Source organism: Pacificibacter marinus (assembly GCF_018860505.1).
Classification (GTDB): domain Bacteria; phylum Pseudomonadota; class Alphaproteobacteria; order Rhodobacterales; family Rhodobacteraceae; genus Celeribacter; species Celeribacter marinus_B.
Window position 1 is genome coordinate 57672 of the sequence record NZ_JAHKPU010000019.1, and the last position, 115343, is coordinate 173014.

Genomic DNA, 115343 nt, shown 5'->3' on the forward strand with positions numbered 1-115343 from the left:
CTCAACCCCAAAACAGCGCAGCAAGATCAGCAAAGGCTTTCAAATCCTTTCAAATATCGACCGCAACATCCGCATCGGTATGCTCATCGCGGTGGTGGTCTATATTCTGACCAACCCTGCAATGCTATTCGACCTGACATCCTTGGCGACCAGTGGCTCACTCACAGGTGGCATGAACACAATGCCAAATGTCCGCTCGAATTTTTAGGAGACCCCGATGTTTGCCAAAACCTTTCATCCCGCGGATTCACGTCACCCCGACAATCGTGCCAAAACCAAAGAGATGAAAGCGCGGCGTTTTGGCGAAACCCGAAGCGCCAAACACGCACAGACCCGTGGCGGGGTATTCAACACGCAAACAGCGGATGATATCCGCGCGGCATTGTCAGAGGTCGAAACCGCCCCCGTTGTTGATCTTGCGGCACAAAAGCGGCTGAAAAAACGATTGGTTGATCCAGCACGCAAGCAAGGCGAGAAAGCATTTTGGCAAAGTCAGCCGTGGTGGTTGCGTGTGGGCCCTTTGAGTATTTTAAACCAGTTTCGCGCCATCGATGCGGGGGAAAAAGCCGCCGGCACACCGGCTTGGTTGCGCGTTATCAGTCTGCCCACAGCCGTTTTACTGATGTTTGCCTTGATGCGGTTGGATGTCACCGGCGAACAGTTCAATGCGGCCTTATTTGGGTTCACTCAATGGATGTTGAGCATCGCCAACGCCATCTTGGCATGGGTCACGTAACCACCTACGCGCCGCCAATTTCACGAGATGCATCCAGTGCGAGTTGCGACATGCTGTGTGCGCCAGCCTCAACCGCATTGACATCAGCCTCGTCCCAACGCCGCGCATGGTGATGCAAAGCGGAAATACCGCCAACGGCCACCTCGTTCAAATGAAACGGCGTGCCAATATAAGCCATGATCCCCATATCCTCGACAGCACCGGTTTTGCCCACCAAAGGGTGGGACAGCGTGTCATCAATCACCAAGGTTTTGTTCATATCAAACACCATATGGCCGATGGTGTATTTGGGCGGCAAAATACGCCCAGCCTCACGCCCGATAAGACCGTCGATGAGGCAAATAACGTGAAGATCCTCCCCTTTCATCAGCCAAATGGCCACGCTAGAGGAATGGACTTCGTTGTGAACAGTCTCAGCGATGGCTCTCACTTGTGGGTTGTTGAATTCAAACATTAACTTTTCCCAGTGCGTCGTCCCCGTAAAAGATAACATAGTTTGACCTGATTCTTTATCAAACATTGACCTAGATCGTGAGAACCCGCTGTTCCTCTTGCCCCGACGCGCTGTTCGTTCTAAAGACGCGGCAACTCCACAGAAGCTAAAAAGGGCAAGCCTATGATCCCCCGTTACTCCCGCAAAGAGATGGTCGACATCTGGGAACCCGCAACAAAATTCAAAATCTGGTACGAAATCGAAGCACACGCCTGCGAAGCCATGGCCGATTTGGGTGTGATCCCACGCGAAAACGCTGATGCGGTTTGGAAAGCCAAAGACGTTGAATTTGACGTGGCGCGTATCGATGAAATCGAAGCCGTAACCAAACATGACGTCATCGCGTTCTTAACGCATTTGGCCGAACATGTCGGCTCTGATGAGGCGCGTTTCGTGCACCAAGGCATGACCTCGTCTGACGTGCTTGACACCTGTTTAAACGTGCAGCTTGTGCGCGCGACCGACATCTTGATCGAAGACGTCAAAGGCTTGCTTGCCGCGTTGAAAACACGTGCGTTTGAGCATAAAAACACCGTCCGCGTTGGTCGCAGCCACGGCATCCACGCCGAGCCCACCACAATGGGTCTGACCTTCGCGCGTTTTTACGCCGAAATGGACCGCAACTTGGCCCGTTTGATCGCTGTGCGTGCCGAGATTGCTACGGGTGCTATTTCTGGCGCCATCGGCACATTCGCCAATATTGATCCGCGTGTTGAAGAACATGTCTGTGCGCAACTTGGCCTGACGCCTGAGCCTATTTCCACCCAAGTGATCCCGCGTGACCGTCACGCGATGTTCTTTTCTGTGCTCGGTGTGATCGCCTCCTCGATGGAAAACATCGTGATTGAGATTCGCCACATGCAGCGCACCGAAGTTTTGGAAGGTGCGGAATTCTTCTCCATGGGCCAAAAAGGCTCGTCTGCGATGCCGCACAAAAAGAACCCGATCCTCACAGAAAACCTCACAGGCCTTGCACGTCTTGTGCGCATGGCTGTGATCCCTGCGATGGAAAACGTGGCCTTGTGGCACGAGCGTGATATTTCGCACTCGTCCGTTGAACGCACCATCGCGCCAGACGCGACCATCACTTTGAATTTCGCGCTTAAGCGTTTGACTGGCGTGATCGAAAAGATGCTCATCTTCCCTGAAAACATGCTCGACAACATGAACAAATTCCCAGGTTTGGTGATGTCGCAGCGCGTGCTTTTGGCGCTCACTCAAGCGGGTGTGTCTCGCGAAGACGCCTATTCCATGGTGCAGCGCAACGCCTTGCAAGTCTGGGAACATCGCCTTGATTTCCAAGAGCTTTTGCTGGCGGATAAAGATGTCGTTGCCGCTCTTGGCGTGGATGAGATCAAAGAAAAATTCGACATGGGCTACCACACCAAACATGTTGATACGATCTTCAAACGCGTGTTCGGCCAATCCTAAGAGGGGCCGCCCCCTTTACAGATCATGTCATGCTACAGACGCCCGCACGGTTTAGCCGCTTGCGGGCGTTTTTCTGTAAATTCTTCTCAAATTTATTGCAATTTCAGTCCTCTGGTAGCTTTGCGTTAAGGTTGATCGTGCACCTTCATCAAAAGGCATGAATCAACACATGAGGCATCGGCGTGGACGGACTTCCCCAAGACTTTGGCGACATGGGCGCCTTACCCGATCTTGGGGCCTTTGAGGGCGGCAATGCGGGAAACATGGGGGATTTCGATCTGCCTGACCCTGTTCTACGCGTGCCAACACAACTGTCGAAAAAGGCCAAGGCCGCGGTGATCGTCAAACTGCTGGCTGCCGAAAATATCAAACTACCGCTGTCGACTTTTCCCGAAAACATGCAAGTCGAACTGGCCCATCAGCTGACAGATCTGCGCCATATAGACAAAGAAACGCTCACCTCAGTTGTTGAGGAATTCTTGGCAGAACTGGAAGCCATCGGCCTGTCTTTCCCTGGCGGGTTAGAGGGTGCGTTGAGCGTGCTTGATGGCGCAATCTCACCGGCAACCTCGGCAAAACTGCGTAAGAATGCTGGGTTTTCTTTGACCGGTGATCCGTGGGAACGTATTGCCGAACTTGATGTCACCCGCGTTTTGCCGATTTTGAAAGACGAAAGCGTCGAAGTGGGCGCTGTGCTGTTGTCCAAACTCAAAGTGTCCAAATCTGCACAATTGCTGTCGATGTTGCCGGGGGACCGCGCGCGGCGCATTGCCTATGCCATATCGCTCACCTCTGGCGTCGCGCCTGACGTGGTGCAACGCATTGGCATTTCCATCGCGGCCAAACTGGATGCGCAACCTGCGCAAGCTTTCTCGGATGCACCGACCGAACGTGTCGGTGCCATTTTGAATTTCTCGGCCTCAGCCACCCGCGATGGCGTGCTCGAAGGATTGGATGAAACCGACAAAGAATTCGCAGAAGAAGTACGCAAAAACATCTTCACCTTCGCCAATATCGCCACCCGTGTAGACGGGCGTGACGTCGCAAAAGTCGTGCGCAGCGTGGAGCAAGAGGTGCTGATCAAAGCCCTTGCTGGTGCCAGTGGCGATGCGGCGCTCACGTCCGAGTTCATTTTGACCAACATGTCCAAACGCATGGCAGACGGGATGCGCGAAGAAATCGAAGCGATAGGAAAGGTCAAAGCCTCCGACGCAGAAGACGCCATGAACGCAGTCATCGCGGGCATTCGCGACCTTGAAGGTGCGGGAGAGTTGTTTTTGCTGACCGGAGACGATTAACCCCTGTGCGCAGCCGACGCATGATCACCAATGGACAAGTCACAAGCTCTGCCCCTAAAGTCCCCCCATGAACTGGTTTTCACGTCAATCCATCGCCTCACAAGGCATTCTCTTTGTTATGATATCCGTGTGTTTCTTTTCACTGATGGATGCTGTAGCCAAACAGCTTGGGCTGATGGTGGATGTCAGCCAAATTCTATGGGCGCGTTATTTCGGACAGCTTGTTATTGTGCTGATACTGTGTCGCAAACGCACAGTTTCTCTGCTCAGAACCTCTCATTTGGGCCTGCAAGTGTTGCGGGCTTTGACTCAACTCAGTGCTGCTGCCTGTTTTTTCATTGCGCTGCAAAATCAAGGTCTGGCAGAGGCCACAGCAGTTGCCGACCTTGCCCCTGTGTTGATCACCCTTACTGCCGCTTTGGTTCTGGGCGAGCGTATTGGTTTGCGCCGCATGATCGGTATTTTTGTTGCTCTTTTGGGGGCAATGATCATCATACGTCCTGGGTCTGATGTCTTTTCCCTCACGTCTCTTTGGCCTTTGGGCACCGCTGTCAGCTTGGCTATTTTTTCCATCATCACGCGTCATATCGGCCCCGCGGAATCGCCTCTGACGGGGTTGCTGTATTCAGGTATCGTCTGTGCTACGATTATGTGCGTCATAGCGCCGTTTTACTGGACCACTCCGACCCCCATGACGACAGTGATGATGATCAGTGTCGGCGCCATCGGCACCGTTGGGCAATTGATGATGATCAAGGCCTATGCCGTGGCCCCCGCCTCAATTGTGGCCCCCTTCACCTATGCGGGTTTGCTATGCGCCACCATATGGGGCATTTTATTTTTCGACCAATGGCCGGATCTTTGGACCTGTGTTGGCGCACTTGTGATCGTAACTGCGGGACTTTATGTATGGCACCGAGAAACACGCGCATCGCACGGACTTCAGAGGCAAACTTAGGATGATTGCACAGTTCCTGTCGTCCCCTTGGTGCGCCATAAGAGGTACTCGATGATTATCAAACGCGGCGATACAGAGGGGAGTCTGACCGACTACCTTGCCTACCTCGCATTGCGTGGATTGCTTGAAACCGCAAAGCTCTTGCCTTTTTCCTTGCGGCTCAAAGTGATTGGAAGCACCACTGCACACCTCATTGCGCCTTTGGCGGGATATTCCAAACGCGTTCGTGAAAATTTGGCTTTGGTGATGCCAGATTTACCAAAAAGCGAAGTCAAACGCCTTATGCACAGTGTTCCAGCCAATGCAGGCCGAACCTTGGCAGAAGTCTATTCTGGCGCGGATTTCAAATCACGTGCCAAAACCGCCAAGGTTTCCGGCGGCGGATTAGACGCCTTAGAGCAGGCTATGGCCCAAGGCCAAGGGGTTATTTTTGCCTCTGGCCACTTTGGCAACTATGACGTGCCTCGTGCGGTATTGTCAGAACGCGGGTTTAAAGTCGGGGCGCTTTACAAACCTTTCACCAACCCGTTTTTCGATGTCTACTACCGACGGACCATCGGAGAGATTTCACAACCGATCATTCCCTCGAAAGACCGTTCGGGTCTGGTAAAAATGATTCGATTTTTGAAATCAGGCGGTATGATCGGCATGTTGGTCGACGTGCATACAGCGCGCGCGCCAGCGTTGCAATTTTTTGGAAAACGCGCAGCAACTGCAACGTCGGCTGCCGATCTGGCACTCAAGCACAATTTGGCGCTTGTGCCGATTTATGGCATCCGACTGGACGATCACGGGCACTATGAATTGGTGATTGAGCCGCCCATTGCGCACACAACGGCCCCTGAAATGATGCAAGCGGTGAACGATTCTATTGAACGCCAAGCACGAGCGCATATGGACCAATATTTTTGGATCCACCGGCGTTGGAAGGCTGAAACCAGACAGGCGCGCATCGATGAGACGCGCCCTTAAAGCAGTTTACAAAATCACATCTGCAATGAGGCCCACGGTGATCGCACCAATGGGTTCGTTGGTGATCGGATCTGTAATCGTATAGGACACTTGGACTTGGTAGACCCCGATGGATTCATCGATTTCCAATTCAGAAATGTGCATCGCCCCATCCCCTTTTCCATAAGTATCAGAGTGCTTGGCCTCATCGCCTTGCCAATAATCAGAGGTTGCAGAGGAAGCAGCAACATTCAATCCATGGGCATCCATAATAAACACTTCAGTGATTGAGCCGCCAGCATCGGCCACACGGTGGCGCAAAAAATCTGCTGCATCATTGTTCACAACGGCATCAACAAGAGGATGCGTGTCGGTTTTCACCTCTGCACGCCACTGTTTGTCTTTGGCGATGATATCGTCAGGCGTCAGGGCCTCATCGACCACATTGCGCACGCGAATGGCGCTGAGCAGCGCCTCATCCGAAACCCAATGCACGACCTCGTTTTCAAAGAAGGTCTTGATGATCATTGTCTGCTCTGCCTCTAGCGCCTGCGCCGTGTTCACGGGCATCAACAAGGTGAGAACGATCAGTAAATGTTTGAGAGTCATGAGCGCTTTCCTTTTAAATCTGCCATTGAAAATGACAGAAATATATAAACGAAAGATTTCACATTTTCATTTTAACTGTGCTGATGTACGGGCGCTGAATTTTACAAATGGACACGTTTGCCAAAGCATATTCACTTTAGCCAAAGCAATGTGGTCCGCAGGCGCAGGCGTCATTTAACCTGCAAGGCCGCCATGATTTCACCGGGTAGACCGTTTACATTTTGTTGCACGATAACAACGACGGGGTCAGCTGTGGAAATATCTGCATTTAAGTGCAAAGGAGATGCGCCATCCCAATCGCCAACATGCATCCAAGAGGTCACGATATTGGCGTAATCTATTGACTTACCAGCATTTTCACCCACGCGAATGGTCACGTTTTCATGAGGCCGATAGCCGACCACTTGTACCTTGAGATCGTGTAGATCGCTTGGGTGCGCATTTGTGTTGTTAAGGGCAATGGACAAGGTGTCGCCAGACCGCACAGCCGATACATCAAGGCGAGAGTCCGCGAGTTTGCGTTTGTGATCCGTGACCAAATCAGCCAGTTTCATTGGCTTAAATCCGACGATATGGTCTTGGCCTCCAACAATCATTTGCGGCGTGTAAATTGTGCGATGCCCTGCAGAGCGAGCATAAGCGCGCTGGCGTTCGGTGAAACGCGGATCGGCAAAGATGTCTTTCCAGCCGATATAATCCCAGTAATCGACATGCAGTGCCAAGGGCAAAATATCGTCACGCTTGGACAGTTCCATCAACAGCGCATCGGCAGGTGGGCAAGACGAACAGCCTTGCGAGGTGAAAAGCTCGACCACAACAGGATAAGGCATGGGCTGATCTTGCGCCGCAGTTTGTTGCGCAGGAACCGAAAGCGCAAAGCACGACAGAAGGAGCGCAGAAATGCGGGACTTAACCGAAAGACGGATGGGTTTGGGATATTCTGTCGCGTATGTCATGCTGGCTCCGAATGCTGTATGATACTCTTAACGCTTTGCAGGCTCTCAAGCCAATCAAGCAATTGCGAGAAAGCGTTACAGAATCTTAAATAGACTGTGATTTAAGCGCGATCACGGGGTCAGATCTGGTTCGAATGGCCTTTAAACGGGATCATTAAGGCGCAATAAAGCCTGACAAAAATACTTATTTTGCCGATTGTGTACAATGGCATACTAAAAACGACAGATGCCTCTTGATTGGACTCAACGGATGGGTCAAAAGCAAGCAAGCCAATTCTTTTTCATGCACCAAGGGAGCTCGCCCATGACAGTTGTTGTCGGACATGACACAGCCAAAACACGTCGCACACTCGACGTAAACGGCAAAAAAATCTCATACTACTCAATTCAAGCCGCCACAGACGCAGGCCTTGGTGATTTCACCAAATTGCCAGCCGCTTTGAAAGTTGTTCTTGAAAACATCTTGCGCTTTGAAGACGGTGGATTTTCTGTTTCCACAGATGACATCAAAGCCTTTTCTGAATGGGCTGATAAGGGTGGCAAAAATCCCCGCGAGATCGCGTACCGCCCTGCCCGCGTATTAATGCAAGATTTCACCGGCGTTCCAGCCGTTGTGGATTTGGCGGCGATGCGCGACGGGATCAAATCTTTGGGCGGCAGCGCTGCCAAGATCAACCCACTTGTGCCAGTTGATCTTGTGATCGACCACTCTGTGATGATCGACGAATTTGGTAACCCACGTGCGTTCCAAATGAATGTTGACCGCGAATACGAGCGCAACATGGAGCGTTACCAGTTCCTTAAATGGGGTCAGACTGCGTTTGAAAACTTCCGCGTCGTACCTCCGGGAACAGGTATCTGTCACCAAGTGAACGTGGAATACCTCGCGCAAACCGTTTGGACAGACAAAGACCAAAACGGCGAAGAAGTGGCCTACCCTGACACGCTCGTTGGTACAGATTCCCACACAACAATGGTCAACGGTTTGGCTGTTTTGGGTTGGGGCGTTGGCGGTATCGAAGCTGAAGCTGCGATGCTTGGTCAGCCGATCTCAATGCTCATCCCTGAGGTTGTTGGGTTCAAACTGACTGGCGCGATGCTGGAAGGCACAACAGCGACCGACCTTGTGTTGAAAGTTGTTGAAATGCTGCGCGCCCACGGCGTTGTTGGTAAATTTGTTGAATTCTACGGTGACGGCCTTGATCGCCTGCCACTGGCGGATCGCTCAACAATCGCCAACATGGCACCTGAATACGGCGCGACATGTGGCTTCTTCCCAATCGATAACGAGACCATTCGTTACCTGAAACAAACAGGCCGCGACGAAGATCGTTGTGACTTGGTTGAAGCCTACGCCAAAGAAAATGGTTTCTGGCGTGGTGCTGATTACGCGCCGATCTATTCGTCTACACTTGAGCTGGACATGGGCGAAATCGTCCCTGCGATCTCTGGCCCCAAACGCCCACAAGACTACGTGGCGTTGACTGCATCCAAAGCTGCATTTGCAAGTGAAATGGCGGATACGTTCAAACGCGAGCAAGGTAAAGAAGTGGCTGTTGCTGGCGAAGATTACACCATGTCTTCGGGTAAGGTTGTCATCGCCTCCATCACATCTTGTACAAACACATCAAATCCTTACGTGATGATCGGCGCTGGCCTTGTGGCCCGCAAAGCGCGCGCTTTGGGTCTGAACCGTAAGCCTTGGGTGAAAACATCATTGGCACCGGGGTCACAAGTTGTGACCGAATACTTGGAGGCCGCTGGCCTGCAAGAAGATTTGGACGCCATCGGGTTCAACCTCGTAGGCTACGGCTGTACGACCTGTATCGGCAACTCCGGCCCGATCCAACCTGAGCTGTCAGATGCGATTGCCGAAGGCGATCTCGTGGCGACAGCTGTTTTGTCTGGCAACCGCAACTTTGAGGGTCGTATCAGCCCTGATGTGCGTGCCAACTACCTTGCATCTCCGCCCCTTGTGGTGGCCTACGCTTTGGCAGGCGACATGAATATCGATCTGACAACTGAGCCTTTGGGCACAGATAAAGACGGCAACGATGTCTACCTCAAAGACATTTGGCCAACGAACGAAGAAATCTCTGCGCTTGTTGAACAGACTGTCACACGCGAAGCCTTCCTTAAGAAATACGCTGACGTGTTCAAAGGCGATGAGAAATGGCAAGCTGTCGAAGTTTCGGGCTCCGAAACATACGATTGGCCTGTCAGCTCGACCTACATCCAAAACCCACCTTACTTCCAAGGTATGGCTGCGGAAAAAGGCACAATCAAAAACGTTGAAGGCGCGAAAGTCTTGGCGATTTTGGGCGATATGGTCACCACAGACCACATTTCTCCTGCGGGCGGTTTCGCGCAAACCACACCAGCGGGTCAGTTCTTGATGGAACGCCAAGTGGCCCCGCGTGAGTTCAACTCATACGGCTCTCGTCGTGGTAACCACCAGATCATGATGCGCGGCACCTTTGCCAACATCCGCATCAAGAACGAGATGCTTGACGGCGTTGAAGGCGGCTACACCAAAGGTCCAGATGGCGCGCAGGCGGCTATCTATGACGCGGCTATGGCCTACCAAGAGGCTGGCACAGATCTGGTGATCTTCGCGGGCGAACAGTACGGTGCGGGATCTTCTCGTGACTGGGCGGCCAAAGGCACAGCGCTTTTGGGTGTCAAAGCGGTCATCGCGCAAAGCTTTGAGCGTATTCACCGCTCTAACCTTGTGGGCATGGGCGTGGTTCCGTTCGAATTCACCGGCGGCGACACCCGCACCTCTTTGGGTCTCACTGGCGATGAAACCGTGTCCATCACGGGCCTCGATTCAGTGTCACCTTTGCAAGAGCTGCCATGTGAGATCACCTACGCTGACGGCACTGTGAAAACCATCACTCTCAAATGCCGTATCGATACAGCGCCAGAGATCGAATACATCGAAAACGGCGGCGTGCTGCACTACGTGCTGCGCAACCTCGCCAAAGAAGCGTAAGTTTTTACGCCTTAAAAACTCAAAAAGCCCCGCCAATCTGGTGGGGCTTTTCAGTCTTCGACTGTTTTAATCGGCACGACATCGCCCAGAGACACCTAAACATCTTGGCCTCATGTCTCCTTCGCCCCAAAGGCTTCAAATATGGCCTGCTGCATCGTGTCAGACACAGGGCCATCCATCGGAATAAATTCCCCTTTTGCCTGCTTTTGCCTGCTTTTGACTGCGATATGCTGCAAATTCGTCGTCCCCAACAGTGCCATCGCCATTGGTGTCCAACTCAGAAATATCCAACGTCAAATCAGCGACATCTCCTAAATCACCCGGCGCAGCGTAAGCGGTCGTCGATTGTACGGGTCCCAAGTTCATCACAAGTCCTTTCTACACATGTCTTAATTAACATGCCTCGAAGTTTTGCAAAAATTCATTACAGTTTTCCTAAGACGGACGCAGATCACGCCTCGCGCTTACATTGCTCGTTAAGTCGCCGCATGAAAGTGCATCTTCGCAACAAGTCTGGCCCTCGACATTGACTCCCCCTCCCCCCACACAGTACCAAACGGCAAACCAAGGCAGGGCATCCGATGCCCCCCACCGATCTAAGGACCATTTCACATGACCGAAAACAAACGCATTGTACTGTCGAGCGACCATTCTGGTTTGGAAATGCGCGCGGCGATTGTGGCGCATATTACAGCCGCAGGATGGGAAGCCGTCGACATCGGCCCGACCACCACTGAAAGCACCCATTACCCGATCCACGGCAAAGCGGCGGCAGAGATGGTTGCCTCGGGTGATTGCCGGTTCGGCATCATCTTATGCGGTACGGGCCAAGGCATCATGATGGCGGCCAATAAGGTCAAAGGCATCCGCTGCGGTGTCTGCCCCGAGACATTTTCGGCTCGCATGATCCGCCAACACAACGATGCCAATATGTTGGCCATCGGCGTGCGCACCATAGGCGAAGGCTTGGCCTTAGACATTGTTGACGCGTTTTTGAACGCAGACTTCGAAGGCGGCCGCCACGCCACACGCACCGACATGATCGAACCAGCTTAAAAGCACCCCAGTTGCGGTCATCCCAGTTGCGGCTTTGCCAATTGCAGCCGTCCAAAAACAAAAAAGGGTGGCTGCTTATGCTTCGTTCACTGCGATCCCAAACAAATCTGCCGCAATCACCCATTTGACAAAAGCGTCGACACGCTCGACGCCACGCAGTGCTGTATTGCGTAACAGCCATGCATCGCGGTTCATATCTGGCGTATTTGGAGGCAACTCAAGCTCGATCAAACGCGGGTCTTGGCGCGCGATCCTTTGAGGTAATACAGCACGTGTCGCGGTCGCTGCCACGATTTCGAAAACCGTTTCAAGGTCATACATTAAAAGGTTTGCGTGCTGACCATTGCTGCGTTGAGCAAGGTCCTTGGTCCACTTTGCCTGCGGCAAATGCGCCACGACAGGATCATACACCAACCATGGTCGTTCGTTCAAAGGCACCTGCGTCGCCTCACTGGCCGTAAAAACAGAAAACCCAACCTGCCCAATTTTATGTGCCAGAACAGCATCGCCGCCCTCTCGCGGTTCCCCAAACCGTATGGCAACATCCACTTCGCGGCGTGTCAGACTTAGGTTCAAGCGATCCGGAATAAGGCTGATGTTCAAATTGGGGTGCTGTTTGGCAAATTCCGGCAAACGTGGAGCCAACAACCGGTTCAGCACAAAGGGAACAGCCGTCACGCGCACCGTTCCGCTTAATCCTGTATCGCGGCCAATCAGCGTGTCTGCCGCAGAAACGTGCAGCTCCATCTTTTCGGCATGATCTGCCAAAGTTTGGCCAAGCTGCGTAAGCCGACTGCTGCCCAACCGTTCGCGCACCACCAAAGCCGCTCCGGCACGATCCTCTACCGCTTTGATCCGGCGCGAAACAGTTGTGGCATCCAGCCGCAAGAGCCGCGCTGCGCCGCCAAGACTTTCTGCCCGCGCGAGCGCAAGCAAGAGGCGAAAATCGTCCCAATTCATATGCTGCATAAATGCAGTTAATACCTGTATAAATACAAATTGCAAATGCAATAACGCCGCCACATTTTGAGCCTGACAGACAGTAAGACCCATGGGAGGCTCAAGTGCTTTACACATTCCAGTGTCACGTATTGGCCAAAGCACAATCCGATAGGCTTGCGCAGTTTTTGGCAGATGTTCACACATATGCCTGAACATTTTTTGCACACGAGTTTCGCAGGTTTATCGTATTGGGATTGGGCAATCGCCATCAGTGCCGTCTTTCTGGCTGGATGCGTGCGAGGGTTTGCTGGCTTTGGCCTATCCGCTGTTGCCATGGCCTGCTTGGTTTTAATCTTGCCCCCTATCGAATTGATCCCGACACTTTATGTTTTAGAGGGCGCGGCCAGTTTTTTTATGGTCAAAGGCGGGATACGGGATGCCGATATGAAGCACGTTTGGCCCCTTGTTATCGGGTCCTTTCTTGGCTTGCCGTTCGGACTTTGGGTGACAACCAGCGTGCCATCAGATGTCTCGAAAATTATCGCTGTGCTGTTGATCCTCACTTTAACACTTTTTCAATTCTCTCGATCTATGCCCCCCGCTTTGGCAACGACAGCGGGACGATATGCGACAGGACTTTTCGCGGGGGTCGTCTCAGGTCTGGCGGGCGTCGGCGGCATGGTTGTGGCGCTTTACGTTTTGGCAAGCCGCAAGCCCGCGCCGCAAATGCGCGCCGCTTTAACCATGTTTTTGACCATCGGGATGTTTACCTCTTTGGCCTATATGGTGATGTATCATATGATGACGCAAGAAACCTTGCTGCGCGGTGTGATTTTATCGCCCGTCGCAGTGGCAGGGGTGCTTTTGGGAACTTGGGCGTTTAACCCAAGATTACAGGTCTACTATCGCAGATTCTGCTTGATATTGCTCACCACGATATGCGCCCTCAGTCTGACGCGCCTGATGTTGGGGGCATAACAAAGCAATCATTCAGGACGCATACGACATCCATACTACGGGTGACAAACCTGCCAGTTGCTCTGCAAAGAGTCTCATTCTGCGGCCCATCCAAACGCTCATCGTTGATGACTGAACGTCGTTTCCTTGTGAAACCAATGGGCCGCAGTTTTCTTTAAGTGGATAGATTTGGAGGAGCCTAAGTGCAGCCTCCGACAGGGTCACCATGTAGCACCCGCGGTCCACAGCGGGTCCAAGGTTCCGCGCCGATGGCATCAACAAAGACACAATACACAGAGGTCGTCGCCGTGATGAACAAACGTTGGCCATCCGTACCGCCAAAGCACAGGTTGGACACGTTTTCGGGCAATAAAATCTTGCCCAAAAGTGTGCCGTCTGGCGCAAAGCAATGCACTTGGTCGCCAGCAGATGTCCATAGGTTTCCGGCGGTATCGAACCTAAACCCATCTGGGAAACCATGATCCAGCGTGCAAAACACGCCTGCATCCACAACTTTTTTGCCCGTCACATCAAACTGACGGATCACAGCAGGAACAGACGGATCGTGGCTGAGCCCGCTTTCGGCAACATACAACCGTTTTTCATCAGGCGAAAACGCCAAACCATTCGGTTGGTTAAAGTCGGATATGACCGCCTCTAAATCCCCTGTCTCAGGATCAAGCCGGAACACATTGCGCGCGGATTGTTCTGGCTCTGCGCGGTATCCTTCAAAGCTGGACATAATGCCATAGGTCGGATCGGTGAACCAGACGGCCCCATCTGAGGAGACCACAACATCATTGGGGGAATTCAACCGACGCCCCTCATAGGCATTGGCCAGAACAGTCAATGAACCGTCGTATTCTGTGCGCACCACGTCGCGGGCACCATGACGACATCCTATCAGCCGCCCTTGATGATCACGGGTGTTGCCATTGTTGAAATGGCTCGGCGCACGATAGACAGACACGCCATCACGTTCAGACCAACGCATCAACCTTTGGCTTGGAATATCAGAGAAAACAAGACAGTCATGATCGCCAAACCAAAGAGGTCCTTCGGTCCAAGTGAACCCTGTCGCGACCTGTTCCAACTTTGATGTTCCGTGAACCAAAGAGCCGAACCGAGGGTCTATCATTTGTAAATGTGGTGAAATCATAGTCATAAGCGTCCCCTCCGACTGCTTGCTGCAATCACAATGAAAATAATTATTGTTCCTGTCAGAACCATACGCAATCCGGCACCTGCGCCGTATGAGTTGAGCATGGAGACCACAAGGAACATGAACAATGACGCGCCCCATATGCCGGGCACATTGGAAAACCCGCCAGCAACCGACGTGCCGCCGATGACGACCACGGCGATGGACATCAGTAGGTATTCTGACCCCATATTCAGGGCCGCGCCGCCTGAAAAACTGGCCAAGAGATACCCAGCGACAGAGGCAAGAAGCGCCACGGCAATATAGGTCACAGCACGGACGGCTTGGACTGGAACGCCCGCCAATCGCGCGGCACGCATATTTTGCCCTGAGGCCAAAAGCCAACGTCCCCAAAGGCTGCGCTCAAGTACAATCCAGATGATGATCGAGAGAACCAGCGCCACCCAAGCAACGTTCGGAACGCCGATCAACCGCCCTGTAGCGAAATCCGCGAGCGCCTCTGGCGGTTTGATCCTAAGGCCACGGTTCGACCAAATCGCAACGGATTGATAGACCAATGACGCGGCCAATGTTGCAATAATCGGTGGTAAACGCAGCAAGAAGATCAAAAGCACATTCATGCCGCCTGTCAGAAGCCCCGCCAACAATGCCACCCCTAGCCCAAGCATCGCATTGCCTGGTTCACTGTTCATAACCTTTAGTCCCAGCGTTGCTGCCAAGGTCATCGTCGCAGGAATGGACAGGTCAACATTTCCAGGCCCGAGGGTCATCACCAGCATTTGGCCCAACCCAACGATCGCGGCAAAACTGCCAAAGCTGAGCGCCGCATAGGCTAGGCCTGTTGCTCCGTCTGCTCCGGTCAATGCCAGCGTCATTGCGAAGACCACAGCGGCAGCCAGCCAAGACCAAATCCAAGGACGGGTAAAAATTTGCATCGAACGTTTCATGTCCGCACCTCGCGTTTTGCAAACAACAGGCGCGCGGTCAAAACGAGAATCAAAATCGCCCCCTGTGCGCCAATTTGCCAATCAGGATTCAAACGCATGAAGTTCAGGAAGGACGAGGCCAAGGTCAATGTCAGAGCACCGATTACGGCCCCAGTGGGAGAGACCTTGCCGCCAATGAATTCACCGCCGCCCAAAATCACGCCAGCGATGCTGAGTAACGTATAACGCAATGCGATGTTGGCATCCGCCGATGTGGTGAGGCCGACCAAGGCCATGCCTGCCAAGACTGCAAACAGTCCCGCCAAACCATAGGCCAATGCTTTGAGCCAAATCACCGACCATCCCGCACGCTGCACCGCACGCGTGTTGCCACCAACCCCGCGCAAAACAGTTCCAATGCCTGAGCGCATGATCAACAGGTGGGTCACGATTGAGATCAAAATCGCCGCCACGACAGCCATCGGCATCAGTGGTGGTTTTGATGTCATCAATGCACGCAACCAACCTGGCGATGCGCCTCCAGGGGACGGCAGAATGAACAAAGCCAAGCCTCCCCAAACGAATGACATGCCCAGAGTGACAACAATGGCTGGCAGTTCGAGACGATGAATTAGCGCGCCCATGGCAGCGTAACTTAGGATCAAGCCGATCAACATAAACGTCCCTAAAACAGGTGTGTCATGCAAAAACGTCGCAACGACACAGGCCACAAGGCTTACAAAAGCCCCCATGCCCAAATCGATGTCATTCACCATGATAATCATCATCTGTGCGATGGTCGCCAGTGCGATCGGCACGGCGAGATTGAACAAAAGATTGACCCCGAAATAGCTCATCGTGCGCGGCTGCATCCAAAACGTTGCAGCCAGCAAAACAGCCAGTGAGATCACCGGCAGCAGTATTCTATATTTCGTCTGCACGTTGGTTATGCCTCCTGCATTTCAAATGATGCGGCAAGAATTTGATCTTCGGTGATGTCGTCACCGGTCAATTCGGCTGAAATTTCGTGGTTGCGATAGACAAACACACGGTCGCATTCACAGACTTCTGCTGTCTCGGTGGAATACCAAAGGAAAGTACGACCGCGCGCGGCCTCTTCGCGGATCATGCGGTAGACATCACGTTTGGTGCCCACATCAACGCCCCGCATCGGATCATCCATGATCACCACAGGGGCGTCTGAGGCCAGTGCGCGGGCAAACAAAACCTTTTGTTGGTTGCCCCCAGACAGCGATAAGATCGGGTTGTCTATATTTTCGGTCCGTATCCCGACACGCTCTTTCCACGTCTTGCCAAATTCGACTTCAGCTTTGTGATCGAGCAGCCATTTGCCCTGCCCTAGCACCGTGATCGATGCGTTGCGTAAGATTGACCACAAGGGTAATACGCCATCACGTCCACGGTCACCGGCGACAAAGACCATTTGGGATTTAGAGCCCAAGCTGCGCCATGAGGATGTGGACTCAAAATACAAACGGGCAAGCGCTTCGGCTTGTCCGTGGCCCGCAAGCCCTGACAGGCCAACAATTTCGCCGCGATGTGCGCTCAGGCCTTGTGGCGTGCGGAGTATTTCTTCGGTCAGAACGCGTTTTTCCGATTGGGTTTCGGGATCGCTGTTCGCGGCCACATGCCCCATAGCGTCAACCAAACCCTGTCGAGTAAAGTCTGTCGTCGGCCTATCGGCCACAACTTTACCGTCGCTCATGACCACAATGCGCGAGGCTGTGGCGAAAATTTCGCCCATCATATGTGTGATGAAAATCACCGCACCGCCTGCTGCGCAAAATGTGCGAATATGATCAAGAAGTTGTTCCGCGATCCCTGCGTCAAGTGACGATGTGGGTTCATCAAGAATAACCAACCGTGCGGTCGAACCACGCGGGGAAAAACCGATAGCGATTTCAACCATTTGTCGTTGTGCGATGCTCAGTTGATCGACTTCAATGCCTGCATCAATCCCGTGACCAGGGAACACTTGATCCAATGCTGCGCTGATTTCTTCGCGTGCGCGTCGTCTCCACCCTGATCCCTTTAGATCGGAATGCGAGATACGCAAGTTCTCTGCGACGGTCAGATTGGGGCAGAGCGATAATTCTTGAAAGACCGATCGAACGCCTGCTGACATCGGGTTCAACGTGTCTTTTCCTAAGGCGTCTGTATAGGTGATCTGTCCCGCAGAAGGCGCCAAGCCCCCGTTGATCAAATTCACGAGTGTCGATTTACCCGCACCATTATGACCAACGAGACCCAGACATTCGCCCGGTGAGATAGAGAGGCTGACCCCGTCAAGAGCCCTGACCGGGCCGAAATGTTTTTCGGCGTCGGTCAGGGTGACGATGGGGGCGTTGCCAGAGGCGACGTTTTCCATGAAGTTTACTTCGCTCCAGCGATGACAGCTTTTGCATCTTCCAGAGTGTAAGCCACGTTTGCGACAGAACCGACTGGCGTTGATGCAAGCTGCTCATCCAGCGTATCTTGCGTGATTTTCAGGAATGGCACGGTCAAGTCTTTTGGAACTTCTTCACCGTCAAGGATTTGCTGGGCCACCCAGAATGCCAATGAGGCAACGCCCGGCGCGATAGAAAGCGAAAGCGTTTCATACCCATTGGCATCGCGCTGTTCAGCCCACCAAGCCATCTCGTCTTGACGGTTGCCAAGAACAATCAAAGGCGTCTCGCGTCCAGCTGCGGCAAAAGCCTGAGCTGCACCGTAACCATCACCACCTTGCGTGACGACACCAACAACTTCGGGCAGAGACGGTAAAATGCCTGAAACTGCTTTTTGTGCGACGTCTTGTGCCCAATTGCCATGGACAGCCCCAGCAACTTCAAACTGTGGGAATTGCTCTACGCCGTTGTGAATCCCTTGGCTGATCGCATCATCTGTAGACACACCGGCAAGTCCGCGAATTTCCAAAAGCTTACCGCCTTCAGGGAGGCGCTCACTCAAGTATTCGACTTCTTGGCGTCCCATTTCAACGAAATCAACGGCAATGCGGTAGGCGCAAGGCTCTGTCACAATGCTATCAAAGCTCACAACCAAAACGCCTGCGTCACAGGCTTCCTTAACCGCACCGTTCAGGGCTGTTGGGGAAGCGGCATTTAGCAAAATAGCATCATACCCTTGCAAAATCATATTCTGGATTTGCGCGGCTTGTTCAGTGGTTTGGCTTTCGGATGTTGTATAGGCGTCTGCTGCGGCAACCACACCATCAGCCACGGCTTTGTCGGCCGTTTCTTCGAATGTTTTCAACATCGCTTGACGCCAAGAGTTCCCAGCGTAGTTGTTGCTCAACGCGATGCGTTTGCCTGAGGTATCAGCCATAGCTGCGCCCGCGGATAGTGCCAAAGTTGCTGTTGTCAGCAACATTACTGCAGTCTTCATGTTTCCTCCTTTGGGCGCCTAATTGGCCACCCCTCCCTATCGTGCGCCATTATTTTGGGCACTGTGTTAACAGTATGTCAGATTGCGAGCCTGTATAGTGAGCCTCCCGCATATTTTTTGCGGGAACCCGCAATCGCGCGGTGGGCTCCCCCATTCACAAGGATGAAGATTAGCGTTACGGTCAATTGAAATCGTCTGGGAGACCCCATGAGCAGCCGTCAGACCCAGCCAGAAAATCAAACCCGAGGTGTATACCTGCGGATTTGTGGGCATCTTGCAGAAGAAACCGAAATTCGTTCGGCCCTAGGGGCTGTTGCGGGTGAAATAGCGGAACTTATTCCCTTTACCCATGCAGATATTTGTTTGCTTGAGAACAACCACTGGACGACCAGCTACGAGGTCGGGATTAAGACTCGCTGGTCGCGAAGGCGCACCCAGATTATATTCTCCCCTGTGCGAGAAATCTTAAACAATCAAACAGATGTGATGCTCACCACGAATGCGATGGAAGACCCGCGCTATATTTTCACGGGGGCGTCTTGTGAACCGATATTCGAACACCAATTGCGTTCACGCGTGAGTGTCAAGATGAAGGCGATGGGAAAACTGATCGGCGCAATTAACATCTCTCACAACAAAGAAGGCCTTTACGATGCCGACAGCATCCAGATTGTCAGCCAACTGGCTGATGTTCTGGCGCCGTATTTTAATGCTTTGCACAATGCAGATCAGATGCGCCAAGCCACCTATCAAGGCGCTGAGGCGCGCGCCCGCGAAGAGGGTTTGCGCCAAGGTGCGCTGGGTCTCACCCAAACATTGGAACAAGAACGTCAACGCATTGGCATGGACCTGCATGATCAAACGCTTGCCGATTTAACGCGGATTTTGCGCGATCTTTCAGGGGATGGTCCTGTGCCGTCAGTCCCCATGTTAACCGCGCGGGTCAGTGATTGCATTTGCGACCTGCGACGCATCATCGATATGGCTGTTCCAACCCTGTTAGAATTGTTCGGTTTTGCGCATGCTGTGCGGGTTCATCTTGAACGTGCGTCGAACACGGACTTAATACAGATCGAGGTCATCGATCACACAGACAATATGCCTGACAGATTGAACACTATGACCCGCACGGCCCTTTACCGTATCGTCCAAGAGGCCATCAACAATGCAGCCCGCCACGCCGAACCCAGCCGCATATCTGTCGTCATTGAAATAGATTCCAACAATCACCTATTGCTGAAAATCCACGACAACGGCTGTGGCTTTAGCATGGATCACGACAACGTTCCGTCTGGATTGGCCCATATGCGCACCCGCGCACGGCTGATTGCGGCACAATTCGAGATTATTGAAGACGCGGGCACCTGTGTCGTGGTCACATTACCCCTGTCCGTAAACGACACCTTGGCCGAACCTTTGGAGTATCAACGATGAAAATTCTCGTTGTCGAAGACGATCAGTTTCACGCCCGCTATGTTTTGGATGCGATATCCGAAGAGCTGCCCGAAGTGACCGAAATCGCCCATGCCATCAACCGTGACGAGGCCGAAGACGAAGCGCGCGCGGGTGAATTTGAAGCCATCGTGATGGATTTGCAAATGGAGCACGGAAACGGGATCGACGCCGCCCGTGCGATCTGGGCACATAACCCGCAGACCAGAATATTATTTTGGTCGAATTACGCGGATGAAGCCTATTTGCGCGGTATCTCGCAGATCGTCCCTGAGGCAAGCGCTTACGGTTACGTGCTGAAAACGGCCACACGCGACAGATTAAAACTTGCGCTGCGCGCGGTGCTTTTCGAAGGCCAAATCATGATCAGTCGCGAACTGTATCAATATCAACGCCAAGGCCAGCCAAGCAGTGCGTTAGACAAAAGCGAATATGCCGTTTTGCTGGACCTAGCTTTAGGGCTGCAAGACAAAATGATCGCAGAACGTCAAAACCTGTCGCTGCGCACGGTCCAAAACCGCCTGCAATCCCTTTATGACAAATTGGGTATCGACGAGGAAGATGGCCCAGCTTTGAACAAACGCGTGCGCGCATTGAACTGCGCGATCCGCAAAAAGGCGTTGAACTTGCAAACCCTCGAAAGCGCTGAGGCAGAATACCAACGCTGGTGTGAATCCCAATAGCCCCCAATACCCCGTCCCCGTGATTGCACGACAAAACGCAGCAGACGCGCAACTGGTCTTGTTGTGATGGCTGGCTGTGTTTTGACTGCGTTGCCTTATCAGTCACGCCTCAAGAAGCTGCATATTCATGGCTTTAGCGACGGCTTCGGGTGTTGTTCGTGCCGCCAGTTTTCGGCGTAGATTGCGGCTGTGCATATCGACTGTGGGCAAGGAAATGTTCAATTCATGTGCGATTCTATCCCGTCGCAAGCCTGCGGCAAACAAATTTAGAACAGCACGTTCCCGAACCGAAAGTTCTGGGGGCGACGTATCAAGTGTTTCGACAGTCGCGCACATCCAGAACAAAACGATACGCGCCAAGCCGGGGAGAAACGGCAGCACATTGATTTGAAGAACCGAAGGCTTAGCCTCGTCGTAAGGTATAAATACTGTAGAAACGGGGGCCAAACTGTCACAAGCAGCACGCAAAGCACCGGTAAAAGAGTGAAGCGGATTGGCGTGGAAAAACTCTGCGCTGTCAGACGTGACATATTGCGGGTTCATGTTCAAAAATTGTGTTGCCGCACCATTACGTGAAATGATCTGCCCCTTACGATCGAGATCAAAATAAGCGAGTTCATCCACGCCCGTCGTGGCGCGCTCGCGTGTGGGCAGAAAAGAGAATTCATTGTTGGTCTGTTGCGTCATTGCTTTGCCAATACATCCGCTGAATTTTATGCGTCGATGTGAAAGCTATATGAGACATCAATCCGACCATTCGCCCCCCTAAAGGGGGGCCTGAAAAGATTGCGCAGGATTGCCCTAGCGTTTTGCCGCGCAGTCTGTCGGGTTTGTTTTGGCTTGTTTTTTGGAAAACTCTGCGCGAAGCTGAGTTAAATCCTTTTGCGAAACGCTTGCCCCACAGTGTCAAATTTCAAAACTTTGTACCAAGTTTCATTCGTATTCAGGCCAAGCTGACAGACGATTAAAATGACGGGAATAAGAGTTCGGTGCCCACTCCAACACAGTTCATTCAGGTCTTAACAACCGTTCTCAAAAAAGATCCGTTGGCGTTACCATCGGAAGATGCACTCTTGCTCCAACCTCAGGATGTGGCCAACAGCGAGCGCTTTTTTTATCGAAAGTTCTCCAATTGCAGATTGCCTGCCAACCTATATGATCGGCTGGGAAAGCGGCAAATCGACAATCTTGTCACCCATGTTGGCGATGATTTCCCCGCTTTCATGCGAATGCCCAAGCGCTCGGCGAGTGGATGCGCGTTTGTCGTGAGCAATGATATGCTCTACTTTTTGTATGACCGCATGGAACGTTGGAGCGACGTTCCTGATCATGTCGCGCTTATTGCCGTGCGCATTGACCCCGAACGGATTGCCGCCTTGGCGACCTACGGCGGAGAAACACGGCTTACCCCGTCTGAATATCTGATGTTGGCCCATCTGCTTACGGGTCTGGATTTGAAAGCAACGGCGGCGCTGTTGGGAACGTCTTATGATACCAAGCGCAAGCAAAGTCAGGTCATCTTGGACAAGCTCGGCGCGAAAACGCAAACGGACTTGCTGAGCAAACTCTCTCTTGAAATTACAGCGGCGGTTCTCGACGAAATTTTACCGCTTCAAGATCGGAATCCTGAGGCGGCTCTGGTCAAACGCCAGTTCGGCAAAGATGTGACCGTGACGACGATCTCAGTCGGTGACGGGCCTGATATTCCCGTATGGGAATTCGGCGCACGACGCGGGCGACCTGTACTGTATTTTCATAGCATGCTGGCCCCAATCGTGTTCCACGACGAAATGATCAGCGTACTTAAGGCTCAGAACCTGCGTTGGTTGATCGTGCCCAGACATTTTCTAGGACTGGATGATCGTTTCGACATTCAAACACGTCTCAGCAGGTTCACGCAGGCCTTGGCAGAAACTGTAGAGCACCTGTCTGATGAACCTGTGATCTGTATTGCAGAAAGCGCTGGCGTCCCATGGGCGGCACATTTTGCACGGCATCATCCGCATTTGGTGTCGCAGCTTGTCGTTGCAGCCACCCCGCAGCTGTTTCAAATGGTTGAGCAGCCGAAAAAGAGCACGCTTTTCATCGAAATGTCGCAACGCCTGCGAAGAGATGAACGGGTAATCGCCGGGTTGACGCAAGTTTATAACGCGATCAGCCGCGTCCCTATTTTGGCCCAAAAAGGGTTGCTGCATATGTACCGAAAATCTGTGTCCGATACGGCCTGTCTGGATACTCTTTTTCAAAAACCACATTTGTCTGAGTGGCTACGCCTGATCGCGAACCATGCCACCCTTGCCTCTGTTGATGAGCTCACCAATCTGCAACGCAACTGGCTTGGTGATCTTAAAAAGATAACCTGCCAGTTGACGTTCATTCACGGCACAGAAGACCCGATCAGTCCCATTCGCGATATTCAGGCCATTGCGCAAACCCTACCGGATGCCAGTTTCCATACCATTGAAAACGCTGGGCATCTGGTTTTAACACAGCACTTCAAGCCCCTGATCAAACAGATCACCAGCAACGACGGCCTGCGTCACATAGCACCGTAACCATTCGCCTGTGCGCGGTTTGTTAGAATTGATAAGACCATCCGATCCTGCAATCGGTCGACGTCGACTGGTAGAGCGAAATGTTTGAGTTCTGGATTTTATAGCCACAGGACAGTTTCGGTGTCCCTCCCATGATTTTGATCCGACTGTCGGACACGGAAAATCCAAGCCGAAAGATTTCGTCGCGACGCGGATAATCTACTGCGGCGAAGTCACTGTCATATCGCCTCACTGCGGCACTTAGGCTTAAACCAGCGCGCAACGTGTCGGTGATATTTGTTTCATACCCCCCGCGCAAAGTGCCCCCCCAATACCGGTGATAACCCAAAGAGGGTTTCGAGCGTTCAACAGCACCACCGAAAACAATGGCAGCGCCCGTTTCTAAGGTCTTAACCCAAGTTGAACTCAATGAGGCATAAGGCCCAGATAGAGTGTCTTTGTCCAGATAATCGCGATACTCAACGATCCCGTTGAATCTAAGCCGAGTTTGTGGAGACAGCGATCTAGACCACTGCCCATGCAGGCCCGTTGCAATACGATCAGAGCTATCGCCCTCAACATCAGCATAATAGGTGCGATCAAAATGCAGGCCGCCAAGGATACTCCCACGAGCGCCGATTTGTTTGATATCTGTTGTCACACGCCCACGCCAGTATCTTAGGTCGGGATCGTCATACCATATCCGATTAAGCGCTGCCCCGATTTCAAAACTCAAGCCATCGGCAAGCGGATAACGATACCTGCCTTGCAGACCTACGTCGAACCCTATACCAGATGTTTCTTCTCCTCCGTCGTCGATTTCAAAACGTCCAATAAGCGTATCAAACACAGTCGCAGATGACGTGTTCTTGATGTTCGTGCTTGGCAAGGCGGCGAAAGAGGCCGAGGCGACAAACGGGTATCGGGTCTGAAGCTTTGCCAGTGCCGCCAGATACTGCGTTTCATATTTGCCATATTCAGGTTGATTGAGCAGATAGCGCACAAAGGCTTCGGCTCTGCGGACCTCATCGTTGCGCGCAAAGGCTTCGGCCAACGAGAGCTGCGCAGGCAGATCAGAGGGAGCGATCCTGCGGGCCTTGGAAAAATAAACAATCGCTTTTTTGGGGGCCTCCTTGGTCAAGGCCGCCCGCCCAAGCTGCATAAATGTGACATAGGCTTCACGGGGAGAGAGGCCGTTTTCTGCCTGAGCGCCGCTCGCCATGCTCATGAAAAGCAATATCGCGACACATACTTGCCGCAAGGGAAAAGGAGGCTTCATAGGTCACATTGCTCTCATGTTATGCAAGACTGTGCTGCGAGTTTCCCCGCAGCACTTTGAACATAGTCACTCGTTACACAAAGCTAACTATTCTATCGCAGCAAAGCCACCCTCGACAGAATCGTCGTCAATCATACCCTCAATGTCGCCAACAACAGCAAGCGCGCCATCAGAATCATAAAAGGTGCCATCCATGGTCAAGGCAACATCATGATCCTCATCATCCGTCAAAGTCCCCTCAAGGTCGGCGGTCATCGAAGTGCCAGAAATGTCACCCTCGATATCCAATGATCCCGTCAAAGACGCCTCAACCTCAGATGTGTCATACTCATAAAGCGCAAAACTATCCGCTGTCCCTGTCACTTTATCGGTTGTGAAATTTGCGGTCAGGGTCAACGCGCCAATCGCTTCCAGATCTTCATCCTCTCCAAGATCAGCAATAGCGATTGCGCCGGACAGAGTTGCAGTCCCGCTCATCAATTCTTCGGACGCTACTTCAAGCTCTTCGTTCTGTACTGCCTCATACAGCGAGCTCACTTCTTCATAGTTATCCGGAAGTTCATTGTCTTCGCTTCCGAGACAGGCTGCCAGTGGAAGTGTGGCTACAGCCAAAGCTGCCATTGTGTAAAGTTTCATCACTATGTCTCCTCAATCATATAGGTCGAATCCAAAACGTGGTCGTTCAAGATTGGCAAAACTCTCTACGATCTCGAAGTTTGGGCAACCTATAGGAACTTATAGGTTTACAGGCATCTCAGAACACTGGGTGGGTCACTGCCTTCAGACAAATGTGCCAAATTAAAAGGAAATCGGGACGTTTTGTTGTGTGGCTTATATTAGCTTTGTGGGTTTGGCTGTTGATGTGCAGAGGTGAGGCACCTCAGAGTTTCAGATTGGGGTTTCAGCCAAAGGTCTTACACCAGTTCTGCCAAGGGCCTTATACCAGAATGATCTGACAGTTCTTCTGCGCACAGTGCTGCAAGGTCTTTTGTGCAAGCTTTGCTGTCGTCACAACGATGTCATAACTCCACAAATGACCATGTTGGCAGGCCAAATCCAAGTCGGCTTTTCCAGAATCGGCCACCAAAATCGTTGTTTTGGCGCAGTTGGAAATAGCCTTACGGGCAGAAATTTCATCGGAATTGTAATCCATAACGGCACCAGAAGACGACAGGCCACCGCAACTGAAAACAGCATAATCCATGCGATATTTTGCATAGAATTCCAACGCGGCAACGCCGATCAGGTCCAAATCCCGCATACGCACAGCACCACCGGCCAGTTCAACTGTCACACCCGATGCGTTTTGCAGCGCACAAACGGCATGGATGTTATTGGATGCGACAAACAGGTTCTGGTGGGAAGCTAAAAATCTGGCACAGAATTCAACTGTCGTGCCCGTACCCAGTGCCACGCGAGCGCCGTCAGGGATCAGGTTTTTGACGGCCAATGCGATTCGTTGTTTTTCCTGTCGAGACAGTCGAGCGCGGGGCAGATAGCCAATATTTTCGCTTTTCTGGCGCAACCGTACTGTGCCATTGCGCCGCAGCACCAATGCGGCATCATCCAAGCTGCGCAGATCCGCTCGTATGGTTTGAACCGATACCGCAAGGCGTTCAGACAGATCCATAGCGGACAGAGGCCCATCTTCGGATAAAAGCGCAAGAATACGATCACTTCGCTCACTCAGGTCCATCCGCATCGTGGTTTCTTTCGAAAGTAAAACAGGGTCGATAGAACGTTAATCCCTGAACAAAATTTTCGCAATAGGCTGAAAAACGTCAAATATTGTCATAAAATGGTTGCAGAAAATGGGAATAAGCTCAGCACAGGCAGCTTTCGTACGAAAGCATCATTTTCAGGAGAGCCCAATGAAAACCTTCCTCACCACGACCGCATTCGCGCTCGTCGCCAGCACGTCTTTTGCAGACACAATCACACTTTACACCTCGCAGCCCAACGCAGATGCGCAGCAAACCGTGGATGCCTTTATGGCGGCCAATCCAGACACCGACGTTGAGTGGGTCCGCGATGGCACGACCCAATTGATGGCCCGTTTGCGCGCAGAAATAGAGGCCGGCAACCCGCAACCCGATGTTTTGTTGATTGCCGACACAGTGACACTCGAAGGTATGGCGCAAGAGGACCTTTTGACGGCCTATAAATCGCCTGAAGCCAGCAACTATGACAGCGCGCTTTATTCTGGCGATGGGTTCTATCATTCCACAAAACTGATCACCACGGGTATCGTTTACAACACAGGTGTTGAAGGCGTGCCGACCTCTTGGACAGATTTGAGTGATGCGGCTCTCAAAGGTCAAATCGCCATGCCATCCCCGCTTTATTCTGGCGCTGCGTTGATCCATCTGGCCACGCTGACCGGGGACGAAACCCTCGGCTGGGATTACTACGAAGCACTGGCGGCAAATGAGACCCGCGCTCAAGGCGGCAATGGTGGCACATTCAAGGCCGTCGCATCCGGTGAAAAGCCTTACGGCATGGTTGTCGATTTCCTCGCCATTCGCAACAAAGCTGATGGATCACCGATTGAATTCGTTTTCCCGACCGAGGGCGTGTCTTATGTGACTGAACCCGTCGCGATCATGTCATCTGCGAAAAATATCGATGGCGCACAGAAATTCGTTGATTTCTTGCTCAGTGCAGAAGGTCAGGACTTGGTGTTGGATATGGGTTATATCCCTGCGCGTGATGGCATGGGCGTGCCTGCTGGTTTCCCCGCACGCGCAGACATCAAACTGATGGATTTTGACCCCGCTGTTGCGCTTGAAAATGCCGAAGCAAACAAAGCTAGATTTGCAGAGCTTTTCGGCGCTGAATGATGAGCCAGACCATGCAAAAAGAAGGCAGCCGATCTGAGGGTCGGCTGCTCTGTGCCATTTTAATCGTCGCGATTTGTCTGACGCTGGCCCCCGTTGCGCGTTTGTTTGTCGAAGGGCTGACCGATCAAGGCACCTTCGGGTTTACATTGGCGGGCAAAGTGCTGGCGCAGCCCTCAACGATGAGCGCGCTCAAACATTCGCTGATCACGGCAAGTTTGGGCACTTTAGTTTCCTTGGTGTTGGGCGCCGCTTTTGCATTCCTTGTCGCACTGACCGACTTGCGGGCAAAAGCCGCCTTAGTGTTTTGTTTGATGATCCCGATGATGATCCCCCCACAAATCACCGCGCTGTCATGGACCCAGATCATGGGGCCATCGTCGGTCTTGCTGAAAACGCTTGGACTTGCCCCGCCCCTTGGATCATCGCAGCCGTTGTATTCAGCCGAAGGGATCATCCTGCTTTTGGGTATTCAGCATATGTCGATCATTTTCCTCACCTTGCGTGCAGGGTTACGCGCCATCCCGCAAGAAACGGTTGAAGCGGCTCGTATCAGTGGTGCGCGCGGTATGCGGACTTGGTGGCAGGTGATTTTGCCCCTGACCCTGCCAAGCCTTGCGGCAGGCACCGCAATCACCTTTGTCACCGCTCTTGGCAACTTTGGCATCCCCGCGATGCTGGGCATTCCCGCAGGGTATGTGACACTGCCGACGCTGGTCTATCAAAAGCTGGCAGGACTTGGCACCAGCGTGCTGGCTGAGGTGTCTGTTCTGGCGATGCTGATCGGCGCTGTCGCCGTTATTGGTATTCTGGCACAGCGTTTTTTTCAAACACAGCAAAGGGTCTATCTTGTTGGTTCTACGTCGCGCCCGCTGGCCATCCCATTGGGGGCCGCACGCCTGCCTGTGGAAATTCTGCTATGGGCTATTGTCTGCACCATCCTTGTTTTGCCAATGTTTGGCTTGCTGGCGACATCTTTGGTGCCCGCTTATGGTGTGCCACTGCGGTTTGACACAGTCACATTGACCTCATGGGTCGAAGTTCTGTTGCGCCAGCCCGTCACAGCGCGGGCTTTTGTAAACTCATTCGGTTTGGCCTTTGGTGCGGCACTTGTGCTGATGATCTTATGCCTGCCACTGGCATGGCTGATGGAACGCTCGCCCACACGGTTATCGCGCCTGTTCGACAGTCTGCTTGACCTACCCTATGCGCTGCCAGGAGTTGTTCTGTCGATTGCGATGATCCTTTTGCTGATCAATTTACCCTTCACCGACGCCACATTATACGGAACGATCTGGATCATTTTCTTCGCCTATCTTGCCCGCTTCTTTGCCGTCATGTTTCGCCCGCTACAGGCCAGTTTGAAACAACTTGACCCCGCAATGGGGGAAGCTGCGCAATCGGTTGGGGCCACGCTATTTCAACGCCTGCGCGATGTGATCATACCGCTTTCTGCCCCAGCAGCAGCCGCGGGGGCGATCCTTGTTTTTCTGACAGCGTTCAATGAATTGACCGTATCTGCGTTGCTCTGGTCATCGGGCACCGAAACATTAGGCGTGGTGATTTTCAATCTTGATGACAGCGGCGAAACCGCAATGGCCAGCGCTTTGGCGATGACCATCGTGATGGTCGTCATGCTGTTGATGGTTTTGGTTCAACTTTTATCACGCCGTTTTCCAAAAGGAGTCGTTCCATGGCAGACATAACCCTGACCTCAGTCGGTAAAACATTTTCGGGCAGCCCCGCCGTGCAAGACATTAGCACCCGTTTCAATGACGGTGAATTTATTGCCCTGTTAGGCCCATCGGGGTGCGGCAAGACCACACTTTTACGGTTGCTGGCGGGGTTCGAGATGCCAAGCCAAGGCACAATCCGCATCGGCGATCGTGACATTGCAGACGGCCATACCGGCAAGATGGTGCCGCCCGAGAACCGCAACATGGGCTTTGTATTTCAATCCTATGCGCTATGGCCCCATATGTCCGTGCGCCGCAATGTATCCTACCCCTTGGAAATTCGCGGATTTTCTAAAGGTGACATCGCCACTCAAACAGATGCCGCTCTCACCGCAACCGGTCTTGGTGAATATGCCGCGCGGATGCCATCAGAGCTGTCAGGTGGGCAAAGACAACGGGTCGCGCTGGCGCGTTGTCTCGTGTCCGATCCTGATGCCGTGCTACTAGATGAACCTTTGGCAAATCTAGATGTTGCCCTGCGCGCCTCTATGCAAACGGTGTTTACCGATTTTCACAAACGCACGGGCGCGACGATGGTTTATGTCACTCATGATCAAGCCGAAGCCATGGCCATGGCCGACCGCATCGCCGTCATGGACAATGGGCGTATCCAACAATTTGACACGCCGCAAAATCTATATGAGCGCCCGAAAAACCGTTTTGTGGCCGAGTTTGTCGGGTTGGGCACCGTTGTGCCGATGCGCGGGGTCGAGAAAAACGAGACAAGTTCCCACGGTCATGTTTTGGGACAGCGCATTGCGGTGAAAAGCACGCATGATTGCCCAAGTCATGTTTGCCTACGCCCCGAAAACCTGACGATTTCTGAAACGGGCGATCTGCGGGCCAAGGTGGCGCGTGTGACCTATCTGGGCGGGAAATATCTGCTGGAAACCGTGTCAGAATGCGGCACGCGGCTGTTGGCTGAAACGCGGGCCAAATTTGATGTGGGCGTACAACTGGGCCTGACCATCACCACCCCTTGGGCGTTTTACGAGGATTAAATGCAAAGTGTAAGAATTCTCTCCGGTATCGGCGATAAAGGCCCTGCTTGCATGCAGCTCAATACAGGCCATCAGCGTTGGTTGCTTGATTGCGGGTTTGGTCCCGAGGCCCATGCGCAATTTAACCCTGCATGGCTTGAGGGGGTGGATGCAGTGTTCATCACGCATGATCACATCGACCACATTGGTGGGGCGTCTCATGTGGTTGAGGCAGGCCTACCAATCTATGCCACGGCCCAGACGGCCAAGGCTTTGCCGCCTGCCGCTGTGGTGCGTGTATTGCCAGAACAAGGCACAACCGTGATTGACGGCATATCCCTAACCACAGGGCGCAACGGCCATGCGATGGGCGGTGTCTGGATGCATTTTGCCATGGGCGACGGGCTGTTTTACTCAGGCGATTGGTCAGAGGAATCCGATTGGTTTGCTTTTGATCGCCCCCCGCCGGCCGCGACCGCTATTTTGGATTGTTCTTACCATCTTGATGATGTGCCCCAAACCGACCGTTTTGCCGCACTTGATACATTGCTGGATGGGCTAGACGGCCAAGTGCTTTTGCCGGTGCCCCCCTCTGGGCGGGCAGGTGAAATGGCGCTCCACTTGATCCAACGGTACGGGGTGCAAAGCGTGATGTTAGACCCTGAATGTATGACAACCTTGCGCGCAGCCTTGTCTGGTGGAACATTCACCCAACATGTCCAAGACATTGTCCCATTGCTGGACCGCAGCCCAATGGAGCAAGCGCGTTTTTTGATCTGTGACACTCCCAATGCCGACGGTGGTGCCGCTTGGGGTTATGTACGGGCTTGGCATGAAAGCGGACGTTTGGGGCAAGATGCGCATGTTGTATTTACGGGCCATATGACAGCCCATGCCCGTGGCATTTGCAGCGTCCCTGGCGGGTATTTTCAACGTTGGAACGTGCATCCCCCGTTGCGTGATCAAATCAAAATGCTGGAACGATTACGCGCAAAACGCTTTGCCCCCGCTTTTTGCACCCAACCAGAAGACTACCTCATTGAAGATTTAGGAGTAGAGGTTTTTATGCATGATCTCATCCGCTTATGACCCTTTGGCCCCTGCCCGCCAAAAGCTTTTGCCTGATCCGGCATGGCGAAACGACAGCCAATGCTGACGATATCATCGCAGGCATTACCGATGTGCAGTTAAGCCCCCTTGGACGCGATCAAGCGCGCGCCTTGTCCCACCGAAAGTGGCCCGATCCAATTGCATTGTTTTCTAGCCCGTTGTCACGCGCCCAAGACACTTGCAAATTGGCATTTCAGGGGCAGGATTTCGTGCTGCACCACGACCTGCGGGAACGCGATTGGGGTATATTCGAGGGTCGCCCCTTAGCTGAGCTTCCCAATCGTGATGACACCCCTGATGGCGGCGAAAGCTGGCCTGCGATGTTGGCGCGGGTCCATAGCGCCATATCCGAGATCTGCGCCACATCTGGCACAGCCCTGCCCGTGCTTATCTGTCATTCTGGCATAATCCGCGCCGCGCGTGTGCTGTGGACCACAGGCAGCGTAGGTCAGCGTCCGCCAAATGCCGTGCCACTTTTGTTTGATAAGTTGCCCCATAAAATTCAGGAGAAAACACTATGACGCAAACGGACTTAACCCCCTGCGTTGTCTTTGATGTCGATGGAACCCTCGCAGAATTTGACGCCGAAACACTGGGGCATCTTGTGCATGGGGTGGAAAAGCACTGGGATGAATTTCATATAGCTATGGCCGACGCGCCCTTGATTGCCCCTGTCGCCAAATTGATGCAACGCCTCAAAGACAGTGGCGAAACCATCGTCATTTGTTCTGGGCGCCCGCAAGGTTGGGCCGATTATACGATTGCATGGTTGCGGAAACACAACCTTCCTTTTGACGGGATTTACCTCAGAGACGCGGATCAGGACGATGCCAGCGATCCCGAAGTGAAACGCCATGCCTTGGCGCAGATGCAGGCAGACGGACTGAGACCTTGGATCGTCATTGATGATCGCAGCTCAGTCGTCGCGGCTTGGCGCGCCGAAGGGATCATCTGTCTGCAATGTGCGCCAGGTGACTTTTGAAGAAAATGAAGGGCGCGGCTATTTAAACAGCCGCGCCCGATCAACCTGCCCGATCAAAGCGCCCTATACAGGAATAACAACTTTCGCGTCTTCCTCAGGGGCATCCAGTTGTAGGTGATATTCCTCTAGCACCAGAATGTTTTCCGCACCGACGATGTCGCTTTTCGTCTTATATCCGATAACCTCTTCAACCGGCATATCCAGATGGCGCGCCATAAGCATGGTTTCTTCGGATGAGAAATTTGTCAGCCCGCGCGCCACTTCTTCACCATCTTCGTTGTAAATGTGCAGGACATCCCCTTTGGTAAAGTCGCCTTGGATTGAAATGACATCCACACGGCTCACACCTTGTTTACGCTCAACGATACCTAAGGCGACTTCATTTGACACAACAAGCGTTCCGGACACCTGCAAACGGTTGCTGAGCCAGACTTTCAACGGCGACGCCGTCTTGCCCCGCACAAGACAACGGGTGAAACGGCGCTCATTTTCAAGTACGGATGAAACAGGGCGCTCAATGATACCATCTGCAATAATCGTCTCAACTCCGGCGTTCTGCGCCATGTTGGCCGCATGCATTTTCGTAAGCATCCCCCCACTTCCAAGCGTACTGATACCTGTCGTGGATTCCAGATGCTCGCTCACGTCTTCGATTTCGTGAATGAACTTCGCATCCTTGTCAGACGGATCACGATCGTATAGCCCCTCGACACTGGTCAAGATGATTAATGTATCGGCCTCAATCATTTGCGCGACCTTAGCGGACAATCGGTCATTATCGCCAACACGTAAATCGCGTGTCGCAACAGAATCGTTTTCGTTAATGATGGGCAAAATGTCGTTTTCGAACAATCTCATCATCGTATTTTTGATGTTCAAAAAGCGACGGCTTTCTTCCATATCTTCGACCGTCACCAACATCTGTGCGACGCTCAAATCATATTCTGACGCGACCTGACGGTAGGCATTCATTAACAGGGGTTGGCCGCATGCAGCGGCGGCTTGTTTGTCAAGAACGCCTGCGTCTTCAGGGCGTTTTCCGACCATGTTCAACCCCAGCGCAACAGACCCAGAAGAGGTCAGAATAATATTATAACCTTCCTTTTGAAGCTGCGCGAGATCACTTAACAGACCGTTCATAAAAGCATAGCGAAGGGTTAAATTGTCACTGTTCGCCAAAAGGCTGGATCCGATTTTGACAACAATTTTCTTCTTCTTTAACATGAGGTTCGCCTCGTAAGTTGTTGTTTTATGGTATTTACTACAACCACACTAACCCCGAGATGCAGTATTTTGACACTGCCTCAATCAGGTACTCGCACCACGTATAACACTTACCCCCCATACGAATGCAAACAGGTTGCTGCGCCGCCGCACAAATATGCGAAAAACGGACCAACCTTAAAAATCGCTGATTCAGCTTTGTTCCCTCATTATTGGAACAACCAAACCACGATAATCGTCGTCAAGAATCGCAAGGCCAATAACAACTTAAAGACACATATTTTGAGCCCCTAAACGCGACATTGTGATCAATCCGTCTCGATGTCCGCAAGCAATGATGCATTCCCCCCAGCAGCCGTTGTATCGATGCAAGTGGTGCGTTCGTGGCAATACTGCTCTGGCGCAAGAGGTTCAGTGACCACTTTGATGATCGCCCCTCCTCTTTCAGAAAGCTTTATTTTAAGCGCACGGATATCATCACGACCCGCTTGGATTGCGATAAGGTCGACCTTCAACGCCTCCAAAGCCTCAAGGCCGAGCGAGCCGTCCAATATAGCCAAAGGGGCCTTAAGGCCAGCGAGAGGACGCAGCGCTGATGAGGCCTTCGGCGCGATGGCCAAGACGGTATTGCCGCCAGCTAGAGCTTGCAATGTTTGCGACACAAGGCTTTCTGTATCCGGCCCCAAACACAAAACAGTCCCCCGTGGCACCAGTTGGAGGCGGTTTGCCTCCCCCGTTGGGCCCGGCAGATCGATGGGCCCGTATTCAAGTGCGGCAACCGCAGACATGACCTTGGCCGATTTACCACGAAGGGCCGCCCGTAAATCAGTGATCCGGTTGGTAGATCTTGCCCAATCTTGGGCACGCAGTGTTTTCAAAGCATCCGTGGCCTGAGCCTCAGAAACGGACGCATGGAATACAGGCGCTGAATGATCTGTGATAGGTGAAGTTTGAAACCGCGGCAAATAGTAAGGCCCGCCAGCTTTGGGGCCTGTTCCAGATAGACCGTGCCCGCCAAAGGGTTGCGAGCCAACAACTGCGCCGATTTGGTCGCGATTGACATAGGCATTCCCAGCATGAACACGATCCAAAACATATTGAACGCGGCGGTCAATACGGGTGTGGATGCCAAAGGTCAGCCCATATCCCGTCGCGTTTATCGCCTCGATCGCATCTTCTGCACGCGCGACATCAAAGCTGGCGATATGCAGTACGGGGCCGAAAATTTCACGCTCCACATCCGCGATACTGTCGACCTTTACAATGGTTGGCGGCACGAAAAGCCCGCCTTGCGGCACTGGGATTTGCGTCACGATCTGCTGGCTTTTAGACATGTCTCGCAGGTAACCTTGGATGCCATCATAAGCCTCTTGGTCAATCACAGGCCCGACATCTGTTGCAAGATCGCGTGGATCCCCAACTGTGAGGGCATCCATCGCGCCCGTTAACATCTCGATAAGCTCTTCACGCACATCGTTTTGCACATAAAGGACACGCAAAGCCGAGCATCGCTGCCCTGCCGACTGGAACGCCCCGCGTATAATGTCTCGTGTGGCCTGCTCCATAAGCGCTGTCGAATCCACGATCATCGCATTGATACCGCCGGTTTCGGCGATGAACATGGCGTCGGGCGATGTTTTGGCCAATTGGCGCTCGATAAGTTTTGCGACCTCTGTTGAACCGGTGAAACACACGCCATTGATACGCGGATCAGCCGTCAAGGACGCCCCCACAGCCACGCCATCGCCTGGTAAAAGCTGCACCACATCCGATGGAATACCGGCTTGCAGCATCCACGCGACCGCACGCGCAGCAATCAGCGGTGTTTGCTCAGCAGGCTTTGCAATCACGGCATTGCCCGCGGCCAATGCAGCCGCAATTTGTCCTGTAAAAATGGCCAGTGGGAAATTCCAAGGACTAATACAGACGATGACTCCATGCGCAGACTTGCCGGTGTTCAAATCCTGTATTTCATCCGCATAGTACCGCAAAAAGTCTACGGCTTCACGTAATTCAGCGATCCCATCCAACAACGTTTTGCCAGCTTCACGCGCCAACAGTTCGAAAATTTCGGCAGCATTTTCCTCATACAGGTCGGCCACCTTACGCAACACAGTCGCGCGAACACTCGGCTCGGTTTGCGCCCACCCCGCTTGTGCGGCAACAGCCAGTCCAACAGCACTTTGCGCCAACGCCTCATCTGCCTCCCCCACTGTGCCCACCTGTTCTCGAGGTGCACAGGGATTGAACAGATCTCGCGTAGTCCCACATGTGTACGATGCCGAGGTTATCGGGGATGCAGACCATTGATACGGCGCCGCAAACGGAGCACGGCCAGAAGCGATCTTGGCAATTTCAAGCGGGTCCGTGATGTCATATCCTCGACTGTTGAGGCGTGGTGCGAAAATATCGCTTGGGCATACGATCGCTGTGCCTGGCTGAAAACCACCAGCTTCAGCCAAGGCTATTGGATCACGCACGATATCTTTGGCGGATACGGTTTCATCGACAATCTGGTTCACGAAAGAGGAGTTCGCCCCATTTTCAAGCAAACGCCGCACCAAGTAGGCCAGCAGATCCCTATGTGCGCCCACAGGGGCGTAGATACGGCACCGGGACCCATGTCGTGACAGCACCGCGTCATGCAGCACCTCGCCCATACCGTGGAGGCGTTGGAATTCAAAGCTGTTTGGATCGTCAGCCATTTCAAGAACGGCAGCTACCGAATGCGCATTATGCGTGGCAAATTGAGGATATACTCGGTCGGTCATACCCAACAATTTTCGCGAGCAAGCGAGATATGAAACATCCGTATGGGATTTGCGTGTCAAAACAGGATAACCGGCAAGGCCCATAACCTGTGCGCGCTTGATCTCTTGATCCCAATACGCCCCTTTCACCAAACGCACCATGATCTTGCGATCCAACCGAACGGCAAGTTCATAGAGCCAGTCCAATGTGGGCATGGCGCGCCGCCCGAAAGCTTGCACCACCACACCAAACCCGTCCCATCCTGCAAGGCTTTCGTCTGACAGCACACGCTCGATCACTTCGAGCGAAATATCAAGACGATCCGCCTCTTCTGCATCAATGTTGAACCCTATCTTCGCCTTGGCCGCAGCCTGCGCAAGCTCCAGAAGGCGCGCGCACAATACGGGCAACATCTCACTGCGTTGCCCATATTCGTAGCGCGGATGAAGCGCCGAAAGTTTGACCGAAATACCCGGATTTTCGCGCACATCTTGGTGTTTTGCCCGCACTGCGATGGCTTTAATCGCTTTAGCGTAAGCCTCGTGATACTCTAGGGCGTCCGCATCTGTACGGGCAGCTTCTCCAAGCATATCATAGGAATATGTATAGCCTTTGGCGACCATTGCATCACCGCGCTTTGTCGCCTCGTCGATGGAGCGGCCAAGCACGAATTGCGATCCCATTTGCGCCATGGCTTTGCCAACAGCCGTGCGGACCACGGGCTCTCCAAGCCGACGCACCAAAGCACGCAATGTCCCTGCAACACGCGTGCCATCTTGATCTAACACTTTGCCAGTAAGCAACAGGCCCCACGTTGATGCATTGACCAAAATTGAGCCAGAGTCGCCGATATGTTTTGCCCAATCATGCGGCGTGATTTTATCGCGGATCAACTCGTCGACCGTAAACGAGTCTGGCACGCGCAACATGGCTTCCGCCAAGCACATCAATGCCACGCCCTCATTCGTCGACAGGCCATACTCGGATAGAAAACTCTCCATGACGCCGATTTTGCCCGTATCACGCACATCTTGAACCAGCTTTTGCGCCTGCGCACAAATTGCGAATCTTTGGGCGTCACTCAGTTGAGTTTCATTCACGAGTCTGCGAACCAAAGACGTTTCATCCGTGAGGTATGCAGAGCGAATTGCAGCGTTGGTCATGGTTGTCGTATCCCAAAAATGAGGCCGTATGCACGGTGGTATAAAAAAGAAGTGGAGGTTTTTGGTATCGCAGAGTGGTTGTCTTTAGGCTTGGCTGAGATCAATGCTGAGTTTGTGCGCTGACTTTACAGTACCAAGATTCGTGACATAACAATCATCGCATCTCATCACGGCCCGAAGGGCGCGTCTATCTTAATCCAACGCAAAAAGCACCTTACTCTACGTCTTGCCCAAATAGGCAACCGATCCTTAAGCGCTGGAAGGCACTTGAGATTCAGATCAATCGCTGTTGATTTAGATTACAGTTAATTTTTTAGAGAGGGTTCCATGCTGATGAGGGGCGCACAGGGAACTGCAATGAAAGTTTCCAAGTAAGAACACGACTGCAAATGTAACGAGGCTGCACGCGGCTTGAAAAGCTAGCATACTATCTAGCATACTATATTGGGTGACCTCTTGGATGGTTAGTCTGGATAAGGGCCAACTTTATACAATAAAAACAAAGAAACGTTGCGGACAGACAGTCAGCCAACATATCACCAGATATTACCTATAATCACTTAGTAACAATAGATTAACCATAAATTCTAAATATACAGGTGTAGCAAAATGTGTAGCACATGATTCAAACGGATTTTGGGATGCAATTGCATCTATGGCTCAAGTATTCCTGTGCCCAATGAGATAGAGGATCTCTCAGGCACAGGATTTCATTTATCGAACCACATACACAGAACAGTTCGCGTGTCTGACGATGCGTGCGGCATTCGGGCCAAGCATGTAGTGCGACTTTTCAGCTTTATGACTGCCGACAACGATTAAAGACGGTGTCGTCTTGTCAGCCAGCTTGAGGACTTCCTCATAGGCTTTTCCTGTCGCCACAATGTGACGGATCTTATCGTTATTGTCCGTCCCAAGAGCGTCTATCATCAACCTGTTCAGCATGGCCTTGGCTTCAACCAGCATTTTGTCATGATGATCTTTGCTAAAAAAACCACCAACAGGGCTCATGCCAAAGTCTGGTACAACAGCAATGACATCAAGTTGCGCCCCTTCCAAGTCCGCCATTTTTTGAGCGACTTGGATCGTTGCAAAATCGTCTTTGCCATTGCTGACATCAACTGCGCAGAGAATTGAGCTGCTCATGATGGAACTCCTTCACGTGATATACGAGCGCGTTGCATAAATGCGATCAAAGCCAAGAAAAGCAATGCTGGCAAGAAGACCAGTTCCTTTGGCAGCTGATCAGACGGTGCTTGTACGGATGCGATGGTCACAGGATCATCCCCGTAAAAATCAAAGCCGCCAAGGGCACTGCTAAATGGCGACCCAAAGGATGGCTCATCCATGTTTACAGCGCCGTCATCTTCCATCAACAGCATGCCAAAGGCCATCAGACGCTCATCGCTGGACCCTTCACTGTCGATAGGCATGACCAATGTGGTCTCTTTGATCTCGCCTGTGTCATAGTCAGGGCCAGACACAACAAGGCGCAACTCGTCCCCCACAGATGCATCGCCGAGGGCTTGTGTAAAGCCAGATGGAGCAACCGTTTCAAACGCTGGATCAAGGCGGTTCATCACAAAGTCAGGACGGAACAAGGCAAAGGCGACCAGCACCAAAGCGATGCTTTCATAGACGCGGCTTTTTGTAAGGAACCACCCCATGGTGCCAGCCGTGAAGACCAAGATCGCGATGGATGCCGTGATAAAGACCAAGATGCCCTGCGCCCATGTGACATCGATGAGCAGCAAATCTGTGTTGAAGATAAACACAAACGGCAAGGCGACAGTGCGCAAGCTGTAGAAGAATGCGATAAAGCCGGTCTTGATTGCATCCCCACCAGAAACCGCAGCGGCGGCAAAACTGGCAAGCCCCACAGGCGGTGTCACATCGGCCATGATGCCAAAGTAGAACACAAACAAGTGTACGGCGATAAGTGGCACGATCAAGCCTGACTGCGCGCCAAGTTCAACCACAACGCCCGCCATCAAAGAAGACACAACGATATAATTCGCCGTTGTTGGCAACCCCATGCCGAGGATGAGAGACAAAAGCCCCACCATCACCAACATCAAAATCAAGTTGCCGCCAGATAAGAACTCAACCAGATTGGCCATAACCTGACCAACACCCGTCAGCGTCACTGTGCCAACGATCACACCAGCTGTTGCAGTCGCAAGGCCGATACCGATCATATTGCGCGCACCGTCGATAAGACCTTGGGTCAAATCAACAACACCATCTTTGAACGCATTCACAGTATTGTTTTCGCCGCGGAAAATCGCTTTGAGCGGATGCTGTGTGAGCAAAATTGCAAACAGCAGCATCGTTGCCCAGAACGCAGATAGACCTGGGGATTTCTGTTCGATCATTAAGAAGTAAACCAACACAATGATTGGCAGCAGGTAGTAAAGACCAGATTTGTAGATGTCTTTGATCACCGGCAACTCAACTTCTGCGGCATTCGGATCATCAGCTTCTAGGTCTGGAACCGTGGCTGCAAGCCAAAGCAAGCCAACATAGATAGCAAAGACGATGAGAGACATGATCAGGCCAGCAGAACTTGGGGCCCATGAGGATACCGCGTTGACAGGAAACTGTGACCCATAACACAAACCAGCGAAAATCGCGAAGAACGAGAACATTCCAACGATCGTGCGCGCCATTTTGACTTCGCGGTTGCCAATGGTTGGCATGTTGTTTTTCACGGCTTCCAAGTGGACGATATAAACCAGCGCGATGTAAGAAATCGTCGCAGGCAAGAACGCCGCGGTGATCACTTCAACGTAGGAAATACCGACGTATTCCACCATCAAGAATGCAGCAGCACCCATCACTGGTGGCATGATTTGCCCATTCACAGAGGATGCCACTTCAACAGCTCCGGCTTTTTCCGAAGAAAAGCCAACGCGTTTCATGAGGGGTATGGTGAACGTGCCGGTGGTGACAACGTTGGCAATGGACGACCCAGAAATAAGACCTGTCGCAGCAGAGCCAACAACGGCAGCTTTGGCAGGACCGCCACGCAGGTGGCCAAGTGCGCCAAACGCCATTTTGATAAAGTAGTTCCCTGCGCCTGCTTTATCGAGCAAAGCACCGAACAGGACAAACAGAAACACAAACTTTGTCGAAACACCAAGCGCAATGCCGAACACGCCTTCTGACGTAATCCACATGTGGCTCATGGCTTTCTTGAGTGATGCGCCTTTCCAGCGGATTACATCGGGGACCAATTCGGATGATCCAAAGAACACATAGGCAAGGAAAATTGTTGCGATGATCGCCATCGCAGGTCCAAGCGCGCGGCGCGCGCCCTCAAACAAAATCAACATGCCCGCCAGCGCAAACCATTTGTCTACATTGTCAGCAAGACCACCTGCACTGACGATTTTTTCGTAAAAGAAAAAACCGTAGAGCGCGATAAATGCACCAAACATGCCCAGCACCCAATCGGCGACGGGGATATAGTTGCGTGGGCTGGATTTGAACGCGGGATACGCCATAAAGGCTAGGAAAATTGCAAAGGCCAAATGGACCTGACGCGAGTTGTTAATCACATCACCAGGCAAAATATAGTTGGCCAATGGCGATGCCAAAAGCACCTGAAACAGCGACCACACGACGGCGATTATAGCAAGAAGCGTACCGACACCTCCGGCAGGATCACGGGCACCAGCGTCAGAGGAGGCAACAAGATCTTGCAGCTCCTGTTCGCTTAGCGGCCTATTTTCTGTCGTTTTGTCGACCATGTCAGTCCCCCTGAACACGCGGATTTTTCCGCTTTAATTTTTAAATAAAAATGGAGGGACACTGAGTGCCCCTCCATAAACAGTACTGATATTAATCGATCAGGCCAGCTTCTTTGTAGTATTTCGCAGCGCCAGCGTGCAGCGGAGCGGAAAGACCAGCAGTTGCCATCTCTTTAGGGTCGAGATGCGCAAATGCGGGGTGCAACTTGCGGAAATCTTCGATGTTTTCCATCACGGATTTCACAACAGTGTATACAGCTTCTTCTGACACGTCAGATGATGTCACGAACGTCGCGCCAACGCCAAATGTAAGCGTGTCTTCATCGCTGCCACGGTACATGCCGCCTGGGATTGTTGCGGAGCGGTAGAATGCGTTGTCAGCAATCAAGCCGTCAACAACGTCACCGTCAACAGTCACAAGTACGGAATCACATGCTGTTGTTGCTTCTTGGATGGACCCAGATGGGTGACCAACAGTGTAAACCATTGCGTCGATTTGGTTGTCACAAAGTGCTGCGGATTGCTCTGCTGCTTTAAGCTCTGTTGCCAAGGCGAAGTCGTCAGTCGTCATACCTTTTGCTGTCAAAAGAACTTCCATTGTGCCGCGTTGACCGGACCCTGGGTTGCCAATGTTGACGCGTTTGCCTTTGAGATCGTCAAACGTTGTGATGCCTGCGTCAGCGCGCGCAACAACTGTGAATGGCTCAGGGTGTACTGAGAACACTGCGCGAAGGCCCTCGAACGCACCCGCGTCTTCGAACTTGGATGTGCCGTGGTATGCGTGATGTTGCCAATCAGATTGCGCCACACCAAACTCAAGCTCGCCTTCGCGGATTGTGTTGATGTTGTACACAGAACCACCTGTGGATTCGACAGAACACCGGATGCCGTGATCTTTGCGGCCTTTGTTGACGAGACGACAGATTGCGCCGCCAGTTGGGTAGTAAACGCCAGTCACGCCGCCGGTACCGATTGTGATAAATTCTTCAGAAAAAGCTGCTGGTGCCATCATGGCTGCAACAGCAAATGAGGCTGCGGAGAGTTTGAAGTTCTTAGACATTTAATGTCCCCTTTAGTTGGATAGTTAAAGTTTCACCCGTCCCAAACTTCATTGAGACGACGATTACGGTTTTCGACTTCTGCTATGCGCGCGCGGGCCGAAGCCCCAGAGCGGGCTGCAAGTGAGCCGATCATAATTTCACAAAGCACCAATGTGGATGCATAGGATGAGAAGAAGTGCTGGCTCTTTGTTGGCACGATAAAACTGGTGGATGCATGTACCAGAGCAGGACATGCATGGTTGTCGGTCATCACGATCACAAACGCACCTGCTTTTTGTGCTTCCAAAGCTGCGCGCACGGTCATTTGTGCATATGGGGCCTTTGTAATCAAGATAAGAATATCTTGATCTGATAAGCCAACCAAACCGCTGGCCATAGAGGCCCCCATTCGGCTGGCCATAGACCAATTATCAGCAATGAAACTTGCCATATACGTCAAGTATTCAGCAATACCTGTCGACCCAAGAGCGCCAGACACAAGCACTTTTCGCGCCTGATGCAGGCGTTCCACACAGTCCTCTAACGCTTTTGTATCGATAGAAACAGCCAAGGCTTGTACGTTTGCTGCGCTATCGAAAATGTGTTGCGAGGCGAATCCTTGGTCCCCTTCGCCATGTTTTTTCTGTAAAGCTTCAACACGATGTGAGAATGTATTTTCCCGATTTTCTATGCTCGTTCTTAATACATCCCGCAGATCTTCGTAACTGTCATAGCCCAATGCAGTAGACATACGTGAAAATGTTGCCGGAGATAGCTTTGCGTCTTTTGAAACTTTACGCAGACTACGAGACGCCACTTCGACAGGGTGAGCCACAACAAAGTCTGCCGCTGCTTTGAGCTTAGGGCTCAACAACGCATATTTTCCAGACAACTGCTGTTCGAATGACATGCTTAGATCACACCCAGTAAATTCATATCACAAAGGTGTTTCATTTGTTTCACATCTTGTCAACATCAGGCCCGTATGTTTCAGTGCCTCAAACTCCCTGACCTTAAGGCAACAAGATGTCCAGCGTATTTCCTCGCCACACCAAGTCTCATCTGCCCACGATTTCACACGGAAAGGGCGTGTACTTATACGATCAAGCCGGAAAACAGTACTTTGATGGTTCAGGGGGGGCTGCCGTTTCATGCCTCGGCCATGGCGATCCAGATGTGATCGACGCGATCAAAACGCAGCTCGATTCTATTGCCTATGCCCACACCAGTTTCTTCACGTCAGATCCTGCAGAACAACTCGCAGATAAACTGATCGAGCATGCCCCCGAAGGCATTGAACGTGTTTATCTGGTGTCTGGTGGCTCTGAGGCAATGGAGGCAGCACTTAAACTTGCGCGGCAGTATTTCTTTGAAATTGGCCAACCTCAACGCAAGCACGTCATCGCGCGACGCCAAAGCTACCATGGCAACACCCTAGGCGCCTTGGCAACTGGCGGGAACGAATGGCGGCGTGCGCCCTTTGCGCCTTTGCTGGTCGAGACAACCCATATTTCTGCCTGCTTTGAATATCGCGGCAAAGGTGAGAATGAGACGGCATTTGAGTACGGTCAACGTGTCGCCAACGAATTAGAAACCGAGATCTTGCGCTTGGGTGAAGACAGCGTCATCGCGTTTGTGGCCGAGCCTGTCGTCGGCGCAACGGCAGGTGCCGTGCCGCCAGTAGAAGGCTACTTCAAACGCGTTCGCGAGATTTGCGATCAATACGGCGTGCTGCTGATTTTGGATGAAGTCATGTGCGGCATGGGACGCACCGGCACGCTTTTCGCCAGCGAACAAGATGATGTGCGCCCAGATATCGTTGCCGTGGCGAAGGGTCTCGGCGCAGGATACCAACCGATCGGCGCGATGCTTTGCTCTGGCGAAATCTACGCAGCCATTGAGAATGGCAGTGGCTTTTTCCAACATGGCCACACCTATATTGGCCACCCAACCGCCTGCGCTGCGGCACTTGCGGTCCTGACCAAACTGACGGATGGCGGCATCGCGGCACGTGTGTCCCAGATGGGCGACAAGCTTCAAAAAGCCTTGGAACGCGAATTCGGCGATCACCCAAACATTGGTGACATTCGTGGTCGCGGCCTGTTTCGAGGGCTTGAAATCGTTGAAGATCGCATTTCTAAAACGCCGTTCGATCCCGCACGCGGCATTCATAAATTACTGAAGAAAAAGACCTTTGAAGCGGGGCTTGCCTGTTATCCAATGGGGGGGACCATCGATGGACAACGCGGCGATCACATATTGCTGGCACCTCCTTTCATCATCGAAGACGCACATGTCGATGAGATCGTAAGCAAACTCCGTATCGCTATGGATCAGGTGCTATGAAGCCCCTCCCCAATGTGATGGTTGCCCCCAATGGGGCGCGCAAAACCAAAGCAGATCACCCTGCGCTTCCGGTGACTGTGAGCGAAATGGTGACAACGGCAGTGGCGTGTTATGCGGCGGGTGCAGATGGGCTGCACTTGCATGTGCGCAATGAGACTGGTGGCCACAGCTTAGATGTTGGCTTGTACCAAGAGGCCTTAACAGCCTTGAAGATAGCTGTGCCCGATATGACGCTGCAGATCACCACTGAAGCCGTTGGCATGTATTCGCCAGCACAGCAGCGCAACGTTGTTGAACGGATCAAGCCCGACGCCGTCTCTATCTCAATCGCAGAAATGTGCGCCGATGACGATAAAGGCGCAGTGCGCGCTTTCTACGCTTTTTGTGCAGATCAAGGCATAGCAGTTCAACATATTTTATATGGTGAAAACGACCTGAAACTGATGGGCACGTTGTTCACACAAGGCATCCTTACGCCGGAAAATCTGCAACTTCTGTTTGTTCTGGGGCGCTATACGGCTGGCCAACAAAGCGACCCACAAGACCTTACGCCATTTGTCAGCTGGAAAGATCAGCACTGCCCCGACGCGGATTGGGGGATATGCGCCTTTGGTCAAAACGAAACAAAATGCCTGCGAACCGCTCAAGCGCTCGGTGGCAAAATGCGTGTTGGCTTTGAGAACTCATTCCAAAATGCAGATGGCTCTATCGCGAAAAACAACGTTGACCGCGTTGCCGAGATCGTCAACGGGCCTGTCTGACGTCCCAAATGCTCGTTTCAGCCAGCCTTATCTCGAAAGCGACAGGGCTTTTTCAGCCCAATGTTGAGTGCAATCGGCGCGGATTGTAAAAGCCATTGATGTATTCAAAGATCGCCATCTCGGCCGCACCGCCTGTCTCCCAAGTATGGCGCCATAATAGTTCAGCCGTAATGGTTTTGAAGAACGTTTCGATAACCCCGCTTGCTACCAACTGTAAGGTGCTTTTACGGCCTTTGTCACCGGAGGCATCGTTGCCCCCACAGGCGCAACTGGGGCGCGTCCACCATTCACGGCAACCGTGAAAGCGACACCGGCATCCTCAACAACGCACTCTATATAGGTCAAATCTTATCGTCGCCTACTGCGAATGACCAACTATGCATAGAGTTGTTTTTCGTTGTCATACGCCTGTAACGAATCCCCAATATAGAAATGGAAACGTTTCCAATGAAGTAAGTATCCATGCCCAAAACGCCCCCACCCACGATCAAAGACGTTGCGCGGACTGCGGGCTGTAGCATTGCAACCGCCAGTAGGGTCCTCAATAAATCTGGCCCCGCAAGTGCAGAAATGCGAGATCGAGTTGAACTTGCCGCGCATGATTTAGGGTTTAGTTTCAACGCGGCAGGGCGCGCCCTTCAGAGCCGAAAATCAATGACTATCGGCTGCCTGGTGCCCTCTTTGGCAAATCCTGTATTTGCCGAAGCCGTGCAAGGGGTACAATCCGAACTTTTGGGGTCAGGCTACCAACTGTTGATTTCATGTTCGAACTACGACGATGACGCAGACAACGCAGCAATCACCACATTGCTGGAAAACAATGTGGACGGGATCATAGCCACCATGGTCGCCCCAAACCGCAGCACGGCATTGATGCAAACAAAACAGCGCGATATCCCTGTGTCGCTCATGTTTCATGATCCGATAGACGGCATGGTGACGGCCTACGTTGATAATTTTGTCGCCGCAGCAGAGGTGGCACGCCGTTTTGCAGCCTTTGGTCACACACGCGTCGGCTTTCTGGCGCTGCGTTTTTCGACCTCGGATCGGTCGCGCAATCGATATGCAGGATTTTACAAACAATGTAGAGCGAGCGGATTGGCCCAGCCGAGCTTGATCGAAATAAGCGAAGAGGATGCGCACCATCCCGAACGATTGGCCGCTATCCTTGCCAGTTACCCTGATGTCACAGCGTTGTTTGCCTCGAATGATTTTCTTGCCATCGCTGTCCAAAAAGCAACGCGGCATTTGGGGTGGCAGGTGCCTCAAGATCTGTCTGTTGTTGGGTTTGACGGCATCGAGGTCGGGCGGCTTCTTGAAACGCCTTTGACCACTGTCGAAACATCCCCCGAAGCGATGGGGCGGCAAGCCGCTCAGTCGCTGTTAAACGCATTGCAGGGGCTTGGATTGAAACAACGCCCACCCCTGCCCTTTTCTTTTCGGGAGGGCGAAACCCTTGCGGCTCCCAACCCGAAAAGGACTGACGACGATCGGGTCGCCGCCCAACCGTCGTCTGTTCACCCCGCTCAAGATCAAAATCAATCAAGGACGAACCAATGAAACATACACTTTTTGCTGCCTTGGCTGCAACGGCCCTGACCGCAGTCGCCACGCCTCTATTTGCGGATGATGCCATCTGTTACAATTGCCCACCCCAATGGGCAGACTGGGCTTCTATGTTGGAAGCGATTGACGAAAAACTTGATATCCAGATGCCACACGACAACAAAAACTCTGGCCAGACCATCAGCCAGTTGATCGCCGAACGTGCCAGCCCTGTGGCTGATGTTGCCTATTACGGTGTCACAACGGGCATCAAAGCGGGCGAAGACGGGCTTGTTGAGCCTTATAAACCAACCGGTTTCGACGACATCCCTGACGGATTAAAAGACGCCGACGGCAATTGGTTTGCCATTCACTACGGCACAATCGGCTTTTTCGTAAATGTCGACGCATTGGCCGGCGCGCCTGTGCCGCAGTGTTTCGCTGATCTAACCAAACCAGAATACCGCGGCATGGTTGGTTATCTTGATCCGTCATCAGCCTTTGTCGGATATGCTGGCGCCGTGGCAGCCAATCTTGCCTTTGGTGGTGATTTGAACAACTTCGACCCAGCCATCGATTACTTCAACGATCTGGCAAAAAATGATCCTATCGTGCCAAAGCAAACGTCTTTTGCACGTGTTGTATCTGGCGAAATTCCAATCTTGTTTGATTATGATTTCAACGCCTATCGCGGTAAATATGAAGAAGATGGCAATTTTGAATTTGTGCTGCCCTGCGAGGGGTCTTTGCGCGTGCCTTATGTCATGAGCCTTGTAAAAGACGCGCCAAATTCAGACGCGGGCAAACGCGTGTTGGATTTCATCTTGTCTGATGAGGGCCAAGCGATCTGGACCAATGCTTACTTGCAACCAGCGCGCCCTGTGGAATTGCCTGCCGATGTGGCCGCCAAATTCCTGCCCGCCAGCGCATACGAACGCGCCGCATCTGTCGATTACAGCGACATGGCAGCCGTGCAAGCTGCCTTTGGCGAACGCTATTTGTCAGACATAAAGTAATCCCACCATCACACAAGGAGGGTGCGTCATCGCGCCCTCCAATTGCGCCGTAAACCAAAGGCATACAAATGACCTCTCGAACCTTCGCTCAGCTGTGCTTGCTTCCGCTGGCAATTTTTACACTGACCTTTTTGGCCTTGCCATTGGCCCGCTTGATCCTTGCCTCGGGCGAAGGTGAATTTGGCTGGGGCATTTACCTGAAAATACTGCAAACCCCACGGTATTATGCGACCTTACTGCAAACAGTGATAATATCTGTAGCGGTCACAATCGCCGCGCTGGGTATTTCAACAACTGCTGGATTATTCCTTGTGCGCAACAGGTTTATGGGGCGTGGCGTGTTGCTGTCCATCCTCACCCTGCCCTTGGCGTTTCCTGGTGTGGTGGTCGGATTTATGATCATATTATTGGGCGGACGTCAGGGTTTGGTAAACCAGATTTTGCCCGGTCACTGGGTGTTTGCCTATTCCGCCTTTGGATTGTTTTTGGGCTATCTCTACTTTTCGATCCCTCGCGTTTTGCTGACCGTGATGGCCGCTGCAGAAAAGATTGATCCCGCATTGGAAGAAGCCGCGCTCACTTTAGGCGCCCCCTCGCACCGTGTGGTGCTGGATGTAATATTGCCCGCTTTAGCGCCTGCGATGATTGCCGCGGGGGCCATCGCCTTTGCCACCGCTATGGGCGCTTTTGGCACGGCGTTCACGTTGGCCACCAACATCGATGTCTTGCCGATGGTCATTTACACTGAATTCACCTTGTCGGCGAATATCGCCATGGCTGCGGCTTTGTCTGTGGTTTTGGGCGTCATCACTTGGGTGTTGCTGCTGATCGCACGCAGTTTTTCAGGCGCAACAATCGCGGCAGGAGGCTGATATGTTCAAATCACCCGCAAAGCTATTCCAACTCGCCATCACCTTACTGGCTTGCGCATTTCTGTTGATCCCCACGTTACAATCCGCGCTGGCTGGCGTCACCGTGAACTACTTTAGAGGCGTGTCTTCTGGCCTGACATTCAAATGGATCATCGAGGTTTGGGCGCTTTATTCAGGCAGCATATTCTTGTCAATCGGGCTGGCGCTGGCCTGTCTTGTTTGCACCTTAATCATCGGCGTGCCTGCGGCCTATGCACTCGCACGCAATCCAGGCCGTCTGTCACGCATGCTTGAGGAATTCATCTCGCTTCCACTCGCCATTCCTGGCCTTGCACTGGCATTGGCGCTCTTGCAGCTTTACGGCGGCTGGCGTGAGTTCCGCATGAGTTGGACGTTTATTTTGGTCGGGCACGTTCTGTATACGCTGCCATTCATGGTGCGCTCGGTCATGTCTGTACTGGCCGCGATTGACCTGAAGACCCTTGAAGAAGGCGCTGCCTCATTAGGGGCCCCATCGCATCGCAGGTTCTTGGACATCGTGGTGCCAAACGCCCTGCCCGGCATTCTGGCTGGGGCGCTGACTGTGGTGACCCTATCCATTGGTGAATTTAATCTGACTTGGATGCTGCACACGCCGTTTTTGAAAACCCTGCCTGTCGGGCTGGCCGATAGCTATGCCTCTATGCGGCTAGAAATCGCATCCGCTTATACCCTGATCTTCTTTGCGATGATCGTTCCCCTTTTGCTGGCCATGCAATGGGCCACCGCCCGCGCCCAAAGGATCATGTCATGACACTTTCGCTAACCAATACTGCCAAAACCTATGCCGACGGCACACGCGCATTAAGGTCCACCAATTTGGATGTTGCTCAAGGTGAGATCATCTCGCTGCTCGGCCCGTCGGGGTGCGGCAAATCCACCTTGCTGCGCATTATCGCGGGGCTTGAAACGCCTGATGAGGGCGCAAAGTTACTGTTTAATGGCGAAGACTTTACCCAGATTCCCGTAGAGAAACGCAAAGTCGGCATGGTGTTCCAATCCTACGCGCTGTTCCCAAATATGTCGGTGCGCGGCAACATAGGCTACGGACTTAAAATGCAAAAACTGTCCAAAACCGAAATCAACACACGCGTGGATGAGGTCATCGAGCTGTGCCGTCTTGAACCCTATGCGACACGCTCTATTACCGCCCTTTCAGGCGGCCAGCGCCAAAGGGTCGCCCTTGCCCGCGCCTTTGCCCCGCGCCCGCGGCTGTTGTTGCTCGATGAACCTCTTTCGGCTTTGGACGCAGCCCTGCGTGGACAATTGCGCGACGAACTCGCACAACTGTTGCGCAGCTTTGGGATAACGGCGATTTTTGTCACCCACGATCAAGACGAAGCTATGGCTATCGCCGATCGCGTCGCTGTGATGTCTCACGGCGAAATCACCCAAATAGGCACGCCCGAAGCGCTTTATCGCGCGCCCAAGTCCGAATTTGTTGCGCGCTTCATTGGGGCTGCAATGCCGCTGGGACGTCACATTCAGGCTGATACCATGTATTTTGAAACGAGCACCTTAAAGCTACCCGCTCCTGCGGCGGGCAAAACAGCCTTTGTACGCGCCGAAGATGTGCGGCTAGACGACAACAGCCCTCTGCGCGCCAAAGTCATGTCAGTGACCTTTTTGGGCACACATTACCGTATTGCCCTTGAGGGCTTGGCACCCGATCCAGTCTTTGCCTTGCACAGCGCACTCAGCGCGCCAAAGGTTGGCGACACCGTGGGCGTCGCCATCGATCCTGCCGCAATCCTCATGTTACCTGCCGAAAAGAAAGCCGCCTGATGCCTGCCTTTATTCAAATCACGGATACCCACATCGTTGAAAAAGGCCACTTAGTCTGTGGTGTATCGGATACAAATGCCGCACTACGCAAAGCTGTCAATTCTATCAACAACCGCCTGCCTGCGCTGGGACAGATAGACTGCGCGATTGTGACAGGCGATCTCACAGACAATGGCACCCCCGAAGAATACGCCCACTTCGCGGAAATCATGGCCGACCTGAAATTGCCCTGGATCGCCATCCCAGGAAACCACGACAACCGCAATGCGATGCGCAACGCCTTTGCAAGGCAACACTGGATGCCGTCTTTTGGCCCCATCCAATGGCTACAAGATTTTGGCCCCTTCGCAGTCTTGGGGCTTGATACCTTGCTGGAGGGCGCACATCACGGAGAACTGTCGGCCCCTGCATTCACCTTCGTTGACGAACAGCTAATCAAACTTGCAGGAAAGCCCTTGGTTGTCGCCACCCATCATCCATGGATGTACAGCGGAATACCGGAAATGGATGCCGATAATCTGCGCAATGGCGCTAGATTGATGGAACTTCTCGAGCACTATTCAGGCCCCATCCGTATGATATCAGGTCATGTGCATCGCGCGATCACAGGCCAGGTCGGTCGCGTTTTGTGCCAAATTTCCCCAAGCCCCTGTCATTCGGTGAATCGTGACCAACGCAAAGATGCCGTCCATTCACTCGCGTTAGAACCTGGAGCCGTCACATTTTTCACATGGCATGACGGGGCGCAATCCGGGCTTATTTCGGATATCCTCTCTCTCGAAAAAAGTGCTCCGCCTGTTCCGTTCGAATGAACGAACGGCTTCATGATGCGCCTCAACGGTAAGCTTCGAAATGAATGTCTCAATGAAACGCTGTATGGCACATTAGGTGACGCACGCGAAACGCTCGAAGACTGACTGGACGATTACAACTGGCGCAGACCACACTCAACACTGGGCAACCTGACACTGATGGAATTTTTGCAGAGGAATACAATGGACAAATTGGCGGCTTAACGCCAAAGATTTAACCTCAAGGACTCCGCGCTAAGCTGGAGAAGACTTGGGGCGCAGGTCAGTGCCAATCGTCATTAGATCATAGGCGGTTGAAATACGTTTCGGAACTTTAAAAATGATTGTTTGAGTTGCGCACTCCACTTTGATCCATCGCAAGGTCCAAAATGCCAAAAATGTGTTGAATGACACGACGAACCTTACAGTGGGTATTGGAAACGACAAATGCCGCGACCTGAAAAGAGAAATGAAGCCCAACAATGTCCAAAGATCAAAACACTGTTGCTGACCTACCTTTGGAAGACGCAGGTTTAATTAAAGCTGATCCTGCAAATGCAGAGAAAGGCGCTGGAAAGTCATGGCTACTCCTGATCCCTTTGCTGTTGGTCACTTTGTTCTCGGGTGCAGTCATCGGTATGTATTTCCAACCGCCTGGATTAAGGGTGTTTTTCAATGCGACAGGATTGGAGCCGGGAGCGGGCACCGATACACCCATCGCGATTGCAATCTCGCAAGTCAAAACGCAAGAACAAATCGCAGTGGTCAGCGAAGGAGATGTGGTGGCCTTGGGCCGAATTGTCCCACGCGGAGATGTGATCAGCGTTGCAACACCTTCTGGCGCGGGCGACGCACGGATCGCAGAATTGCGGGTGTCTGTGGGTGATGATGTCGAACAGGGCGACATCCTTGCCGTTCTGGACAATTTGCCTCAACTTCAAAGTGCGGTGGCTTCAGCGCAGGCAGGTTTGCGTGTGCGCGACGCTAATTTGATCCAAACGCGTGCGTCCAACACCGCAAGCCGCGCCGAGGCACAAGCCTCGCTTGAACACGCGCAGGCAACGGCAGATGTAGCCCAATCGGAACTGGACCGTATCACCACTTTGTTCGAACGTGGCGTAAGCACCCGCGCGAATTTGGATCAAGCCGTTGCCGCTGCTACACAAGCCGCGCGCGACGTAGAACGCGCACAAGCCACTTTATCGCGCTATTCGGCAGGGTCGGAAACTGTGCAGGCGGATATTGCAGTCGCTGAGGCCAATCTGGATGCCGCCCGTGCCACACTTGCGAGCGCCGAACAGGATTTGGACAGCGCCTATGTACGCGCCCCTGAGCGTGGCAAGGTTCTTGATGTAAATGTACGCGCAGGTGAGCGCGCCGGAACAACGGGGATCATTGATCTGGGCGATACATCGCAAATGACAGTCGAAGCCGAGGTTTACCAAACCATGATAGGGCGCGTCACCATCGGTGATCCTGTGACCGTTAGCGCGGATGCCCTAGAGCATGTTTTGACAGGAACCGTCACCGCCATCGGGTTGGAAATCGGGCGCCAGTCAATCACGTCTGACGATCCGGCTGCCAACACAGACGCCCGCGTGGTTGATGTGATTGTGACACTTGATGCGGCGTCTTCGCCCACTGCAGCTCCGTTCACCAATCTTGAAACTATCGTACGGATCGACGCTGGCCGCACACCATGAGCCATCTGCTTGCAATATTATTTGGCCGCCTGCCGATTGGCTGGCTGCAACTGACGCACAGTCGCGGACGGTTTGTTGCGGCTGTCGCGGGGGTGGCATTTGCCAATCTTCTTGTGTTTATGCAGCTTGGGATTATGGGCGCATTAAACAACTCTACGGTGGCACCTTACGACATCCTTGACGCCGACATCATCCTATCGTCACAAGACGGCAACACACTGACGGATGGCGGGCATATCCCGCGCGCGCGTATGTTTCAGGCGCTTGGCGTTGCAGGCGTTTCTGATGCTTCTGCGCTGTTTATTGGAAATCTTCCATTCACACTTGAAGACGGGTCATCTGTGTCACTCCTTAGTTTTGGCATGGATGTGGCTAAACCACTTTTTGCCAGCCCTGCTATCGCGACGTCCCTCGAAAAACTGTCTCTAGAGAATACAGTGTTGCTGGACGAAGGCACACGCGGAATGCCAAAAGATGTTATTGCAGAATTGATGGACGGCGGGCAGTTTCGCTTTGAAACTGGAGGCAACACTCTCACCGCGATTGGCACAATGGATGTAGGCGGCGGCTTTCTGGCGGATGGGATGATGATTATGTCAGATCAAAGTTTTATGCGCGTGTTTCCAAGCCGTTCCAGTGGCGCGCCAAACCACATATTGATCCGCACCGCTGACGGTGTTTCCAACGATGCTGTGGTCGCGCGTCTGATGAATACGTTACCAAGTGGCAATTTGCGCATTCAAACCATGTCTGGGTCCGCTGCCAATGATCTGGCCTATATGGCGACCGAAAGACCCACTGGAGTCATTTTTGGCTTCGGCGTCTTTATGGGCCTTCTTGTGGGGCTGGTCATTGTTTATCAGGTGCTATCCACGGATGTCGCCGACCACTTGCGCGAATATGCAACCTTCAAGGCTATGGGGTACGGGCAATCCTTTTTTTTAGGTATCGTGTTTGAGGAAGCCATTATCCTCGCCTTATTCGGGTTTATTCCTGGGATCTTGGTCTCACTCGGATTATACGCAGGGCTGGTATCCTTCACCGGTTTGCCTGTTGAAATGAACGCTGGCCGCGCGCTTCTTGTGTTTCTTGGGACCCTCATGGCGTGCAGCTTATCTGGCGCCATTGCCACACGTAGGCTGGCCAATGCTGATCCGGCGGATTTGTTCTGATGGGAAATGCATCTATCACAACGCGGGGGTTGAACCACTTTTTCGGAAAAGGCGACGCCCGCAAGCAAGCAATCTTTGACGTCAACCTTGAAATCGAACGGGACAGCCTGACCATCCTGATGGGGCCATCCGGATCAGGTAAAACGACACTGCTGACGCTGATCGGTTGTCTACGAGAGGTAAGTGATGGCAGCGTGAGCGTTCTTGGCCATGAATTGAACAATGCGGATGAGGCCTTGCTAGTTGGCTTGCGCCGCCGTCTTGGGTTTATCTTTCAGGCGCATAATTTGCATGAAAGCCTGACGTCCACTCAAAACGTACTGATGGGGCTTCAGGTACATGGTGGCGGCAACCAACAGAAACAACGCGCTGCCGCGCACCACATTCTTAACTTGCTCGGACTTGCTGACCGACGCGACTATTTACCAGGTAATTTGTCCGGCGGACAAAAGCAAAGGGTGGCGGTGGCGCGTGCACTGGTATCGAATCCGGAGATTATTCTGGCCGATGAACCAACCGCTGCGCTGGACAAAGAGTCAGGTCATAAGGTTGTTCAGATGTTGAAATCACTTGGCAAGGCCCGTGGCACGACAACCGTAATGGTCACCCATGACCCTCGTATTCTTGAGATGGCGGACAGGATCATCACATTGGAAGACGGGCATATCGTCTCTGACCAGCGACAATGACACCCCGTATTCTATGTGCTATTTGAGGCTAACGCGTTGCAATTAACCTCTTCAATCATTGTTCATGAACAGGATGTGGCGTAACAGTTGGCAACGATCCCTACGCAGCTTTCGACCTAACCAAAACGGTTACAATGGACGAGGTTAAGAGGGTCTATTGCAAGCCTTTGCTCACCCAAGGCTTCGCGTCCGAAGCGCATGCGCCTTAGCACGAAAGTTCGCACGAACTTCTGCTTCATCAATGCCTATAACCACTCGGTTTTCCATAAGAACACGCCCCGCAACAATCGTATGCACCACATCATCTGCGCGACTGGAATAGACCAGTGTCGCGACGGGGTCGTAGACGGGCATCGTGTGTGCCGTGTCCAGATTAACCACAATCACATCCGCCGCCATCCCCTGCGCCAACTGACCCGTTTCAGGCCTATTCATCGCCTTTGCCCCTTCAGCCGTTGCCATTTCTAAAACTTGATGTGTCTGCAAGAACTCAGCGTCACCGGTTTTATCTTTGTGAATGATGCTGGCGAATTTCATTTCTTGGAACATATCGAGCGAATTGTGACTGGCCGGACCATCGGTCGCCAAGCCCACCGTTACGCCGTGATCTTGTACACATTTCAAATGCAGCGTGCCCGAAGACAGCTTGGCATTGCAGACAGGACAATGGGCGATCTTAGTGCCGGTTTCTGCCAAAATACGTGCGTCCTCATCGTCCAGTTGGGTACAATGCGCCGCCGTCACATCGGATTTCAAAAAGCCTAAAGAATGTAACCAACGCACTGGCGACGTGCCGTAGGTCTCTTGGACATAAGCGTTTTCTTGCGGTCCTTCGGCAAGATGCGTATGGATCGGAACCCCATGCGCATCGGCCACTTCGCGCACCAACTGATACATTTCAGCACCGCAGGAATAGGTCGCATGAGGCGAAAGGCCAATCTGTAAAAGCCCGCCATTGCTATGATGATGTTGAGCCACAAGATCACCGTAGCCATGCAGCGTTTTCCACGACCAATCGGTGATCGGTTTATAGATGCCACGATCCGCAAACCCATATCCCAAAGTCGCCCGCAGTGGGATCACTTTGAGCGCTTCAATCTGTGGCTCCACGGCATAGGCGTCGAAATGTTCGTTGAATGATGTGATGCCCGATTTCACCATTTCGACAAGACCATTCATGCTGGCCCAGTAAAGCGTATCTGGATCAAAATTTTGCTTCAACGTCCACATGGTGCTTAGCCACTCGAACAGGCGCACATCTTCCAACAGCCCACGCAGCAACATGTTGGACGCGATATGGGTGTGACTGTTGCAAAAGCCAGGCATGATCACACAATTGTTGGCGTCAATCACTTTGGTTGCGCCGGATATATCAATCGCATCTGCCGCGCCGACTTGGGCGATCTTGGTGCCCTTGATGGTCACCGTGCCGCGCTCGATGACGTCAGCGTCCCCCATCGGCATCACTGTGCCATTAATAATTGCAATATCGACGGTCAATGTCTTAGCCCTTTCAGATTAATACGAAGCTTTTACGGTAAGAGCCCACCCCATTTTGGGCCCGACATTTCATAACGCATAGTCGCGCCCCAAAATGGCTTAAACCATCATACAAACAGTCTTATTTTCCAGATAGTTGTCCAACCCCAAGGCGCCGTTTTCAACACCCCAACCAGACGCCTTCATGCCACCTTTTGGCAGCTCTGGCGAAAAGTAACTGTGGCAGTTCACCCAAACCGTCCCTGCGCGCACTTGAGCACTTAAACGATGCGCCCTCGACAGGTCTTGTGTCCACACCGAGGCTGCCAAACCGTATTGTGTGTCATTTGCCATGGCGACCACCTCATCCGCCTCATCAAACGCAGTAAGCGTGGCCACAGGGCCAAAAACCTCTTCGCGCATCACGGACATCTCAGGGCGCACATGCGTCAACACAGTCGGGTGATAGAAAGCCGGATAATCCGAATTGATCGCCCCGCCCGTTAAAACTTCGGCGCCAGACGTGCGACCAGCCTCAACAATCTCAGCCACATGTTTGGCATGGCCTGCGTTGATCAAAGGCCCAAGATCACTGTCAGGATCAAGCCCGTGCCCAAGTCGCATTGACTGCGCAGATGCCGCAAATTTTTCGGCAAAGCGATCATAAACCCCTCGTTGAACATAAATGCGCGAGGCGGCCACGCAGACCTGTCCCGAATTGGCAAAAATACCGCGTGCAACCCCCGACACAGCCAGATCAAGGTCGGCATCATTCATGACAATAGCAGGCGATTTTCCACCAAGTTCAAGCGTTAGTTTTTTCAAATTGCCCTGTGCGGACCCTAACAAACGACGCCCGATGTCTGTCGATCCGGTAAAGGCGACCTTGGCCACATCGGGGTGGACAGCCAGCGCTTCTCCCACCTCATGTCCAAGCCCCGTCACAAGGTTCACCACACCAACAGGCACCCCTGCTTGTTCGATCAATTCGCACAAACGCACCGCCGTGAGAGAGGTCTCTTCGGCGGGTTTCAAAATCACAGTACATCCCGCGCAAAGTGCAGGGGCAAGCTTCATCGCAGCCATCAATAAAGGCGAATTCCACGGTACAATCGCCGCGACCACCCCCACGGGTTCGCGCCGCGTGTAGGCCATAACCTGTTTGCCTGCTGGCGCATATCCGATGGACGGCGTAATGGTCTGGCCCGATAATTTGGTCGCATAGCCTGCGTAATAGCGAAACTGCGCGATCGCGCCATTCAGTTCGCCAAATCGAGCTGTGGCATATGTTTTGCCTTGGTCCAGACATTCAAGTTCTGCCAATTCATCTGCATGGGCTTCGATCAGGTCAGCGATTTTCCACAAAAGCGCCTGACGCGTGGCCGGTAACATCCCCGCCCAATCTGCACCAATCAGCGCATTATTGGCCGCCTCAACGGCTTGATCAGCTTCAGCCTGACCCGCGCGTGACAAGCGCGTCAGCAGCTCCCCCGTGGCCGGATCGTGACTATCAAAGGTCTCAGACAAAACATGCCATTCGCCCCCAATCCAAATCGGTTGAACAGGCCGAGACAGCAAAGCTTTAGCTCCGACAGTTTTAGGCGCGCAGGGTTTTACAGTGAATGTCATCGTCTCGTGTCCTTCATCATATCTCGTGCCAAACGCGCCCCGCGCAAAATGGAATGGTAGCCCGTACAGCGGCAAATATTTCCCTCAAGCGCCTCTTCGATCATCGCGTCGTCTGGAAGGCTTTCAACAGACAAAAGCCCCGTGAGGCTCATCATTACTCCGGGTGCGCAATACCCGCATTGAAACCCATTCTCGATCTCCATCGCTTTAATCAACACCCTGCCAGCAGGTTGCGTTTCAAGTCCGGTGATCGTGGTGATCTCTGCGTGCTCAATTTGCCAGCCCATCACGAGACACGCATTGATCGGTGCGCCGTCGCGCAGTACGGTACAAGCGCCGCAGCGTCCGATGTCACAGCCGATTTTCGTAGCCGTCGCTCCAATATCTTCGCGCAGATACGTCAAGAGCATTGCATCAGCGGCAATCTGGGCCGGCACGCCGTTAAGCTTAAACTGTATCATGCCCGCCCTTCCATCGTCGTAAGGCTGTCCATCATTGTAAGAATTGTCTCGGGCGCAATCGGCGTTATCGCGGGCCAAAACCCAATCGCGTCAGCAACGGCATTGGCAATCGCGGGCGTCACGGCACCAACCCCAAGTTCCCCCGCACCACGCGGCCCGAACGGGTCTTCAGGATCAAGACTTTCATGCGCCGTTACGCGTATATGTTCAGGAGCATCCTTGACGTTTGGCATCATGTAGCTATCGAAATTTCGCGCAACAGGATGCCCCGCAAGATAGGGCATATCTTCCGTCAAGGTTGCACCAAGGGCTTGCACCAGACCGCCCTCCATTTGCCCTAGATAGGATGCCATATCCATCACGGGGCCCGCCGCCGTATGCATTTCAAAGTCAACGACACGCACCATGCCTGTTATGCGGTTCACAGCAATGCGTGCCAAAGTTGCCCCAAAGGCAAAGATGAAACGCGCGTTGCCTTTGGGGTAGTTCGTCTTTGGGAAAAGGTAATGTGCTTGAACCGGCGCGACATCTCCCAAGTCGGCGAATGTCAAACAAGGTGTCTGCGTATTCAAACCAACTTTTGTGATCCCGCCAGGCACGATTGCAAGTCTGTCGCTGGCGCAGTTCAATATCTGTGCAGCCCGCCCCAAAAGAGCCGCTTGAAACGCTGGCGCCGTTTCTTCGACACCACGCCAAACCACATAACCACCGCGAGCCGCAGTTGTGGACCCGCTATCGGGGGCGCGCTCTGTATCGCCAATCACAGCGTAAATATCTGCGCGATCGCAGCCTAACTTATCTGAAACAGCGGCATGTAAGGAGGCAATAAGCCCCTGCCCCATTTCATCCAAACCGCACAAGGCTTGGATTTTTCCATCCTTAAGCGCGAGCCCAAAATCAGCTTCGTCTTCTGGAATAGTCCCCAATCCGTTGCCTTGATAATTCAAAGCCATCCCGACACCGGCCCATTCATCTTCTTTGACGGCAAATGGCTGCCACATGCGCGAAGCTGAAGCGGCAGCAAGCATTTCAGGCAAGCGCTCTGTCGGCGCCACGGCTTGACCAAGCACACCAGGACTGCCAAGCGCGCGAAGATTACGACGGCGCATGTCAACCGGATCGAGGCCACACAGCGCTGCCAGACGGTCCATTTGGCACTCAATGGCATAGGTCATCTGATTGGCACCAAAGCCCCGAAACGCCCCGCAAGTGCCGTTGTTGGTATAGGCCAAACGTCCACGTGCACGATAATGCGCGATCGCGTAAGGCCCAACCACATGCTCCATCGCCGTTTCCAAAACACCAGGCGACAAGGATGCATAGGCCCCACATTCGGACAGCACATCGACGTCTTGCGCGATAACTTTCCCCTGTGCATCGCAACCGGTTTTCATCTTTATCCACATGGGATTGCGCTTGGTTCCAGCCTGTACACTTTCGGCCCGTGACAGATGCAACCGCACAGGTTGACCAGATTTTTGCGCCAAAAGCGCAAGCGCTGGCTGGACCGTCAATTCGTCTTTGCCGCCAAAAGCCCCGCCCGTGGGCGATGTGATCACGCGCAAATTTTCTACGGGCATATCCAGAATACGCGAGAGTTGCATTTGATCACGCGCACCATGCTGTCCGCCGGCACAGATTAACAAACCCGCACCGTCTGGTGCCGCCCAGCCGCCTTCGGTTTCCATAAAGCCATGCATTTGGTGCGGGGTTACATAGGTCTCTTCAACGATATGTGCCACGTTCGCCCATGCTTCAGTCCACTCAAGCTCCGTATCGCCACGACCATGAGACACCTCAGTTACCAAATTACCCGTCTCATGAACCAAAGGCGTGTCAGGCATCAAAGCGGCGCGCGCCTCTGTGACGACAGGTAAATCTTCATAGGTGACTTTGATCAGCGACAAGGCTTTGGATGCAGTGGCCTCATCGACAGCAGCGACAGCCGCGACAGGATCACCAGTGTAGCGCACTTTATCAGCGCATAAGGCTGGCTGGTCTTGAAACACGATGCCGAACCCGTTCAACCCTTTGATATCACGATGCGTCACCACGGCCTTTACGCCAGACAAAGCCTCGGCTTTTGATGTATCAATCTCCAAGATACGCGCATGAGGTCGCCCCGCGCGAAGAATACGCCCGACCAACATCTGCGCCTCACGTTTATCCGTGAGATAGGTCAGTTTTCCACGCACTTTCGCGGGCATATCAGGGCGCGTGTTCCAACGTTCCTGTCCTGCATTGCGCGACAATTCCGTCAACTCAGGTAGGGGCATCTTTGTGGGGCGGCGGGTTGTTTTGTGCAGCGGTACGTCTGGCGCACCAAACAGCCCCGTAACAAGCCCCGCTGCCGCCACACGTTTGCGGTAGCTTGCCGTTCGAAAGGCACAGTCAGGGGCGAAAATTTCTGCTCTCATGCGGTGTCGTAAATCAGTCCGATCAACATCTTCTAGCGTTTGTCTCAACAACCACGCTTCAGTTTCATGCAATCTTTGCGGTGGTGTAGCACCGCCACCCACAGCCAAACGCAGGCCTGATATTTGACCATCCAGCACCGACATCATCCCAGCCGATGCGATAATAGATGCTGTAAAAGCCTGTCTCAAACCGACTTTTCGCCATGTGCTTTTAGGTTTATTATCTTCAAGCGGCTGCAAGGTAAGCGACAAAATAATCCCAAAAGGCGCGTTCAAATATTCCAAGACGCTCATAGCGCCCTCGGTCGTTTCGACCACAGCGTCCAAAGCGATCAACGCGGGAATAAGACAGCCTTTGCCCCAAGCGAGATTGCCCCCCAAAGTGGCCAAACGCCGAACATTCGGCGCAGCCACATCAGCACAAGCCTTGGACAAAAGCGGGATATTGGCGTGCCGGATGTCTTCGAGTGGCGTGCCTGCACCGATTGTAAGCCCTTGAATACCTTTGGGGATCAAATGGCCGATGGGCACATATTGTTCGGGTGGTGTTTGGCCTTGAGAGAACTCCAATTGAAAACCGGAGCCCCCCGCAACGGCAACGCCCCCTGTCGCAATCAGCTTGGCAGCCTCTTTCAAACTATCAGGCCGCGTGATTTTCATGCCGCCTCCGGCGTTGTTGTTCCGAAGGTTAAGCCTTTTTGTTTCAACCATCGCCGATAAGCGACCGAGGAACTGTCGGCACGCGTCGGGATTTCAGCACGCGCTTCAAGTGGCAAAAGCCGCGGGCGCTGGTTTTCAACGATGATCCTGTCTTGCAAAAAGATCACCTGCTCAAACCGCAACAGTTGGGTATGGCTGGCCTCTTGATCGGTCAGATACATCACAGGGATCGCGCGCACTTCATCTTCGTCTATTGGGTGAATAAACAGCGCGATGGCATCTTCAACTCCACCACTGTCCGGCACCACACGGTAAAGCATCACAACAAAGGGCGACGGCACCCGATAGGTAAGCTGCGCGAACTCGCCATCCGGACGGGTGGTCGTCATCTGGGGTTGGAAAAACTTGCAATTGGTTGCCCAGACCTCATCCACGTCATGGCGGATTTCAGATTTATAACTCAGCACTTCTGTATGAGGCTCAGAGCCCAAAATATCCGCATGAACAAAGGGGAAATGCGCCATGTCGAGAAAGTTTTCCACGACCCGCAATCCAGAAGCCCGCATTTTGACCCAGCCACACGGAACGAAACGGCGACCAGTCTCTTGGCTTTCTGCAATATCAAAAATCTCTTTGTTCGGTGTGCCCAATGTGGTCCAAAGCACCCCAAACTTTTCACGCACTGGCAAATCTCGACCATCGTGAACCACCTTGTGGCCCGGACCGACGGTAATAGGGTGGCCAAGCAATTTGGTGTCTTGTGCACGATCCAAATCTGTCGCAGTCGCAACAGCATACCAGTCATTAAGCGCCACAGGATCTTGGGTGCCAGCCATCTTTTTCTCCTTTAGTCCGTCCATTGCGTCGTCCCGCCACCATTGGCATCCAACCACGTTTGGCGACGCTGAAAATGCCCCGGAGCCAGACGGGAAACACGATCAATAATTTCAGACATATCGCCAGACACAAGGCGCCCGTCGTCGACACAGATCTCACCGTTGACCATCGTCATTTTGACATCGCCGCCTTTGACGGCATGGACAAGATTGTGTTGTAAATTAAACCAACGCCCGTCTGGGAAAAATGGAGTCATGCGTGGTGATCGACCATCTACGGCAATGATGTCCGCTTTTTTACCCACTTCTAAAGACCCCGTGATTTTGTCTAAGCCCACGGCCTTGGCCCCCAAACAAGTCGCCATTTCCAACACAGACCAACTGTCCATCGCAGCCGCATCCAGTTCGCGCAGCTTGCCTTTGAGAGATGCAGTTTTCATCTCTTCAAACATGTCAAAGTTGTTATTTTCTTTTTCGCCATCGGTGCCAATGCCAACAGGAATACCGGCGGCAAGCATTTCTTTGATGGGCGCAATCCCTGAGGCCAATTTCATATTCGATATAGGGTTATGCGCCACAGAGACGCTGTAATCGGCAACCATTTCTATCTCGTCTTGCGAGAACCAAACCGCATGCGCGAACATCGCCAAGGGGGTCTCAAAGAACCCAAGATCGCGGAACACCTCCATCGGTTTTTTTCCGTAACGTGTTTGGTATTCGGCCAGTTCGATTTCAGCTTCAGAGCAATGCGTATGAAACGGTACATTGTATTTTTTCGACATATCAATGGCGCGCTGTTGGGCGGGCTCATCGGCGTAGAAAAGATGTTCTAAACCGACCCAAACATTCACACGCCCCTGCGCCTTACCATTCCAACGTTCAATCAACCCTTCGTTCATATCAAGTGTGTCGAAATAGTTGTAATCAGGATGTTCCCCAACATAAGGCACTGCAATCAAACGATTACCAAGAACTTCGCAAGCCCGTGCAGATCCATCCATATGACGCCACATGTCAACGATTGTTGTCGTGCCGCCCAACAGGCTTTCGGCGTAGGCAAGGTAACTTGCCGCCTCGGCTTCTTCGGGCAAAAGGACACGGTGCATAGGGTTGATATGCTGCGCCAGCCAATCCCAGACAGGCAAATGTTCAGCTGTACCGCGCAGGAAGCCTGAATGCGCATGCGCGTTGATCAACCCTGGCATCAAAACAGCTTTGCCCAGATTTTTGACAGGGACGTTCGGGTTGTTGGCAATCACTTCGGTTTTTGGGCCAATGGCGGTAATCTCATCGCCCTTCACGAAAATCGCCGCATCTGTCAGCGTTTCGCGCGTTGCATTCATTGTTACAATGGCATCGGCAGTCAAAATTAGGTCGCTCATGCGTCCTCCAATATAAATGTTGCGGCACGTTCACCGATCATCGTGACAGGCGCGTGGGTGTGGCACGCAGGGATTTCGGGAATGACAGAAGCGTCCGCGACCCAGAGACCGCGAACGCCTTTGACGCCCAACCGAGGGGAAACGGGGGCATCATCACGAGAGCCCATTTGGGCTGTTCCGCAACAGTGAAAAAAGGTGGAACAAGAGCGCCGCACAAAGGTCTCAAAGTCATCAGATCGCAGTGGCGCGACATGATCTTTGAAAAAGGGGGCAAACCCCGTTGAGGCGACCATATCCATAAGAAACTCAACACCACGGACGAGGGCCGCCAAATCACGCGGATCACCAAGTAAGTTGGGTTGAATGTCTAACGGCGCAGTGGGAGACGCAGCGTTCAGGCGTATCTGGCCCTTAGAATGCGACCGCATCACACCAAGCCCAATGGCAAAAATGTCGTCCCCATCCAAGTTATACTGATCCCAAAGCGCTGGCGTCGCAGACCGCCCTTGGACAGGAAACGCCAAAAGATCGGCTTGGGCAAGCGCGTCATCAGATTTCCAAATCGTCAACGTCCCCCCGCCGTTGCCCACCATTTCTCCAAGCGGCGCTGAGGCACGAAAGTTCAATGCGCGCAGCAAAGGGTGGTCTTGAAGGTTCTGTCCAATGGCATCGGCTTTAAGTTTGACCGGCAGGCCCAAACGCGCCAATTCTGTCTCTGGTCCAATCCCAGACAACATCAAAAGACGCGGCGTCTCCAGTGCCCCAGCAGATAAAATCACGCCACATTGCGCTGTGAGATGCGCCTCGCCGTCTGGACCACTCACCGCAACACCTGATGTGCGATCTCCATCGAATGTCAGATAAAGCGCAAGAGTTTCGGTCAATACAGTCAAACGGTCAGAGGCAATAATCGGCAAAAGATAGCCCTCAGCCGAAGTATGCCGTCGCCCCGCGCCATCAATATTGAAATTCGCTAACCCCACACCAAAAGGTTCGGGGCCATTCGGGTCATCGACAAGCGGCAGCCCCATCGCGGCACCGCCTTTGAGCATGGCTTGCGTTAGGGGATGATCTGGATTTGGGCGGGTGATTTTAAGCGGGCCTTCGCTGCCACGTAAATCGCTTGCCCCCTCCGACCAGTTTTCAGACGCCTTGAACGCAGGCAAACAGTCTTGCCAACTCCAGCCTGCCGCGCGCGCATTCCAACGTTCATAATCAGCAGGCACACCTCGATACCACATCATCGCATTGGTCGCAGAAGACCCGCCCAAGGCCTTGCCCCGCGGGATCGCTATCTCGCGGTCAAGGATGCGATTGGTCGGGGCATAATGATGCCCCCAATCCCATGCTCCACTTTGCAGCCCGAACCATTTAGACGGATCTTCGATATCGGAAATACCAAAGCTAGACCGCCCAGATTCAACCACAGCAACATCCGCGCCCGCATCATGAAGGCGCCGCGCAACCGCAGAGCCCCCTGATCCAGACCCAATGATGATATAGTCAAAGCTGGTTTTCATATCCTGCTCAATTGTGCTCGGAAGGGCCCATTATCGTGATCCCTTCGGTTTTCTCGACATGGCGTACAAAGATGTATTTGTCTTCACGCCCATCAGAATGTTTGCGCTTGATTTCAGGCTGCACAGTGCCCGAAACCTTGGCGACAACGACATAAGGAACCTCAGCCTTCAGGCCCGCTTCACAATGTGCGTCGAATTCTTCCACCGTTGTTGCGGTGAACGCCTGATCGATACCTGAAGCACGCGCGATCCCCGCAAGATCGACACGCCCCGACGCGGTATGCGTCTTGGGTCCACCAATCGATTGATATTGCTCGTTATCCCAAACAACGACAAACAGGTTTTTCGGCTGCTCGTTGCCTAAAGTCGCAAGAATACCCAAATTAAACAAAAGCCCACCATCAGTGTCGAGCGATACAATTTGGCGGTCAGGTAGACCTGCGGCCAGTCCGAAAGCTTCAGGGGTCACACAGCCAAGCTGCTGCTGGAACAGGGACGCTTCGCGCATATGCGGCGCTGCATTGTACCATTCATCAACGGAGGCACCGAGTGATAAAATCACCAATTCATCAGACAGGCGCGCTGCCAATTTGGTCATACAATCAAATCGTTTCATCGTACGATACTCCCAGATAGGGCCACAGCTGTGTGATAGTAGGAGGCATAAGCCAGTTCATAGGCATCGACGATGGCCTGTTCGATGCGTTCCTCTTCGCGCTCAACCGCATAGGGAATGCGCAGCGCTTTAAGAACCGGCTCCATTGTGGTGGCGTGCGGTACAGCCCACCAATTGTTTTCGCCCATATCCCCACGGTAGCTCATAAGCATCACAACCGGAATGCCAGCCCCAAGGCCCATTCGCGCCAAAGGCTCAACTGACGCCCGCAGGCCGGAATTTTCCATGACCAATGCTGCACGCTGTCCGGACAAAAATATACCGCCGCAAATCGCAGCGCCTTCGCCCTCATTCGTCACCTGAATCGTGCGGATATCTGGATCAGCATCGAGTGCGGGGTAAAGTTCTTTGAACAAACTATCGGGGAGATAACACACCAGCGTCACCCCTGCCCGTTTCAGCCCGCGGATCACTGCATCGACGGCACTTTGTTTCATCATTCCCTCCGGTTGATAGCTCGATTTCTATCAACCTGTCAGGAAAAAAATGTTCCCAAAAGACGGTAATTGTAGAACGAGTTGTTTCACTCAGCGCAACACTAGTCGCGTGCAGTTTCGCGCATCGCTTCAAGAGTAGACGTCAAAACATCCGCCAGCGCCTGAGCCGCTTCAGACACTTCACCTTTCGGGCGCGACACAAGCGTCAGCCGCCTTAAACTTAAACCAGGATCAGACAAAGGAATAAAAGTCAGTTGTCCGCGCGCAATCTCGGCCTGCACTCCCATTTTGGTCTGCAAAATAGTGCCTAAACCACGGGTCGCGAGATCAATCATCAAGCCGATAGAGTTGGTTTTTGTCCGACGTGAAAATTCAACAAAAGCCCCAGAAAACATTTGCTCGACTGAACTTCCAAGCGTCAAAGACCCGTCAGACAGGATGACCCGTTCGCCTGAAAGATCGTAACTTTTCAACTTGCCACGCAACTTCGTAAGCGGGCTGCCGGGGGAGACCAAGACTCCAAGCGGCAGCGAAATTGATGTCAATCTACGCGCATTACGCGGCACGCGCACATCAAATGCTAGCGCGAGATCCGCCTCACCTTGATGCACCAAATCAACCGCATTTTGTGACCCCACAACCTGTATATCGACACTGATTTCTGGATGGCGCACCCAAAAACCGGCAAGCACATCTGTCAGAATCCCTCGCGACGCACTTTCAATGACAGCTAAAGTGACCGTGCCACGGCGCAGCCCTTGCAGGTCACCGATTTCCGTCACAGCGCGGTTCATTTCCCCCGTTGATTGCTTGATGTGATGCTCAAGCAATTCCCCTGCAGAGGTCAGCCGCAATCGTTGTTTGGTGCGGTCGAACAGAGGTGTGCCAAGGTCTTCTTCAAGTTGCTTGATCGAACGAGAAATTGAAGACGGCGCAACATTCAACGTCAATGCCGTCTGACGGATGGACCCCAAGCGGGCCACCAAAGAAAAGTGGTAGACGCGAGACGAAACAAGACCGAGGCGATGTAAATCCAATAGCTTTCCTAAAAGTAGTCTGGCCTAATGATAGTCTGGAATGCCCGGCATCGTGATGAAACCTGGCAGCAGGCGTATTCTGCGCGCCCAAAGACGTAGTGCAGGAAACTCATCATGATCAAGATTAAAATCTCGACTGAGTGCGAAAGCTGGGAACAGCGCGAGGTCAGCCAAACTGGGTGCATCCCCCGCAACGAAGTTTGCGCCACGCAAAGACTGCCGAGTCAAATGATCGTCCAGAATACGAAACAGCGTTCGCGCCTGCGCACGTAATTCAACGACATCCCCCGTCGCATCCAGCAAGGCGACAGCGCGTGCCTGCACCGCAACAGCAAGATCGTCACAAGCGAATCCCAACCAATCCATCATCTGAGCGCGGTCCTTTGCCTCATCAGGTATGAATCGTTTATCGATATCGTGTTCCGCTACGTAAATTAGGATTGCTGAAAGATTACGCAAAACGAGTGCATTGTCCTCTAAAATAGGCAGGCGACCCATCGGGTTTAGTTTTAAATACTCAGGGGATTTTTCTTCTGCGCCGGGAAAGGCGTCCACATTGATCAGCTCCAGCGCCACTTCAGCACAAGACGCGACCAAACGAACCCGATAGCAATTCTCAAAAAGATCATAATTATGTAAAATCATGTCACGACCTCCAGCTCTTCGATGCTACGTCGTAGCTCCTCGCTCCAATCAAGAATAGATTCCCTGACATCGCCCGCACAGCCTTTAGGCACAGTAATATGTAGCGCACATTGGGCATTTGAGATGGGCTGAATACCAATGGTCATCGTGGCACCATCACGATCCAAAATCATGACATTCGCGACAGCACCATCAGCACAGCCCTGCTTGCGCAAAACGGATAAAACAGTCGCATATGAGGCATCAATGTATACGGATTTCACCCCTTCCATAGCAGGTAAACCTGCGAAGCTGCTCTCATCTGACCCAAGCGGCAATTGCGCCCAAATGAGCCCCCCTGCCTCGGCCACACCATATCGGGCAACACAGATGGATTTTGGAACCTCAACCTCAGGATGGGCAGGGATATATTGGCACGTGCCGCTCTGATCATACTCCCAACCATGATAAAGGCAGGTAATGTGGTCGCCTCGCACGAAGCCAAAGCTCATTTTCATTCCACGATGGGGGCAACGATCTTCCCAAGCATGCGCAACGCCAGAGGAGTCACGCCAAACGACGATCTCTGCGCCTTTGGCAACCACGCCAGCAGATGTGCCCGTTTCGATCATATTTGATAGGGCGATCGGAACCCATTGTGACAGAACTTCCACGGTCTGCGTCATAAAGACATTCCTTTTTTTACCTGCATTTCGTCACGCCAAACATCGTGAACAACGCAATCTTGTGGCCCAAGGCTCATAGCCATTTCAAATGCATCCACCAAATCTGGCTGCCCTGTCACGATCATTTTCGCGCAGGTGTCACTTTGGTCCTGCGTGACAAGTTGCAACGACAAGCGCCGCGCGCGGTGTTCTGCAAATTCAAGGAAACTCGCAGCAAGCAAGTCGCCCTTAAATGTAAATTTGACCTGTTCGATTTTCATACGTGCGCACAGCATCCCACAAGAAAGCCCCAAGAAACACAGAGGCAACGACTGAATATTTAATATCAGAATCACTTAGAGAGGCGAAATCCACGACCGTCAAGTGTTGTTTTGAAAGCAACATTGAGGTGCAAACTTAGCCTCTATTCAGCATCATTTACTTTTGGAAACGTGGTGTCACACACAAAGATGAGACGGACAAACCGCCTTGTCGCTGACACGAATTTCGAGGTTTGGCTGCTGGCGCATCACGCTGGCACCCAAACATTCCATCTAAGCGCGTTCAGTCGCACCCTCATCCCTAATGGTCGCACAAAGGGGATGAGGCAGCATAAACAGATAAGAGGTTTTTCCTTATGATTTCGACCAAATCCCTATCCCGCCGCGGCTTTTTGAACATGGGTGCCGCAGCTGGCGTAGGCCTTGTTTTGCCTAAAACCGGCCTTCTCCAGCCTGCACATGCAGCAGCCCCACTCGCCCCGGTCGCAGAAGAAAATGCACATATCGCGTTTGGGCACACTGGCCCGACCTCTGACGAGGGATGGACTTGGGCGCATGACCAAGGCATGAAAGCTGTCGAAGCGGCATTCCCAAAACTGCGCACATCTTATGTGGAAAGCATCCCCTATTCAGCGGATGCAACACGTATTTACCGTCAATTCGTGGCCGATGACGCCAACATGGTCTTCGCCACATCGAATTACGGAGACTTCCTATATGACGTCGCAAATCGTGCGCCAAACGTGGCATTCTATGAATGTGACGGCCGTAGCGCACTCGACAATCTTGGCACTTACTATGTATCGCATTGGTACCCATCCTACATCGCGGGGATCGCTGCGGGGGCCATGTCACCCTCAGGAAAATTGGGTTATGTTGCATCTTTCCCTGTGCCTTCCGTCTATTCTGGCACCAATGCTTTCCTTATGGGCGCACGGACGGTCAACCCCGAAGCAACACTGCAAACCATCGTGATCAACAGCTGGTTTGACCCGCAAGCGGCCACACAGGCCGGCACAGCTTTGATCGATAATGGCTGTGACGTACTCTTTGGTATCATGGATGAAGCGGGATATTTGCAGGTTGCAGAAGAACGTGGCGCTAAAGCCGTCATGTGGAACACCGATTTGCGCCGCTATGGCCCTAACGCCTATATTTCATCAATCATCGTGGACTTTAACGCCTTTTATGTCGAACAAGTCCGCCGTCGTCTTGCTGGCGAATGGACCCCGACCCAAGACCTTTTGCCCTTCGGCAGTGGCGTAGATGTCGACGCATGGGGCGACACAGTTCCTGCGGATGTCGCCGCAAAAGCCGATGCCGTCAAAGCGTCAATCATGGACGGGTCCTTCAACCCGTTCGTAGGCGAAATCAAGGACAGCAAAGGCAACGTCAAAGTCGCCAAAGGTGAAACCATGACCGAGCAAGAGCTCTATCATTGGAATTGGTCCATCGAGGGCGTGTCAGGTTTGGACACGTAAAGATGGCGCGGCAAACCGCATCGATCCAACAGCGTCTCGGGTTAGCACCCGGGACGCCACCTATTTTGGCGCTGAAAGGTGTCAGCAAATATTTCCCTGGTGTTATCGCCAATGAAGATGTCGATATCGATGTCTATCCCGGTGAAATTCACGCCCTTTTAGGGGAAAACGGCGCGGGCAAATCAACCTTGATGAACATCGTAACCGGCATCTACAAAATGGATGCGGGCGAAGTGATCATTGAAGGCCATGCGCGTGATTTTTCGTCGCCCACGGATGCGATAGAAGCGGGCATTGGCATGGTACATCAGCATTTCAAGTTGGTGCGCGCGTTTACCGTGGCTGAAAACATTCACCTCGGATGGCCTCAAACCCCGAAACGTATTTCAAAGCGCCACTTAGAAGCCCGCACTCACGCACTTGCACAAAATTTAGGCTTGGCGGTGAAACCCGAAGCCATCGTCGCGAACCTATCCACGGGCGAACAACAACGCGTCGAAATTCTCCGCGTTCTTGCGCGTGATGCCAAACTTCTTATCCTTGACGAACCCACCGCCGTGTTGACCCCCAAAGAAGCGCGCGAGCTTTTTACAGCTCTGCGAGCATTTGTGGCGCGAGGGAATGCGGTTATTTTTATCTCGCACAAACTCGACGAGGTGATGGAGGTGTCCAACCGCGTGACTGTATTGCGCGGCGGTAAAAAAGTGGCAACGGAATGGACGGACACTTGCACAGAAAATAGCCTTGCGCAGTTGATGGTCGGACGGGAAATCGTCTTGACCGAGACACAAAAGAAAACAGCGCCTTCAATCAAAACCGCTCCCATTCTTAATCTGTCAGATATCAGCCTGACGACAGATCAGGGAACGGTCCTGAACAACATATCGTTTGATCTGGCTGCAGGCGAGATTCTTGGCATCGCAGGGATTGCCGGCAATGGGCAACGCGAATTGACTTACGTGATGTCCGGTCTTTCCACGCCCAGCTCTGGCATACTGACCCTTGATGGCGAAGATGTCACAAAAGCTGGCGCACGGACCATGGCGCAAATGGGCATCGGCCACATCCCTGAAGATCGGCTTCATTCCGGCATGGCCCCGACCTTATCGATCACGGACAACGCTGTTTTACGTGAATATGCTCAACCGCCATTGACGCGCAAAGGCTGGTTCTCACCGAAAGGTGCAGCCAATTTGGCTCGTGAAATTGCGAAGGTCGCCGATGTGATGGTGCCTGATTTCAATATGCCTGCACGCAATCTGTCCGGCGGCAATCAACAACGGCTTGTTGCGCGGCGCGAAATGCGGATTGCAGAAAAAATATTGATCGCCGCATACCCTTCTCGTGGGCTCGATGTTGGCGCGATCAATACGATGATGCGCTATTTCATTGAGTTGCGCGACCAAGGCGTCGCCGTGGTTCTTATTTCCGAGGAACTGGAAGAATTGATGAATTTCTCTGACCGAATTGCCGTCATGTTTCACGGTGAAATCATGGGCATCATCCCCACAAAAGACGCCGATGTAGAACAAATCGGTTTGATGATGGGCGGCACACGGCAGGAGGATCTGACATGAACTTGATACGCCTTCAACGCATGCCAATTGCCACGCCGCGCGTGGCCTTTGCCTTTCGGGTGGCTTCGGTGCTTTTAGCCCTTTTCACCACTGCGATTGCCTTGTCTATAAGTGGGCGCAGTCCGGTTGCTTTGGGAGCAAAGGTCATTTCCTCAACCTTTGGATCGTCTTTCGGCCTAGAGGATCTGGCCCTTTTGTTTTCGCCTTTGGTCTATTGCGGCCTATCCGTTGCTGTCGCCTTACGCATTGGTGCGTGGAATATCGGCGCAGAGGGCCAGTTCAATTTCGGAGCATTTTGTGCAACGGGTGTTGCCCTGTTTGTACAGGGGCCGACTTGGGTCATCCTACCTTTGATGGCCCTTGCGGGAATGATCGGCGGCGCGTTGTGGATTTTGATCCCGACATTGGCGCGTGCTTATGCTGATGTTTCAGAACTTATCACAACGCTTTTGATGAATTTCGTTGCCATATTATTGGTCTATTGGGTCGCGACCGGCCCATGGCTTGATCCGTCGGGCATGGCTTTGGCGACAACGTCACGGCTGCCTGTGTCTGTGCCTACCCTTTGGGGGATTGTGCATTGGGGGCCTCTCGTCGCTATCTTTCTGGCAATCGCATTGGCGCTTTTTGTGACCTATACACGTTGGGGATACGAAGTGCGGATCGCAGGCGCCAATCCGGGGGCAGCTCGCTATGCAGGTATGCCGGTAAAAACCCAATTGATCGGCATCATGCTGTTGTCCGGCGCGATTGCAGGGCTTGGCGGCATGATGGAAGTGGCTGGGACGGTGGGACGCTTGCAAGGCGGCATATCAAACAATTACGGCTATATCGGCATTATGGTTGCCGTGCTCGCACGGGCTGCTCCCATCGGGGTCTTGGCCACAGCATTTTTCATGGCGGTTCTTTTGAATGGCGGCATTGTTTTGCAGTCACAAGGGTTAACCACTCATACTGTTCTGGCTGTGACTGGCCTTATCCTTTTGTACGCTGCCATCGGTGACGAAATGGCCCATTACAAAATTCTACACACCAAAGCGAAGGACATCTGACATGGATATTATTGCAGGTCTGATTCAAACCGCATTCCTTGCGGGAGGCGTCTTAGCCTTAGCGGCTTTGGGGGAAGTTTTGGCCGAACGTGTCGGGGTTGTTAATCTTGGCGTAGAAGGCTTGATCGCACTGGGCGCCATGTCTGCTGTGGCGACAGTTGTCAGCACTGGGTCTGCATGGCTTGGGCTGTTGGTGGCGCTTTTTGTGGGATTTTGCTCTGGCATGATTTTTGCAACCGCAACGGTGATTATACGCGCCAATCAAATTCTGTGCGGTCTGGCCCTGACTTATATCGGAACAGGCATGGCCGCCACGATCGGCAAACCGTTTTCCGGCTCGCCCGTACCCGTAACATTTGAAGATCTTCACATTCCGTTCCTGTCCGATTTACCATTTTTCGGCCGTGCATTTTTCAGCCACAACATATTGGTTTATGTGATCTTTCTCGCGCTTCCCTTAGCATTGCATTACATGATGTTTTACACGCGCCATGGCTTGAATATGCGGGCCGTTGGCGAAAACCCTGCGGCGGCGGATGCTGCGGGTATTTCTGTGATAAAAATGCGGTTTTGGTACACATCCTTGGGGTCTGCATTGGCTGCAGGGGCTGGGGCCTATCTCACTTTATCCTTCGTTCCAAGCTGGTCGGAAGGCGTGGTCGCGGGGCGCGGCTGGATTGCTGTTGCTCTTGTTATTTTTGCCGGTTTCAGACCCATCAATGCCGTGCTGGCAGGGTTGCTCTTTGGCTTTGTCACAGCGCTCGGTTTTACCGGTCAGGCCCGCAACTGGCCTATCGCATCCTCAATATTATCAATGTTGCCTTACCTCGGGACGATGGCTTTGATGATTTTGCCTGTGATGACATGGCAACGCATGCGCCGCCTTATGGCCGCCCCTGAAGGCATCACTGCGCCTTATTATAGAGACCAAAGATGACATCTATTCTTTTCAAACACATCTCTCATCTAGCCACATTTGACGGGCCTGACCGTGATGCAGGTACGGAAATTTCTGATGGGTTTATCCTGATCCACGACAATATCATTATCGCTTGCGGCCCCATGGCAGACTGCCCCGAGGGTGCAGAGCGCACCGCAGATCGTGTGCTTGATCTGTCGGATCACATAGTGATGCCAGGCATGGTCAACACGCATCATCATTTTTACCAGAACCTCACCCGCGTTATGGTTCAAGATGACGAATTGTTTGTCTGGCTTAAAACGTTATATCCGATTTGGGCACGGCTGGATGATCGCGCGATGGCCACAGCATCGCGTATGGCGATGGCAGAACTGATCATGTCGGGCTGCACAACAAGCTCGGATCACCAATATATCATGCCGAACGATTGCACCCTCGACACGCCCATCCGTGTGGCACAGGAATTGGGCATGCGCTTTCACGCAGCACGCGGCGCAATGAGCCGTGGCGAAAGCAAAGGTGGATTGCCACCAGACAGCTGCGTAGAAGAGGAAGAAGATATCCTGAAAGACGCCGAACGCCTGATCGGCACCTATCACGACATGTCAGATCATGCGATGACGCGGATCGTCCTTGCGCCATGTTCGGCTTTTTCTGTCACGCAAGGTTTGATGAAAGATGCGGCGGCTTTGGCGCGCACCTATGAAGGGGTTCGACTACATTCTCACATCGCCGAAGTCCTGTCCGAAGAAGAATACTGCCTAGAAACCTATGGCATGCGATCTGTGGCATATGCGGAAAGTTGCGACTGGTTGGGGCCGGATGTCTGGTTTGCCCATTCCATTTTCCTAAATAACTCAGAAATCAAAACCTTTGCCGAAACAGGCACCGGTGCAACCTTTTGCCCCTCCGCCCATATGCGCTGCGGGCTTGGCATCATGCGCGCACGCGAAATGTTGGATGCAGGGGTCACAGTCGGGCTTGGCGTAGATGGGTCAGCTTCAAACGATACCTCCAATATGTTTTCCGAAGTCCGTTTTGCGCAGTTCTTGCAACGTGTCGCGCCGGATCGCTACTTATCTGAGACACCGGGGGGACGCGGCGGATTTGGTGGCACACCTGCGGCGATGTCGGCGCGCGAGGCGCTTTGGATGGCGACACGCGGCGGGGCAAAAATATTAGGCCGTGATGACATTGGACAGATTGCACCGGGAAAATCCGCCGATTTGATCGCCGTCAAGCGCACACAGCTTGGCATGGCCGGCACGCAGCGTGATCCCTTGGCTGCACTTGTTATGTGCGGGCCATTTCATGTGGATTACTCTTTCATCAATGGTGTCCCTGTGATCGAACAAGGGGCCTTTACCCGTCTGGATATTGATGCAGCACTGCGCGACCATGCCCAAACAATGGATCGAATATACGCATGAGGAATGCCCTATGACTCAGACACTGGACAAAGCCACACTTGATCAATGGTATTGCATTCAAAACCTCGCGGATATTCCCAAAACCGGTGTGCGCACGCGACTTTTGGGTGTTGATCTCACCATTTCCGGTGATAGCAGCGCCCCTATGGTTACAGCATGTGAGGACACAGGCAATCGGCCCCTGCCTGTGCGCCAAAGGTACGGTTATCTTTGGTCGACATTGGGCCTTCCAAACACAGACGTACCGGATATTCCTGAAGCCGAAGAAGCCGATCGTCGCTATGTGCCTTGCGGGGCTGTCAAAGTCCGATCTTCTGCGCCACGAGTGATTGAAAACTTTTTAGACATGGCGCATTTTCCGTTTGTCCACAAAGATATATTGGGATCCGAAGCCCATTCCGAAGTCGAGAAATACAAATGTGAAATCAGGCGTGACGTTGATGAAGTCTGGGCAACAGATTGCGTTTTCACCCAACCGCTCGCTGCGAAATCAGCAACAGAGCCCCTGCGCACCGATTACATTTACCGCGTAACCACGCCGTTTACGGTACTGTTGTACAAAACCTGCCCCATTTCACAAACACGTTGGGATGTTATCTGCTTGTTTGTGCAACCGATGGAACCGGGTCTGTCTCGTGCTCATCCTGTGATGTTCTTATTGGATGTCGATAGCAGCGACGCCGACTTAATCGCCTTTCAACAAGTCATCTTTTTACAAGACCGGATCATTCTTGAAAACCAGCGCCCGCTTCTTTTGCCGTTGGAAGCACGCGTTGAGACACCGACCCGCGCAGATGCCACATCTATCGCCTATCGTCGTTGGCTTAAAGAAAAAGGCTGCGTTTACGGCACGACGCTTGGTCCAGCCCTGCCCGAAAATCACGTAGCCTGAGACAAGACATGACACAAATGGACATCAACGACCTACGCGGATGCAAAGTCCTATTCTCTGGGTATCACGCACCACAGATCGGCGTGATCGAAGCCTTTCACGACGCGGTTCTAGCACTTGATGAACGCGGCACCATTGTATCTATTGAGGCAAATGGGGACCCCAGCGAAGCCGTTAGATTACCCAAAGACTGGATTTTGATCCCTGGTCTCGTTGACTTACACGTCCATGCCCCACAGTACGCTCAACTTGGAACAGCGCTGGATGTTCCACTTGAGGACTGGCTGCAAACATACACCTTTCCCTTAGAGGCACGGTTTTCCGATCTGACTTATGCCGAGCATGTGTATTCCACCTTGATAGACGATATGTTGGCGATTGGCACAACAACAGCGCTTCATTTCGCAACGGTCCATGTGCCAGCCACACAGCGCTTGGCCGAAATTTGTCTGACCAAAGGGCAACGGGCGCTCGTCGGTAAAGTCGCCATGGACGACCCAAATCAATGCCCGCCAGATTACCGTGATGCCTCTGCACAGGCCGCCATCGACGGCACCCGCGCTGTGATCGATCACATCAACACCCTGCCTGACAATGACGGCATGGTGTTTCCCGTCATCACGCCGCGTTTCATTCCGTCGTGTACTGATGCCTGTCTTGAAGGTCTAGGACAGCTCGCGGCAGAAACTGGGGCACATGTTCAAAGCCACATATCAGAAAGCGATTGGCAACATGGCTATGTGCAAGAACGCTGTGGCTGTTCTGACGCCGAAGCCTTTGAACGTTTTGGCCTTATGCGCGACAATGCTGTCTTTGCTCATGGCACGCATCTGTCAGATACAGACATGGATTTGATGGTTGCACATGGCGCAGGCGTGGCCCATTGCCCCCTGTCAAACGCCTATTTCGCGGGGGCTGTTTTTCCGCTGCGGCGTGCTTTGGACAAAGGGCTTCATGTTGGTTTTGGCTCTGATATTTCTGGCGGACCATCTGGATCGATCTGGGAAACGGCGCGCATGGGCATCAGCGCGGCACGTATGCGCGAAACAGGTGTGCAGGCACAGATTGAATCTGAGACCCGCGGCACACATGATCGGCGAATAGATTTTCGCGAGGCGTTTTTCCTTGCCACACGGGGCGGCGGCCAAGCTCTCGGCTTGCCCGTTGGGTCATTTGAACCGGGCATGAAATTCGATGCCATCGCCATTGATCCGACGCGCCGCGATGGCACTGTACGCATTTGGCCAGACGACACGCCGCAAAACCTTGGGGATCTATTGCTGGAAAAGCTTCTTTATACGGTGTCCAAGCCCAACATTGCCTGCGTCTGGACCGATGCGATCAACCGATTAAAGTGATTTTTTATAAAGATGCGATCGCATGGTCGATATCCGCCGCCCACTCTGTGCGCCATTGCCGTTTTGTTGCATCATCCACCCAAGCATGGTCAATCGTCGCAAGAACCGAAGCTTTTATATCCTCTGGCGAAAATTTTAAGTCTTCCAGTGCAATCTGATATTCAGCGTTCAAATCGGTCTTAAACATCGGCGGATCATCCGAATTGATAGACACCACCAATCCTGCTTCTTTCATGCGCCTGATAGGATGTGATGGAATGGTTAAATCGCGATGTGGCGTGGTGTATTTTGTAGTCGATGGACAGCAGGTAAACATAACGCCCAAATCCCGCGCTTGCGTCATCAGTTCAGGATCGTCGACAACGTTATACCCATGGTCCAAGCGATCGACCTTAAGCGTTTCAATCGCTCCACGCACATAAGAGGCAGGGCCAGCTTCACCACAATGCGCGGACAGTTTAAGCCCTTCTTTGCGCGCGCGGGCAAACACCCCTGCAAAAGGTTCAGGCGGGTACGGTGCCTCATAGTAATCAAGGCCCAATCCAACCAGATCGTCCTCTCGGTTGGCTAGAATTTCGTCCAAATACGCCTCGCCCCGTTCAGGGCCTAGCTCTCGGTTCATTCCAGGGATAATCAAAGACGTCACACCGAAATCGGTCAATGCGTCTTTCATTCCTGCACGAATACCTTTGAATTGCCGTGCAAATGGAACCCCATCATGCGCATGAGGGCTGATGAAAAACTCAATATGGCGTGCCCCGCTGTCGGTCGCCCCTTTAAGCATCTCATATGTTATACGCCGAAAGTCATCGACCTCGACGACGGACTTTGAGATGGCGGAATAGACTGTGAGAAACGCATCAAGGGTCTCATAGTCATATAAGTCTTCAGGTGCATGACAGGGCGGCAAAGCAACATTGTTTTTGCGCGCCAGTTCAAACGCCGTTTTGGGATGAATAGCCCCTTCGAGATGCAAATGAAGCTCAACCTTGGGAAGCGCTTTGAGGCGTTGATACATCGTCATCATCTCATCATATCCTTTAGCCATTCGATCCATGTAGAATTTGCACAAAAACAGCACGCGACTGCATCGTATGAATTGTCTCATTCACAAATTATATTGGAAAGGAGCGCCGCCTCAAATGTCGTCAAAAATTTATTATTTTTCCCACGCGCCTTGTAATTCATCACCTGTGAACGGGACGTTATACAAGGTATAGCATTTATGGCGGCGGACGTCGGATTGGGACACGACTTCGCAGGATTGAACGAAGCATTTGACTAAACAGCACTATACATACACGATCAGACCGCACCGCTGCGTCCCATAAGTTGGCATTTGTACGCCAGAACCATACTCGGATATTAATGTTCGATTAAGACAGGTTGATCTTGCACACATGGGTGCCCGCCCTTTGCCTTCCAAGAATTTTCTACCGTCTGTTGTGGGGCAGCCGAGAAAGCGCGACGGCCAAAGCCGAATAGACAACCACAAGAACAATCTGCGTCTGTATTGCTTTGGCCACGTCCTGCGCAGTGGCCCCCATTTGATCCACTGCAACAAAGGCAGAAATGGCCGTGGATGACGGAACAAGCAATGATATAGTGCGCAGATGATCAGGGATCATTTCAACAGGCCATGAGATGCCCGATAGAAAGAACAACGGCATCCCGATCACCACAAGAAAAAATACAACCCCTTCACGCCAAGGTATGGCCATCGCGATGGCAAATCCCATTGCAATACAGGCACAGATAAACGGAACAGCGATCAAAAATAACGTCACCAGATCGCCAGTACGCGGAATGCTATAAAGATAAGGGATCAACATCTGCGTGAACGCAACCCAGATCATATACAGACCGAAATAGGCCGCAATCGTAGCCCACAAACGTCTCCCAGCTGGCGGCTTACGCCCCGCATGCAGCAGCCCGATCCCCATCAATAAGGTTTGCTGCAAGATCAAGACAAACGCCGCAGGAATAACATAGCTGGCATAGCCGCCCTGTGGATTGAAAACCGAAACATTTGTGACAGTGACGGGCGACAGCATCGTGCGCGCCGTGCTGTCATCGATACCTTGTGCAGTGAGCCGCGCATAATTCACCTGTGCTCCCATCGTTCCCGCAACCGTCGCCACGGCTCGCATAACATTGGAATAGATCAACAGATAGCTGCCATCACTATAGGCCGCCACGGGCGCAGGACGGCTGGCAAGGATATCTGCTTCAAAGCCAGCAGGAATGACGACAATTCCGTACACATCACGTCGATAAAAAGCATCCCGTGCGGTTTCCATATCTGGCGCGGACATAGTCACATCAACCAAATCGGTCACGTCCATTTCACGCACAAGGGTTCGGCTGGCAGTCGACTTGTCCTGATCAATCACGACGACAGGAACATCACGCAACACCTCGCCAACATAAGGTTGCGGGTAAAGGACGCTATAAATCAAAATTCCGACGATCATCGTGGATTTGGCACTGTCATCCGCCAAAAGCGTCCGAATGACCCCAAATACCTCGGCAAGGAAATGACGCAGCTTTATCATGTCTTACTCTCTTGAGGTTCGGCGGTGATATTTTCTATCACAACAGGTGTCTGCGCCATTGTCTTACGCGTCATCAGCCACAACAGGGATGAGAAAACCACAAGTTGAGCGAACAACCATGCCATCGTCGAAAGGGAATACTCTAACGGGGCACCGCGCAAGGTCTGATCTGTCCGCAATTGCAGGTAAGGCGTCAACGGTATGATCACGCCCCAAATTTGGGAAAAAAGTGTCATCCCGAAGCGTGGAAAACTAACGCCCGCAAACCCGAATGACGGTGCCACGATAAGCCCCATCATCCCAAGCGCCCCTGTCGTGTCCTTGGCAATCAAAGCGATCAACGCCCCCATGGCCTGACAGGCCAAGATGAACATGAATCCATTGAGGAAAAACACAAAAATATTGCCACGAAAACTGGCACCAAAAAAGCGAAACAAAACCACATCCCCAAGCAGCAAAACAAACGTGCCGACGAATGTATAAGGCAACAGTTTTCCCAAAATTGCGCGGGTTGGCGATCTTGCAATGCGTTGAAGGCGCGGCATGCCGTTGGGGGAATGGTGTTCGCGCGAAAATGACAAAACCGCAGTGGCACAGATGAATATCTGCATCACTGTTGGCATGATTGCTGACAGCAGGAACTGGATGTAATCGAGTGAGGGGTTAAACAGGGGACTCGCCTGAACTGGAATGGGCGTAATCAAATCCAATGCGCGATCAGTCCCGATGCCCTGAGCCTCTAACAGGCGCAAGGACACACCTGCGGAAAACGTCGAAACGGTCGTGCTTAGGCTGCGCCCAACAATCCCGCCTGCCGTCAAAAATTGGCTGTTGGAAAACACAACAACTTCTGGCTTTTGCCCCAACAACAGGTCATGCTCCATCCCTGCGGGGATCATCAAAATCGCATATGCGCGCTGAGCCACAAGCGCTTGCCGTGCCTCACTGAGCGATGCAAGCTGTTCGACAACTTCAACATCAGCGGCCGCATCGGCCATACGTACAATCTGGCGCGACATCGTTGACCCATCAAGGTCAACAACCGCCACAGGCAGATCACGCGGCAAGCCCGGCGCAAAAATCACTGCCAGCATCAAAAACAGGATCAGAGGCAGCGGCACCAGCATGAACGCAAGCGCAGGTCGTGTCGCAATCTGGCGCAACTCACGACGCCAAACGCGACGAAAACCGGGAGGGAGATGCGAGGCTGTCACTGGCTTATCGATCTGTGCCTGCGGCGGCGGGCCAGTCCACCAAAACGCTCATTCCTGGGCGCAATCCTGTGACCGTCTCAACGGGGTCTGCGCGCACAGAGAAGGTCCGTAAATCAAAGTCACCTGTCGCTTTCGTGGCCCGCCAGTTGGCGTAGCTGCCTTGGACATTTATGGCAGTGACCGTTGCATCGATCAGATCGGCCTCATCCCCCAAAGCAGGAATGCGGGCTTTCAAGGGTTGGCCAATTTCCAGCCCCTCCAAAAGATCTTCTCGCAAATTGAATGTAAACCAAGCGTGGTCGACATCCACGATCGAAATCAGCGGCGCGCCTGCGCTAAACAGTTTGCCCAGCTCTGCGGTGCGTGCAGTCACTTCACCATCGATGGGGGATGTCACCCTCATTTCATCTACGCTGGCAGTGGTCTGTGCAACCGTTGCTTCAGCTTGCTTAATTTGCGCATCAGACACCGCCTTTTGTTCAGGGCTCGTGCCATTGCGCGCTTGGTCAAGACTGGCTTGCGCTGCGACTTGCGCTTGAATTGCGGCAGTCAGACTATTGGCGGCCTGATCATGGGACGCCTGCGACACCACAGAATCGCTGCGCAACTGTTCGAAACGCTCAAAGCTGCTTTGCGCCAGCGTCACGTTTGAACGTGCAGATTCCAACTGAGCTTGAGCGGCAGCGATTGTTTCTGGACGGGTGGAATAAGTTAAATCGCGGTTGGCACGCGCAACCTCAAGTGCAGCTTGAGCGGCAGCAAGTTGCGCATCTAATATCGCACTTTCCATCTGTACGACGACATCTCCGGCGGCAACACGATCCCCGACACGAACGGGTGCCTCAGAAACGCGCGCTGAAATCATCGCCGATAAATCTATGCGTGTTGCCTCGACTTCGCCTTGCACAAGATAGGTCGCAGATTGGTTCACCGTCCACCCTAAATAGGCTGCGGCCCCTGCGACGGCGATCACTGCGATAACAGCGGTTTTGTTTAATTTCATCACATATCCTCGACGTCAGGGTTATTTGGAAAATCACGGTTTTCTAAATTGTTGAGCCTTCCGATGTCAAGCCAAAAACTGACCCTTCATTCGCGTTTTGAGCACATTTGTCGGACAGGCAGCACTCGCCACTTGATTTAAGAAAGTTTCCGTTTTTATAAAGCGATAAAGGAGCCCTCATGACAAAAGACAAAGCGCCCACCACAAAACGGCCACGCGGCCGCCCTTCCCTGCGCACGCAGCAAGAAACGCATGCGCTTTTGATCAAGGCTGCGGCTGAGGTCTTCTTGAGCGAAGGATACGCAGGCACCAGCATCGAAGCTGTCGCTCGCAAGGCAGGCATGTCGACGCGCACGATCTACAAAACAGTCCCTAACAAAGCGAGCCTGTTTCGATTGGTCGCAAACGACGCAATAAAGACAAGCATCGCACATCTCGACACCCCTGCCCGTGAGACAACCGCTGAAAACGCCGCCCTGGCGTTGTCACGCGCCTATTCGCAACTTGTCCTTGGTGAGGGAGGCGTCTTAAATGCCCGCGCCGTATTTGCAGAACAATCCCAATTCCCTGAGTTTCGCGATAATTACTTATCGTCGATCCAAACGGTCGCAGAAGGATTTGATCGCCGGTTTGTCGCGATTTTCACTGACCGCTCATCTCAAAAGGATGTTGACCTTTACGAAGCGGCAGCACTGCTGCGCAGCATGATTAATGGCGCACAAAGGGAAGCCTTGCTAAACCCCAATTATGATGGAACGACCTCTGCTATTTCTGCTTGGTCCGATAAATGCACTCATTTTGCCTTGAAAGCTTTAAAATGCTCGAACGAGGCGGACTCTTAGGCTTCCTGCGCAAAGTTTCCAGTGACGGTCAGCGTTGCACCATCACCAATCCGTACTTACCCGACTATAGCCTTGGGCCTGAACACAGGCAGGCAATTCATGCCCTATTCCCAAACTTTCTGTCACTAAATGTCAGACTCTTCCATCCTTTCTCAACAAAGCGAGCTGGTTTCGCCATCTGAGAAGGCCTGAATTATCGGGCAGATGTTTGAGATATCGCTGCGCGGTCGCTTTTCGTTGTCGCATATACGCCATGCCTCCATCGCTTCACAAGCATCAGCCCAACCTACTCCTTTCAGGTAAAGCCGGAACGTAGGCGAGCTAAGACCCAACATTCGCCTTGTGTAGCAAAATGGGTAGCAAATCTAGGGAGGTGAGATAGAGGCTCCGACCAAGACATATTTAGGCCGTTGATTTTATGCAGAAATAAAAGTTTATATGCAGATTATAATGGCGGACAGACAGGGATTCGAACCCTGGAGACGGTCTCCCGCCTACACACTTTCCAGGCGTGCGCCTTCGACCACTCGGCCACCTGTCCGTTGGCGCGATTTCTAACCGACCACGCTGGGGGGGGCAAGCCCCTTTCCTGATTAAATGGCTCTTTTTACAAAAATTACGTAACGCACTGTAAATATTATATTTTTTACAAATCAATCGAGATAAATGGCGACCCGTCGGTTCATGCGGCCTTTTTTCTCGATCTTGCCAATGCGAATGCGTCCGATTTCCGAGGTGCGTGCAACGTGGGTGCCGCCACAGGGCTGCAAATCAACCTGTTTGATCGCATCCCCAATACGCACCAAGCGCACATGCCCCTGCCCCGTTGGAGGCATCACAGACATGGTTTTCACGATGGAAGGGTCCGCCAAAAGCTCTTCGTCGGTGATCCACATATCGGTGATCTTCAAGTCTTGCTCGATGAGCGCGTTGAGTGCCGCCTCAAGCGCAGCTTTGTCCTCAGGTGGCGCGTCCATCGCAAAATCAAGTCGGCCTTTTTCTGCACTGATGGACCCGCCTGTGACAGGCAGCGGGATCACAACCGACAACAGATGCAAGGCCGTATGCACCCGCATGTGCCGATGGCGTCGCACCCAATCAAGGCGCTGGGTGACCAACGTGCCAACAGAGGGCAAAGGTGCAGGCTCGGCTGGAACCAAAATTATGTCTTCGCCATCATCTTTGATGGATGTCGCGATGTTCAGCGCGCCGCCAGACCATTCAAGTCGCCCACTGTCCCCTGGCTGCCCACCGCCCGTGGGATAAAACACTGTGGCGTCTAGAATAATGCCGCCTTCTGGCGTATGCGCGCAGACAGTGCTTTGCACGTCTTGCAGATAGGCGTCGTCGCGAAATAGAGCTGTGGTCACGTCGCATCATCCTTTAGCTGTGAGCCATTGGCGTCAGCGTCCTGATCCTGTGTTGCGGGCTCGATCTTGGTTTCAGTGTGAAGTGTTGCTGCGCTGGTTGGGCTATTGCCATGCAAAACTTCAGGATTGCGCAGCCAAATGTCACGCTGCGCAAAGGGGATTTCGATATCTTCTTCGACAAAACGACTGGCGATCTGGTGATTGACCTCGCTTGTGACTTTCATAATCGTTGTCACATCAGCCAAAATCGCACGCACTTCGAAATCAAGTGAATCAGCGCCGAAACCGATGAAAAGAACCTGAGGAGACAGGCCCGAGACGATGCCTGGCTGCGCCTCAATAATCTCATGCAAAATGGTTTCAACGCGGCGAGTGTCAGTACCGTAGGCGACGCCAATTTTAAGTGTCACACGCCCCAAAGAATTGCCACGCGTGTAGTTCGTGACCGAATTGGAAATCAGATCGGCATTGGGCACAATCACGTCAGTACGGTCAAACGTCTCGATCCGGGTCGAACGCACAGAGATATCGCGCACAAAGCCCATTTGGCCGCCCACCTCGATCCAATCGCCCTTGGACACGGGGCGTTCGATCAGCAAAATGATGCCAGAAACAAAGTTTTGCACGATGTTTTGCAGACCAAAACCGATACCAACCGACAAGGCCCCCGCCACGAGCGCCAAGGCCGACAGATCGATGCCAGCCGCCATGATCGCCACAACGGCAGATAGGAACACCCCGACATAACCGGTGCCAGAAACAACCGCCTGCTGCCCACCGCGATCCAATCTGGTTTTGGGCAGGATCGTCGAAGCCAAGGCCGCTTTGAGCAACCTTGTGAACCCAAACCCGATGGCAAAAACAATCAATACAGTCAACACATCAGGGATCGACAGTTGCGCATCGCCCAAGGGGATGCCCTGCTGCATCAAGGTCCAAATTTCCCAAAGTTGATCGGGTCTCATGCCCCAAATCAAGGCAAACAAGGGCACAGCGCCGGCAAACAATGCAATCGAAATCAGCACAGGCACCAAGCCATCGACCTCATCGCTATCGCGCCGCACAATGGTGCAATAGAGGTCTGCCACAAATCGCGAGGCGACCAACAGCCCGCTGAGCAGTGCCAAGGACAAGACCGCCGGATAAACGATGCCGATAGCCGCTGGCATATAGCCAGCAGCCCCCAAAAGAACAGCAATCATCGCCGCTGGACGCAGAATTCTTGCGACCGACCGCGTCATAAGTGCGACGAAACCATCAGAGGAACTGCCCGCCTCCATAGGCCCCATCATCGCCTCTTGCACGCGATCCACCGAAATCAATATCTGCGCCAAGCGAAACAGTGAGAAAGCCGTCAACACCACCAAAGGAAAGCGCAAAACATTCAAGCTGCCCACGCTATACCCATCGATTTGCGCCAAATCGGCCAGCAAGGCATTGAGCGCCAACATCAAAGCCATAAGCGTGAAATGGCCTGAGGCTTCGCGCTGCTGTGTGGCGCTTAGATCAAAGGTATCTTGGGCGGCTTCAGTCGCGTAAAACACGCGCGTGGCCAGCCACCTTGCGGCGAAAAAGGCAAAGCCAATCTCAGGCAGAGCTTGAGAAATCGCCTGACCGCGCTCGCCCAAAACCCCCGTGATTTTAGCCGCTTGCACCAAGGCCAGCAGTCCAAGCACAGGCACGATCACCTGCCCCAAGGACCCAACAAAATCGGACACCCCGCGCCCCGCTTGGCCGCTGACAATGCTATGAACTTTTTGAGAGGCCAAATCCGTATATTTACGGCCGCGCAGCAACAAAAACACGGACAAGATCGTCAAGAACACGATGCTCGCGCCATTGGCTTTCAACGTGGCTTGTACTGCTGGTTTGAGCATATTTTCAAACCCAGCACGCCATGCATTTAGCGCCGTGTCAGATATGTCTTTGATCGCTTGCGGCCAAATGACGGGATTGAGCGGCGTTGGACCAAGCTCCATCAACGCTTCGGTTTGACGCGAAATCATGATGCTGTCGATTTCACCAATCAACCCATCCGCACGGGTAAAAGACTCTTCGGCTTGGCGCACGGGCGCTGTCGCAGCCTCAAGCTGTTTGGCCAATTCCGTGCGCCGTACAGCGACATCATTGGGTTCAGAACCGCCCTCTTCGGGTGCAGCGCCCAATGATTTGATCTGCGCTTGCAGGGTTTGAATGCGGGCAGAATTGGCGCTTTGGGCCTCAAGAAATGCGCCTCGCCACGTCACCAATGTGGCGCGTGTGTCCTCAAGAGTTGCATTATCAGGCGCGCCCTCGCGCAACACGGTCTCTACGCCGCTGGCAAAGCTACCCCAATCGGTGTAATTTGGCGCACTTACGTCCTGTGCCCGCAACGCAAGCGGCAGGCACAGAGTTAAAACAATTAAAAATCGGCAAATCTGAGCGCGCATCAACCCTCGTAAACGTCAGGCAAAGCGCGCGGACCACGGTCAAGCCATTTGGGCACAGGAAGGCCTTTTTCTTTCAAGAATTCAGGGTTGAACAATTTCGACTGATAGCGTGTGCCGTAATCGCACAATACAGTTACGATTGTATGACCAGGTCCCATTTCGCGGGCCATTTTCATCGCACCAGCCACGTTCACACCAGATGATCCACCAAGGCACAAGCCCTCATGTTCGAGCAGATCAAAGACAACTGGCAAGGCTTCGTCATCAGGCACCTGATAGGAAAAATCGGGCGTGAAGCCTTCTAAGTTGGCGGTGATACGCCCCTGCCCGATGCCTTCTGTGATCGACCCACCTTCCGATTTCAATTCGCCGGTGGTGTAATAACTGTGCAAGGCCGCGCCCATGGGATCGGCCAAACCGATTTTCACGCCCTTGGGCTGCAACGCCATGCCAACACCCGCCAAAGTGCCACCAGAGCCAACAGCACAGATAAAGCCGTCGACCTTGCCGTCTGTTTGATCCCAAATCTCAGGGCCTGTTGTCTCAATATGCGCTTGGCGGTTGGCGGTATTGTCGAATTGATTGGCCCAGATCACGCCTTCATTGGTTTCACGCGCCAAATGTTCAGCCAGGCGCCCAGAGTAGCGCACATAGTTGTTTGGATTTTTGTAAGGCGCGGCAGCGACCTGCACCAGCTCTGCACCAGCAAGGCGCAGCATGTCTTTTTTCTCTTGGCTTTGGGTCTCGGGGATCACGATCACCGTGCGAAAGCCCAACGCAGAGCCCACAAGCGCCAGACCGATGCCTGTATTGCCGGCGGTCCCTTCGACAATCGTGCCACCTGGTTTCAGCAACCCCTTGGCCACCGCGTCTTGAATGATGTAAAGCGCCGCGCGATCTTTTACGGATTGACCGGGGTTCATGAACTCGGCCTTGCCCAAAATCTCACATCCTGTGGCCTCGGATGGGCCTTTGAGACGGATCAATGGCGTATTGCCGATTGTGTCGATGAGATCTTGGTTCACGCGCATATCAGGGCGCTCCTTTATAATAAGTCGTCTTGGAATATGTAGAACGAAGGTTCGCCACACTCAAGCCTCGCAAGGAGATTCAAGGAAACTGTTTCGCCAATTCTACGCCAGCCAGAACAGAACCGTCTAGCAGCCCTGTTTACGCTTTGTCACGTTTCTCAAGTTCGAGCCAAATGCCATCGCTTGAACGCACCGTCAAATGCGCCACGGGCACTGGTGTTTTCCCCTCGACAGTTTTGATCTTATAAGCGCCTACGATCATTGCCAGTAAAAGCGGTCCCTCGACCATCGCAAACCCCGCGCCCGTACAGACGCGCGGTCCTGATGAAAACGGGATAAACGCATCGCGCAAACACTGTTTGCCGTTGTCGGTTTTAAATCTGTCAGGATCAAAGGTGTCTGGGTCATCCCAAAACCGCTCGTGCCGCTGCACATGCCAAGGCGACAACACAATTTGGCTGCCCACAGGCACATCGCGTTCGCGAAACCGTTCTGGGCAAGTGGTCTCGCGCACCATCATCGGCACAGGCGGATACAGCCGCAGGGTCTCGCGAAACACGTCTTTGGTATAGCGCAGTTTGGACAGGTCGGAAAACGCCGGATCATTGCCAAAGGCCTGCCCTTCTGCGGCGACCCTATCTTGCACCTCGGGATTTGCAGCGATCAACCACAGCGCCCAAGCCAAGGCTGAGGCCGATGTTTCATGCCCCGCCAAAAAGAAAATCGCCACCTGATCGACCATTTCATCAGCCGTAAAGGTCTGGCCTGTTTCAGGGTCCGCTGTGGTCATGATCTTGGTCGCCAAATCATTGGGCGCTGTGCCCGCTTTGATCTCGGCCATGCGGGTATCTGTCAGGGTACGGATCAGCGCACGAATGGTTTGGGCTGTGTCTTTGGTGCGTTTGCGGTGAAAGCGCGGCATCCAGCGCGGCAAGGGAATGAACGCTGCAATGTTCAAAATCGGCTGTTCGCGTTGGTGATCTTGGAACTGGGCAAAGACATCGCGTGCGATCTCATGTTCTATCGGGATTGAGAACAGAGTGCGAAAGATCACATCCGCTGCGGCATGGGATGTTTGCGGCTCGACATCAATCGGGCCTTGTGTGCCTTCAAGCCGCACCACGGCAGACTGAGCCGAGGCCACCATCGCATCAAAAGTATCGCGCAACCGCCCCCCTTCGAACGCGGGATCAATGATGCGACGCTGGCGCTTCCACGCCTCACCATTGGTTAAAAACACCGAGCCCTCACCCAACAGCGGCTTTAAACCTTCCGCAATACGTGCAGATTTGGGAAAATCCATTGGCCGTTCATTGAGCACCCGTTTGATCAAGCTGGGTTGATTGACCAGATAAGACCGAAAAAACGGCGTGCGAAATTCAGCCATCCACGCGCGATAAAGTTTGGCAGGCTGTGCCGACAGGATGTCTTTGCGAAACAATTTCACATAGTTGCGCAGGCTGGTTTTATCAGGCCGCGCAGTGGGCTTTGGCGGAATCATCGGTGACATTATAAAGCCATCTCGGTGTATTTATTCGCTGGAGTATCAATGCGACTGGGCGTTGGCAGGTGATCGTGAAACCGTTTTTGCAAGGTTTGCGGGCCAGCAGTGATTTTGAAATAATCATAGCTGAGCGGACGATCAAAAGCGCATAGATATTGAAAATGCAATCTAAAGAACCTGCGTTTAAGCGTCGACCAGAGTTCAGGCGATAAGGCTTGGGTGAAAGCAGCTGAGATCACCAAAGGCCATTTTTGATCATCGGGCGCAACCCCCGTGACCTTGACCGGATCGCACAACGCAAAGGAACACGGGTCACCGGGGGCTGTCACATCAAGCCAGAACAGCTCATCACGGGCACATAAATACGCCAGATCGCGCCGCAAGATTTTCGCCTCAGGCAGATAACTGACCATCGGCACCACCTGCCCTAGAGTGAGAAACGATAGCTTGGGCGTATGCTCCACGCCCTGCTCTGGCACTTGGCCCGCGCGGATCAGGTTGGCCAAAACGCTGACCCCCAGATGCGCGCCGGACGAATGCCCCACAACCAGAACCTCATCCCAATCTTGCGTCATCGCCTCGGCAATGTCGTCTTGAAACTCTTTCAGGCGTGCGATCAATTCAGGTGGCTCCGCCCCACACCAGCGCGCGGAATAGCCATAATCATGCATCAGATAATAAGCGAAAAATTTGCCATCTTTGCGTTTGAACCACCGCAAAATGCCGTAACCCAGCAAAAGCGCGGCCACACCTGCCCCCGCTTTGAGCAGAGCAGTTTTTGCCCAAACCCCAAGCAACGCATAAAATCCCCAAGACAGCCCAAGTGCCAGCAGCAACTGCACCAACAAGATCAAAACAGGGTACAAGGCCGCCAAAACAGGCCCGCGTCGCAGCTTCATCAATGCCCCCAAAGCGCCAGTAGAAATGTATATCCAAGCGGTGCGGATCAAAATCCAGTAGGTTTTTAAAATTCCGGCATCCATGCTTGATTGTACAATATCGGACCAAACCAGCACATCGATTTCGCTGTGGGTTTGACCTTTGTCGATTTGCGTATTCACGGACCAACCAAAGCGCGTGCCAGATTTAGGTGATAACGTTAAATCATAGCCGGAAATATCGGACTGTTTGGCGCCTTCTTTGCGGTACAATTCGCGGTAACGCCGTGGCGGGATTGGATCATAACCGGGGATGTAAAACACCCGCCGCCGCTTTACCTCGTCACTGCCTACTTTGCCCATCTGCGCCATCCGCTGCCTGAAACCACGTTTTGCCAGCATGTTAGCGTAAGTTTTAAGGTTGCGTAAGGCGTATCACCCCAAAGCGCTCAACGCAGGGAATGTCTCAAGCAACCAATAGCTTACCCGTGAAAAAGCGCCGGTTAAAAGCATCAGACCAACAAAGACCAACAAAGCGCCCATGATTTTTTCGATCAGCCCCATGTGGCGCTTGAGACGGTTCATAACCGAAATAGCGCGGGTGATGAAAATGGCTGACAACAAAAACGGAACGCCAAGCCCGATGGCATATACGCCCAGCAAAGCCGTGCCGCGTGTCACCGATCCTTCGGTCGCGGCAATCGATAAGATCGCGCCCAGTTGCGGGCCAATGCAAGGGGTCCAACCGAATGCGAATGCCAAACCGAGCACATAAGCGCCAAAGGATGACCCCCCTTGATCGCCCGCATCAAGCCGCGCTTCGCGGTCCAAGATGGAAATGCGGAACACAGACAGAAAATGCAGCCCTAGAATGACAATCACACCACCTGAAATACGACTTAGAAGTACCTGATTTTGCAAGAAAAAGCTGCCTAAAAAAGACGCAGTAAACCCCAAGAGCAAGAACACCGTCGAGAGCCCCAAAACGAACATCAACGCCGGCACGATGGCTTTGCGTGGCGCATGTTCATCCGTCAGCTCGCCCATGGAAATGCCGGACATATAGGCCAGATAGGGCGGCACAATCGGCAAGACGCAAGGACTGACAAAAGAGGCAATACCTGCGGCCAAAGCCACGAAAATGGCAGGCAAAAGGCCCGCGTCAAAGAGGTCGATTCCAAACATGTTTCACTCATGCCACGGCGCAGTCTCGATGAAAAGCGACGCGTGGTCGCGGCAAGGTCACTTTCATGTGGTCCACCGTAACAATAGCTGCCACGGCACATACGAAAAAGGCGACCAAATCAATTGGTCGCCTTTTTTGAAATTATATCAGTGTGGTATCAACCGATACTCCACCAACCTTTACGTTTAGGTTTCGCGGGCTCGGCGGGCGCAGTCTCGACTGCAGCCTCGACCACCTCAGGTGCTGCAACAGGTTCTGGCGCTGGTTGTTCCACAACAGGGGCCGCTTCAGCCACAACAGGCTCCGGACTGGTTGTAACCGGTGCAGGCTCGACCTCGACAGGTGCAGGGGTCGTGTCGACAGCCGCCTCAACAGTCGGTGCAGCCGCCGCCTCTGCTGCTGCCGCTTTCGCAGCTTTATCCGCTTCAATTTCAGCCTTGGTGCGACGCTTGCGCTTTGGTTTTGGCTTTGCAGCAGCGTCTTGCGTTGCGACAGCTTCGGCTGCGACCACAGTTTCTGCCGCAGGTTCTGCTTTCTTACGGCGCGTGCGCTTTGGTTTTGGCGCGGGGGCCTCTTCAGATGTCTCGGCAGCTGCCTCAACTGGCACAGTTGGCGTCTCAGCAGATGCCGCCTCAGCCACAGCAACCTCAGCGACAGGATCAGCCTTTTTACGGCGGGTCCGTGTGCGATTGAGCTTTTCTGCTGGGGCCTCGCCTTCAATCGCTGCATCGGCTGTGGCACCAGACGCCTCAGACACCACAGGTTCGGCCGCTTGGGCTTCGCCTTCTACAGCCTCGGAGACCTCAGTGGTCTCCGTGTTGCCAGAGGATCTGTTGCGACCACCGCGCGAACGGCGGGTCCGCGTGCGTTTGGGCTTGTCTTCGCTGGTCTCGTCAGAGGCTGCTTCACCTTCAACGGGCGCGGCATCGCTGGTTGCGACATCCTTGGATTCAGCCTCAGTTGAGGTTGCTTCCGCCTCACCGCCCTCTTCACCTTCGGTTTGACCCTCTACCTGATCGCTCGATTTGCGACGACGGCGACGGCGACGGCGACGTTTTTTCGGTTGATCTTCTTCACCCTCAGCTGCCGGCGTTGCAACAACGGCTTCTTCTTGGGTCTCTTCGATCTCTTCGGCCTCGACAACATCGTCGTCGATTTCATCCATCAAAGCGGCAGAGGCAGAAATCGCCGTATGCGCGACCTCATGCACCACACGTGTGGCCGTTTTGAATTTCTCGATGGTGAAGTCCGGCGAAATCATATGCGGATCAGCCTCAAGACGTACGGCCATGCCGTAACGTGCCTCGATCTGTGCAATGTTTTCACGCTTCATGTTCATCAAATAGTTGATAATCGCAACAGGTGCTTTGAGCAGAACTTCTTTGGACCGACGGCGTGTGCCCTCTTCTTCCAATTGGCGCAAAATGGTCAGCGCCATATTGTCGTCAGAGCGGATCAGACCCGTGCCGTGACAGATGTGACAGGGCTGCGTTGTCGCCTCAAGCATCCCTGGACGCAGACGCTGACGCGACATTTCCAGCAAACCAAAGCCTGAAATGCGACCCACTTGGATGCGGGCGCGATCGGTTTTAAGTTTGTCTTTCAGACGCTTTTCAACAGATGCGTTGTTGCGACGCTCTTCCATGTCGATAAAGTCAATGACGATCAAGCCAGCAAGGTCACGCAAGCGCGCTTGACGGGCCAGTTCTTCGGCGGCCTCAAGGTTGGTTTTCAGCGCTGTGTCCTCGATTGAGCCCTCTTTGGTCGAGCGTCCAGAGTTCACATCGACAGAGACCAAAGCCTCGGTCACTTCGATCACGATGTAACCGCCAGATTTCAACTGAACCGTCGGATTAAACATCGATCCGAGGTAGCTTTCCACTTGGTAGCGGGCGAACAACGGCAGATTTTCGCGGTAGTTTGTGACGTTTTTCGCATGTGTCGGCATGATCATACGCATAAAGTCTTTGGCCGTGCGGAAGCCCGCATCGCCTTCGACAATCACTTCGTCGATTTCTTTAGAATACAGATCACGGATCGAACGTTTGATCAGATCGCCTTCTTCATAGATTTGCGCGGGCGCCACGGATTTCAGCGTCAGCTCGCGGATCTGTTCCCACATACGTTTGAGGTAATCGTAATCGCGCTTGATCTCGGTCTTGGTGCGCTGCGCACCAGCAGTGCGTACGATCAGACCTGCGCCCTGTGGCACGTCCATTTCGGTGGCGATTTCTTTGAGTTTCTTGCGGTCAGCAGCATTGGTGATCTTGCGGGAAATGCCGCCACCACGCGCCGTGTTTGGCATCAAGACACAGTAGCGCCCCGCCAATGACAGGTATGTGGTCAAGGCCGCGCCTTTGTTGCCGCGTTCCTCTTTGACCACTTGAATCAACAGGATTTGGCGGACTTTGATAACTTCTTGAATTTTGTAACGACGTGCGCGTGCCTTGCGGCGCGGACGGATGTCTTCATGCGTGTCATCGTCGGCTACGTTTTCGATGCTTGAATCTTTGTCAGATGCGGTTTCGGCCTCATCATCATCGTCGTCATCATTGGCGCTGTCGTCATCGGCGCCCTCAGCATCGGTGGCTGCCACTGTTTCAGTGTCATCCTTTGGCATCACGTCATTAGATGTGACGTCATCTGATTGTGCCTCATCAGAAGCCGCATCAACGGGTTCCTCAACAGGTGTGTCTTGCACCGTAAAGGCGGGCGATGTGCCCTCTTCAACCACACCATAGCTGCTGTCTGGGCTGGCATCCGCGATCAAAGCATCTTCGGCGCTCAGGTCAGGTTCGACAACATCCATGCCAGAGGCTGTTGTTGTTTCAACCGCAGCTGTCGCATCCGTTTCGGACTCGGCTGTCGCATCTGCTTCGCCCTCAGCACTCGCAACCTCGGCGGTTGCAACGGCATCATCAGATACAGTCTCTTCGGCTTTGCTGCGACTGCGTGACCGTGACCGGCGACGGGTGCGCGTGGGCTTTTCGTCTTCTTCCTCTTGGGCTTTTGCGTGGGCCAGTTCTTCGGCCATAAGCGCTTCGCGGTCGGCCACAGGAATTTGATAATAATCTGGGTGAATCTCGGAAAATGCCAAGAACCCGTGGCGATTCCCGCCGTAATCCACAAAAGCCGCCTGTAAGGACGGTTCGACCCGCGTTACTTTTGCAAGATAAATGTTGCCAGCGATTTGGCGTTTGTTTTCAGATTCAAAGTCGAATTCCTCGACCTTGTTTCCATCGACCACCACAACGCGGGTTTCTTCCGCGTGGGTGGCATCGATAAGCATCTTTTTAGCCATTTTATTCTTTCGGCACCCGCAATCGGCCCGTCCTTTAAAAAGGGGTCTGGACGAAATTGGAGGTGATTGTTGGGGGCGGTGGCAGGCGCGGGCAAGGGAGCGGGGGCGCTAGCGCCCTCATACAGCTCAATAATTGCCTCTGCGCGTTGCATCGCGTTTCTTCTCCGGCGCACATCAAACAAAAGGTTGAGACGCCCATTCATGAAACCCATGCGCCCTAATGTCAGGAGCGTTTGGGCGTTGCTGTGCCGCGGGGTTTTGTCATGCCTCGGGGCGCTATCGGTCTGCGGTGTAAGCGGGCGGCACACTGTCGTTTGGTGCCATCTCCAACGCTTGCTTGCAGCGAATTTGTCAAAGCACTGTGTCTGACGCGAAAGGCGTTTGGCACATGTGCATCCCTAATCAGTAGTGGTCCCTGTGGACAAATACAACATGCAATTTCACAAAGCCTGCCGTTTGCCCCTGTGAATGCCCAACAAGTAGTCTTGAGTGGTTTCAAAAAGTTAAGGCCGCTTTGACGTGATCGGATTAAAAAACAGCCCTCAACGCGCCGCATCAACGCGTCATGCAATCGTGTCACTACTGTCACGCAACCGTTGCAGCCTCGTCGCGGGATCGTCATGAAAATCAATCAGCTATAGCGCATCCGATCGTGCTTATTGGGAAGCTATCTAAACCCAACGGGCATTGTCTTGCGTTTTTGACTTCAAACAGGACTATCATATGACACGTTTACACTTCGGGATTTCCCTTCTTGCGCTGACTTGCGCTGCGCCAGCCGTTGCACAAGACATGGATCAAGCCCGCATCGAACTTGGCCCACGCCCTGCTTATTTGATCTCCACGATGGATGAGAGCCCATTGAAAGACGCACTGGAAGCCTGTGCTGCAATGGAACCTGTTCGCACAGACTTTTCAATCGCACACCGCGGCGCGCCGTTGATGTTCCCTGAGCACACAGAACAAGCCAACCGTGCTGGTTTCTTGATGGGCGCAGGCATCATGGAATGTGACGTTGCTTTCACCAAAGACAAAGAACTGGTCTGCCGTCACGCGCAAAACGACCTGCACACAACCACGAACATTCTTGCCACAGATTTGGGCGCACAATGTACAACGCCTTTCACCCCTGCAAACGGTGATACATCTGCACAAGTCGAATGCCGCACGTCAGACATCACATTGGCTGAATACAAAACACTGAACGGCAAAATGGATGCAGGCAATTCATCTGCGACCACAGTTGAGCAGTACATGGATGCCACAGCGTCTTTCCGCACAGACCTTTACGCCACAACCGGCACGTTGTTGTCGCATAAAGATTCCATCGCTTTGTACAAATCTTTGGGCGCGAAATTCACACCTGAGTTGAAATCACCTTCTGTCGAGATGCCATTCGACGGCTTCACGCAAGAAGACTACGCGCAAAAGCTGATCAACGAATACAAAGACGCAGGCATTCCAGCATCAGACGTCTTCGCCCAGTCTTTCGATCTGAACGATGTGCTGTACTGGATCAAAGCCGAGCCTGAGTTTGGCGCGAACGCTGTGTTCCTTGTGGAAGCCACTGACGGTTTTGACCCACAAGATGCAAACACATGGAAAGAAGACTTCACCGCTTTGAAAGCCGCAGGCGTCAACAACCTCGCCCCTTCTATCAACATGCTGGTGGTGAATGATGGCGATAAAATCGTTGCCTCAAACTACGCAAAAGCTGCGAAAGAAGCAGGTCTTGATCTGATTTCTTGGTCTCTGGAACGCTCTGGTCCCTTGGCCACAGGTGGCGGTTGGTATTTCCAATCCGTGACAGAAGCGATGAACAATGACGGCGACTATTTTGAGGTGCTCGACGCTTTGGCAATGGACGCTGGCGTCAAAGGCGTGTTTTCTGACTGGCCTGCTACAGTCACATACTATGCTTCTTGCATGGGCTTGAAATAAGCCCGCCGCATAGGTCGATATTGCAAAGCTAAAAAAGCGGGGCCAGTTTTGGTCCCGCTTTTCACATCATATTGTCAGACGATGTATCAAACGATGCAGATGATCACCTACGCCCCTTAGGCAACCACAGGCGTGACCTGAATGCCGAACAGCTCAACAGCTTGCCGCAGGTCTGTCGCAACACGCTGCCCCAAATCCGGCAAAGGCGTGTTTGGGGGGCGTAGATCAGGAATTTGCACCCCCATGCACCCTGCCCCCATAGCAGCCGTAATGCCCGTATCACTGTCCTCAAACGCAGCGCAGTCTTTCGGATCAAGCCCCAAAGCCGCAGCCCCTTGCAAATAAGGCGCAGGATAGGGCTTGTTGGCCGTCACCTCATCGCCCGCAATGACCGTTTGAAAGAACCCCAACAGACCTGTGTGCTTCAATTCGGCGCGCGCTCTGGCACCATGGGTCGATGTCACAACAGCCATTTTGGCCCCTTGTGCGGCCAAGCCCGAAATCACCTCATAAACATATGGGCGCATGGGAACGGATTGCGACAACGCAAGATCCTTTTGTGCGTCCCATAGGCGTTCATAATCCTCAATCGACATCCGCCCATCCAAGAACCTGTCCACCTTAGCGGCATTGCCACCCTTTGATCCGCCGATCAATGACAAGAACATCGGCTCCGCCAGTTCTGCGGCAATATCCAGCCCTGCGCAAATGTCCACAAACAGCTTGAGCCCAACCCGTTCCGTGTCAAGCAGCAGCCCATCCATATCAAACAGAAAGCCCTTCGGCGTCGAAATAGAGGGTGAAGGTTTTAAGTTATCCAAGGTAATCAGACCTTTGCAGGCTATACTTGGCCATTTTCTCATTCAGGGTGCGGCGCGGCAAACACAGTTCGTCCATCACAGAGACAATAGACCCTTTGTGACGGCGCATGGTGTTGTCGATCAACATCCGCTCGAAGGCTTCCACATATTCCTTCAGCGGCTTGCCCTCGGTTGTCATGGTTTGCTGCTCGACATCATCGCCCTCAGACAACAACAGCGAGGCGATCGAGCCCGATCCGCGCCGGTTTTGCAGCACGGCGCGTTCGGCCACATTGATCAACTGGCGAATATTGCCGGGCCAAGGCGCTTGCAACAATTGCGCCGCTTCTTGCGCAGCCACTTCGCGGGTCTCACAACCATATTCTTCCGAGAATTGCTGCGACAATTGTGTGAACAGCAGCAAAATATCTTCGCCGCGCGCACGCAATGGTGGCAGAGTGATTTTCATCGCTGCCAAACGGAAATACAGATCAGCACGCAGCGCAGATTCGCAGGTCTTGCCTTGCTCTTGCAGGTTACAAATCGCAATCACGCGGGTTTCAGGCGGCGTGCCTTGATCATCCATCCAAGACAGCAATCGCGCTTGCAAATCGGCAGGCAGGGCTTCGATATCTTCCAAAACAAGCGTGCCTCCGCGTGCCTCTTCGATCAGCGGAATGATTTGCCCGTCAGGATCAGGCCCAAACAAGCGCTTGGCCAATTCGTGTTCTTCGCGTCCCGCGCAAGTAAACGTCACGAATTTCTTATTGGCCCGTGCCCCGACAGCGTGCAAAGCATGCGCCACGAGCGTTTTGCCGGTGCCGGTTTCACCGTCGATCAACACGTGACCGTCGGCTTGGCCCAGATCCAAAATATCTTCGCGCAGACGTTCCATCACCGGCGAGGCGCCGATCAGTTTTTTCATCAGCCCTGTGCCATCTGACAGTTCACGGCGCAGCGCACGGTTATCAAGCGTCAAACGCCGCGCATTCGTCGCCTTTTTCGCCAGTTCCGTCATGCGGTCAGGGTTAAACGGTTTTTCTAGAAAATCGAACGCCCCAACACGCATGGCCTCAACCGCCATCGGCACATCGCCGTGCCCAGTGATCATGATCACCGGCAGCCCTGAATCCACAGACATCAGCTTTTTCAAAAACTGCATCCCGTCCATGCCCGGCATTTTGATGTCCGAAATGATCGCGCCCGGATAATCAGGACCGAGCGATTTCAGCGCATCCTCTGCACTGGCAAAGGTTTCCGTGTCAAATCCAGACAAGGCCAACCATTGACTGATCGATTGGCGCATATCTTGTTCGTCATCGACGATAGCGATCTTCATTGCAGTTGCCATGAAACCTGTTCTCCTAGTCTTTCCCCTTTGAGAGCCCCCAAAGGTATTCTTGTTCTTATGCCTATGTACGTGGTCGCTTACTGCGCGGCTGCTAAGCCCTCTTCAGACATAGGAAGGATCATTTCAAATTCAGCCCCCCCATCGCCCCAATTGCGCGCGGTGAGCCGCCCCCCCAACTCGTTGACGATACCAGAGGAAATGGCAAGCCCCAGCCCGACACCATCGCCGGGGGCTTTGGTGGTGTAAAATGGTTCAAACATCGTGTCCAAATCTTGGATTCCTGTCCCGTTGTCACGCACCAAGACCGACGCCTGCGCGCCGCCTGCGACCAAGATGCCAATCTGCGGCTCTGCTACGTTTTTTGACGCGTCAAACGCATTGCGTAGCAGGTTCACCAAAACCTGTTCCAATCGCACCCGATCGCCCTGAACAATCACCGGTTCTGGCGGCAGAGTCCGCGTGATTTCCACCGATCTTTGGCGCATCTGCGGTTCCATCATCGACAGGGCTGAGGCCACGCAATCCCTTAAATCTATGGGTTCCAAGTGGTCCGAGCCTTTGCGCGCATAGGATTTCAATTGGCGCGTGATCGCCCCCATGCGGTCAATCAAATCATCGATCCGCCCGAAAGAGGCCAGCGCCTCGTCGGGGCGCTTGCGTTGCAGCAAAAGCTTGGCCCCCGCCAGATAAGTTTTCATCGCAGCCAATGGCTGGTTCAGCTCGTGGGACACCGCCGCCGACATCTCGCCAAGGACGGCCAATTTCGATGATTGCAGCAAGGTCTGCTCGGCCACTTCTAGGCTGCGTTCTGCGCGTTTGCGTTCGGCAATTTCCCGCTGTAGCGCGGCGTTGAGCTGGCGAAGCCCCGCTGACTCTTGTTGAAAAAGCCCCGCACGCGACATGGCGCGCCGCGAGGTTAGATAAAAAACACCTGCCAATAGAATAGCAAAGCCCATAATTTCCAACGCTAAGACGCCGTTCACCGGCTCGCGCACAGAACTATACGTGGTGAAAGAGGCCATGCGCCAACCGCGAAACGGCAGACGGCTTTCCAACCGCATCACAGCTTCGCCGCCCAAATACGCTTCGCCGGGAATTGCATTCCAATCAGACGTCAACCGAAACGCGCGTTCGATCGCCGTGGGCGCATCTGTGACAGACAGGGCTTCGGCTTCGGTCTTGGACCGCCAGCGAGGTTCCGTTGAAAGAATGATTTGATTGTCGGAATTGATCACGATCACCGCGTCAGAAATACCCGACCAACTTTTCTCAAACTTGGCCAAATCGACCTGCACAACGATCACGCCCACCAGCGCCCCGCCGACGTCGATCTTACGACTGTAGGTGAATTGATACCCGCCGCCCGCGCGCTGTGTGGCGTTGAAAATCGTTTCATTCGAACGCAAAGCATCAATAAAACTTGGCTCTTGGCGTCCATTGGTACCCAAAAGCCCCCTGTCAGTCGCCGCCACAACACGTCCGCTTTCATCCAGCAACAAAATCGCAGCAGCGCCGATTTCCTCAATGTAGGAAATCAAATGTTGCGAGGTTTGCGTGTAGTCATCGGTGTTCAGGGCGCTTACCAAAACAGGGTCGCGTGACAGCAAAATCGGCACAATGGATGTGCGCTGCAACTCAGACAATAGATTGCCCGAATACAGCGCTTGGCGCACCTCAGCGCGGTTGCGTGTCAAGATCGTGTGGCGTTCGGTCAACAGCAGGTTCGTCACCCACACAACCGAAATCGCCGCCACAACAAAAGCCACAAGCGCCAAACGCCCGCCCCACGTCAAAGTGCGTGGACGGGGTGAAATTTGAGGTGTGGCGGGCAGCTTACCATTGATCATACGCAGAGTTTACGCCCGACACTGCGCACGCTCAAGCACAGATGCTGCGCCGCCGCGTGCCTACGCGGAAATAAGCCCATGAGACCAAAACAAAAAACGCCCTCGAAACGAGAGCGCCTTTTGTGTTTATCAAGCCGAACTGGCCAAATCGAAAGGGCAGCGTTTAGGCAGGCACCACTGCTGACACCAATGAGTCAAAGAACCCTTTGCCGTCTTCATTGCCATGGGCCGCTTCAAACGCCCGCTCTGGGTGAGGCATCATGCCAAGCACACGGCGGTTGGCGGACAAAATGCCCGCAATATCACGCGCAGAGCCGTTTGGATTTTCAGCGTAGCGGAACGCCACGCGATCCTCGGCCTCAAGCATATCTAGAGTGCTTTGATCAGCGGTAAAGTTGCCGTCGTGATGCGCAATCGGGACGCCGATCACTTGGTCTTTGGCATAAGACGATGTGTAGGCGCTGTCAGTTGTCGCAACAGTCAAAGGCGTGGTTTTGCAGATGTATTTCAACCCAGCGTTGCGCAGCAAAGCACCGGGCAAAAGCCCCGCTTCAGTCAGAACCTGAAAGCCGTTACAGATACCAAAGGCATATCCGCCGCGTTCAACATGCGCTTTGAGCGCTTGCGTGATCGGCGAATTGGCCGCAATAGCCCCACAGCGCAGATAATCGCCGTAAGAAAATCCACCAGGCACACCAACGACATCCAAGCCATCAGGCAAACTGGTTTCTTTGTGCCAAACCATGGTGACATCCGCCCCAGATTTTTGCAAAGCAACAGCCATATCGCGGTCACAGTTGGAACCAGGGAAGACAAGAACAGCAGCTTTCATAGCGCTTTCTCCTTAGATCGCGTGGATTGGGCTTACGCCAGTTCGATCGAATAGCTCTCAATAACCGTATTGGCCAAAAGCTTGTCGCACATGTCTTTGATGGTGTCTTCTGACGTGCCATCGGCCAGATCAAGTTCGATCACCTTGCCTTGGCGCACATCGTTGACGCCATCGAACCCCATCGCGCCAAGCGCGTGGCGCACGGCGGCGCCTTGGGGGTCGAGAACACCGTTTTTCAGCATGACATTCACGCGGGCTTTCATAGTCAGGGACCCTTTCTTTCGAGGTCTAAGTCTTAAATCAGTCTTACGATTTACGGTTTCCCGTAGATCAGTTGATCACAGTCGAATTGGCCGCAGGACCGTTTGTTGGCAGAACGCCCAAACGGCGCGCCACTTCGGTGTAGGCGTCCGTCAAGTTGCCCAAATCGCGGCGGAACACATCTTTATCAAGCTTTTGGCCAGACTCGATGTCCCACAAACGACAGCTATCAGGTGAAATTTCATCCGCCACGATCAAGCGCATAAAGTCGCCTTCCCAAACACGGCCAATCTCGATTTTGAAATCGATCAATTTGATGCCAACACCGTACATAACGCCGGACATGAAATCATTGACCCGCAAAGCAAGCGCCACAATGTCGTCCATGTCTTGCTGAGAAGCCCAGCCGAAGGCGATGATGTATTCTTCAGGCACCAAAGGATCACCCAAGTCATCGTCTTTGTACGAGAATTCGATAATAGGCCGTGGCAGGCGTGTGCCCTCTTCAATGCCAAGACGTTTGGACATGGACCCAGCGGCATAATTGCGCACGATCACTTCCAAAGGCACGATCTCGCATTGGCGGATCAACTGCTCACGCATATTCAAGCGTTTGATAAAGTGGTTCGGCACGCCAACGCTGTTGAGACCTTCCATGAAGAACTCGGACAGACGGTTGTTCAAAACACCTTTGCCATCCACTACAGCCTTTTTCTCGGCGTTGAACGCTGTGGCGTCGTCTTTGAAATACTGGATCAAAGTCCCTGGCTCTGGACCCTCATAGAGTGTCTTTGCTTTGCCTTCGTAGATTTTTTTACCACGCGCCATGGGGTCTCCAATAGATATGGGGGCCGGGAATCATTCATCCAGCCGCTCTAAGTGGCTCTTTAGGGCAAGCGGCGCGGCCAAGCAAGATCACGGCAGGGATTTGAACCCGCAAATCTGTTACCAAAGGGTCATAAAGGGCCAAAGGGCTGCGTAAAACCATGTTCACATCGCGCATGCAGCCTATAAACATAAGCACGACTTTCACACGCGCGCCCCCATTCCCTCTTGAAGCCAAGGCCTAGGGGCGTCATATCTTAATCAAACACCGAACGGAGGACTGACCATGTCAGCATTTGACGACCGCGAATCTGCTTTTGAAAACAAATTCGCCCATGACGAAGAAATGCAATTCAAAGCCGAAGCGCGCGCCAACAAGCTTTTGGGCCTTTGGGCGGCTGAGATTTTGGGCAAAGACGACGCAAACGCCTATGCTTTGGAAGTGATCAAAGCCGACTTTGAAGAAGCCGGCCATGACGATGTGATCCGCAAAGTTGTGGCAGACCTTGGGGACAAATCCTCCGAAGCGGCGATCCGCGCCAAACGCGCTGAATGCTTGATTGAAGCCAAAGGCCAACTTGCTGAGGGCTAAGCCCTACGCGCAGGTTAAGCGCCGCTTTTGCTGCACACAGCGGCTTTAGATCACGGCAAAACGACAAACGGCTCAGGTCTCTGGGCCGTTTTTTAACATCATGATCTTGCGTTCATTCGACAGACCGTCACCGCAGGACCGGATCTCACAGTTCATCCATCACAATTCACCCAATCGCTTACAATCCTTCGCAACGTTTTGCCGTGGCTGAATACAATCTTGGCGTGTCGCTGCGCAAACCTATGACCTCAGCACTGCCCCGCACGTCTCGTACGCCCCTTGCGATTGTTTCGAAAAACCCCCATCTCAAAAGATACACTTTCACCGCTTCACCACGCCATTTCTCATGACTTTCATAAACGTTATGATTTGAATGAATTTGATTCATTTGCCCAAGTCTGGCAAACAGCCCTCAAAGCCATTGCGGGAGGCTCCCCGAGCCGCACGCGTACCCAAACACTGCCCGTCCTATAAAGCGCGGCCCAAACAGACCGGATTTCACAATGACTGACGCCCTCACCCGCCTGCTCAGCGAACGCGATTGGCTTTTGACCGATGGTGCGACTGGCACAGCATTGTTCAACATGGGGCTGCAATCCGGCGATGCGCCTGAGCTTTGGAATGTCGACAAGCCTGAAAACATCACCAAACTCTATCAGGGTGCGGTGGATGCTGGCTCTGATATATTCTTGACCAACACTTTTGGCGGCAACGCCTCGCGGCTCAAACTGCATGACGCCCAATCGCGTGTGCATGAATTGAACAAAGCCGCCGCAGAAATTGGTCGCGAAGTGGCAGACAAAGCGGGCCGTACCGTGATCGTTGCAGGGTCCGTTGGCCCCACTGGCGACATCATGGAACCTACGGGCACGTTAAGCTTTTCAGACGCGGTGGAAATGTTCCACGAGCAAGCCGAGGGCCTAAAAGCGGGCGGCGTTGATGTCTTGTGGATCGAGACAATTTCTGCCCCCGAAGAATACCGCGCCGCCGCAGAAGGCGCGCGTTTGGCTGGCATGGCTTGGGCGGGCACCATGTCCTTTGACACAGCCGGGCGCACGATGATGGGTGTCACCTCGTCCCAAATGGCGAACTTGGTGGAAAAAATCGACAACCCGCCCGTGGCTTACGGCGCCAACTGTGGTGTGGGGTCTTCTGATCTGTTGCGCACGGTTCTTGGGTTTTCCGCCCAAGCCACTGGTCGGCCGATCATCGCCAAAGGCAACGCTGGCATCCCCAAATACCACGATGGCCATATCCACTACGATGGCACACCCGAATTGATGGCCGATTACGCTTGCATGGCGCGTGATGCGGGGGCCACGATCATTGGTGGTTGCTGTGGCACGACGCCTGTCCACTTGCGTGCGATGCGCGAAGCGCTTGAAACCCGCCCCCGTGGCGAGCGTCCGACGCTTGAATTTATCGCCGAAAAACTTGGCGGGTTTTCGTCACCATCAGACGGCACCGACGACAAAGGCCCAACACGGGACCGGTCGTCTTCACGTCGCCGCCGCACATAAACCAAACAGGGTGATCCGCAGATGGCCATCCAACGGTCAAAACAACGACAGCTGGTCCCCCATTTTGGGCGGCACGCGAAACATGTCGCGCGTCAAGCGAGGCAGTTTCAACCGCAAACCTGTGCGGTTGAGCGCGATGTCGAAACGCTGCGCCATCAAATCCGCCCATTCGCCCTGCCCCTTCATCCGCTTGGTAAAACTGCTGTCGTAATCCTTGCCCCCGTGCAATTCGCGCACACGGTTCATCACGCGAGCGGCCCGGTCAGGCACATGCTCGTTCAGCCAATTCTCGAACAAGGGCGCGACCTCACGCGGCAAGCGCAGCATAATATAGCTGGCAGCCTGCGCACCATTTTTGGCGCAAGCACTCATGATTGCCTCAAGCTCGTGATCGGTGAGCGCAGGGATAACAGGCGCCACCATAGCGCGCACCGGAATGCCCGCGTCACTGAGCATACGAATGGTTTTCAAACGCCGCGCGGGCGCGGGCGCACGCGGCTCCAACTGACGCGACAACGTGGACCCCAAGGTGGTGACAGAAATCCCCACATGCACCAATCCTTTGGCGGCCATGACGCGCAAAATATCGATATCGCGCTCAATCAACGTGCCTTTGGTGGTGATCATCACCGGATGATTGTGATCGCTGAGCACCGTCAGAATATCGCGCATCACGCGGTCCCGCGCCTCGATGGGCTGGTACGGATCGGTGTTGGTGCCGATGCCGATCGGGGCCACGTCGTAAGATTTGGCCGACAATTCGCGTGCCAAAACCTCTGCCGCGTCCTTTTTGCGGGTCAAACGCGTCTCGAAATCAAGCCCCGCAGACAGGCCCAAATAGGCATGAGAAGGCCGCGCATAGCAGTAGCTGCACCCGTGTTCGCAACCTCTGTACGGGTTGATCGAGCGGTCAAAGGGCAAATCGGGGCTCTCGTTGCGCGACATAATTTTGCGCGGGCGCTCGTCCACCGTGGTGGTGCGCAGGGTCGTTTCCTCGAAAGGCGCGTCCCATCCGTCAATATAGGTTTCGCGGGCCAGCTTTTCGAACCGGCCAACAGCGTTGGAGGACGCTCCGCGGGCTTTTGCTTTGAGGCCCAGCGGCAGCGCCGGCCCAAGGGGGAGTGTGGAATCATATGCCATACTCAAGATGTAGAACAAAATGAGAACATTTGCCAAGCCCTTCTGTTTAGGGTAGGCCAAAATATAACAGCACAGGCTTTCACCGGTGCCGCCACAAAAGGAACTGCATATGTCTGATCAAGAAGGCGATCTCATCCTAGCCGATCTCAACGATTCCGAGCTTGTCGAACAGATGATGGACGATCTTTACGATGGCCTCAAAGATGAAATCGCCGAAGCCGTAACCATTCTTTTGGACCGCGGCTGGGTGCCTTACGACATTTTGACCAAGTCTTTGGTCTTGGGCATGCAGATTGTTGGCGATGACTTCCGTGATGGTATTTTGTTCGTCCCCGAAGTGCTGCGCTCTGCGCAAGCGATGAAAGGCGGCATGGCCATTTTGAAGCCGCTGTTGGTGGAAACCGGCGCGCCGAAAATGGGAAAAATGGTCATCGGCACCGTCAAAGGCGACATCCACGACATCGGTAAAAACCTTGTGGCGATGATGATGGAGGGCGCAGGCTTTGAAATCATCGATCTGGGTATCAATAACCCTGCCGAAGACTACATCAACACCGCCATCAATGAGGGCTGCGATATCATCGGCATGTCCGCTCTGCTGACCACAACCATGCCTTACATGAAAGTGGTCATCGACCAGTTGACCGAGATGGGCAAACGTGGCGATTATATCGTTTTGGTCGGCGGTGCGCCGTTGAACGAAGAGTTCGGCAAGGCCATCGGTGCGGATGCCTATTGTGACGACGCGGCGATTGCGGTTGAGACCGCGAAGTCCATGATCGCGCGCCGCCACAACCAAGTTTAATCTGGGCAGATGCCTGATCCTGCCTCCCAAATAACGGACGAAGCCCTGCGAGATGTGGGGCTTTTGCCATTTGGGGCGGGCAAGACCTTGGTGATTGCCTGCGGCGCTCTGGCACGCGAGGTTTTGGCCATCATCAATCTCAATGGCTTGGACCACATAACCCTAACTTGCCTGCCCGCTATTTTACACAACACGCCCAAAGACATCCCACAAGCCGTTGAGAACGCAATCATTGCGCATCAAGATGCTTACGATCACTTTCTGGTCGCCTACGGCGATTGTGGCACTGGTGGGCTGTTGCAAGCGACATGTGATCGTTTGGGGGCCGTGATGATCGACGCACCGCATTGTTATGCGTTTTTTGATGGCACAGATCAATTCATCGCCCGTGGCGAGGTCACCAGCTTTTTCCTGACAGATTTTCTAGCCCGCCAATTCGATGCCTTCGTCTGGACGCCGCTGGGCTTGGACCGTTATCCAGACCTGCGCGATATGTATTTTGGCAATTACGAAAATCTGGTCTATTTGGCTCAAACAGACAACGCTGACCTTTTGGCGAAAGCCAAAGTCTGTGCTGATCGATTGGGGTTGAACTTTGAACACCGCAAAACCGGTTATGGTGATCTTACAGAGTTTTTGAACGCAAAGCCTTAATCGGCCAAATGCGCCTCAGCCGTCTCGTGAATACGCGCCACCATCGCGCGCACACCGTTTGAACGTTGCGCAGACAGATGATCGTTCAGGCCTAAACGACCAAGTTCGGCCACGGCATCGGTTTTGACAACCTCTGCTGCGGTCAAACCAGAATAGAGCGCATGCAACACAGCGATCAGCCCTTGCACGATCATCGCATCTGATCCGCCCAAGAAATCAAACCGTGCCTCTGCGCCTTGCCCGTCAAAGCTTGGCACCAGCCACACTTGCGAGGCGCAGCCCTCGACCTTGGTCGCAGGCACTTGAAACGCAGGATCAAGCACCGGAAAAGCCTTGCCCATATCGATGACATGGCGGTAGCGGTCTTCCCAATCGTCGAGAAATTCAAAGGTCTCTGCGAGGTCTTCAAAGGTTTCATTGGCCATGGGGGTGCTCCTGTCTGATCTTGGCTTTGACATAAAGCGTTGCGCGGCCAAGGTCCAGCAGATGCCACAGATTTTGCCCCATGCTCTTGCGCGTGAACCCTTTTCAAACGTCGCGAAGTGCGATAGCCAATGAACAGACTGTTTGAAGGATAAAGACATGCGGCGTCAGGTGATCATTTCGGTTTTGGCTTTGTCCGTTTTGGGCGGCTGTGCGCGCGTTAGCGCCTCAAAATTCAACCCACTCAATTGGTTTGGCCCCTCCGAAGAGGTCGCCCTGACCAAAACAGGCCAACGGATCATCGTTTTGCCCACACTCGCGCCAAATGTTGGCTACGCAGAGTTCCAAGACACCCGCACTTTGGTAACAAGCCTGTCCGAAGTCACAATCGTCAAATCCGCCTCAGGTGGCATTGTCACAGCCGTAGGATTGGTTCCCAGCCTTGGCTATTATGACGCTGAACTGGTGCGCATCGAGACAGATAACCCGACTGAGCTGGTCCTAGATTTCCGCCTGCGCGCGCCTCAAGCCGCCACAGCGATTGGCACGCCTGCACAGCGCCGGATCACCGTGGCGCGGTCTATTTCCGCCCCTGATCTGGCAAACATTCGCACCATAACTGTGCGCAGCGCATCAGGTGCCCGTGTCGTGCGTCGCTAAGGCTTTACATCCCAAAACGGCCGCGCCACTGTGGGCGCTTGACGACGCCATCAAGGATCTAAACCATGACGCACCCCAAGCCCCTGCCACGTAAAATCATTATCGACACAGACCCCGGACAAGACGACGCCGTTGGCATTCTGCTGGCCTTGGCTTCCAGTGAAATCGAGGTCTTGGGCATCACAGCTGTCGCGGGCAACGTGCCGCTGACTTTGACCATGAAAAACGCGCGCAAAATTTGCGAAGTTGCAAGCCGCCGCGATATCTTGGTCTTTGCGGGCTGCGACAAACCGATGGTCCAGCCTTTGATCACAGCGGAACATGTGCATGGCAAATCCGGCCTAGACGGTATTGAGCTGCCCGAACCGACCATGCCAGTGCAAGACAAGCACGGCGTGGATTTCATTATCGAGACCCTGAGGTCCGAACCAAGCGGCACTGTCACCCTATGCCCGATGGGACCGTTGACAAACATCGCCACCGCCTTTGATCGCGCCCCTGATATCATCGAACGTGTGCAAGAAATCGTTCTGATGGGCGGCGCTTATTTCGAGGTGGGCAACATCACTCCCGCCGCCGAATTCAACATCTATGTTGATCCAGAAGCCGCTGATATCGTTTTTAAATCTGGCGTCAAACTGACTGTAATGCCATTGGACGTCACCCATAAAGCCTTGGTGACCCAAGAGCGCCTGATCCCCTTCAAAGACATGGGTCGCGTGGGCGAAGTTGTGCTTGGTTGGATGGATTTCTTTGAGCGCTTTGATATTGAAAAATACGGCTCTGCGGGCGGGCCTTTGCATGATCCCACCGTGATCGCCTATCTGATCACCCCTGATATGTTCAAAGGGCGGTTTATCAATGTCGAGATCGAAACCACGTCTGAATTGACCCGCGGCATGACCGTGGCCGATTGGTGGGGCGTGACGGATCGCGCGCCAAATGCGACATTCATGGGCGATCTGGATGCGGATGCATTCTTTGATCTTTTGACCGACCGCATCGCCACGCTTTAAACCACACAGACCCTGCCTGCCCTTACTGTGACAGGTCCAATCGAAGGTGCCCCTGATGACCCAATTCGACAACAGCTACGCCCGCTTGCCGGATCGGTTTTTCTCAACTGTGACGCCAGAACAGGTGCCTAATCCTGAAATCATCTTGTTTAACAACGCGCTAGCAGATGATCTTGAGGTTGCCGATTGGACCACACGCGCTGACATTTTGGCGGGCAACACTGTTCCAGAGGGGGCCGCGCCCTTGGCGCAGGTCTATGCCGCGCATCAATTTGGCGGTTGGGTGCCGCGTTTGGGCGATGGACGTGCGATCTTGCTCGGCGAAGTGGTCACAGATCATGGCCGTTTTGACATTCAGCTAAAAGGCGCAGGCCGCACCCCCTATTCGCGCAATGGCGACGGGCGCAATTGGGTCGGCCCTGTGCTGCGCGAATATATCGTGTCCGAGTTTATGCATGCCATGAATGTGCCCACGACTCGCGCATTGGCGGCCACAGCCACCGGCGCAAAAGTACAACGCGAACGGGCTTATCCAGGGGCTGTGATCACCCGCGTCGCCTCAAGCCATATTCGTGTTGGCACCTTTCAATATTTCACCGCGCAACGCGACACCGAAGCCGTAAAGCTGCTGATCGAACACGTGCGTGATCGCCATTTCCCGCAGGCCACCGGCACCATTGGCACCTATGAGGCCATCATCGCAGCCCAAGCCAAGCTGATCGCCAAATGGATTGGCTTGGGGTTTGTGCATGGGGTGATGAACACCGACAATATGGCTGTTTCTGGCGAGACGATTGACTATGGCCCTTGCGCCTTTATCGATGGCTATGTGGCCAATGCAGTCTTTTCGTCGATTGACAGAAATGGCCGCTATGCCTTTGATCAGCAATCCAATATCGCCGGTTGGAACCTCGCGCAGCTTGGATCAAGTTTCGTGGCGCTCCTTAGCCAAGAGCTTGGCGGGCAAGAGGCGGCAGTCGAGGTTTTGACTCAAAGCTTGAACGCTTTCCCTGCCCTGTTCCAAGCCGAATGGGGCAAGACATTTGCAGCCAAATTGGGAATTTCGGATCCTACCGATGCCGATCTGGACCTCGCACAGAATCTGCTTGATATAATGGGTGCCAACCGCGCCGATTTCACCAATGTCTTTGCAGGGCTTAGCTCAGGCACCGCCCGCGATGAATTTATCGACCGCGAGACCTTCGACGTATGGCACGCCAAATGGCAGGCACGCATAGAAAACCTGCCTGACGCCTTGTCCGTGATGCAAGCTGCCAATCCAAGGGTGATCCCACGCACACATCGGTTGGAACAAGCCATTCAAGCCGCCGTTGAGGGCAATTTCGCCCCCGCGCAGCGTTTGGCAAAAGTCCTGTCCACGCCGATGGACTTGGCCGAGAACGATATGGACCTGACACGCCCCCCTGAGCCACATGAAGTGGTGCCACATACATTTTGCGGCACATAAGGCATTGATAACGTACCTATTTTGATCTGTATTTGGCAAACAACCGTTTGTTTTGTGTGATGATATCGCGAAAGAATGTCGCGAAAGGTGCATCGCTATCGCGGATCAGATAGATCACCCCTGCCCCAGAGCCGATCAAGCCGCCAATCGCATCGACGATCAAATCCCACATCGTGTCTTGCAACCCGTTTTTTTGCATCGACATGCCAAAAGTCTGGTCCATGGCGTATTCGAACACCTCCCACAGCGCACCGATGCTCAGCGCAAAACAAAAGCCAAACAGGCCAATCGCCAAGGGCGGCGCCGCAAACCTGTCGCCTTGGAACATCATAAACACGATCAAAAATCCGATCAGCCCAAAGCCCAAAGCAGACCCGCCATGCAGCACCACATCCCACCACCAATAGCGATTGTAAAAATCCACCACCTCGCCCAAAAACAAGGTGGCGAAAATAAATAGGATGATCGCCGCCATAAACCGGCGTGGCACATAAACATCAAATTTACGGGCCACAAAAAATGGCACCAATGTCAAAATAAAGGTCCCCAAAGCCAAAAACGATGCCGCATAACGCGCCGTAAACAGCCCCGCGACAAAGGCGACGATGAGCGACACCCAGATCGCTTTGGTGATCACGGTGGCTGAGGCCAAAGACAATTTGGGACGATTGGAGGGCATATATCAGCCTTTCAAAGACGCAAGATCAGAAGAAACCAGTCAAAAGCAACATAAAAACGATACCTTAGACCTGTTGAGGGTGCAAATGCTCAACCTCATCCCCATATGAATGATATGGCTATCAGTAACAGTCCCCAAGCGGCCCGCACCGAGATGCGATTGGCCTCGTACAATCTACGCAAATGTCGTGGCACCGATGGAAGGCGCGCACCGGGGCGGATTTTGGACGTGATCAACGGAATCGACGCTGATGTGGTCGCCTTGCAAGAGGCCGACATGCGCCTTGGTGCGCGCCCTGCCGCCTTGCCGCACCGGATGATTGACACCCATACGGATTTCACGGCTGTGCCAGTTTCGGCTTCAAGTGTCTCTGTCGGCTGGCACGGCAACGCCATTTTGGTGCGCAAATCCGCCATAGTGGACGCGGTGCATCGACTTGATTTGCCGGGGCTGGAACCGCGTGGCGCGGTTGCTGTCGATTTGGAAAACATGCGTGTTGTGGCGGTGCATTTGGGGCTCTTGCGCAGCTATAGACAAAAGCAATTGCACGCCATTCGCGCGGCGCTGGCAAAGATGGCGTTGAAGCCCACAGTAATTTTGGGCGATTTCAACGAATGGTCGCGCACGGGTGGCTTGGACCCGCTCAAAGACGCCTTTGATATCATCGCCCCAGGAAAATCCTTTCATGCGGCGCGCCCCGTCGCGGCGCTGGACCGGATCGCCTTGGATGACGCGCTAGAACTGCGTGACGCGGGCGTTGTCGAAACGGACCTGTCCCGCCGTGCCTCGGATCACTTGCCGATCTGGGCGGATATTTCCATAAGACCGCAGAAAAAGCCTTTGTAAAATATGACATTTTCCCTTTCGCCGTGATGTGCGATACAAAACGCCACACTGACCAGCAGGTATTGTTTTCACAACGCCTTACACTTTCTTGGCGTCATATATATTGTGTTGCGAAATAACTGTTTACGCGGCAGCCTTTGCAACGTCGGCGAGACGCGAAGCTGAATTGGATATATGAATATGACACCAAGGCAGACCCTAGATTATTGCACCTATGATGTGTTCACAGATCAAGCTTTCGGGGGCAATCCTTTGGCGATTGTGTTTGAGGCTGACAACTTGAATGCGGCCCAGATGCAGGTTATCGCGCGGGAATTTAATTTCTCGGAAACGGTATTTTTTCAAACGCCAAAAGAGGCGTCGCACACGATGCGGTTGCGTATTTTCACACCGACGCGCGAACTGCCTTTTGCCGGTCATCCCACCATTGGGGCTGCTGTGGCGCTCTCCGATTTGGGGCATGGACCTGACTTAATATTAGAGCTTGGCGTTGGTGCATTGCCCGCAAAGGCCGAACAGGGTGCAGCCTCTTTTCATGCCGCTCAACCGGTCGAAACCTTGGCGCGGCCTGATGCCGAATTGGTGGCGAAAACCTTGGGGCTGCTGCAAACAGATATTGCCAAGCCCCCTGTTATGGCCAGCATGGGTGTGCCCTTTACCTTTACCGCGCTGACATCACGTGCCGCGCTGTCAAATATTGAGATTGATTTGACCGAGATGCGAACAGGCAACGCCCGCTACCCCTCAGGTCGTGATTTTTCTCAAGCGGCCTATTGGCGCGATGACAGTGCAAGCAATGAGGCTGGCCACGATGTGATACATCTGCGCATGTTTGCACCGCTGGACAGTATTCCTGAAGACCCCGCCACAGGATCGGCGGCTGCGACTTTGGCAGGCCTGCTGTGTGCAGATCGTGGTGCACCGGTTTCTTTGACAGTTTATCAAGGACAAGACATGGGGCGTCCGTCTGTGATCAAGGCCCAAGCAAGTGATAACGGTGTCACCATTTCAGGGCCAGCCATCAAAATGATGCAGGGGCAAATTTTGGTCTGATCGGGTTAAGACGCGCCGCGCAGGATCATGCGTGCAGTGCGAGCAAAGGCATCATCGAAATCTGACAGGTCATAGAGTGCTTTCACATCCTCTGGTAAGCTGTCGAAGTCTTCTGGTTTTTCACCTGCCAAATGCGACGCCCCCTGCAAAGCGACGAAAAGTGCTTGCGCCAATTCAATCGCCGCTTGACGTTCAAGGCCACGGGTTTTCATCAGCCGAGCCGCGAAACGTTCCATCTGCACAGCCATGGCACGTTTGGTTTCGATCAAGCCTTCGCGGGGGAGCTGCGTTTCGATCACAGTGGAAAACCGCGCCAGAAGCTTCAAAAACAAAGGGGTTTCTTCGGCGGCAATCAGCATTTCAGCGGTCAGGGCCGTGTCCATGGCTGCATGAGGCAAAACCAAAGAAATGTAGTTTTCCAAGGCCACTAGATAGAGTTCGGCAAAGACTTCTTCCGGCGTTTCCACGAACATATAGACTGTGCCCTTGGCCAAATTGGCCTGTTTGGCGAGGGCAGACATGGAAAAAGCGCTAAAGCCATCATTCACGACAAGTTCCTGCGCCGCCTGCAAGATCTTTGCAATATGTTCTGCATTGACGGCTTCGTCATAGGCTCTTTTGGATCGTTCCATTAGTGACATCCTGCGCTCCTTGCCAAGTGAGACGCGCACATCCCTGTTTTGCCTGTTTTGGACCATTTTTAATTTCATGCGTATCTCACATTCAATAATTCGACCGACTGTCGCATGGAGGTGTTAACAAACCCTCATAACGCGGCAAAAGATGCGATATTTCCTGCATTTTTTTATCTTTTGGTGAACAGGGTCTGAAATAGCGTCAAAACCTGTGCGACGGAAACGCGCACAGATCATCGACGCAGAGGGGCTGGACCTTGACGTCACAGGTTTCTACAAGCCATATTTCTACAGCGCCCAAACACCATCTAAAACACCGCGAGGAGGCCCCATGGCAGACAGCATTATAAAACGCTGCGCAGGAATAGGGCTTCGGATGACCGATCAACGCAAGGTGATCGCCATGGTCTTGGACCAGTCAGACGATCACCCAGATGCCGAAGAATTGTTCGCACGCGCCGCCATTCATGATCCGAAAATCTCGCTGGCCACGGTGTATCGCACAGTCAAAACCTTTGAAGAGCGCGGTATTTTGGAAAAGCTGGAGTTCGGTGATGGTCGGGCACGCTATGAGGCTGCAGACCGCGCCCACCATGATCACTTGATCGATGAAAACAGCGGTGAAGTGATCGAATTCTACGATCCAGACATAGAAGCTTTGCAAGAAAAGATCGCCACAAAGCTTGGCTATCGGTTGACGGGGCATCGGATGGAATTGACCGGCGTTAAACTGACATCGGATTGAGAGT

General features: G+C 53.2%; 104 protein-coding genes, 1 tRNA gene and 1 pseudogene (1 of these 106 only partly in view). 49 read left to right on the forward strand and 57 right to left on the reverse strand.

Going from position 1 to position 115343, the window contains the following annotated elements; all coding sequences use genetic code 11:
* Both KO503_RS05420 and KO503_RS05425 read left to right on the forward strand, forming a co-directional pair.
* A protein-coding gene (locus KO503_RS05420; protein WP_215990549.1) for a hypothetical protein crosses the window boundary here: on the forward strand, positions 1 to 208 show its 3' portion. Its footprint begins 344 nt before the window's first position; 208 of the gene's 552 nt are visible here — the last part of the coding sequence; its start codon lies off the left edge, out of view; the stop codon is at positions 206 to 208.
* Between the two features lie 9 nt (positions 209 to 217).
* A complete protein-coding gene (locus KO503_RS05425; protein WP_215990550.1) occupies positions 218 to 736 on the forward strand; it encodes a hypothetical protein in 519 nt (172 codons plus the stop codon).
* A gap of 4 nt (positions 737 to 740) precedes the next feature.
* Here the strand turns inward: KO503_RS05425 and KO503_RS05430 are convergent, their stop codons facing one another.
* The gene (locus KO503_RS05430; RefSeq protein WP_215990551.1) at positions 741 to 1190 is read right to left on the reverse strand and encodes a GAF domain-containing protein; all 450 of its coding nucleotides are present in this window, start codon (positions 1188 to 1190) and stop codon (positions 741 to 743) included.
* Positions 1191 to 1352: 162 nt separating this feature from the next.
* Between KO503_RS05430 and purB the strand changes: the two genes are divergently transcribed.
* The 4 genes from purB (at position 1353) to KO503_RS05450 (ending at position 5888) form a co-directional block, all read left to right on the forward strand.
* A complete protein-coding gene (gene purB / locus KO503_RS05435) occupies positions 1353 to 2660 on the forward strand; it encodes an adenylosuccinate lyase (RefSeq protein ID WP_215990552.1) in 1308 nt (435 codons plus the stop codon).
* A gap of 182 nt (positions 2661 to 2842) precedes the next feature.
* Positions 2843 to 3958, forward strand: a complete 1116-nt coding sequence (locus KO503_RS05440) for a flagellar motor switch protein FliG (protein ID WP_303504382.1) — start codon at positions 2843 to 2845, stop codon at positions 3956 to 3958.
* Between the two features lie 67 nt (positions 3959 to 4025).
* Positions 4026 to 4916, forward strand: a complete 891-nt coding sequence (locus KO503_RS05445) for a DMT family transporter (protein ID WP_215990553.1) — start codon at positions 4026 to 4028, stop codon at positions 4914 to 4916.
* Between the two features lie 51 nt (positions 4917 to 4967).
* On the forward strand, positions 4968 to 5888 hold the full coding sequence (locus KO503_RS05450) for a lysophospholipid acyltransferase family protein (protein WP_215990554.1): 921 nt from the start codon (positions 4968 to 4970) through the stop codon (positions 5886 to 5888).
* 6 nt (positions 5889 to 5894) lie between these two features.
* Here the strand turns inward: KO503_RS05450 and KO503_RS05455 are convergent, their stop codons facing one another.
* Positions 5895 to 6476, reverse strand: a complete 582-nt coding sequence (locus tag KO503_RS05455; protein WP_215990555.1) for a hypothetical protein — start codon at positions 6474 to 6476, stop codon at positions 5895 to 5897.
* A gap of 170 nt (positions 6477 to 6646) precedes the next feature.
* Positions 6647 to 7432 carry a DUF1223 domain-containing protein gene (locus KO503_RS05460; RefSeq protein ID WP_215990556.1) on the reverse strand — a complete coding sequence of 262 codons (786 nt, stop codon included), beginning with the start codon at positions 7430 to 7432 and terminating at the stop codon, positions 6647 to 6649.
* A 304-nt stretch (positions 7433 to 7736) separates the two neighbouring features.
* Here KO503_RS05460 and acnA point away from each other — a divergent pair, with 304 nt between their 5' ends.
* Positions 7737 to 10427: an aconitate hydratase AcnA gene (gene acnA, locus KO503_RS05465; RefSeq protein ID WP_215990557.1), complete on the forward strand. Its 2691-nt coding sequence runs from the start codon at positions 7737 to 7739 to the stop codon at positions 10425 to 10427.
* A gap of 159 nt (positions 10428 to 10586) precedes the next feature.
* Here the strand turns inward: acnA and KO503_RS05470 are convergent, their stop codons facing one another.
* Complete coding sequence (locus KO503_RS05470; RefSeq protein ID WP_215990558.1) at positions 10587 to 10793, reverse strand: hypothetical protein; 207 nt, start codon at positions 10791 to 10793, stop codon at positions 10587 to 10589.
* A 246-nt stretch (positions 10794 to 11039) separates the two neighbouring features.
* Between KO503_RS05470 and rpiB the strand changes: the two genes are divergently transcribed.
* Positions 11040 to 11483, forward strand: coding sequence for a ribose 5-phosphate isomerase B (rpiB, locus tag KO503_RS05475; RefSeq protein WP_215990559.1), 444 nt, complete (start codon positions 11040 to 11042; stop codon positions 11481 to 11483).
* Between the two features lie 75 nt (positions 11484 to 11558).
* Here the strand turns inward: rpiB and KO503_RS05480 are convergent, their stop codons facing one another.
* The gene (locus KO503_RS05480) at positions 11559 to 12452 is read right to left on the reverse strand and encodes a LysR family transcriptional regulator (RefSeq protein ID WP_215990560.1); all 894 of its coding nucleotides are present in this window, start codon (positions 12450 to 12452) and stop codon (positions 11559 to 11561) included.
* 177 nt (positions 12453 to 12629) lie between these two features.
* Here KO503_RS05480 and KO503_RS05485 point away from each other — a divergent pair, with 177 nt between their 5' ends.
* Positions 12630 to 13403, forward strand: coding sequence for a sulfite exporter TauE/SafE family protein (locus tag KO503_RS05485; RefSeq protein ID WP_215990561.1), 774 nt, complete (start codon positions 12630 to 12632; stop codon positions 13401 to 13403).
* Positions 13404 to 13581: 178 nt separating this feature from the next.
* Here the strand turns inward: KO503_RS05485 and KO503_RS05490 are convergent, their stop codons facing one another.
* From KO503_RS05490 to KO503_RS05510, 5 genes are read right to left on the reverse strand one after another with little or no spacing between them, the layout of a single operon-like run.
* Positions 13582 to 14547: an SMP-30/gluconolactonase/LRE family protein gene (locus KO503_RS05490; RefSeq protein ID WP_215990562.1), complete on the reverse strand. Its 966-nt coding sequence runs from the start codon at positions 14545 to 14547 to the stop codon at positions 13582 to 13584.
* Positions 14544 to 15491: an ABC transporter permease gene (locus KO503_RS05495; RefSeq protein ID WP_215990563.1), complete on the reverse strand. Its 948-nt coding sequence runs from the start codon at positions 15489 to 15491 to the stop codon at positions 14544 to 14546. Before KO503_RS05495 ends, KO503_RS05490 begins: the two co-directional genes overlap by 4 nt.
* The gene (locus KO503_RS05500) at positions 15488 to 16411 is read right to left on the reverse strand and encodes an ABC transporter permease (RefSeq protein WP_303504391.1); all 924 of its coding nucleotides are present in this window, start codon (positions 16409 to 16411) and stop codon (positions 15488 to 15490) included. Before KO503_RS05500 ends, KO503_RS05495 begins: the two co-directional genes overlap by 4 nt.
* Positions 16412 to 16416: 5 nt before the next feature.
* The gene (locus KO503_RS05505; protein WP_215990564.1) at positions 16417 to 17859 is read right to left on the reverse strand and encodes a sugar ABC transporter ATP-binding protein; all 1443 of its coding nucleotides are present in this window, start codon (positions 17857 to 17859) and stop codon (positions 16417 to 16419) included.
* Positions 17860 to 17864: 5 nt separating this feature from the next.
* Positions 17865 to 18875, reverse strand: coding sequence for a substrate-binding domain-containing protein (locus KO503_RS05510; protein WP_215990565.1), 1011 nt, complete (start codon positions 18873 to 18875; stop codon positions 17865 to 17867).
* Between the two features lie 207 nt (positions 18876 to 19082).
* Between KO503_RS05510 and KO503_RS05515 the strand changes: the two genes are divergently transcribed.
* The gene (locus KO503_RS05515; RefSeq protein WP_215990566.1) at positions 19083 to 20309 is read left to right on the forward strand and encodes a GAF domain-containing sensor histidine kinase; all 1227 of its coding nucleotides are present in this window, start codon (positions 19083 to 19085) and stop codon (positions 20307 to 20309) included.
* The gene (locus tag KO503_RS05520) at positions 20306 to 21010 is read left to right on the forward strand and encodes a response regulator transcription factor (RefSeq protein WP_215990567.1); all 705 of its coding nucleotides are present in this window, start codon (positions 20306 to 20308) and stop codon (positions 21008 to 21010) included. Before KO503_RS05515 ends, KO503_RS05520 begins: the two co-directional genes overlap by 4 nt.
* A 102-nt stretch (positions 21011 to 21112) precedes the next feature.
* Here the strand turns inward: KO503_RS05520 and KO503_RS05525 are convergent, their stop codons facing one another.
* A complete protein-coding gene (locus KO503_RS05525) occupies positions 21113 to 21697 on the reverse strand; it encodes a response regulator transcription factor (protein ID WP_215990568.1) in 585 nt (194 codons plus the stop codon).
* Between the two features lie 590 nt (positions 21698 to 22287).
* Here KO503_RS05525 and KO503_RS05530 point away from each other — a divergent pair.
* The gene (locus KO503_RS05530) at positions 22288 to 23565 is read left to right on the forward strand and encodes an alpha/beta fold hydrolase (protein ID WP_215990569.1); all 1278 of its coding nucleotides are present in this window, start codon (positions 22288 to 22290) and stop codon (positions 23563 to 23565) included.
* 22 nt (positions 23566 to 23587) lie between these two features.
* Here KO503_RS05530 and KO503_RS05535 read toward each other — a convergent pair whose 3' ends face one another.
* From KO503_RS05535 to KO503_RS05545, 3 genes are all read right to left on the reverse strand, one after another.
* The gene (locus KO503_RS05535; protein ID WP_215990570.1) at positions 23588 to 24772 is read right to left on the reverse strand and encodes a porin family protein; all 1185 of its coding nucleotides are present in this window, start codon (positions 24770 to 24772) and stop codon (positions 23588 to 23590) included.
* Between the two features lie 138 nt (positions 24773 to 24910).
* Entirely contained in the window at positions 24911 to 25459 is a 549-nt protein-coding gene (locus KO503_RS05540) for a hypothetical protein (protein WP_215990571.1), read from the reverse strand.
* A 301-nt stretch (positions 25460 to 25760) separates the two neighbouring features.
* A complete protein-coding gene (locus KO503_RS05545; RefSeq protein WP_215990572.1) occupies positions 25761 to 26525 on the reverse strand; it encodes a DeoR/GlpR family DNA-binding transcription regulator in 765 nt (254 codons plus the stop codon).
* 169 nt (positions 26526 to 26694) lie between these two features.
* Here KO503_RS05545 and KO503_RS05550 point away from each other — a divergent pair, with 169 nt between their 5' ends.
* The 6 genes from KO503_RS05550 to KO503_RS05575 are packed head-to-tail and all read left to right on the forward strand — an operon-like array spanning position 26695 to position 32468.
* Entirely contained in the window at positions 26695 to 27663 is a 969-nt protein-coding gene (locus KO503_RS05550; RefSeq protein ID WP_215990573.1) for an ABC transporter substrate-binding protein, read from the forward strand.
* Between the two features lie 11 nt (positions 27664 to 27674).
* Positions 27675 to 29366, forward strand: coding sequence for an ABC transporter permease (locus KO503_RS05555; RefSeq protein WP_252730953.1), 1692 nt, complete (start codon positions 27675 to 27677; stop codon positions 29364 to 29366).
* Positions 29354 to 30397, forward strand: coding sequence for an ABC transporter ATP-binding protein (locus KO503_RS05560; RefSeq protein ID WP_215990575.1), 1044 nt, complete (start codon positions 29354 to 29356; stop codon positions 30395 to 30397). The genes KO503_RS05555 and KO503_RS05560 overlap by 13 nt, the downstream gene beginning before the upstream one ends.
* Positions 30398 to 31465 carry an MBL fold metallo-hydrolase gene (locus tag KO503_RS05565; RefSeq protein WP_215990576.1) on the forward strand — a complete coding sequence of 356 codons (1068 nt, stop codon included), beginning with the start codon at positions 30398 to 30400 and terminating at the stop codon, positions 31463 to 31465.
* On the forward strand, positions 31462 to 32007 hold the full coding sequence (locus KO503_RS05570; RefSeq protein ID WP_215990577.1) for a histidine phosphatase family protein: 546 nt from the start codon (positions 31462 to 31464) through the stop codon (positions 32005 to 32007). Before KO503_RS05565 ends, KO503_RS05570 begins: the two co-directional genes overlap by 4 nt.
* Positions 32004 to 32468: an HAD family acid phosphatase gene (locus KO503_RS05575; RefSeq protein ID WP_215990578.1), complete on the forward strand. Its 465-nt coding sequence runs from the start codon at positions 32004 to 32006 to the stop codon at positions 32466 to 32468. The genes KO503_RS05570 and KO503_RS05575 overlap by 4 nt, the downstream gene beginning before the upstream one ends.
* Positions 32469 to 32531: 63 nt before the next feature.
* On the opposite strand, the gene proB is transcribed toward KO503_RS05575, so the two are convergent.
* The 6 genes from proB to KO503_RS05605 all read right to left on the reverse strand — a co-directional run bounded on the left by proB (position 32532) and on the right by KO503_RS05605 (position 43308).
* The gene (gene proB / locus KO503_RS05580; protein WP_215990579.1) at positions 32532 to 33692 is read right to left on the reverse strand and encodes a glutamate 5-kinase; all 1161 of its coding nucleotides are present in this window, start codon (positions 33690 to 33692) and stop codon (positions 32532 to 32534) included.
* A gap of 308 nt (positions 33693 to 34000) precedes the next feature.
* Positions 34001 to 37606: a bifunctional proline dehydrogenase/L-glutamate gamma-semialdehyde dehydrogenase PutA gene (gene putA / locus KO503_RS05585; protein WP_215990580.1), complete on the reverse strand. Its 3606-nt coding sequence runs from the start codon at positions 37604 to 37606 to the stop codon at positions 34001 to 34003.
* A 714-nt stretch (positions 37607 to 38320) separates the two neighbouring features.
* Positions 38321 to 38752 (reverse strand): universal stress protein, encoded by a 432-nt coding sequence (locus tag KO503_RS05590; RefSeq protein ID WP_215990581.1) that lies wholly within the window; start codon positions 38750 to 38752, stop codon positions 38321 to 38323.
* Entirely contained in the window at positions 38749 to 41358 is a 2610-nt protein-coding gene (locus KO503_RS05595) for a TRAP transporter permease (RefSeq protein WP_215990582.1), read from the reverse strand. Before KO503_RS05595 ends, KO503_RS05590 begins: the two co-directional genes overlap by 4 nt.
* 91 nt (positions 41359 to 41449) lie before the next feature.
* Positions 41450 to 42418 (reverse strand): TAXI family TRAP transporter solute-binding subunit, encoded by a 969-nt coding sequence (locus KO503_RS05600; protein WP_215990583.1) that lies wholly within the window; start codon positions 42416 to 42418, stop codon positions 41450 to 41452.
* Between the two features lie 32 nt (positions 42419 to 42450).
* On the reverse strand, positions 42451 to 43308 hold the full coding sequence (locus KO503_RS05605; protein WP_215990584.1) for a MurR/RpiR family transcriptional regulator: 858 nt from the start codon (positions 43306 to 43308) through the stop codon (positions 42451 to 42453).
* Positions 43309 to 43424: 116 nt separating this feature from the next.
* Here KO503_RS05605 and KO503_RS05610 point away from each other — a divergent pair, with 116 nt between their 5' ends.
* Entirely contained in the window at positions 43425 to 44744 is a 1320-nt protein-coding gene (locus KO503_RS05610; RefSeq protein ID WP_215990585.1) for an aspartate aminotransferase family protein, read from the forward strand.
* Positions 44741 to 45505, forward strand: coding sequence for a 3-keto-5-aminohexanoate cleavage protein (locus tag KO503_RS05615; RefSeq protein ID WP_215990586.1), 765 nt, complete (start codon positions 44741 to 44743; stop codon positions 45503 to 45505). Before KO503_RS05610 ends, KO503_RS05615 begins: the two co-directional genes overlap by 4 nt.
* A 52-nt stretch (positions 45506 to 45557) precedes the next feature.
* On the opposite strand, the pseudogene KO503_RS05620 reads toward KO503_RS05615, so the two are convergent.
* Positions 45558 to 45707 (reverse strand): annotated as a pseudogene (locus KO503_RS05620) (IS3 family transposase); the annotation flags it as partial.
* 260 nt (positions 45708 to 45967) lie between these two features.
* On the opposite strand from KO503_RS05620, the gene KO503_RS05625 reads away from it, so the two are divergent.
* The 10 genes from KO503_RS05625 (at position 45968) to KO503_RS05670 (ending at position 55117) form a co-directional block, all read left to right on the forward strand.
* Positions 45968 to 47065 (forward strand): LacI family DNA-binding transcriptional regulator, encoded by a 1098-nt coding sequence (locus tag KO503_RS05625; protein WP_215990587.1) that lies wholly within the window; start codon positions 45968 to 45970, stop codon positions 47063 to 47065.
* On the forward strand, positions 47062 to 48066 hold the full coding sequence (locus KO503_RS05630) for an ABC transporter substrate-binding protein (protein WP_215990588.1): 1005 nt from the start codon (positions 47062 to 47064) through the stop codon (positions 48064 to 48066). Before KO503_RS05625 ends, KO503_RS05630 begins: the two co-directional genes overlap by 4 nt.
* A gap of 68 nt (positions 48067 to 48134) precedes the next feature.
* Positions 48135 to 48938: an ABC transporter permease gene (locus tag KO503_RS05635; RefSeq protein WP_215990589.1), complete on the forward strand. Its 804-nt coding sequence runs from the start codon at positions 48135 to 48137 to the stop codon at positions 48936 to 48938.
* A 1-nt stretch (position 48939) separates the two neighbouring features.
* Positions 48940 to 49731: an ABC transporter permease gene (locus tag KO503_RS05640; RefSeq protein WP_215990590.1), complete on the forward strand. Its 792-nt coding sequence runs from the start codon at positions 48940 to 48942 to the stop codon at positions 49729 to 49731.
* On the forward strand, positions 49728 to 50762 hold the full coding sequence (locus KO503_RS05645) for an ABC transporter ATP-binding protein (protein ID WP_215990591.1): 1035 nt from the start codon (positions 49728 to 49730) through the stop codon (positions 50760 to 50762). Before KO503_RS05640 ends, KO503_RS05645 begins: the two co-directional genes overlap by 4 nt.
* The gene (locus tag KO503_RS05650) at positions 50762 to 51574 is read left to right on the forward strand and encodes a phosphodiesterase (protein ID WP_215990592.1); all 813 of its coding nucleotides are present in this window, start codon (positions 50762 to 50764) and stop codon (positions 51572 to 51574) included. Before KO503_RS05645 ends, KO503_RS05650 begins: the two co-directional genes overlap by 1 nt.
* A gap of 12 nt (positions 51575 to 51586) precedes the next feature.
* Positions 51587 to 51679 (forward strand): transposase, encoded by a 93-nt coding sequence (locus KO503_RS17990; protein ID WP_215990593.1) that lies wholly within the window; start codon positions 51587 to 51589, stop codon positions 51677 to 51679.
* A gap of 356 nt (positions 51680 to 52035) precedes the next feature.
* The gene (locus KO503_RS05660) at positions 52036 to 53256 is read left to right on the forward strand and encodes an HlyD family efflux transporter periplasmic adaptor subunit (protein ID WP_215990594.1); all 1221 of its coding nucleotides are present in this window, start codon (positions 52036 to 52038) and stop codon (positions 53254 to 53256) included.
* Positions 53253 to 54428 carry an FtsX-like permease family protein gene (locus tag KO503_RS05665; protein WP_215990595.1) on the forward strand — a complete coding sequence of 392 codons (1176 nt, stop codon included), beginning with the start codon at positions 53253 to 53255 and terminating at the stop codon, positions 54426 to 54428. The genes KO503_RS05660 and KO503_RS05665 overlap by 4 nt, the downstream gene beginning before the upstream one ends.
* Positions 54428 to 55117, forward strand: a complete 690-nt coding sequence (locus KO503_RS05670; RefSeq protein ID WP_215990596.1) for an ATP-binding cassette domain-containing protein — start codon at positions 54428 to 54430, stop codon at positions 55115 to 55117. The genes KO503_RS05665 and KO503_RS05670 overlap by 1 nt, the downstream gene beginning before the upstream one ends.
* 171 nt (positions 55118 to 55288) lie before the next feature.
* Here KO503_RS05670 and KO503_RS05675 read toward each other — a convergent pair whose 3' ends face one another.
* The 13 genes from KO503_RS05675 to KO503_RS05735 all read right to left on the reverse strand — a co-directional run bounded on the left by KO503_RS05675 (position 55289) and on the right by KO503_RS05735 (position 69221).
* Positions 55289 to 56617: an amidohydrolase family protein gene (locus KO503_RS05675; protein ID WP_215990597.1), complete on the reverse strand. Its 1329-nt coding sequence runs from the start codon at positions 56615 to 56617 to the stop codon at positions 55289 to 55291.
* Between the two features lie 99 nt (positions 56618 to 56716).
* Positions 56717 to 58225, reverse strand: coding sequence for an aldehyde dehydrogenase family protein (locus KO503_RS05680; protein WP_215990598.1), 1509 nt, complete (start codon positions 58223 to 58225; stop codon positions 56717 to 56719).
* A complete protein-coding gene (locus KO503_RS05685) occupies positions 58222 to 58686 on the reverse strand; it encodes a (2Fe-2S)-binding protein (RefSeq protein ID WP_215990599.1) in 465 nt (154 codons plus the stop codon). Before KO503_RS05685 ends, KO503_RS05680 begins: the two co-directional genes overlap by 4 nt.
* Positions 58683 to 61763, reverse strand: a complete 3081-nt coding sequence (locus KO503_RS05690; protein WP_215990600.1) for a molybdopterin cofactor-binding domain-containing protein — start codon at positions 61761 to 61763, stop codon at positions 58683 to 58685. Before KO503_RS05690 ends, KO503_RS05685 begins: the two co-directional genes overlap by 4 nt.
* Positions 61760 to 62599: an aromatic ring-hydroxylating oxygenase subunit alpha gene (locus KO503_RS05695; RefSeq protein ID WP_215990601.1), complete on the reverse strand. Its 840-nt coding sequence runs from the start codon at positions 62597 to 62599 to the stop codon at positions 61760 to 61762. Before KO503_RS05695 ends, KO503_RS05690 begins: the two co-directional genes overlap by 4 nt.
* A gap of 11 nt (positions 62600 to 62610) precedes the next feature.
* Positions 62611 to 63981, reverse strand: coding sequence for an amidohydrolase family protein (locus KO503_RS05700; RefSeq protein WP_215990602.1), 1371 nt, complete (start codon positions 63979 to 63981; stop codon positions 62611 to 62613).
* On the reverse strand, positions 63978 to 65501 hold the full coding sequence (locus KO503_RS05705; protein ID WP_215990603.1) for a GMC family oxidoreductase: 1524 nt from the start codon (positions 65499 to 65501) through the stop codon (positions 63978 to 63980). The genes KO503_RS05700 and KO503_RS05705 overlap by 4 nt, the downstream gene beginning before the upstream one ends.
* Positions 65502 to 65508: 7 nt before the next feature.
* Positions 65509 to 66117, reverse strand: a complete 609-nt coding sequence (locus KO503_RS05710; RefSeq protein WP_215944043.1) for a thiamine pyrophosphate-dependent enzyme — start codon at positions 66115 to 66117, stop codon at positions 65509 to 65511.
* Entirely contained in the window at positions 66114 to 66614 is a 501-nt protein-coding gene (locus tag KO503_RS05715) for a thiamine pyrophosphate-binding protein (RefSeq protein ID WP_215944123.1), read from the reverse strand. The genes KO503_RS05710 and KO503_RS05715 overlap by 4 nt, the downstream gene beginning before the upstream one ends.
* A 101-nt stretch (positions 66615 to 66715) precedes the next feature.
* Entirely contained in the window at positions 66716 to 67651 is a 936-nt protein-coding gene (locus KO503_RS05720) for a LysR family transcriptional regulator (RefSeq protein ID WP_215990604.1), read from the reverse strand.
* A gap of 24 nt (positions 67652 to 67675) precedes the next feature.
* Positions 67676 to 68296, reverse strand: coding sequence for a glutathione S-transferase family protein (locus tag KO503_RS05725; RefSeq protein WP_215990605.1), 621 nt, complete (start codon positions 68294 to 68296; stop codon positions 67676 to 67678).
* Positions 68293 to 68961, reverse strand: coding sequence for a Rieske (2Fe-2S) protein (locus tag KO503_RS05730; RefSeq protein ID WP_215990606.1), 669 nt, complete (start codon positions 68959 to 68961; stop codon positions 68293 to 68295). Before KO503_RS05730 ends, KO503_RS05725 begins: the two co-directional genes overlap by 4 nt.
* The gene (locus KO503_RS05735; protein WP_215990607.1) at positions 68958 to 69221 is read right to left on the reverse strand and encodes a hypothetical protein; all 264 of its coding nucleotides are present in this window, start codon (positions 69219 to 69221) and stop codon (positions 68958 to 68960) included. Before KO503_RS05735 ends, KO503_RS05730 begins: the two co-directional genes overlap by 4 nt.
* Before the next feature lie 356 nt (positions 69222 to 69577).
* Between KO503_RS05735 and KO503_RS05740 the strand changes: the two genes are divergently transcribed.
* The 7 genes from KO503_RS05740 to KO503_RS05770 are packed head-to-tail and all read left to right on the forward strand — an operon-like array spanning position 69578 to position 77933.
* On the forward strand, positions 69578 to 70702 hold the full coding sequence (locus KO503_RS05740; RefSeq protein WP_215990608.1) for a BMP family ABC transporter substrate-binding protein: 1125 nt from the start codon (positions 69578 to 69580) through the stop codon (positions 70700 to 70702).
* A gap of 2 nt (positions 70703 to 70704) precedes the next feature.
* Positions 70705 to 72279, forward strand: a complete 1575-nt coding sequence (locus tag KO503_RS05745) for an ABC transporter ATP-binding protein (RefSeq protein WP_215990609.1) — start codon at positions 70705 to 70707, stop codon at positions 72277 to 72279.
* Positions 72276 to 73331, forward strand: a complete 1056-nt coding sequence (locus KO503_RS05750; RefSeq protein ID WP_215990610.1) for an ABC transporter permease — start codon at positions 72276 to 72278, stop codon at positions 73329 to 73331. The genes KO503_RS05745 and KO503_RS05750 overlap by 4 nt, the downstream gene beginning before the upstream one ends.
* Before the next feature lies 1 nt (position 73332).
* On the forward strand, positions 73333 to 74268 hold the full coding sequence (locus KO503_RS05755) for an ABC transporter permease (protein ID WP_215990611.1): 936 nt from the start codon (positions 73333 to 73335) through the stop codon (positions 74266 to 74268).
* Positions 74265 to 75683, forward strand: a complete 1419-nt coding sequence (locus KO503_RS05760; protein WP_215990612.1) for an 8-oxoguanine deaminase — start codon at positions 74265 to 74267, stop codon at positions 75681 to 75683. The genes KO503_RS05755 and KO503_RS05760 overlap by 4 nt, the downstream gene beginning before the upstream one ends.
* Before the next feature lie 10 nt (positions 75684 to 75693).
* Positions 75694 to 76575, forward strand: a complete 882-nt coding sequence (locus KO503_RS05765; protein WP_215990613.1) for an aromatic ring-hydroxylating oxygenase subunit alpha — start codon at positions 75694 to 75696, stop codon at positions 76573 to 76575.
* 8 nt (positions 76576 to 76583) lie between these two features.
* Entirely contained in the window at positions 76584 to 77933 is a 1350-nt protein-coding gene (locus KO503_RS05770; protein WP_252730955.1) for an amidohydrolase family protein, read from the forward strand.
* 4 nt (positions 77934 to 77937) lie between these two features.
* Here the strand turns inward: KO503_RS05770 and add are convergent, their stop codons facing one another.
* The 4 genes from add to KO503_RS05790 all read right to left on the reverse strand — a co-directional run bounded on the left by add (position 77938) and on the right by KO503_RS05790 (position 82705).
* Positions 77938 to 78981, reverse strand: a complete 1044-nt coding sequence (gene add, locus KO503_RS05775) for an adenosine deaminase (RefSeq protein ID WP_215990614.1) — start codon at positions 78979 to 78981, stop codon at positions 77938 to 77940.
* A 385-nt stretch (positions 78982 to 79366) separates the two neighbouring features.
* Positions 79367 to 80488 (reverse strand): ABC transporter permease, encoded by a 1122-nt coding sequence (locus tag KO503_RS05780; RefSeq protein WP_215990615.1) that lies wholly within the window; start codon positions 80486 to 80488, stop codon positions 79367 to 79369.
* Positions 80485 to 81702, reverse strand: coding sequence for an ABC transporter permease (locus tag KO503_RS05785; RefSeq protein WP_215990616.1), 1218 nt, complete (start codon positions 81700 to 81702; stop codon positions 80485 to 80487). Before KO503_RS05785 ends, KO503_RS05780 begins: the two co-directional genes overlap by 4 nt.
* Before the next feature lie 4 nt (positions 81703 to 81706).
* Entirely contained in the window at positions 81707 to 82705 is a 999-nt protein-coding gene (locus KO503_RS05790) for an HlyD family secretion protein (protein WP_215990617.1), read from the reverse strand.
* A gap of 179 nt (positions 82706 to 82884) precedes the next feature.
* Here KO503_RS05790 and KO503_RS05795 point away from each other — a divergent pair, with 179 nt between their 5' ends.
* A complete protein-coding gene (locus tag KO503_RS05795) occupies positions 82885 to 83547 on the forward strand; it encodes a TetR/AcrR family transcriptional regulator (protein WP_215990618.1) in 663 nt (220 codons plus the stop codon).
* A gap of 451 nt (positions 83548 to 83998) precedes the next feature.
* On the opposite strand, the gene KO503_RS05800 is transcribed toward KO503_RS05795, so the two are convergent.
* The 8 genes from KO503_RS05800 to KO503_RS05835 form a co-directional block, all read right to left on the reverse strand.
* Positions 83999 to 84088, reverse strand: a tRNA-Ser gene (locus KO503_RS05800).
* 112 nt (positions 84089 to 84200) lie between these two features.
* Entirely contained in the window at positions 84201 to 84917 is a 717-nt protein-coding gene (locus tag KO503_RS05805; protein ID WP_215990619.1) for an alanyl-tRNA editing protein, read from the reverse strand.
* Positions 84914 to 87346 (reverse strand): DUF3772 domain-containing protein, encoded by a 2433-nt coding sequence (locus tag KO503_RS05810; protein WP_215990620.1) that lies wholly within the window; start codon positions 87344 to 87346, stop codon positions 84914 to 84916. Before KO503_RS05810 ends, KO503_RS05805 begins: the two co-directional genes overlap by 4 nt.
* Entirely contained in the window at positions 87346 to 88377 is a 1032-nt protein-coding gene (locus KO503_RS05815) for a cysteine synthase A (RefSeq protein ID WP_215990621.1), read from the reverse strand. The genes KO503_RS05810 and KO503_RS05815 overlap by 1 nt, the downstream gene beginning before the upstream one ends.
* Positions 88378 to 88516: 139 nt before the next feature.
* Positions 88517 to 89878 carry a cytochrome P450 gene (locus KO503_RS05820; protein WP_215990952.1) on the reverse strand — a complete coding sequence of 454 codons (1362 nt, stop codon included), beginning with the start codon at positions 89876 to 89878 and terminating at the stop codon, positions 88517 to 88519.
* Positions 89879 to 89886: 8 nt separating this feature from the next.
* The gene (locus KO503_RS05825) at positions 89887 to 91122 is read right to left on the reverse strand and encodes a hypothetical protein (RefSeq protein ID WP_436836510.1); all 1236 of its coding nucleotides are present in this window, start codon (positions 91120 to 91122) and stop codon (positions 89887 to 89889) included.
* Positions 91123 to 91194: 72 nt separating this feature from the next.
* Positions 91195 to 91944, reverse strand: coding sequence for a cytochrome c biogenesis CcdA family protein (locus tag KO503_RS05830; protein WP_215990622.1), 750 nt, complete (start codon positions 91942 to 91944; stop codon positions 91195 to 91197).
* Between the two features lie 158 nt (positions 91945 to 92102).
* Positions 92103 to 95246: an Rne/Rng family ribonuclease gene (locus tag KO503_RS05835; RefSeq protein ID WP_215990623.1), complete on the reverse strand. Its 3144-nt coding sequence runs from the start codon at positions 95244 to 95246 to the stop codon at positions 92103 to 92105.
* A 723-nt stretch (positions 95247 to 95969) separates the two neighbouring features.
* Between KO503_RS05835 and KO503_RS05840 the strand changes: the two genes are divergently transcribed.
* Positions 95970 to 97187, forward strand: a complete 1218-nt coding sequence (locus KO503_RS05840; protein WP_215990624.1) for a glycerophosphodiester phosphodiesterase family protein — start codon at positions 95970 to 95972, stop codon at positions 97185 to 97187.
* Between the two features lie 116 nt (positions 97188 to 97303).
* Here KO503_RS05840 and KO503_RS05845 read toward each other — a convergent pair whose 3' ends face one another.
* The 7 genes from KO503_RS05845 to KO503_RS05875 form a co-directional block, all read right to left on the reverse strand.
* Positions 97304 to 98008 carry an HAD family hydrolase gene (locus KO503_RS05845; RefSeq protein ID WP_252730956.1) on the reverse strand — a complete coding sequence of 235 codons (705 nt, stop codon included), beginning with the start codon at positions 98006 to 98008 and terminating at the stop codon, positions 97304 to 97306.
* Positions 98001 to 99338, reverse strand: a complete 1338-nt coding sequence (locus KO503_RS05850) for a sigma-54-dependent transcriptional regulator (protein ID WP_215990626.1) — start codon at positions 99336 to 99338, stop codon at positions 98001 to 98003. Before KO503_RS05850 ends, KO503_RS05845 begins: the two co-directional genes overlap by 8 nt.
* A gap of 77 nt (positions 99339 to 99415) precedes the next feature.
* Complete coding sequence (locus tag KO503_RS05855) at positions 99416 to 101185, reverse strand: sensor histidine kinase (RefSeq protein WP_215990627.1); 1770 nt, start codon at positions 101183 to 101185, stop codon at positions 99416 to 99418.
* A gap of 163 nt (positions 101186 to 101348) precedes the next feature.
* Positions 101349 to 102017 carry a phosphoribosylformylglycinamidine synthase subunit PurQ gene (gene purQ, locus KO503_RS05860; protein ID WP_215990628.1) on the reverse strand — a complete coding sequence of 223 codons (669 nt, stop codon included), beginning with the start codon at positions 102015 to 102017 and terminating at the stop codon, positions 101349 to 101351.
* 32 nt (positions 102018 to 102049) lie between these two features.
* A complete protein-coding gene (purS, locus tag KO503_RS05865) occupies positions 102050 to 102280 on the reverse strand; it encodes a phosphoribosylformylglycinamidine synthase subunit PurS (RefSeq protein ID WP_215990629.1) in 231 nt (76 codons plus the stop codon).
* Between the two features lie 67 nt (positions 102281 to 102347).
* Entirely contained in the window at positions 102348 to 103106 is a 759-nt protein-coding gene (purC, locus tag KO503_RS05870) for a phosphoribosylaminoimidazolesuccinocarboxamide synthase (RefSeq protein ID WP_215945470.1), read from the reverse strand.
* 34 nt (positions 103107 to 103140) lie between these two features.
* Positions 103141 to 103311 carry a hypothetical protein gene (locus tag KO503_RS05875; RefSeq protein ID WP_215990630.1) on the reverse strand — a complete coding sequence of 57 codons (171 nt, stop codon included), beginning with the start codon at positions 103309 to 103311 and terminating at the stop codon, positions 103141 to 103143.
* A 78-nt stretch (positions 103312 to 103389) separates the two neighbouring features.
* On the opposite strand from KO503_RS05875, the gene KO503_RS05880 reads away from it, so the two are divergent.
* Both KO503_RS05880 and bmt read left to right on the forward strand, forming a co-directional pair.
* Complete coding sequence (locus KO503_RS05880) at positions 103390 to 103695, forward strand: DUF1476 domain-containing protein (protein ID WP_215990631.1); 306 nt, start codon at positions 103390 to 103392, stop codon at positions 103693 to 103695.
* A 503-nt stretch (positions 103696 to 104198) separates the two neighbouring features.
* Complete coding sequence (gene bmt / locus KO503_RS05885) at positions 104199 to 105215, forward strand: betaine--homocysteine S-methyltransferase (protein WP_215990632.1); 1017 nt, start codon at positions 104199 to 104201, stop codon at positions 105213 to 105215.
* 36 nt (positions 105216 to 105251) lie between these two features.
* Here the strand turns inward: bmt and KO503_RS05890 are convergent, their stop codons facing one another.
* Positions 105252 to 106355 carry a PA0069 family radical SAM protein gene (locus KO503_RS05890; RefSeq protein WP_215990954.1) on the reverse strand — a complete coding sequence of 368 codons (1104 nt, stop codon included), beginning with the start codon at positions 106353 to 106355 and terminating at the stop codon, positions 105252 to 105254.
* A 109-nt stretch (positions 106356 to 106464) separates the two neighbouring features.
* Between KO503_RS05890 and KO503_RS05895 the strand changes: the two genes are divergently transcribed.
* On the forward strand, positions 106465 to 107160 hold the full coding sequence (locus KO503_RS05895; RefSeq protein ID WP_215990633.1) for a corrinoid protein: 696 nt from the start codon (positions 106465 to 106467) through the stop codon (positions 107158 to 107160).
* 9 nt (positions 107161 to 107169) lie between these two features.
* A complete protein-coding gene (locus KO503_RS05900; protein ID WP_215990634.1) occupies positions 107170 to 107814 on the forward strand; it encodes a DUF1638 domain-containing protein in 645 nt (214 codons plus the stop codon).
* On the opposite strand, the gene KO503_RS05905 is transcribed toward KO503_RS05900, so the two are convergent.
* Complete coding sequence (locus KO503_RS05905) at positions 107811 to 108239, reverse strand: SufE family protein (protein ID WP_215990635.1); 429 nt, start codon at positions 108237 to 108239, stop codon at positions 107811 to 107813. The genes KO503_RS05900 and KO503_RS05905 overlap by 4 nt on opposite strands.
* Before the next feature lie 157 nt (positions 108240 to 108396).
* Between KO503_RS05905 and KO503_RS05910 the strand changes: the two genes are divergently transcribed.
* From KO503_RS05910 to KO503_RS05920, 3 genes are all read left to right on the forward strand, one after another.
* Complete coding sequence (locus KO503_RS05910; protein WP_215990636.1) at positions 108397 to 108897, forward strand: hypothetical protein; 501 nt, start codon at positions 108397 to 108399, stop codon at positions 108895 to 108897.
* A gap of 65 nt (positions 108898 to 108962) precedes the next feature.
* Positions 108963 to 109913, forward strand: coding sequence for a nucleoside hydrolase (locus KO503_RS05915; RefSeq protein WP_215990637.1), 951 nt, complete (start codon positions 108963 to 108965; stop codon positions 109911 to 109913).
* Positions 109914 to 109968: 55 nt separating this feature from the next.
* Positions 109969 to 111381 (forward strand): protein adenylyltransferase SelO, encoded by a 1413-nt coding sequence (locus tag KO503_RS05920; protein ID WP_215990638.1) that lies wholly within the window; start codon positions 109969 to 109971, stop codon positions 111379 to 111381.
* Between the two features lie 16 nt (positions 111382 to 111397).
* On the opposite strand, the gene KO503_RS05925 is transcribed toward KO503_RS05920, so the two are convergent.
* Positions 111398 to 112060 carry a hypothetical protein gene (locus KO503_RS05925; RefSeq protein ID WP_215990639.1) on the reverse strand — a complete coding sequence of 221 codons (663 nt, stop codon included), beginning with the start codon at positions 112058 to 112060 and terminating at the stop codon, positions 111398 to 111400.
* 114 nt (positions 112061 to 112174) lie between these two features.
* Here KO503_RS05925 and KO503_RS05930 point away from each other — a divergent pair, with 114 nt between their 5' ends.
* Positions 112175 to 112906 carry an endonuclease/exonuclease/phosphatase family protein gene (locus tag KO503_RS05930; protein ID WP_252730957.1) on the forward strand — a complete coding sequence of 244 codons (732 nt, stop codon included), beginning with the start codon at positions 112175 to 112177 and terminating at the stop codon, positions 112904 to 112906.
* A gap of 180 nt (positions 112907 to 113086) precedes the next feature.
* Complete coding sequence (locus tag KO503_RS05935) at positions 113087 to 113959, forward strand: PhzF family phenazine biosynthesis protein (protein WP_215990640.1); 873 nt, start codon at positions 113087 to 113089, stop codon at positions 113957 to 113959.
* 5 nt (positions 113960 to 113964) lie between these two features.
* Here KO503_RS05935 and KO503_RS05940 read toward each other — a convergent pair whose 3' ends face one another.
* On the reverse strand, positions 113965 to 114591 hold the full coding sequence (locus KO503_RS05940; protein WP_215990641.1) for a TetR/AcrR family transcriptional regulator: 627 nt from the start codon (positions 114589 to 114591) through the stop codon (positions 113965 to 113967).
* A gap of 334 nt (positions 114592 to 114925) precedes the next feature.
* Between KO503_RS05940 and KO503_RS05945 the strand changes: the two genes are divergently transcribed.
* Entirely contained in the window at positions 114926 to 115339 is a 414-nt protein-coding gene (locus KO503_RS05945; protein ID WP_215990642.1) for a Fur family transcriptional regulator, read from the forward strand.
* Positions 115340 to 115343: the final 4 nt, after the last annotated feature.

What these genes read in the sequence shown, in the direction of transcription:
- KO503_RS05900 (WP_215990634.1), top strand. Translation starts at nt 107,170, where the DNA reads ATGCCTGATCCTGCCTCCCAAATAACGGACGAAGCCCTGCGAGATGTG.
- KO503_RS05835 (WP_215990623.1), bottom strand. Translation starts at nt 95,246, where the DNA reads ATGGCTAAAAAGATGCTTATCGATGCCACCCACGCGGAAGAAACCCGC.
- KO503_RS05815 (WP_215990621.1), bottom strand. Translation starts at nt 88,377, where the DNA reads ATGCGCGTGAACCAAGATCTCATCGACACAATCGGCAATACGCCATTG.
- KO503_RS05555 (WP_252730953.1), top strand. Translation starts at nt 27,675, where the DNA reads ATGCAAAAAGAAGGCAGCCGATCTGAGGGTCGGCTGCTCTGTGCCATT.
- purS (WP_215990629.1), bottom strand. Translation starts at nt 102,280, where the DNA reads ATGAAAGCCCGCGTGAATGTCATGCTGAAAAACGGTGTTCTCGACCCC.
- KO503_RS05725 (WP_215990605.1), bottom strand. Translation starts at nt 68,296, where the DNA reads ATGATTTTACATAATTATGATCTTTTTGAGAATTGCTATCGGGTTCGT.
- KO503_RS05780 (WP_215990615.1), bottom strand. Translation starts at nt 80,488, where the DNA reads ATGATAAAGCTGCGTCATTTCCTTGCCGAGGTATTTGGGGTCATTCGG.
- KO503_RS05665 (WP_215990595.1), top strand. Translation starts at nt 53,253, where the DNA reads ATGAGCCATCTGCTTGCAATATTATTTGGCCGCCTGCCGATTGGCTGG.
- KO503_RS05905 (WP_215990635.1), bottom strand. Translation starts at nt 108,239, where the DNA reads ATGGCCAATGAAACCTTTGAAGACCTCGCAGAGACCTTTGAATTTCTC.
- KO503_RS05670 (WP_215990596.1), top strand. Translation starts at nt 54,428, where the DNA reads ATGGGAAATGCATCTATCACAACGCGGGGGTTGAACCACTTTTTCGGA.
- KO503_RS05825 (WP_436836510.1), bottom strand. Translation starts at nt 91,122, where the DNA reads ATGGGCAAAGTAGGCAGTGACGAGGTAAAGCGGCGGCGGGTGTTTTAC.
- KO503_RS05935 (WP_215990640.1), top strand. Translation starts at nt 113,087, where the DNA reads ATGACACCAAGGCAGACCCTAGATTATTGCACCTATGATGTGTTCACA.
- add (WP_215990614.1), bottom strand. Translation starts at nt 78,981, where the DNA reads ATGGCTAAAGGATATGATGAGATGATGACGATGTATCAACGCCTCAAA.
- KO503_RS05455 (WP_215990555.1), bottom strand. Translation starts at nt 6,476, where the DNA reads ATGACTCTCAAACATTTACTGATCGTTCTCACCTTGTTGATGCCCGTG.
- KO503_RS05635 (WP_215990589.1), top strand. Translation starts at nt 48,135, where the DNA reads ATGACCTCTCGAACCTTCGCTCAGCTGTGCTTGCTTCCGCTGGCAATT.
- KO503_RS05485 (WP_215990561.1), top strand. Translation starts at nt 12,630, where the DNA reads ATGCCTGAACATTTTTTGCACACGAGTTTCGCAGGTTTATCGTATTGG.
- KO503_RS05700 (WP_215990602.1), bottom strand. Translation starts at nt 63,981, where the DNA reads ATGAGCGACCTAATTTTGACTGCCGATGCCATTGTAACAATGAATGCA.
- KO503_RS05505 (WP_215990564.1), bottom strand. Translation starts at nt 17,859, where the DNA reads ATGGAAAACGTCGCCTCTGGCAACGCCCCCATCGTCACCCTGACCGAC.
- KO503_RS05570 (WP_215990577.1), top strand. Translation starts at nt 31,462, where the DNA reads ATGACCCTTTGGCCCCTGCCCGCCAAAAGCTTTTGCCTGATCCGGCAT.
- KO503_RS05940 (WP_215990641.1), bottom strand. Translation starts at nt 114,591, where the DNA reads ATGGAACGATCCAAAAGAGCCTATGACGAAGCCGTCAATGCAGAACAT.
- KO503_RS05760 (WP_215990612.1), top strand. Translation starts at nt 74,265, where the DNA reads ATGACATCTATTCTTTTCAAACACATCTCTCATCTAGCCACATTTGAC.
- purB (WP_215990552.1), top strand. Translation starts at nt 1,353, where the DNA reads ATGATCCCCCGTTACTCCCGCAAAGAGATGGTCGACATCTGGGAACCC.
- KO503_RS05545 (WP_215990572.1), bottom strand. Translation starts at nt 26,525, where the DNA reads ATGCGGATGGACCTGAGTGAGCGAAGTGATCGTATTCTTGCGCTTTTA.
- KO503_RS05540 (WP_215990571.1), bottom strand. Translation starts at nt 25,459, where the DNA reads ATGAAACTTTACACAATGGCAGCTTTGGCTGTAGCCACACTTCCACTG.
- KO503_RS05710 (WP_215944043.1), bottom strand. Translation starts at nt 66,117, where the DNA reads ATGAAACGATTTGATTGTATGACCAAATTGGCAGCGCGCCTGTCTGAT.
- KO503_RS05530 (WP_215990569.1), top strand. Translation starts at nt 22,288, where the DNA reads ATGCTCTACTTTTTGTATGACCGCATGGAACGTTGGAGCGACGTTCCT.
- KO503_RS05705 (WP_215990603.1), bottom strand. Translation starts at nt 65,501, where the DNA reads ATGAAAACCAGCTTTGACTATATCATCATTGGGTCTGGATCAGGGGGC.
- KO503_RS05460 (WP_215990556.1), bottom strand. Translation starts at nt 7,432, where the DNA reads ATGACATACGCGACAGAATATCCCAAACCCATCCGTCTTTCGGTTAAG.
- KO503_RS05615 (WP_215990586.1), top strand. Translation starts at nt 44,741, where the DNA reads ATGAAGCCCCTCCCCAATGTGATGGTTGCCCCCAATGGGGCGCGCAAA.
- KO503_RS05910 (WP_215990636.1), top strand. Translation starts at nt 108,397, where the DNA reads ATGCGGCGTCAGGTGATCATTTCGGTTTTGGCTTTGTCCGTTTTGGGC.
- KO503_RS05495 (WP_215990563.1), bottom strand. Translation starts at nt 15,491, where the DNA reads ATGAAACGTTCGATGCAAATTTTTACCCGTCCTTGGATTTGGTCTTGG.
- KO503_RS05490 (WP_215990562.1), bottom strand. Translation starts at nt 14,547, where the DNA reads ATGACTATGATTTCACCACATTTACAAATGATAGACCCTCGGTTCGGC.
- KO503_RS05810 (WP_215990620.1), bottom strand. Translation starts at nt 87,346, where the DNA reads ATGCGCGCTCAGATTTGCCGATTTTTAATTGTTTTAACTCTGTGCCTG.
- KO503_RS05605 (WP_215990584.1), bottom strand. Translation starts at nt 43,308, where the DNA reads ATGTCATTCGAACAGCAGTTGTCTGGAAAATATGCGTTGTTGAGCCCT.
- KO503_RS05575 (WP_215990578.1), top strand. Translation starts at nt 32,004, where the DNA reads ATGACGCAAACGGACTTAACCCCCTGCGTTGTCTTTGATGTCGATGGA.
- rpiB (WP_215990559.1), top strand. Translation starts at nt 11,040, where the DNA reads ATGACCGAAAACAAACGCATTGTACTGTCGAGCGACCATTCTGGTTTG.
- KO503_RS05895 (WP_215990633.1), top strand. Translation starts at nt 106,465, where the DNA reads ATGTCTGATCAAGAAGGCGATCTCATCCTAGCCGATCTCAACGATTCC.
- KO503_RS05750 (WP_215990610.1), top strand. Translation starts at nt 72,276, where the DNA reads ATGAACTTGATACGCCTTCAACGCATGCCAATTGCCACGCCGCGCGTG.
- KO503_RS05880 (WP_215990631.1), top strand. Translation starts at nt 103,390, where the DNA reads ATGTCAGCATTTGACGACCGCGAATCTGCTTTTGAAAACAAATTCGCC.
- KO503_RS05535 (WP_215990570.1), bottom strand. Translation starts at nt 24,772, where the DNA reads ATGAGCATGGCGAGCGGCGCTCAGGCAGAAAACGGCCTCTCTCCCCGT.
- KO503_RS05890 (WP_215990954.1), bottom strand. Translation starts at nt 106,355, where the DNA reads ATGGCATATGATTCCACACTCCCCCTTGGGCCGGCGCTGCCGCTGGGC.
- KO503_RS05770 (WP_252730955.1), top strand. Translation starts at nt 76,584, where the DNA reads ATGACACAAATGGACATCAACGACCTACGCGGATGCAAAGTCCTATTC.
- bmt (WP_215990632.1), top strand. Translation starts at nt 104,199, where the DNA reads ATGACTGACGCCCTCACCCGCCTGCTCAGCGAACGCGATTGGCTTTTG.
- KO503_RS05685 (WP_215990599.1), bottom strand. Translation starts at nt 58,686, where the DNA reads ATGATACAGTTTAAGCTTAACGGCGTGCCGGCCCAGATTGCCGCTGAT.
- KO503_RS05795 (WP_215990618.1), top strand. Translation starts at nt 82,885, where the DNA reads ATGACAAAAGACAAAGCGCCCACCACAAAACGGCCACGCGGCCGCCCT.
- KO503_RS05520 (WP_215990567.1), top strand. Translation starts at nt 20,306, where the DNA reads ATGAAAATTCTCGTTGTCGAAGACGATCAGTTTCACGCCCGCTATGTT.
- KO503_RS05855 (WP_215990627.1), bottom strand. Translation starts at nt 101,185, where the DNA reads ATGATCAATGGTAAGCTGCCCGCCACACCTCAAATTTCACCCCGTCCA.
- KO503_RS05745 (WP_215990609.1), top strand. Translation starts at nt 70,705, where the DNA reads ATGGCGCGGCAAACCGCATCGATCCAACAGCGTCTCGGGTTAGCACCC.
- KO503_RS05515 (WP_215990566.1), top strand. Translation starts at nt 19,083, where the DNA reads ATGAGCAGCCGTCAGACCCAGCCAGAAAATCAAACCCGAGGTGTATAC.
- KO503_RS05450 (WP_215990554.1), top strand. Translation starts at nt 4,968, where the DNA reads ATGATTATCAAACGCGGCGATACAGAGGGGAGTCTGACCGACTACCTT.
- KO503_RS05550 (WP_215990573.1), top strand. Translation starts at nt 26,695, where the DNA reads ATGAAAACCTTCCTCACCACGACCGCATTCGCGCTCGTCGCCAGCACG.
- KO503_RS05695 (WP_215990601.1), bottom strand. Translation starts at nt 62,599, where the DNA reads ATGGCTGGCACCCAAGATCCTGTGGCGCTTAATGACTGGTATGCTGTT.
- purC (WP_215945470.1), bottom strand. Translation starts at nt 103,106, where the DNA reads ATGGCGCGTGGTAAAAAAATCTACGAAGGCAAAGCAAAGACACTCTAT.
- KO503_RS05680 (WP_215990598.1), bottom strand. Translation starts at nt 58,225, where the DNA reads ATGACATTCACTGTAAAACCCTGCGCGCCTAAAACTGTCGGAGCTAAA.
- KO503_RS05920 (WP_215990638.1), top strand. Translation starts at nt 109,969, where the DNA reads ATGACCCAATTCGACAACAGCTACGCCCGCTTGCCGGATCGGTTTTTC.
- KO503_RS05430 (WP_215990551.1), bottom strand. Translation starts at nt 1,190, where the DNA reads ATGTTTGAATTCAACAACCCACAAGTGAGAGCCATCGCTGAGACTGTT.
- KO503_RS05915 (WP_215990637.1), top strand. Translation starts at nt 108,963, where the DNA reads ATGACGCACCCCAAGCCCCTGCCACGTAAAATCATTATCGACACAGAC.
- KO503_RS05740 (WP_215990608.1), top strand. Translation starts at nt 69,578, where the DNA reads ATGATTTCGACCAAATCCCTATCCCGCCGCGGCTTTTTGAACATGGGT.
- KO503_RS05630 (WP_215990588.1), top strand. Translation starts at nt 47,062, where the DNA reads ATGAAACATACACTTTTTGCTGCCTTGGCTGCAACGGCCCTGACCGCA.
- KO503_RS17990 (WP_215990593.1), top strand. Translation starts at nt 51,587, where the DNA reads ATGATGCGCCTCAACGGTAAGCTTCGAAATGAATGTCTCAATGAAACG.
- KO503_RS05690 (WP_215990600.1), bottom strand. Translation starts at nt 61,763, where the DNA reads ATGAAAATCACGCGGCCTGATAGTTTGAAAGAGGCTGCCAAGCTGATT.
- KO503_RS05560 (WP_215990575.1), top strand. Translation starts at nt 29,354, where the DNA reads ATGGCAGACATAACCCTGACCTCAGTCGGTAAAACATTTTCGGGCAGC.
- KO503_RS05595 (WP_215990582.1), bottom strand. Translation starts at nt 41,358, where the DNA reads ATGGTCGACAAAACGACAGAAAATAGGCCGCTAAGCGAACAGGAGCTG.
- KO503_RS05945 (WP_215990642.1), top strand. Translation starts at nt 114,926, where the DNA reads ATGGCAGACAGCATTATAAAACGCTGCGCAGGAATAGGGCTTCGGATG.
- KO503_RS05830 (WP_215990622.1), bottom strand. Translation starts at nt 91,944, where the DNA reads ATGTTTGGAATCGACCTCTTTGACGCGGGCCTTTTGCCTGCCATTTTC.
- proB (WP_215990579.1), bottom strand. Translation starts at nt 33,692, where the DNA reads ATGTTAAAGAAGAAGAAAATTGTTGTCAAAATCGGATCCAGCCTTTTG.
- KO503_RS05820 (WP_215990952.1), bottom strand. Translation starts at nt 89,878, where the DNA reads ATGATTCCGCCAAAGCCCACTGCGCGGCCTGATAAAACCAGCCTGCGC.
- KO503_RS05645 (WP_215990591.1), top strand. Translation starts at nt 49,728, where the DNA reads ATGACACTTTCGCTAACCAATACTGCCAAAACCTATGCCGACGGCACA.
- KO503_RS05625 (WP_215990587.1), top strand. Translation starts at nt 45,968, where the DNA reads ATGCCCAAAACGCCCCCACCCACGATCAAAGACGTTGCGCGGACTGCG.
- KO503_RS05510 (WP_215990565.1), bottom strand. Translation starts at nt 18,875, where the DNA reads ATGAAGACTGCAGTAATGTTGCTGACAACAGCAACTTTGGCACTATCC.
- KO503_RS05850 (WP_215990626.1), bottom strand. Translation starts at nt 99,338, where the DNA reads ATGGCAACTGCAATGAAGATCGCTATCGTCGATGACGAACAAGATATG.
- KO503_RS05650 (WP_215990592.1), top strand. Translation starts at nt 50,762, where the DNA reads ATGCCTGCCTTTATTCAAATCACGGATACCCACATCGTTGAAAAAGGC.
- KO503_RS05640 (WP_215990590.1), top strand. Translation starts at nt 48,940, where the DNA reads ATGTTCAAATCACCCGCAAAGCTATTCCAACTCGCCATCACCTTACTG.
- KO503_RS05445 (WP_215990553.1), top strand. Translation starts at nt 4,026, where the DNA reads ATGAACTGGTTTTCACGTCAATCCATCGCCTCACAAGGCATTCTCTTT.
- putA (WP_215990580.1), bottom strand. Translation starts at nt 37,606, where the DNA reads ATGACCAACGCTGCAATTCGCTCTGCATACCTCACGGATGAAACGTCT.
- KO503_RS05925 (WP_215990639.1), bottom strand. Translation starts at nt 112,060, where the DNA reads ATGCCCTCCAATCGTCCCAAATTGTCTTTGGCCTCAGCCACCGTGATC.
- KO503_RS05840 (WP_215990624.1), top strand. Translation starts at nt 95,970, where the DNA reads ATGACACGTTTACACTTCGGGATTTCCCTTCTTGCGCTGACTTGCGCT.
- KO503_RS05470 (WP_215990558.1), bottom strand. Translation starts at nt 10,793, where the DNA reads ATGAACTTGGGACCCGTACAATCGACGACCGCTTACGCTGCGCCGGGT.
- KO503_RS05755 (WP_215990611.1), top strand. Translation starts at nt 73,333, where the DNA reads ATGGATATTATTGCAGGTCTGATTCAAACCGCATTCCTTGCGGGAGGC.
- KO503_RS05730 (WP_215990606.1), bottom strand. Translation starts at nt 68,961, where the DNA reads ATGACGCAGACCGTGGAAGTTCTGTCACAATGGGTTCCGATCGCCCTA.
- purQ (WP_215990628.1), bottom strand. Translation starts at nt 102,017, where the DNA reads ATGAAAGCTGCTGTTCTTGTCTTCCCTGGTTCCAACTGTGACCGCGAT.
- KO503_RS05425 (WP_215990550.1), top strand. Translation starts at nt 218, where the DNA reads ATGTTTGCCAAAACCTTTCATCCCGCGGATTCACGTCACCCCGACAAT.
- acnA (WP_215990557.1), top strand. Translation starts at nt 7,737, where the DNA reads ATGACAGTTGTTGTCGGACATGACACAGCCAAAACACGTCGCACACTC.
- KO503_RS05480 (WP_215990560.1), bottom strand. Translation starts at nt 12,452, where the DNA reads ATGCAGCATATGAATTGGGACGATTTTCGCCTCTTGCTTGCGCTCGCG.
- KO503_RS05565 (WP_215990576.1), top strand. Translation starts at nt 30,398, where the DNA reads ATGCAAAGTGTAAGAATTCTCTCCGGTATCGGCGATAAAGGCCCTGCT.
- KO503_RS05660 (WP_215990594.1), top strand. Translation starts at nt 52,036, where the DNA reads ATGTCCAAAGATCAAAACACTGTTGCTGACCTACCTTTGGAAGACGCA.
- KO503_RS05735 (WP_215990607.1), bottom strand. Translation starts at nt 69,221, where the DNA reads ATGAAAATCGAACAGGTCAAATTTACATTTAAGGGCGACTTGCTTGCT.
- KO503_RS05930 (WP_252730957.1), top strand. Translation starts at nt 112,175, where the DNA reads ATGGCTATCAGTAACAGTCCCCAAGCGGCCCGCACCGAGATGCGATTG.
- KO503_RS05610 (WP_215990585.1), top strand. Translation starts at nt 43,425, where the DNA reads ATGTCCAGCGTATTTCCTCGCCACACCAAGTCTCATCTGCCCACGATT.
- KO503_RS05715 (WP_215944123.1), bottom strand. Translation starts at nt 66,614, where the DNA reads ATGAAACAAAGTGCCGTCGATGCAGTGATCCGCGGGCTGAAACGGGCA.
- KO503_RS05525 (WP_215990568.1), bottom strand. Translation starts at nt 21,697, where the DNA reads ATGACGCAACAGACCAACAATGAATTCTCTTTTCTGCCCACACGCGAG.
- KO503_RS05790 (WP_215990617.1), bottom strand. Translation starts at nt 82,705, where the DNA reads ATGAAATTAAACAAAACCGCTGTTATCGCAGTGATCGCCGTCGCAGGG.
- KO503_RS05765 (WP_215990613.1), top strand. Translation starts at nt 75,694, where the DNA reads ATGACTCAGACACTGGACAAAGCCACACTTGATCAATGGTATTGCATT.
- KO503_RS05600 (WP_215990583.1), bottom strand. Translation starts at nt 42,418, where the DNA reads ATGTCTAAGAACTTCAAACTCTCCGCAGCCTCATTTGCTGTTGCAGCC.
- KO503_RS05590 (WP_215990581.1), bottom strand. Translation starts at nt 38,752, where the DNA reads ATGAGCAGCTCAATTCTCTGCGCAGTTGATGTCAGCAATGGCAAAGAC.